Genomic DNA, 112,377 nt, shown 5'->3' on the forward strand with positions numbered 1-112,377 from the left:
TCGTCGCCCGCCCGGTCCCCGCCACCCCGGCTCCGCAAGTGGGCGGGCTGGGCTGGCCGGTCGCCGGGGCGCTGCTGGCGCGCTACGGCGGCAAGCTGCCGGACGGTCGCGGCAGTGAGGGGCTGCTGATCGGGGCCAATGCCGGCGCCCAGGTGAGCGCGGTCGCCGACGGGCAGGTGGTGTATTCGGAGTGGATGACCGGCTACGGACTGCTGCTGATCATCGACCACGGAAATGGCTACATGAGCCTGTACGCCCACAACGACGCCCTGCTCAAGGACGCCGGTGACCGCGTGTCGAAGGGTGACACCGTAGCCGCGGTGGGCAGTTCCGGCGGCCACGGCCGGCCCGCGCTCTACTTCGAACTGCGCCGCAACGGCGAGCCGGTCGACCCGGCCACGTGGCTGCGGCGTTGAGTGGCGGGGTTAACGAAAGCTTGCCCCGGGCGAACCTAACGTGGCCGGCCGTGCCGCATCATCGAACCCGCGCCGCACACGCTGCGCCCAGCGTGCCGGCCCAACGGCCCTACCGGAGTGATCCATGCGCCTGCGCTGCCTGATTCCCCTGTTCCTGATGCCCGCCTGGGCGCTGCCCGCCTACGGCCAGGAAGCGTCTCCGCCCGCTGCCGAAGAAGCCATGCCCGCCGCTGACGCCGCCGATGCCCCCGGGGTACCGATCGACGAGATCCGGCGCTATGTGGCGGTCTACAACGCGGTGAAGCAGGCCTACGTTGAACCGATCGATGACGCCCGGCTGATGCAGTCCGCGATCCGGGGCCTGCTGCTGGACCTGGATCCCCACAGCCTCTACCTCGACAGCGCTGCCGCCGAGAACTTCGACGACAACGCCCGGGGCGCCTACGAAGGCGTTGGCGTTGAGCTGCAACGCCTGCCCGACGGCACCCTGCAGGTCATTGCCCCGATCGACGACACGCCCGCGGCGCGTGCCGGCCTGCGCCCCGGCGACCGCATCACCGCCATCGACGGCAAGCCGCTGCAGTCGGAAGACGGCGACAGCTCGGCGCCCCTGCGCGGACCTGCCGGGAGCGAGGTCAAGCTGACCCTCCAGCGCGAGGGCGTGGATGAACCGTTGCAGGTGACCCTCACGCGACAGACCATCCGGATCGCCAGCGTGCGCGGGCGCATGCTCGAACCGGGCTATGGCTACATCCGGCTTGCCGCTTTCCAGGCCGATACCGCCACCGACTTCGCCACCAAGGTCGACGCGCTCAAGGCCGAATCCGGTGGCGAGCTCAGAGGCCTGGTCATCGACGTGCGCAGCAACCCCGGTGGTTTGCTGACATCCGCGGTCCAGATCGCCGATGAATTGCTCGAAGCGGGCGAGATCGTCGCCACCCGCGGTCGCATCGCCATCAGTGACGCGCGCTTCAGCGCCACGGCCGGTGACCGGCTGGACGGCGCGCCGGTGGTGGTGCTGGTGGACGCGGGGTCGGCCAGTGCCTCGGAGGTGCTTGCTGGTGCGCTGCGCGACAACGACCGCGCCCGCGTGGTTGGCAGCCGGACGTTCGGCAAGGGGTCGGTGCAGACGCTGCTGCCGCTGGACAACGGCGATTCGGTCAAGCTGACCACGGCGCGTTATTACACGCCCAACGGGCGCTCCATCCAGGCCCAGGGCATCGTTCCGGACGTGGTGTTCAAGGCCGAGAACGGCCCGGACGAGCCGGTCCGCCCGAGCGTCAGTGAAGCCAGCCTGCCCGGACACCTGCAGGGTGATGCCGACGCGCTGGCCGGCAAGAATGCCGGCGAGGTCCTGGAGGGCACGCGCTACATCGATGCCGCGCTGGCCGAACTCAAGCGCGCGACCACGAGCCCCGTCCCTCCTGCCCGCTGACCCGGGGACGCCGACGCCGTCGACAGGTCCGCTCGCCAAGTGCCCGGTCGGCGCGGACCCGGTCGGGGAGCCGGCGGAGACACCCTATTTCAGCTGGCGCTGTACGACAGCGGGTTGGCCGCCGTGGATCAGCGCGGCTTGGCCGGCAACGGAAACGGCGTGACCACCCGTTCGCCGGTCGCGGCGTCGCGGATCGCGGACACGCCCTTACGCTCGACTTCCTCGATCCTCACGATGCTCTGCATCGGCAGGTGCAGGACCCGGGTCTGCCCGAATTCGTCGCGCAGGCGTTCCTCGGTGGGGTCGACCAGCACGCCCTCGTGCACGTCGAACACCAGGTCGGCCACCTCGGTAAAGCCCCACAGCGCGCCCGATGCCACGCGCCGGGCGTACAGCTCGTACACCTTTCCGGCATTGAGGAACGTCACCTTGTAAAGCGGCTTGGACATGGGTTGGCGGGCACGGGTGGTGGACTACGAAACGGTGGGGGCGCGATTGCCGCAGCGCAAGCGCCGGCGGGGTCGGGCAACGCCAGATCCGCTGGGCCTAGTACCCGCGGCTGCGCCGCAGCCGCCGCGCGATGCCCGCCCGCGCCAGCAGGGCGAACGCGCCGCCGAACGCGAAGCCGGCCAAGTGCGCCGACCACGCGACCGCGCCGTAGGCCGGGCCTATGAAGGTGAAGACGAACTGCAGCAAGGCCCAGATCCCGATCAGCAGCGCCGCAGGTACCTTGACGAACTGCAGGAACAGGCCCAGTGGCAGCACCAGGCCAAGTCGCGCGCCGGGGAACAGCGCCAGGTAGGCCCCGATCAGCGACGAAACCGCGCCGCTGGCGCCGATGATCAGCTGGTCGGGGGTGTTGATCACCGCCACCGCCGCCAGGTTGGCCACCGCGCCACCGGCCAGGAACAGCAGCAGGAAGCGCCACGGCCCCATCGCGCGTTCGGCGGGCAGCCCGAAGATCAGCAAGAACACCAGGTTGCCCAGCAGGTGGGCCCAGTCCGCGTGCAGGAACAGCGCGCTGGCCAGGCGCAGGCTGTTGCCGTCCTGCAACGAGGCCCGCCACGCTTCCGGCGACGCCAGGCCACCCGACAATGCCGCCCACTCCAGCAGCAGCCGGCGCTGTTCCCCATCGGGCGCCAGCACCACCCAGGTGAAACACAGCCACAGCACCGCGAACAGCAGCGGCGTTGCCCAGCGCAGGGGCGACTTCTGGCGCGACGGGACGGCGATGAACACCAGGCGGGGTTCCGGTCGGAGCGCTCCACGGCAGGCGGAGCGGGGCAGGTTCTGGGGGCCGCACGGTAGCGTGGCGCGGCCGGTCATATTGTTAGCGTCAGGTTAACCCGCACGCTATAGTGCATACGGCGCAGTACGTCGGATCGCTCCGGCCGCCGCAACCCCGCGACGACGGAGCCGCCCACGGCCCGCGACGACCATACAGAACACTCCACTGGAGAGACACGCATGCAACACGCACATCGCCTCACGCGCCTGTCCGCGCTCGCGCTGGGCATCACCGGCGCGCTGGCATTCGGCCACGTCCAGGCCTCGGGTTTCCAGCTCAAGGAAAACAGCGTCAAGTCCATGGGCAGCGCTTTCGCCGGCTCCGGCGTGAAGACCGGCGACACCTCGGTGGTCGTCAACAACCCGGCCACGATGACCCAGTTCGAGGGCACCACGGTGCAGGCCGACGTGACCGTGATCGACCTCAACTATGAATTCCAGGGCGCCGGCACCGACGCGCTCGGCCAGCCCTTGACCGGCAACAACGGCGGCAACGCCGGCGGCATCACGCCGGTGCCGGCGATGTCTATCGTGCACAAGCTCGACAACGGCCTGGCGCTCGGCGCCATGGTGTCCGCCCCGTTCGGCCTGAAGACCGAATACGAAGCCGGCTGGGTCGGTCGCTACTTCGCCCAGACCTCCGACGTGCGGGTGGTTGACCTGACCTTCTCGGCGGCAATGGACATCATCCCCGACCACCTGTCGGTCGGCATCGGCGCGATCTACTCGTCCGCCGACGTGACCCTGTCCAAGGCGGTCGACTTCGGCACCCTGCTGTTCTCCAACCCGGCCACGCGGCCGCTGCCCTTTGCCCGCCCGCAGGCGCGCGACGGCTTCGTCGAGATCCAGGGCGACGACACCGGCTTCGGCTGGCTGGCTGGCGTGAACCTGCGTCCGAACGACCGCCTGGCGCTGGGCCTGAGCTACCGCTCGGAAATCGACTACAGCCTCAGCGGTGAAGCCGACTGGACCGTGCCGCAGGACGTGGCCGCCGTTTTCGGCGCCAGCCCGATGACCTCGCCGCTGTTCCGCGATGGCGGCGTCACCGCCGCGCTGACCACCCCGTCGGTGACCTCGCTGGCCGCGACCTATGACGTGAGCGATCGCTTCATGGTCATGGCGACCTGGGCCGAGACCGGCTGGTCGTCGCTGCGCGAAGTCCGCGTCAACTTCGACAACCCGGACCCGGATGCCGTCGAGCCCTTCGAGTGGCAGGACACCGTCTTCGCCTCCGTCGGCGCCGAGTTCAAGCTGAGCGAGGCGCTGACCCTGCGCGGTGGCATCGCCCACGACGAGACCCCGACCAGCATCGAGCACCGCACCCCGCGCCTGCCCGATGACGATCGCGTGTGGTACTCGCTGGGCGCCACCTGGCAGGTCAGCCCCGCGCTGGACGTGAACCTGGCCTACACCCGGATCGAGCCCAAGGACCCCAAGGTCGACATCGCCGCCAGCGGCAGTCGCCTCACCGGTCCGTTCGAGGGCAACGCCAACCTGTTCGGCGTTTCGGCGCAGTACCGCTTCTGACCGGTTGACCGGTCGGAACAGAAAAAACCCCGCTTCGGCGGGGTTTTTTTTCGCCCCTGGGTCGAGGCGCGTGGTGGATCGGCTCCCCGGGTGCCAAACGCCCCGAAGCGGGAAGGACGGAACAGAAACCAACGGCGGATCTTTGCCGAATCGGTCCTTCCCATTTGCGTAGTTTATTTATTTGCTGTTAAAGACTCGACTGAGCCGACCGGCCCAGCGGTCGAGCGTGATGGACGCGCCACCCGTGAGAACCACCCCCTTTCCGGAGAGACGTCACGATGACGAAGAAGACCGCCCCGCGTGCGTCCGCACGCAACCCCCTGTCCGCCGGCATCCGACTGGCCATCATGGCCGCCGCGTTGTCCGCCAGCGGCCTGGCGATCGCACAGGAGGGCCAGGACGGGCCACCGTCCGGGCCACAATCCAGCGAGTCCACCACCACCCTGGACACCGTCTCGGTGCTCGGCACGCGCAGCAAGCCGCGCACCGAGGCCACCTCGGCGGTGCCCATCGACATCCTGGGCGGCGAGGAGTTCCACAACCAGCCGTCCGTGGACGTGCTCGACAAGCTGCGCGTGCTGGTGCCGTCCTTCAACGTCAGCACCATCCCGATCGATGACGCCGCCTCGCTGGTGCGCCCGGCCAACCTGCGCGGCCTGCCGCCGGACAACACGCTGGTGCTCGTCAACGGCAAACGCCGCCACCGCGCCGCGGTCATCACCTTCCTCGGGCACGGGCTGTCGGACGGCTCGCAGGGCCCGGACATCTCGGTGTTCCCCTCGCTGGCGCTGGAACAGGTCGAGGTGCTGCGTGATGGCGCGGCTGCGCAGTACGGCTCGGACGCCATCGCCGGCGTCATCAACTTCGGCCTGAAGCGGCTCGACCACGGCGGCACGGTGGAAGCGTTCGCTGGCGAGTACTACGAAGGCGACGGCTTCACGCAGCAATACTCGGCGCAGGTCGGCCTGCCGTTGAGCGAGCGCGGGTTCGCCACGCTCACGGCCGAATGGCGTAGCGCGGACCCGACCTCGCGCAGTGTCCAGCGCGACGACGCCGCGGCGGCCATCGCCGCCGGCTATCCGGACGTCCCCGACCCGGCGCAGATCTGGGGCTCGCCCGAGGTCAACGAGGACTTCAAGTTCGTCGCCAACATGGGGTTCTCGGGTGACACCGTCGACACGTACCTGTTCGGCAACTACGCACAGCGCGACGTCACCGGCGGGTTCTACTACCGCGACCCGACCACGCGCGGGGGCGTGTACTCCAACGATGGCGGGCAGACCCTGCTGGTCGGCAGCCTGAGCGGCGGCACCTGCCCGACCATCGCGCTGCGCGACGCGAATGGAAACCTGCTGCCGTACGCCGGCGTGGGCGCCGCCGTCGATGCGCTGCCGGAGGACTGCTTTACCTTCCTCTCGCAACTGCCGGGCGGCTTCACCCCGCGTTTTGGCGGCGAGTTGGAGGACAGCTCGGTCGTGGCCGGCATCAAGGGCGTCTGGGGCGAAGGCTGGCACTGGGATCTGAGCGGCTCATACGGCCGCAATGAAATCGACTTCTACTTGCTCAACACCGTCAACGCCTCGACCGGCCCCGACCAGCCGGCCGGGCTGCGGTTCTCGCCAGGCGGCAATGTCCAGACCGAGACCAACTTCAACTTCGACCTGAGCCGTGACTTCGATACCGGCTTCACCAGCGGTCCGCTGACGCTTGCAACGGGCGTGGAGTGGCGCGAGGAGGAGTTCCAGATCAAGGGCGGCGACGGCCCGTCGACCGCCATCGGGCCGCTGACCGAACAGGGCTTCAGTATCGGCTCCAACGGTTTCCCCGGCTTCAACCAGAGCACGGTCGGCACCTTCGCGCGCGACAACTGGGCGGTCTATTTCGACGCTGAGGCGCGTTTCACCGACCAGTTGCTGCTTGCGGCCGCGGTACGCCACGAGGACTTCAGCGACTTCGGCGGCACCACCAACTGGAAGTTGACCGGCCGCTTCGACTTCACCGACACGTTCGCCGCGCGTGGCGCCGTCAGTACCGGCTTCCGCGCGCCGACCCCGGGCCAGGCCAACGTCAGCCAGGTGACCACCGCGTTCATCGATGGCGAACTGCGCGACACCGCCACGCTGCCGCCGACCAACCCGATCGCCGCGTTCTACGGCGCCGAACCGCTGACGCCGGAAGATTCGCAGAACGCCTCGCTGGGGCTGGTCTGGAACGACGGCCCGTGGCTGGTCACCGCCGACTGGTACCACATCCAGGTCGAGGACCGGATCGCGCGCAGCACCGACTTCACCCTGACCGACGAGGACCGCGCTGCGCTCGTCGCCGGCGGCAACCCGGAGGCCGCGTCGCTCAGCCGCGTGGGTTTCTTCGTCAACGACTTCGACACCACCACCAGCGGCGTGGACCTCGTGGGCAGCTACACCAGCAGCCACTTCGGTGGCGACACGACCTACTCGATGGCGGCCAACTGGAACAGGACGGAGGTCGACGACTTCACGCCCGGGATCATCACCGAGGCGCGCATCAAGAAGATCGAGGAGTCGCTGCCGCGCACCAAGGGCTACCTGGGGATCGACCACCGGCGCGAGGCCTTCCACGCCAACCTGCGCGTGAACTACTACGGCTCGTTCTACGAGGACCACCTCGACAGCGACGTGGTCACGGTCGAGGATGGCGGACTGCCGATCTACGGCGACAGTGCCGTGACGGTCGATGCCGAGATCGGCTGGCGCTTCGCCTCGGGCCTGTACTTCAGCGCCGGCGCACAGAACCTGTTCGACCACGTCCCCGACGACAACCCGTGGGCCGGCATCGCCGGGGCGCAGTACCCGGTCCACGCGCCGTACGGTTTCAACGGTGGCTTCTACTACGCGCGCGTGGGCTACACGTTCTGACCTGGCACCGTCGCCCGCAACGAAAGAAGCCCCGCTCCGGCGGGGCTTCTCTTTCATGCCTCATGCGGACCTGCGAGCGGGGCGGCGATTGGAATTGCCACCTCCGGGGGGGGGGGGGGGGGGGGGGGGGGGCGCGCCCCCGCCGGCGGGTGGGGGCGGCGCATTCATCGGCGGCACGATACGGGTCGCGGCGGCCCGGGGCCAGCGCCGGCCCGTCCGCAGCGGGCCGGGGCAGCGATCAACCCGGCGGGCGCGCCACCACCGCCAGCGTCAGCCGGGACACGCACACCAGCCGGCCGCGCTCGTCCTCGATGCGGATCTCCCAGACCTGGGTGCTGGCGCCCACATGCAGCGGGCGGGCGGTGCCGGTCACCGTGCCGTGGCGGGCGGCCCGGACGTGGTTGGCATTGATCTCGATGCCTACGCACAGCTTGCCTTCGGGCACGCTGAGGTTGCCGGCACTGCTGCCCAGGGTTTCTGCCAGCAGCACCGAGGCACCACCGTGCAACAGGCCGTAGGGCTGGTGGGTGCGGGCATCGACCGGCATGGTGCCGCGCAGGTAGTCCGGGCCCAGCTCGGTGAAGACGATGCCGAGCGTGGCGATCGCGGTGTCGGCCGACAGGGCGTTGAGTTCGGCGAGCGCGGGGCGGTGGCGGAAGGGCGAGGGCGAGGGCGAGGGCGTGGCGGCGGTATCGGTCATCGCACCACGATAGCCGAGCGAAACGGCCGGCGGCAGCACGGACAAGGCCGGTGGGCTACGCGGAGAGGGACGTAGCGCACCGGCCGGGGTCGCAGGGGAGGGTGTCGTGCGTGGCCCGTTCGGGGAGGGGACGGGCGGTCAGGGCGCGCCAGCCCTCACGCACAACGGAACAGGCGCTGGTTGAACAGGGTCGCGTAGCGGCGGGTGCAGCCGTAGCCGCTGCTGCTGCCATAGCCGATGCCGACATCGCGTTCGCGGCGGGCGGCACGGCGGGGCTGGGTCGACGGGGCAGCGGCGGCCGGGGGGACGGATGCTGCCGGGGCGGCTGGCTGGGCGATGGCGGGGCGATCGGTGGCGAGGAGGTTCATTTCAGTGTCCTGGGGGGCGGAGTGAAACGGCGGGAGGAGAGAGGAGGTGCGACTCGGGATGGATCAGGCGAAGCGGAACAGCGGACGGTTGACCGGGTTCGCGTACTGCCGGGTGCTGCCATATCCGCTGCTGTGTCCGTAGCCGATGCCGGTGGCGCGCGGGCGGCGGGCGACGTAGACGGCGGCCTGGAGGTTGCGCGGGGCGACGGCGGCGACGGGGCGGGCGAAGGTCGGGGAAGCGTTCATGTCGTGGGTCCTGTTTGGGTGGGCTGGTGCCTCGGTGTGTTGGTAAAGTACAACACCTAATCGGACGCACCATGTGCCGGAAGTCACCCCACCGACGACCTGGGTCCAGACAGGCGCGAACAGCCGGGGAAGACGCCGGCCGGGACATGCGTTCGGTGGCGAAGACACGAGGTGAGGGCCCAGCGGGGCCACGGGGCCACGGGCAAGGCGGCACGCGCGGCACGCCGGTCGCAACGCGAAGGGCCGGGTCGATCACCCGTATCGATGCTCCAGCGGGCCGCTCGCCCCGCGGGCCCGTTGCACTCAGAGGATCGGGGCCAGGCCTGCGCCGAATGCAGTCACGAACCGCGTACCCAGGCCCTTGAATCCGACCAGGTCGACCTCCGGAAAGTCACCTACCGGGACGTAGCAGGCGCGGAATCCCGGGTGGTCCGGCGGCAACGGTTGCGGGCAGTCCGGACCGGCCTGGAATTCATAGCTGGTCGCGTAGCGCAGCGGCCACAGGTCGAACAGCGGCAGGTACTCGAACAGCTTGCCGACCGAATAGTCCAACCCCCACAGCACCGGCGGCTTGTCGCGCGGCGCGATGGTCCAGGAGTTGGCCGGCGAGATGTCGCGGCGGATGCTGGCGGCCAGCTCGCCCGCGAACGCCGCGTCCTCGATCACCACCGCGCTCTCGGTGTTGTAGTGGTCGCCGCGCGGGTCGAAGTTGTGGGTGCCGACCACGCCGATGCGGTCGTCGATCACCAGCGACTTGGCGTGCAGGCCGATGCGCACGCCGGCGCGCTTGAGCGGCACCGGTTCGTTGGCGCGGCGGCTGGCATAGCGCAGCGCGGCGTACTCGCGCGACAGCGCACGCCGGTAGCCGTCACGCCCGCGCACGGTGCGGGTGTCGTAACGCTCGCGCAGCGCCTGGTGGTCGGGCGGGACGCCGCCATTGCCCGGCTCGAACGCCGGCACCGGCACCCCGGTGGCGCTGAGGTCGACCGGGGCGTCGGCCGGGAACGGCTTGTACTCGTAGATGTCGAAGCCGAACTCGCGCAGGTAGCGACGTTTGTACTTGTGCGAAAGCGCGTAGACGATGAAGGCGTCCGTCGCCGCCAGGCTGTTGGTCGAGACCACCACCCGCGGCGCATCGGGCCGCTCGTGCATCGCCCGGAAGGTGTCCTGCGCCGCGCCCGACAGCACCAGGTACGGGGTCTGCAGCAGCACTTCCTCGCGCGCCGACTCCACCAGCCCGCGCAACGACGTCGATGCCACCGCGCCGCCGCTGCCCGGCTCGTGTTTGTCGGGCGAATCGGAGATGTAGCGGACCTCGCCCACCGGCAGCGCCCGGTCGGCCAGCCGCGCCTGCACCCGGGCGGGGTCGCCGGCGTCGCGCTGCATGGCCTGCGCGCGCTCGGGCAAGGCATAGGCCGGCGGCGCCAGCGCCGGGACCCCGGACCTGAGCAGGTGGCGGCCGACGTCGGCCAGCTCCTCCACCGCGATGCTGCGCGGGTCGTCCCAGAAGCGCAGGAAGTCCGCGTCCATGGCCCGCGCGACCGGACCGGCGACCAGCAGGTCGCGGTCGCGGAAGTTGTACTCCCGGTCCCAGTCGTAATAGGCGTCCTGGTAGTTGCGCCCGCCGGTGATGCCGACTGCACCGTCCACCAGGAACAGCTTGGTGTGCATGCGCTGGTTGAGCTGCCGCCAGCAGCACGCCGCCGCCAGCACGTACTGCGGGTAGCTGATGCGCGCCCGCCCCAGCACCGGGTTGTACAGCTTCACCTTCAGGTTGGCGTGGGCGCCTGCCAGCGCCGCCAGTGTCTCCACCCGCTCCAGACCCGACAGCTGGTCCATCAGCAGGCGCACGCGCACGCCGCGGCGGGCCGCGACCAGCAACTCCTCCAGCACCAGCCGGCCGGCGTCGTCCTCGTCGAAGATGTAGGTCTGAACGTCGATGGTGGTGGTGGCGCTGCGCAGCAGGTCCAGCCGCGCCAGCAGCGCGTCGGGGCCTTCGTCCAGGATCAGCGCGTAGTGTCGCGGTGCCCCGGGCGTGGACTGGGCGAACGCACTGCCGGCCAGCCTGCGCAGCGGTGAGGGCTGCGCGCAGGCGTCGCGGTCATCACAGGTGGCGACCTCCGAGCGCGCCGCCGCGGCGATCGCGCTGGCGCGTTCTCGCTGGTCCGGCGACAGGGTCATGCAGGCCGAGCACGCGAGCGCCAGCCACACCGCGAACACGCGCAGCGTGGCGTGGGGCAGGAACCGTCGGGGTGCAGGCATCAGGCGGGGTCGGTGGCGCTCGGCGCGACGGGGCGCAGCTTAGCGCAGGGCATGCTCAACCCCCGGCCGGGCGCAGCCGCAGCTGCATGCCGAACAGGACCTGGTGGCCCAGGGCGACACGATACCCGTCCAGCCCGTAGCGGCGGCGGTCCACGCTGCCGGCGGCCACCACCGGGCAGTCCAGCCCCGGGCGCGCACAGGACGAGGGCTTCACCTGGAAGGTTTCCTCGTGGGTCACGCCATGCATGGACAGGCGACCACGCAGTGGTCCTCCGTCCTGCACCAGCGCCGCCGGGTGCGGATCGGACACGAATTCGATCCACGGGTGGCGCGCGGCGTCGAAGAAGCCTTCGCTGCGTGCCACCCGGGTATAGCGGTCCGAGCCGGCGACCTCGACCGCGCCGGTGCGCAACCGGATGCGGACCTGGCGCTGCTCGCCGGGCAGGGCCAGCACCTCGCCTTCGAACGACGGGAACTCGCCCATCACCCGTTGCCCCCAGCGGGTACGCAATTCGAAGCGGATACGGGTCTGGTCGGCGTCCAGCGTGCCCAACGCCTGCTGCGCGGCCACGCCGGCCGGCCATGCCGCGAGCAGGGCCAGCAGCGCGGCCAGGGCGACTGCATGCGGTGTCCTTGCGGAGATGCCCGGGCTCACGGCCACCAGAACGCGGTGAGCCGCGCGATGCCCGGCTCCAGCGCGGCTTCGGTCTCCATCGTCAGCACCGCCACCCCGCCGGGCGGCATCCCGCGGTAGTCACCGGACTGGCCGCTGTGCAGCAGCGCGGCCAGGCGCTCCAGCCCCGGGTTGTGGCCCACCAGCATCAGCCGGCCCACTTCGCAGTAGGCGTCGGCCAGGGCGATGAGGTTGCCCGGCGTGGCCTCGTAGATCGACGGCTCGATCCGCTGGTCGATATAGCCGACCTCGCCGAGCACCGCCTCCAGGGTCTCGCGCGTGCGCCGCGATGGCGAGCACAGCACGCAGTCGGGCACCCAGCCGCTGTCCTTGATCCAGCGCCCCGCGGACTCGGCTTCGGCCAGCCCTTCGGCCGACAGCGGACGGTCCAGGTCGGCCTGCCCGGGGGCGGCGGGTTCGGCGTGGGCGTGGCGGAGCAGGATCAGTTCGCGCATGGGGGCTCGCAGGCAGGGGATGGAGGTCGGAGCAGGGAACGCGGGGCGTGGGACACGGCGCGCCTCACTTGCGCAGCCAGCGCAACAGCGGCTGCCAGTCGGCCTGGTGGTCGCGCACCTGCGCGGAGTGGTAGTCGAACAGGCTCTTGCCCAGCGAGGTCAGCACCACGTAGGCCTGGCTGTCGCGCAGCTGTGCCACCACCGGGTACGGCCAGGCCTTGAGCAGGTCGAGGGCCTGCTGGGAGGCGTTGGTCCACGGCTTGAGCCGGTTGCCGACCAGCCCCACGCGCAACTCGCCCTTGCGCACCCGCGGGTGGCGGGCGAGCGAGTCCAGGAACGGCACGGTGGCTTCGATGTCCAGGGTGGAAGGCTGCACCGGCACGACCACGGCATCGGCGATTTCCAGGAACACGTCCAGGTCCTCGGCCATCGCCCCGGCGCGCGCATCCACCACCAGGCGCTGGGTGCCGTCGGGGATCTGCCGGCGCCAGGCCTTGCGGCGGGTGCCGTCGAGCGGCAGGACCGCCGACTCCAGCCCGGCGCGACGCTGCGCCCAGTGCGTGGACGAGCCCTGCGGGTCCGCGTCCACCAGCACGGTGTTGAGTCCGTCCAGCGCCGCCTGAGCGGCGAGGTGGGTGGCGATGGTGGTCTTGCCCACACCGCCCTTGGAACTGGCCACCAGTACGGTCTTCATCAAGTCCCCTTGGTGTTCTGCCGACCCGGCACGGCCGGTCCCGCAGCCTACAACGGTGCGGTCAATGCGGTCATCACGGGCCCGGGGCGTCAGCCGTCGGGTGGCGGCCGGCCGGTCTGGATGAGGCTGCGGTAGTGCGGGTTGTCGGGCAGCCAGCCGGCCGGCATGGTGATGCCGCGGCGCTGCATCAGGCGCTCCCAGGCCTGGAGCTCGCCCAGTCGCGATTGCTCACGCAATGCCTGCATATCGAGGAACCGGCTGGCTTCCTGCGTTATCCAGGAGAAATGGCGCAGGCGCTCCTGCCAATGCCGCCGGCCCGTCGCGTCGCCGGTCATCTGCACCAGGTGGCTGAGCGACATCATCTGGGCGAGCGCCGTATCGCTTGCTGCCATGTGGCGCCAGATGCGATGGCAGTTGGCGCGGTTGCCCAGGGACACGCGACGCGCCGAGCACAGGCCGGACAGTCCTACCGTCGAGGGCAGCGGATGCGCACCGGCCACGATCAATGCATGCAGGTCCCGGGGATCGTCGGCGGCAGCTGCGTCATGTGACTCCAGCCCCGACCACGCCATGCTTCGGCGGAAAACATGCGGGTCCAAGGGCGGCGAAGGCACGCTGGCAAACGCCCGCGCGTAGTCGCCAACCGTGCGCGTGTAGCCCATGTCGTAGTAGTCGGCATCCGCCGCCCGGGCCAACCACCGGTCGATGGCGGCTCGGTCGCCGGCTTCGAGGGCGGCATCAAGCGCGAACAGTGCGCCCAGGGCATTGTCCGGCTGCAGCCGGAGCAGGTCTTCGATGGCGGACGCGCGGTCGCAGCCGCTGTAGGCGACGCCGCATTCGAGGGCGGCGAGCAGCGCGAGGTGGACATCGTCCGGCGCAAGTCCGCGCGCACGTTGCAGGATCGACGACCGGTCACGGCTGTACTGTTCGAATGCCTCCGCTGGCCCCTCCCCGTCGCCAGCTAACTCGCGGAAGGCCCCACTACCGGGCATGAGCAGGTACGCCTCGTACAGGCTCCCGGCGTCGCCCCGTTCAAGCAGCATGGCCACCCGTTCGGCGACCGCCGCTTCGAACTGGCGCGTCCATCGGTCCAGCTCGCGCTTGTCCTCGAGTTCGACATTGGTGGGCACCCGGTCAAGGCCCGCCAGTCCGCCCGGCAGCCCGGCCGCGCGGACGGCGGTCGACTCCACGACGGGACCGCCCGGGGCATCCCCCGCCAGCGCCGGGGACGCCGACCCCCCGGCTTCGGTGGGCCGGCCCATCCCATCGCCGTCGACCAGCAGGGCCGCGACCGCCAGTGCGACCACCCCGACGACCCCCGCTCCTACCCTCACGCTCCTTCGCATCGCCAACTCCCTGTCGTCCCCTTGCCCGGACCCACTGTAACGGCAGGTCGCCGCGCCTACCCCACTGCCACCCGTGCCCACAACGGCAGCGTCAGCAGCGACAGCAACAGGCCGTACCCGACCATTGCCGCGGCCAGCCGCGGCGCCATGCCCTGGGCGATGGCGAGCGCGCCCGCGGTGACCATCGACGGCATCGCCGCCTCCAGCACGGTGGTGCGGGCCATGTCGCCGGACATGCCCAGCAGCGGCACCAGCAGCAGCGCCAGCGCCGGCATCAGCGCCAGCTTCAGCACCAGCCCGGCCGCCAGCGGCTTGAATTCGTCGCGCGGCAAGGCGAACTGAACCGACAGGCCGATGGTCAGCATCGCCAGCGGCAGCAATGCCTCCGACAGCCGCAACAACGCCCCTTCGATCCACGACGGCGGGGCCGCGGGCATCACCGTCAACCCCACCACCAGCGCCCACAGCGGCGGGAACAGCAGCACCCGGCGGGCCATCTCCCGCGGGGAGGGCACTGCATCCCCGCCATAGCGGGCCAGCACCCACAGACCGAACGTGGACATGATCAGGAACGCACCGAACTGGTCGTAGACCACCGCATACGGCAGCGCGTGCTCTCCGATCAGCGCACGGGTCAGCGGATAGCCCAGGAAGCTGGTGTTGCCCAGGGCGACGGTCAGCAGCAGCACCCCGTGCTGGTCGCGGCGCAGCGACATCACCCGCGCCAGCGCGCCCACCAGCAGCACCGTGGCCGCCAGCAGCAGCCAGGGCACCGCCGCCACCCCCAGCAACGCCGGCGACAGCTCCAGCCGTGGCGCATAGCGCAGCACCGCCGCGGGCAGGCACACGTACAGCACGACCAGCGTCAGCGCCTGCGCGGCATCGTCGGGCAGCACCCTCAGCCGCTGGAACAGGTACCCCAGCACCAGCATCGCCAGCACCAGGGCGAACGCGTCGAACGCCATCGCCTACTCCTCGTCGAAGGCCGATGGTGCCCTGCCCGGGCCCGTGGGGCGAGGACCGCAGCCAGGCACCTGGCTGCAAACCCGTGTCTTGCTGCCCGGGCGCCGCACCATCGAGGCACCCACGCTCGCCGCGGCGTCGCTCCGTCTTGCCGGTCGTCAGCCGGATGGCCCACCCGTTGCGGGCACGCTATCTGGCCAGCCACCAGCCGGTGATGGCCAAACGGTCGGTCCCCGCCCACGGCGCGACCATGCTCACCGCATGGCCGGCGGGCACGGCGAACACCGACAGCGAGTTCCATCGCGGCATGAAGGTCCCGGTGACCTGTCCCGCCTCGTCGATGAACTGCAGCAACCCGCCCCAGTCCGCCTGCCAGCCGCGCGACAGGTTGAGCACGTACGCGAAGCGCCGGCCTTCGCGGCTGTCGACATCGGTGTGGTAACGCAGGAAGTGGCCCGGCCGGTAGCAGGTCGCCTGGGCATTGACCCGGCGGATGGACCTGTCGCCCGACAGCGCCTGCACCAGGCCCAGGTAACCGGGCGAATTGAACAGTTCCAGTACGCGGTGCAGCAGCAGGTCGGGGTCGCGCCCCTCCTGGTAGGCACGCACCATCATGTAACTGTCGTAGGCGAAGCTGAAGCCGGCCTCGGCGTCCGCGCCCGCCTTCCCGGTATCGGCGGCGGCCGCCAGCAGCCGGCGCACCTGCTCGCCGGGCATCGCCCGGTACTGCTCGTGCGCGATGGTGCGCGCGCCGTCGCGGTCGCGGATCGCCAGGGTCCAGGGCACGTCCCGCGCCAGGCAGTCATGGAGGTGTCGGGCGGCTTCGGCCTGCAGGAAGTCCTCGACCTGCACCCGGCCATCGCGGCCGAGGCGTTCGCGCCAATGACCTACATCCAGCGTGTTGTTGATCACCCGCGCGCGCTCCCTTCCACCACCGTCAGTGCCGCCGGGCGCCTGCCCGGTCCGGCAATCGCCGGCGGCAGGCCCCGCCGCATGCTAGTTCAGGGCCGGGATGCCGGGCACCTGTCAGGGATAGCGGGGCGGGTTGGCGGCCCACGCGGCCTGGACCTCGGCCAGCCGTTCGCGCTCGGCCGGCGTCCAGTCCGCCAGCAGCGACGGGTAACCGGTGGTCGTGCGCCACTGCTGTGGTTCGGAACGCACCGCCGCGGCGTACCACTGCACGGCCTCCTCCTCGCGCCCGACCGACCACAGGGCCAGCGCCAGCGTGTGCGGCATCCACGTGCTGCTGAGTCCCTTCGACGCGACCAGGGTGGTCCACTGCTCGAGCGCCCCGGCGGGGTCATCGGCGCGGTACAGGTCCCAGCCGTAGCCCCACAGCACCGGCCGGTAGTTGCGGTCGTTGGCGTCGAGTTGCGCCAGCGCGCGGCGGTAGAGCTCCTGCCCGAGGTCTTCGCGACCGCCGGCCATGGCCAGGTGCGCAAGCTGCGCGGTCGCCGCGACGTCGCGCGCGTTGCGGCCGATGCGGTCGAGCAGTTCCTGCACCGCGGCATCACCGGTCTTGTCGGTGGCGGCCAGGCGCTGGGTGGCGCTGGCGTCGGCATCGAAATAGAACTCGGCCGGCCTGGGCAGCGTTTGTGCATGGGCAGCGCCCGCCAAGAGCAGGCAGGCGGTCAGGACAACGGTGCGAACGGACATCGGTATTCCCCCTGTATGACCTGCCCATTCTAGACCGTACGGGTCAACGGCTTTCCGACTGGTACAATTCCGGGGCTTTGCCCGGCCGTTTTCATCGACATGGTTCCTACACGGTAGCGACCCGCGCGCCGGCGACTTGAGCGCCCGTGCGCCCGGCGCCGTCGCCATGCCATGCCCCGGCCCGCCCTGCACCCCCCTGCCCAGCCACCTCGCGGCCCGCGCCGCGCCGGAGCCCCGCATGACCAGCACCGCCGAACTCAGCTCGCCGTCTTCCGCCAGGTCCGGGCTTACCGGGGGCGTGATGGACCGCGACTACACCCTCGACCACAAGTACAGCCGCGAGTCCGGCCGCATCTACCTGTCGGGCGTGCAGGCGCTGGTGCGGCTGCCGCTGATGCAGCGCATGCGCGACGCAGCCGAGGGCCTGGACACCGCCGGCTTCATCTCCGGCTACCGAGGCAGCCCGCTGGGCGGGTTCGACCTGGAGCTGTGGCGCGCTCGCAAGCACCTGGACGGCGCGGGGGTGAAGTTCGTCCCCGGCCTCAACGAGGACCTCGGCGCGACGATGGTCTGGGGCACCCAGCAGACCGGGCTGTTCCCGGGGGCCAGGCACGATGGCGTGTTCGGCATGTGGTACGGCAAGGGCCCGGGCGTGGACCGCTGCGGCGACGTGTTCAAGCACGCCAATGCTGCCGGCACCGCGCCCCGGGGCGGCGTGCTGGCATTGGCCGCCGACGACCACGCCTGCCGCAGCTCGACCCTGCCGCACGGCTCCGAGCACGAGTTCGTCTCGGCGATGATGCCGGTGCTCAACCCCGCGGGCGTGCAGGACATCCTCGACATGGGCCTGGTGGGCTGGGCGATGAGCCGCTTCACCGGTCGCTGGGTCGGCTTCAAGACCATCGCCGAGACGGTGGAGTCCTCGGCCTCGGTCGACGTCAACCCGCTGGCGCGCCGCATCGTGCTGCCGCAGGACTTCCAGATGCCGGCCGGCGGGCTCAACATCCGCTGGCCCGACCCGCCGCTGGACCAGGAGATGCGCCTGCACCAGTACGCGGTCAAGGCCGCGCAGGCATTCGCACGCGCCAACGGCATCGACCGCCTGGTGATCGACCCGGCCAACGCACGCCTGGGGATCATCACCACCGGCAAGAGCTACCTGGACGTGCTGCAGGCGCTGGAGTACCTGGGCCTGGACGAGCGCGCGTGCCTGGACCTGGGCATCCGGGTGTACAAGGTCGGCATGACCTGGCCGCTGGAGCCGGTCGGCCTGCAGCGCTTTGCGCGCGGGCTGGAGGACATCCTGGTGGTGGAGGAGAAGCACGCCTTCATCGAGAGCCAGATGAAGGAATCGATGTACAACTGGGTCGGCAGCGCGCGGCCGAGCATCGTCGGCAAGTACGACGAGCACGGCGAGTGGATCCTGCCGTCCACCGGTGAGCTGACCCCGGCGCGGATCGCCCGCGTCATCGCAGGACGCATCGCCAAGTTCCACCGCTCCGAGCGCATCGACCAGGTGCTGGCGTGGATCGCGCAGAAGGAAGGCGAACTGGCGCTGCCGCGCGCGCAGTTCCCGCGCGTCCCCCACTACTGCTCCGGCTGCCCGCACAACACCTCCACGGTGGTGCCCGACGGCTCGCGCGCGCTGGCCGGCATCGGCTGCCACTACATGGTTACCTGGATGGACCGCTCCACCGACACCTTCACCCACATGGGCGGCGAAGGCGTGACCTGGGCCGGGCAGGCCGCATTCACCGACACCCCGCACGTGTTCCAGAACCTTGGCGACGGCACCTACTTCCACTCCGGAAGCCTGGCCATCCGCCAGTCGGTCGCGGCCGGCGTCAACATCACCTACAAGATCCTCTACAACGACGCCGTCGCCATGACCGGCGGCCAGCCGGTGGACGGCACGCTGAGCGTGCCGCAGATCGCCCACCAGGTGCGCAGCGAAGGCGTGGACACGATCGTGCTGCTGTCCGACGACATCGCCAAGTGGAATAAACGCGAGATCTTCCCGTCGGGCGTGGAGTTCTTCGACCGCAAGGAACTCGACGAGGTGCAGAAGCGCCTGCGCGAGGTGAAGGGCACCAGCGTGCTGATCTTCGACCAGACCTGCGCGACCGAAAAGCGCCGCCGTCGCAAGCGCGGCAAGATGGTCGACCCGCAGAAGCGCGTGGTCGTGAACTCGCTGGTGTGCGAGGGCTGCGGCGACTGCGGCAGGAAATCGTTCTGCGTGTCGGTGCTGCCCAAGGAAACCGAGTTCGGCCGCAAGCGCGACATCGACCAGTCCAACTGCAACAAGGACTATTCGTGCGTGACGGGTTTCTGCCCGAGCTTCGTCACCGTCGAAGGCGGCCGCCTGCGCAAGCAGAAAGGCAGCGGCGCCGCCGACCGGCTGGGCAGCCTGCCGATGCCGGTCCTGCCGTCGCTGGACCGCCCCTGGAACATCCTGATCACCGGCGTGGGCGGCACCGGCGTGGTCACCATCGGCGCGCTGTTGGGCATGGCCGGGCACCTGGAAGGCCGCGGTTCCAGCGTGCTCGACCAGACCGGCCTGGCGCAGAAGGGCGGCGCGGTCACCACCCACATCCGCATCGCGAAAACGCCGGCCGACATCCACGCGGTACGCATCGCCGCCGGCGAGGCCGACCTGGTGCTGGGCTGCGACATGGTGGTGGTCAACGACTACTGGGCGCTGTCGAAGGTGCGTGCGGGGCGTTCCCACGTCGTGCTCAACAGCTACGAGGCGATGCCGGGCACGTTCACCACGCGCCCGGACATGGAGTTCCCCGCGACCGACATCATCGACGCGGTGCGCAAGGCGCTGGGCGAGAGCGCGAAGGACGGCCTGCACGTGGTCGACGCCACCCAGCTGGCCACCGCGCTGATGGGCGATGCGATCGCCACCAACCTGTTCATCCTGGGCTACGCGTGGCAGCAGGGACTGGTGCCGCTGTCGCTGGACGCGATCATGCGCGCGGTCGAGCTCAACGGCGCCGCGGTCGAGATGAACAGGACCGCGTTCGCCTGGGGCCGCCTGGCGGTGGTCGACATGCCGGCGGTCATGCAGTCCGCCGGCCTGGTGCGCAACGCGCAGACCGTCGCCGAGGCCACGCCGCACGCCCTGCCGATGCTGCCGGCCGGCGAATGGGAAGGCCACGAGTGGGGTGCCAACGCGGCACCCGCGCCGCTGCGCAACGAGGACGAACTGCGCCACGTACCTGCGCACGCGGCCGGCGACAACGTCGCGTTCCTGCCGCTGGACGACGCGCGGCTGTCGCGTTCGCTCGATGAACTCATCGCGCGCCGGGTCACCTTCCTGACCGACTACCAGGACGCGAAGTACGCCAAGCGTTACGCCGACTTCGTCGCACGCGTGCGCCAGGCCGAGGCCGAGCGCGCGCCGGGCAGCACCGACCTCACCGAGGCGGTGGCGCGCTACGCGTTCAAGCTGATGGCCTACAAGGACGAGTACGAGGTCGCGCGCCTGTACACCAGCGGCGAGTTCCAGCGCCGCATCGCGCAGCAGTTCGAGGGCGACTACACGCTGAAATTCCACCTCGCCCCGCCGATCATGGCGAAGAAGGACGACCAGGGCCGGCTGGTCAAGCGCGAATTCGGACCGTGGATGCTGAAGGCCTTCGGCGTGCTGGCCAGGTTCAAGGGCCTGCGCGGCACCGCACTCGACATCTTCGGCCGAACCGAAGAGCGCCGCATGGAGCGCCGCCTGATCGAGGAGTACTTCGCCACCGTCGACGGCCTGCTGGGCACGTTGGACCGCGGCAACGTGGGCCTCGCCGCGGAGATCGCCTCGATCCCAGAGCACATCCGCGGCTACGGCCACGTCAAGGAAGAGCACCTGCACAAGGCCAAGGCGCGCGAGGCGGAACTGCTGCCGCAGTGGAACAATCCGCTGCGGGTGGTGCAGGTGGCCTGACGGTCGCCGGCATCGCCGCCCACGAAAAAGCCCCGCACCTGCGGGGCTTTTTTTGGTTTGTCTGACGAAGATTCCCGTTCGTTTCGAACAGGGCTTCGGCAGGAGCGGCTTCAGCCGCGATCTCAACGCCCACGGTCCAGGAGCTGCGCGGTCGCCACCCACGCTCAAGGCGTCCGAGCTGCTGGGATCCGGTAGGAGCGACGTGAGTCGCGATCGCAGTTTCCCGGAGCTGCGTGGTCGCGACTCACGTCGCTCCTACAAAGGGGCCGTGCGAGAAAGGAGCCTCGCGACGACCCGACGGATTGGGAAGCGTCGCACGGCAATCCTGCGCAACGCGGGAAGCCGTTCCTGGCGTGACACGCAAACGCCGGACGGAAAGATCCGCCCGGCGTCCGGGGTACTCACGTGTCCGGATCCAATGATTCCGGATCCACCTGTTCGATCAACGCACCCGGAACAGGCCACTGCCGGCGGGCGCGTTCTCGTTGTAGTCCGGCACCTGGTCGTACGGCGAGTTCGATGCCTCGATGTAGGGCGAGGTGAACGCCTCGCGTACACCGGCCCGTGCCCGCTCCCAATCCAGGCGGGAACCACCGCTGTGGCGCTGCCAGTCCTGCGACAGCTCGTTCTCCAGCGAGTCGTCCCAATCGCGTTCGCCGTAGCGGGTCTTGGCCAGCACGCCGTAGCGGTAGGCCGGACGGTAGTCGTCGAAGGTCTCGTCGTTGGCGGTGTAATCGGCCTGCTGGAAACGCTCCTGGAAGTGCTGGTCAGCGGCGGCGTACGTGTTGTGGGTCAACTCGGCACGCCCCCAGGAATCGCGCACGGCCGGCTTGGCCTGATCCCAGTCGAGGCGGGACTGGCCACGGGCCTGCTCCCACTTGTTGCGCAGCTCGCTCTCGGACTGCTCGAAGCCACGGCTGCCGTACTGCTCGCGGGCCTGCAGGCCGAACCCGTAGGCCGCCGAGTAGTCACGGTCGTAATCGAACTTGCTGGTGTCGGTGTAGGGGCGCTCGGCATGCGCCTGGCGCCAGTACTCGACCTCGCCGGTCGGGTCGACGCGCTCGGCCACGCTCTTGCCCGCGGCGGCACCGGCGATCACGCCGACGCCGGCACCGACCAGGGTGCCGATCGGTCCGAACACGGTACCGGCCAGCGCACCGGCCGCGGCGCCACCGGCTGCACTCCCGACGCCGACGCCGACCGGGTGCGAGCCGGCCTCACCGGTGATGGGGTCGCGATTGAGGTCGCGCTGCGAAGTGTCTTTGTTCTGGTTCATCTCGTGCTCCTGCTGGACGCCGGATCACCGGCCGGGGGAGCGTCCACCATCGCGCATCGGCGGTTAACCGGCCGTCGCCATGGGGTGATCGGACCATGAGGGCGGACGCCCGCGCTTGAACGGTTCAGGCGTGTGACCGTCGCGGCGGGATATCGCGGGCCGTGCCTATCGGCCAGGATTTCCCGCCCCCGATGCAGCCGGATGGCTTACCGGGTCCGGCGCCACACGATGCAGCGGTTGTTGGCCGGCATTGCCGCGTCCTCCAGCAGCGCCAGCCCGATCCCGCGGGCCAGCGCGTCCACGGCCTCGAAATCGCGGATGGCCGAGCGCGGATCGCGCGCCTTTAACCAGTCATCGAACCGGCGGTTGCTTTCGCTGCTGTAGGCGCCGCCACGGTTGAACGGCCCGTACACCGCCAGTACCGCGTCATCCGCCAGCGCGTGGTCCAGCCCGGCGAACATCGCCACCACCTCCGGCCAGCCCATGATGTGCAGCGTGTTGGCGCTGAATGCGGCGTCGAAGCGGGCGCCGGGCGCCGCCGACGGTCGCGGCCAGGGCCCGGTGGCGACATCAAGCTCTGTGGCCGGGGACGTGTTTGGCAGGCCGGCATGGGTTAGCCAGGCGCGGATGCCGGGCAGGTGCTCGACCCGGTCGCTGCAGTGCCAGTGCAACCCGGGCATCGCCGCGGCGAAGTGCACGGCGTGCTGCCCGGTTCCACTGCCGACCTCGAGCACGTGGCGCCGGTCGCCGAAGTGGCGCTGCAGGACGGCGAGGATGGCGTCGCGGTTGCGTTCGCAGGACGGCGCGTTGGGCAGGGCGTCGGGCATGGGCGGTTCACGCTCGCGGCTGGCGGGTGCCCCTTCGCTGCGGGTGCAGGTGCAGGGAAGGTTGGCGGGGCTTCCAGCCTACAGGGCGGCCAAGGCGTGCCACCCACGCCGCGACCCCGGCGGCGATGGCTCCGACGGTGCCGGCGGGTGAAATCGGCGCACGGTCGGCGGGATACTGGCGCCCCTCCCCACGGCGGCTGCACCGGTGCGCACCCTCGAGTTCACCCCCTCGCTCGTCCTGCAGATTGGCGCCGCGCAGTGGCCGCCACCGGACGCGCCGGTCACGGTCGGGGGCATCACCCTGCACCCCAAGGCCGAGCTGCACGTCACCCTGGTCGGCTCCGCGCTGGGTGGGGAACTGCTGCGCACGGTCGCGCGCCCCCTCCTGCTCGACACCGTGTCGCGCGCCCTCGCCGCGCACGACGCCACGCCGCGGCGAACCGGCGTTCTGCTGCTGCTGCGCAAACCGTTCAACGAGGGCGGACGCGGCGGCGTCGCGCACTCGGTGATCGAGAAGGTGTCCCTTGAGGCGATGGCGCCCCTGCACGCCGCGCTGGGCCACCTGCTGGGGCGGCGGCTGCCGGTGCCGCCGCCGCACGTGACCCTCTACACCGCGGGGCTGGACAGCGGCATCGGGGTGTCCAGCCCGCAGCGGCTGCGGGCACTGTCGGTGCGGGCCATCGACCCCGCCGAACTGGCGCGCTGACGCGGCCAGTCTCACCCGGTGCGACGCCGCTGGTGCCCACTGCCCGCCTTTGGCGGGACGGGTGGAGACGGGCATGGGACGGGCACTGGCGAGGCGGGTCGACGACGAACAGCAGGCCCTGGCACTGCCGGGCGATGGCCGTCGCGCGGGTGACGGCGGCGCGTTGACGCAGGCGCTGGAGCGCCGCTACGCCGACCGCATTACCGGCAGCTTCACCCTCCCCGGCCGCGAGGGCCGCTACGCGCCGATCCCGGATGACGTCCCGGACGCACTGGCATCTGCACTGCGCGCACGCGGCATCGACCGGCTCTACGCGCACCAGGCCGAGGCGTGGGACGCGACTCAACGCGGCGAGCACGTCGCCATCGTCACCCCCACCGCCTCGGGCAAGTCGCTGTGCTACACGCTGCCCGTCGCCGCCTCGGTAATGAATGCGCGCAGCACGGGCGGCGCGGCCAAGGCCCTCTACCTGTTCCCGACCAAGGCACTGGCGCAGGACCAGGTCGCCGAGCTGCTCGAGCTCAACCGCGCCGGCGACCTGGGGCTGAAGGCGTTCACCTTCGATGGCGACACGCCGGGTGATGCGCGACAGGCGATCCGGTTGCACGGCGACATCGTGGTGTCCAACCCGGACATGCTCCACCAGGCGATCCTGCCCCACCACACCAAGTGGGCGCAGTTCTTCGAGAACCTGCGCTTCGTGGTGATCGACGAGGTGCACACCTACCGCGGCGTGTTCGGCAGCCACGTCGCCAACGTGCTGCGCCGGCTCAAGCGGATCTGCGCGTTCTACGGCGTGCGCCCGCAGTTCATCCTGTGCTCGGCCACCATCGGCAACCCGGCCGAGCACGCGCGCGCGCTGATCGAGGACCGCGTGCACGCGATCACCGAGTCCGGCGCGCCGACCGGCGACAAGCACGTGCTGCTGTGGAACCCGCCGGTGGTGAATCCCGACCTGGGCCTGCGCGCCTCGGCGCGCTCGCAGAGCAACCGCATCGCCCGCATCGCGATCAAGTCCGGGCTCAAGACACTGGTGTTCGCCCAGACGCGGCTGATGGTCGAGGTGCTGACCAAGTACCTCAAGGACATCTTCGACAACGACCCGCGAAAGCCACCGCGGATCCGCGCCTACCGCGGCGGCTACCTGCCGACCGAACGCCGCGAGGTCGAACGCTCGATGCGCGCCGGCAACGTCGACGGCATCGTCAGCACCTCGGCGCTGGAGCTGGGCGTGGACATCGGCGCGCTGGACGTCGTCGTGCTCAACGGCTACCCGGGCACGGTGGCGGCGACCTGGCAGCGCTTCGGCCGCGCCGGGCGCCGGCAGCAGCCCAGCCTGGGGGTGATGGTGGCCAGCAGCCAGCCGCTGGACCAGTACGTCGTGCGCCACCCGGACTTCTTCGCCGACGCCTCGCCCGAGCACGCGCGCATCGCCCCGGACCAGCCGCTGGTGCTGTTCGACCACATCCGCTGCGCCGCCTTCGAGCTGGCGTTCACCGACCGCGAGATGTTCGGCCCGATCGACCCGTCGGTCTACCTGGAGGCGTTGGCCGAGACCGAGGTGGTGCATCGCGAGGGCGAGCGCTGGGAGTGGATCGCCGACAGCTATCCGGCCAACGCGGTGTCGCTGCGTTCGGTGGCCGACGGCAACTTCGTGGTCGTGGACCGCAGCGACGGCCGGCAGACGATCATCGCCGAGGTCGACTACTCCGCCGCCGCGCTCACCCTGTACGAAGGCGCGATCCACATGGTGCAGTCCACGCCCTACCAGGTGGAGCGGCTGGACTGGGAAGGGCGCAAGGCCTTCGTGACGCGGACTTTCGTTGACTACTACACCGACTCGATCGACTACACGAAGCTCAAGGTGCTGGAGCGCTTCGACGGGTGCGCCGCCGGCCAGGGCGATGCCCAGCACGGCGAGGTGCACGTGGTGCGCCGCGTGGCCGGCTACAAGAAGATCCGCTACTACACCCACGAGAACATCGGCTACGGCCCGGTCAACCTGCCCGACCAGGAGCTGCACACCACCGCCGCCTGGTGGCAGCTGCCGCAGCCGGTGCTGCTGTCGTGGTTCGCCTCGCGCCAGGACGCGCTGGACGGGTTCCTCGGCGCGGCGCACGCGCTGCACGTGGTCGCCACCGTTGCGGTGATGGCCGACGCGCGCGACCTGCAGAAGGCGGTCGGCAACGGCGACGGGGCATGGTTCGCCACTGCCGATGCGAAGGGCCGCGGCCAGCTGCGCGGCGTCGAGGGCGGCAATGCGCTCGTGCCCGGGGCGGCCGGCGAGGACCCGCTGGAGGCATCTCGCCAGTTCATCCCGACGGTCTACCTGTACGACAACTTCCCCGGTGGCGTCGGCCTGAGCGAGCCGCTGTGGACCCGCCAGGAGGAACTGGTGCGGCGTGCTGCCGAGCTGGTGGAGCGCTGCGACTGCCGCGCCGGCTGTCCCGCCTGCGTCGGTCCCGTGCTGGCCGTCGACGAGGGGCGCGAAGAGGCGACGCCCAAGTCGCTGGCGTTGCGCGTGCTGGGGTTGCTGGTGGATGCGGCGGCATGAGTTGGCACCACGCCGCCGTATGTAGGAGCGGCTTCAGCCGCGATCGACTGCATGGCCGCCCGCCCGGATTCCGTTCGCGGCTGAAGCCGCTCCTACAAAGGAGTGCGTTCGGACGATACCGCCGCGTTGGGCCGCGCCCTTGCAGGGGCGACGTGGGTTGCGATCCGCGCGCGGTTTCGGCGGGTTCGCGGATCGCGACTCACGTCGCTCCTACAGGGACGGCTCTGTCCAGGGGCCACACATGAGTGTCACCCTGGAAAGGCTGCGCGCGCTGAAACGGCAGGCCGGGACCGCCGCACCTGCCGAGCCCGGGGCGCCCGTTCTGCCACAAGGATGCGCGACTGCTTCGATACCGCCTGCACACGCGCCGGCCGCCAACGACGGCGCGGCCATGACTTCCATCGACACCCTGCGCCGCCTGCTGGGCGTGCGCGAACGCAAGCCGTTCGTGGCCATGGCGCGCGGCCCCGTTGACCGCACCCTGCCGGGCGATGAGATCGCCCCCGGCCTGCGGTTGCTCGAGTCGCACCTGCCGCTGCCGGCGCCGGTGGCCCCGTTGCCACTGGCGTTCGCCAAACGCGAGGGCGAGCACGTGGACCCGCGCGACCTGCTGTTCTTCGACACCGAAACCACCGGCCTGGCCGGCGGCACCGGCACCCGTGCGTTCCAGGTCGGCGCGGCTGACTGGTTCGTGCACCCGGTGCACGGCGATGGCCTGCGCGTGCGCCAGCTGCTGATCACCACGCTGGCGGCGGAGGTGGCGATGCTGCGCGAGTTCGCGGGCTGGCTGGCGCCGTCGACGGTGCTGTCGAGCTACAACGGGCGTTGCTACGACGCCCCGCTGCTGAAGACCCGCTACCGGTTGGCGCGCCTGCCGTGCCCGATCACGCCGCTGGACCACGTCGACCTGCTGTTCCCCACCCGCCGCCGCTACCGCGGCACCTGGGAGAACTGCCGGCTGGCGACCGTCGAGCGCGAACTGCTGGGGATCGTGCGCGAGGACGACCTGCCCGGATCGCAGGCCCCGGCGGCCTGGCTGTCGTACCTGCGTGGCGGCCCGTCGTCGCTGCTGCGTCGCGTCTGCGCCCACAACCACCAGGACGTGGTCACGCTGGCACGGCTGATGCAGCGGCTGGTGGCGGTACACGATGCCGATACGCCCGCCACGGATTGACGCGGTCGCAACGCAGAACCGCGCACACTGCGCGGCGTCGTATCGCTGGAACACCGATGTCCGCCCCGCTTCCCCCGCGATTGCACCTGCCGCTCTCCCTCCTGCTTGCGGCCTCGGTTGGCGCGTGTGCGCCCGGCTCGATGACCGACACCGAACGCACCACCCGCACTGCCGCGCCGACCCCGCCGAAGGCGGCAACGCCGGCTGCCCCGCGGGCCCTCCCGCCCGCGACGACGACCGACCCGGCCGCCGCGCCCGGGTGCGACGCCCGGCGCGTCGACCCCCTGTCGGGACACGCCGCCACGCCGTCCAACCTCGACCTGGCCCGCGAACTCAGCGGCGCCGACAGCGTGCGCGTGATCGGGCCGGACCAGCCGGTCACCGCCGACTACAGCGCGTCGCGGCTCAACCTCGAGGTCAGCGACGAGCAGGTGATCCTGCGCGCCGCCTGCGGCTGACCCACGCCGCGGCGACCTTCATGTGCCCCACACGCGGGCGGCGGCAGGCTGCGGCGGTCCCGACACCGGAGCCGTGCCATGAGCCGCAGCGAGTTCTCCCTCTCCGCCGTGCCCGCCCTGCCCGCCATCGTGCTGGCGCTGTCCGTGGCGGCCTGCGCCACCATGGCGCCGCCGCCTTCCGCCAATCCCGTCGCCGGCCCATGCAACGCCGAAGGTGCCCGCTGGGCGGTCGGACAGGCGGTGAACGACGAGGTGGTCAACCGGATCCTTCGCGACACCCACAGCCGCGAGGCGCGCGTGCTGCGGCCGGGCGAGATGGCGACCATGGATTACCTCCCCGACCGGATCAACGTCGACGTCAACGAACGCGGCGCGATCACCGGCCTGCGCTGCGGTTGACCGCGTGCGGATCAACCACTGCACTCCCCTGGAGCCCGACCGATGCGCCACGCACCTGCCCTTTTGCTGCTGCTTCCCCTGTTGATGCTCACGGCGTGTGCCGAGCGCGCCGACGGGACGGCCGCCACGGAGGACGTCATGAACACGGCATCGGACTCGCCCGACCGCGAGGGCTCCAACCATTCCGATGACCCGGCCGGATCTGCTTCCGCGGGCGATGCGGCGGGCCAACAGGATGGGCACGACAGCGACACGTCCCCCACCACCGGCACCATGCCCGCCCAGCGTTCGGAGGCCCAACGCGCCGAGGCGCCCCCCATGTCGGACCCGCTGCCGCCGCTGGAACGCACCTGCAACGCCGACGCCGCGGCTGGCCACGTTGGCCACGAGGCCACGCCGGGCATGGTGGAAGCGGCGCGCCGGGATGCGGGCGCGGCCACCGCGCGCGTGCTCAAGCCCGGCCAGATGGTGACCATGGAATTCATCGAGGGTCGGCTGAACATCGACGTCGACGCCAACAACATCATTACCGGCGTGCGTTGCGGCTAGCCCGCGACTCTCCCTGCCTGCCAACCGGCACCGTCAGGCCGCTCCTATGGGAGCGGCCTTTTTCGTTCCCCTGGCGGGCTGCGCCCCTGCAGCAACGGCAGCAGCCGCGATGACGAAGAACACGCACGCCAAGAACACGCGCGCCGTGGGGGTCGCGGCTGAAGCCGCTCCCACAATGAGACCGTTGGCTACGGCGAAGCCCGCTGTTTCCGCCGGCCGCTAGACTCGAATCTTCCTCCCCACACGCAGGCCCGCCGTGCGCCGCACCCCCGTCCTGATCGCGCTGGCGTTGCTGGCCGGCCTCTGGCTCTGGCTCCAGGCCGGTTCCGGCCCGACGCCGCTTGAGCCGACGCCCTCGGCACCCGCAGGCGGGCGCGCCGTCGGGCAGCTGCAGGCGGGTCAGCGCGACCTGCCTGCCTGGCTTCCCGCGGAGGCGCGGCCGGTGCTGGCTGCGATCGAAAGTGGCAGCCCCCATGCCTACCCGCAGGACGGCGGGGTCTTCCAGAACCGCGAACGCCTGTTGCCACCGCGACCGCGCGGGCATTACCGCGAGTACACCGTCGACACACCCGGGTCGCGCGATCGAGGTGCGCGCCGCATCGTCACCGGGGGCGACCCGCCGTCCGAATACTGGTACACCGCGGACCACTACCGCAGCTTCCGCGCCTTCGACGTCGAGGCGCCTCGATGAACGGCATCGACCTGCGTTCCCTGCTGGCCGATCCGTCGCAGGCCGGCACCTATTTCGTCGATGCCCGCGACCGCCTCGCATTGGCCGAAGCGGCGACGGCGCTGGATTTCGCGGTGGCCACCGTCGACCTGGCAGGCTGCGTCGGCAAGGACGATGCGATCGCCCGGCTCGCCGGTGCGCTGGGGTTTCCCGACTGGTTCGGCGGCAACTGGGACGCGCTGGCCGATGCCCTGGGCGACCTGGCGTGGTGGCCGGCCGCGGGCCATGTGGTGTTGCTGGTCAATGCCGGCCCCTGGCGCGAGGCCCATCCCGAGGAGGTCCTCACGCTGGTGTCGATCCTGGACGGTGCCGCGGATGCGTGGCGCTCGCGCCGTCACCCGTTCTGGGCGTTGTGGCCGGTCCCGGCCGACACGCTCGAGCAGCTCGCACCCTGACGCTCAGACCCGGTCGTCGAGTCCCTTGACCCCGGCCTTCTTGGCGCAGTGTGCGCAGCAGTAGAACGTGCCGTCGTGCTCGCTGCCGTGGCCGATGATGCGGCACCCGCAATTGGCGCAGCTCGGGGCCAGCGCGTGGATCGCACACTCGAAGCAGTCGTAGGTGCCGCTGCGTTCCGGCGTGGTGACGGTGAATGCCTTGTCGTAGTCGTTGCCGCAGACGTCGCAACGGGCCATGGCGGTGCTCCTGCGTGGGGGGACGTGCGAGTGTCGGCGTGGCAGCCGTCACGCGCCGTGAAACAGGTGCACGGGTGGGCCACCGGCATCCGGCACGCGGCGGTCAGCGCGGCTTCTTCCCCGCCGGCCTGGCCTTGCGCCTGGCCTCGCGGCGCGAACGCTTGAGGAACTTCAGCGTCGCCGCTTCCCACTGCCGCGCGCCGCGTGCCCCGTTGGCGGCGCGCACCAGCGAGCCATCGCGCCACCCGGCCAGCACCGAAGGGTCGACGTAGGCCTTGCGGCATACCGCGGGGGTGTTGCCCAGCACCTGCGCCACGTCGGCGATGACCGACTTTTCCACCGCGCGCAGCGCGGTTTCGCTGGGCGCGTCGCCCCGCACCGGTTCGGGCAGCGGGGTGGCGGCAAAGCGCTGGAACGCGGCCAGGGTGCCGCCCCAGGTGCGGAAGTCCTTGGCGGTGAAGTCCTCGCCCATCGACTCGCCCAGGTAGTCGTTGACGTCGCCGGAGTCGACCGGCTGCAGGGTCCCGTCGTCATCCCGGTACTGGAACAGTGCCTGCCCGGGCAGCTGCTGGATGCGCCGGATCGCGCGGCCCAGCTTTGCGTCATCCAGCTCGATGTCGTGCGCCAGCCCGCCCTTGCCGCGGAAGCTCAGCCGCGCCCGCCCCCCGCGCAGGAACGCGATGTGGCGGTTGCGCAGCGTGGTCAGTCCAAACGACTTGTTGCTGCGGGCATAACTGTCGTTACCGACCCGGATCAGCGTGGCCGCCATCACCGCCACCGCGATCGCCAGCACCTTGTCGCGTGGGTAGCCCGGCAGGGCGAGGTCGCGCTTGAGCCGGCGACGCAGCCGCGGCAACGCTTCGCCGAAGGTGATGATGCGGTCGAACTTGCCTTCGCCACGCACGCGCTGCCATTCGGCGTGGTAGCGGTACTGCTTGCGCGAGCGCGCATCGCGTCCGGTGGCCTGCAGGTGGCCGCGCGGATGCATGCAGATCCACACGTCGGTATAGGCCGGTGGCACCGCCAGTGCGCTGATGCGCTGCAGCTCGCCGGCGTCGCGCACGACCTTGCCGGCCGGGTTGCGGTAGCTGAAGCCGCCGCTGCCGCTCCGCTGGCGGTCGTAACCCGGATCGAGGTCGCTGACGTAGCGCAGGCGGGCGGCCCGCGCGTGCCCGATGGCCGCCTCGTTCCCGGCCGCGGCGGGCGTGGCGGGCTTGGAGGCGGGGCGTCGGCTGGCCATCGGGCGAGCATCCGGATGCGGCCGTCAACGCAGGGTGCAGCGGGGAGAAGGAGGCTCGGGGAGTGAGGAAATGGAGAAACGAACGCACGATTCGCCGGCGGGCACGTGCCCCGCCGCCGGCGAGCCACCCGACCTCAGCTCGACAAATGCTCGATCGCCGCCACGCTGCCCAGCCGGTCGCTGAGCCGCTTGAGCAGCGCAAGGCGGTTGGCGCGCACGGCCGGGTCCTCGGCGTTGACCATGACCTCGTCGAAGAAGCGGTCCACCTGCGGTCGCAGCCGCGCCAGCCGACCGAGCACCGCCACGTAGTCACGCGAGGCGAGCAGCGGGTCGGTGTCGGCTATGGCGGCGTCAACGGCCCCGGCGAGTTCGCGTTCGGCGTCGTCGGCGAACAGCGCGGGGTCGATCGCGGTGGGCACGCCGCCCTCGACCTTCCGCAGGATGTTGCGGCTGCGCTTGTTGGCCGCGGCGAGCGCTTCGGCCTCCGGCAGGGCGGCGAACTCGACCAGCGCCCTGAGGCGGCGGTCGAAGTCGAGAAGGGAGCCGGCCGACGACGCGCCTGAATTGGCGTTCGCGGCTGAAGCCGCTCCTACAGTGCCCGCGACCACCGGGAACACCTGCGCCACGGCCTCGAACTGCTGCGGCGTCACGCCCTGGTCGGCGTAGTAGCCGCGCAGGCGGTCGAGGATGAAGTCCCGCAGGTCGGCGGCGGTCGACTCGGTGTTGGCATCGGCCGACAGCTTGACGTCCTGGGCGTCCAACGCGGCCGCGAGCATCGGATCCAGAGCGACATCCACTCCGCCCTCGATCAACGTCCGCGCCAGCCCCAGCGCATTGCGCCGCAGCGCGAACGGGTCCTTGTTGCCGGTCGGCTTGAGGCCCGCGGCAAACCCGCCGGCCAGCGTGTCCAGGCGCTCGGCGATCGCCAGCACCTGGCCGAGTTTCGACGGGGCGATCGCATCGCCGGCGAAGCGCGGCATGTACACCTCGTCGATGGCATCGGCCACCGCGGTGCGGTCGGGCATCGACAGGTCCGACAGCGCGGTGTCCTGCATCACGTAGTGGCGACCGGCGATGCCCTGCAGCTCGGGGAACTCGCCGACCAGGCGCGACTGCAGGTCGGCCTTGGACAGCTGGGCGGCGCGGCGGGCCAGTGACGGCTCCACGCCGACCCGCGGTGCGATCGCCTCTGCCAGCGTGGCGACCCGCGCGACCTTGTCGGCCACCGAGCCCAGCGCCTTCTGGTAGGTGACCGTGGCCAGGCCTTCGTTCATCGACGCCAGGCCCTGCTTCATGTCCTCCAGGAAGAAGAACTTGGCGTCGGCGAAGCGCGGGCGGATGACGCGCTCGTAGCCCTTGCGGACCTCGGCCTCGTCCTTCGACTCGATGTTGGCGATGCCGACGAAGTGCTCGCTGAGCCGGCCCTGCGCGTCCAGCACCGGGAAGAACTTCTGGTTGGTTTCCATGGTCGCGACCAGGGCTTCCTGCGGCACGGCCAGGAACTCGCGTTCGAAGCTGCAGGCCACGGCCTTCGGCCATTCAACCAGGTCGTTCACCTCTTCGAGGATGCCCTCGTCGATGCGCGCCACGCCGCCGGCGGTACGCGCGGCGGCTTCGACCTCGGCCTTGATGCGTGCCCGGCGCTCGTCCGGATCGACCAGCACCTTGGCGCCACGCAGGGCGTCAACGTAGTCGTCGGCGCCGCCGATCCACACCGGCTTGTCGTGCATGAAGCGGTGGCCGCGGCTCATCCGGTCGCTGCGCGCGCCCATCACCTCGGCGTCCACGATCTCGCCGCCGAGCATCAGCACCAGCCAGTGCACCGGACGGGCGAAGGCGTGCTCGTGCGCGCCCCAGCGCATCGGCTTGGGGATGGGCATGGCGGCGATCGCCTCGCGCACGACCTCGCCCAGCAGCTCGGCGGTGCGCGCGCCCGGCGTCACTGCGCGGTGCACGAAGCGCTCGCCCTTGGCGTCGGTGGTCTTCTCCAGCGCGGTCCACTCCACCCCTGCCTTGGCGGCGAAACCCTGCAGCGCGCGCGTGGGCTGGCCGTCGGCGTCCAGCGCGATGTTGAGGTACGGGCCCGGCACTTCCGAGCGCTGCTCGGGTTGCTCCACCGCCACCGCCGGCAGCGCGACCGCCAGCCGGCGCGGCGAGTACAGCGGCTTGGCCGCGCCGCGCTCCACGGCGATGCCGCGCCGGGACAGGCCGTCGAGCACGCCGTCCAGGAACGCCCGCGCCAGTCCAGGCAGCGCCTTGACCGGCAGTTCCTCGGTGCCCAGTTCCACGAGCAGGGGCAGCATCGGCAGGGGTGGGGTATCGGTCATGGCGTGGTGCCTTCTGTGGTTGCTGGGGTCGTCCTCCCGATGGGAGACAAACCGGCCGTGACCGGTCTGGGCGGCGATGCCGCCACGGAGGTGGAACACATGGCGCTGGATCTACAGGCCCGGGGCGGTTGGGTGCGGCGCCAATTGGTGCCTGGGCGGGTGGATGGCTGCAAGGCAAGCCGGTCGCGTCCCCTGGGTCGCCGTGACCGGGCGCTCAGGCAGCCTTCGACACCGGCTTGAGCCCCGGGAACCCGAGCTTCTCGCGCTGGGCGAAGTACGCCTCGGCCACGCCCTGCGCGATGCGCCGCACGCGCAGGATGTAGCGCTGGCGCTCGGTGACCGAGATCGCGCGGCGCGCATCGAGCATGTTGAAGCTGTGGCTGGCCTTGCACACCTGCTCGTACGCCGGCAGCGGCAGGCCGAGCCCGGTCAGCTTCACCGCTTCGGCCTCGCAGGCATCAAAGCGGTGGAACAGTTCGGCCACGTCGGCGTGCTCGAAGTTGTACGTGCTCTGCTCGACCTCGTTCTGGTGGTAGACGTCGCGGTAGGTCACCGGCGCGCCATCGGGGCCGTGCGTCCACACCAGGTCGAACACGTTGTCGACGTTCTGCAGGTACATGCACAGCCGCTCCAGGCCGTAGGTGATCTCGCCCAGCACCGGCTTGCACTCGATGCCTCCGGCCTGCTGGAAGTAGGTGAACTGGGTGACCTCCATGCCGTTGAGCCACACCTCCCAGCCCAGGCCCCAGGCGCCCAGCGTCGGCGACTCCCAGTTGTCCTCGACCAGGCGCAGGTCGTGCACCAGCGGGTCCACGCCCAGCGCCTTCAGCGAGTCGAAGTACAGCTCGACGATGTTGTCGGGCGAGGGCTTCATCGCCACCTGGTACTGGTAGTAGCGCTGCAGCCGGTTGGGGTTGTCGCCGTAGCGGCCGTCGGTCGGTCGGCGGCACGGCTGCACGTAGGCGGCGTTCCACGGCTCCGGGCCTAGCGAGCGCAGGAAGGTGGCCGGGTGGAAGGTGCCGGCCCCGACCTCCAGGTCGAGCGGCTGGACCAGCACGCAGCCCTGCTCCGCCCAGTAGGCGTTGAGGCGCTGGATCAGTTGCTGGAAGGTGACCGCGGTGGGCCGGGCGTCGCTCATGGCGGAAAGGGCCGTGGGTCGGGGCGCGCTAGTATAACGAGCGCCTTCACGGCATCCGTCCGTCGCGGCGGGCACCTTCACGACGTCCCCTCTTGGCACACGGCGAAGCCCTCCACGGCAGTGCGCCCGCGCCGACCGCATCCGCAGGAGCGATGGCTTGAACGAGCCGCGACACGTCCCCGGCGAAGCCACCCCGCCGGTGCCATCCCGCCTTCCGTCCGGCCGCCTGTCGCTGGCCCGGGTCGCCGCGGCGCTCGCCGAGGACGGGTTGATCGGCGCGACGGATGCCGAGCGGGTCCGCGCCAGTGCCGGCGCCCGCCAGGCCGGCGACGTGCACCCGCTGGTCCTGCTGGCCAACTTCAAGCTGGACTCGCGCCGCCATCCGGGCACCGAATTGAGCCTGGAACGCCTGACCGAGTGGCTGGCGCACGAGACCGGCCACCGCTACCTGCGCATCGACCCCACCCGCGTGGACGTCGCCGCCGCCACCGCGGTGGTCTCGCATGCCTATGCCCGCCGGCACCGGATCCTGCCGCTGGCGGTCAGCCACGAGCGCGTGCTGGTGGCCACCAGCGAACCCACCGACCTGGCCTGGTGGGACGACCTGCAGCACCTGACGCGCCGCCCGGTCGAGCTGGCCGTGGTCAACCCGTTGGACCTGCATCGCTACACCATGGAGTTCTTCGGGGTGACGCGCTCGGTGCGCGGCGCCCGCGATACCCGCGACGCAGCGGCAGGCGTGCCCAACTTCGAACAGCTGATCGAACTGGGCCGGGTCGGCGAGGTCGGCGCCGACGACCACCACGTGGTCCACATCGTTGACTGGCTGCTGCAGTACGCCTACGAGCAGCGCGCCTCCGACATCCACCTGGAACCACGGCGCGACATGGGCCGCATGCGCTTCCGCATCGACGGCGTCATGCACAAGGTCTTCGAGCTGCCGCCGGCGGTGATGACCGCGGTGGTCAGCCGGATCAAGGTGCTGTCGCGGATGGACCTGGCCGAGCGCCGGCGTCCGCAGGACGGGCGCATCAAGACCCGCTCGCCGGGCGGGCGCGAGGTCGAGATGCGGGTGTCGACCATGCCCACCGCGTTCGGCGAGAAGTGCGTGATGCGCATCTTCGACCCCGACACGGCGATCAAGGACATCGCGCAACTGGGCTTCAGCGCCGACGAGGCCGCCGGCTGGAACGCGCTGGTCGAACGCCCGCACGGCATCGTGCTGGTCACCGGGCCGACCGGCTCGGGCAAGACCACCACGCTCTATTCCACGCTCAAGCGGCTGGCCACGCCGGACGTCAACGTGTGCAGCGTGGAGGACCCGATCGAGATGGTCGCCCCGGAGTTCAACCAGATGCAGGTGCAGCCGGGCATCGACCTGGACTTCGCCAGTGGCGTGCGCACGCTGCTGCGGCAGGACCCGGACATCATCATGATCGGCGAGATCCGCGACCTGGAAACCGCGCAGATGGCGGTGCAGGCCGCGCTGACCGGCCACCTGGTGCTGTCCACGCTCCACACCAACGACGCCGCTTCGGCGATCACCCGCCTGCTCGACCTGGGCGTGCCCCACTACCTGGTGGCGTCCACGCTCAACGGCGTGCTGGCGCAGCGGCTGGTGCGCACCCTGTGCCCGCATTGCAAGCGCGCCACGACCCTGGATGCCGAGGACTGGCGCGGGCTTCTGGGCGAGGCGCCGCCACCGGCCCAGCAGCACCCCAACGCCGCGGTGGGCTGCCTGGAGTGCCGGCGCACCGGGTACCTGGGCCGGGTAGGGCTGTATGAACTGCTCACCGTGACCCCGCGCCTGCGCGGGCTGATCCAGGCCGACACCGACCTGGCCGCGTTCTCGCGCGCGGCCGCCGAGGAGGGTATCTGCACGTTGCGGATGGCCGCGGCCGACAAGGTGGCCCGGGGCCTGACTACAATTGCCGAAGTGGTTTCCGTACTACCGCCGCAAGACTAGTCTCCCGCAGGTCCCATGCCCCCTTTCCTGATCCTGGAGACCGGCCAGCCGGTCGCCTCCATGCGCCGCCACGGCGGCTTCCCCCACTGGATCCGCGTCGCCGCCGGCCTGGCCGAGTCCGACGCGATCGCCGTGGACGTCCAGGCCGGGCAACCGCTGCCCGCGCGCGAGGGTTTCGCCGGCGTGATCGTCAGCGGCTCGGGCGCGATGGTCACCGACCGTGCCGACTGGTCCGAGGCCAGCGCCGACTGGCTGCGCGACGCCGCGCACGCCGGGCTGCCGGTGTTCGGCATCTGCTACGGCCACCAGCTGCTGGCGCACGCTCTGGGGGGTGAGGTGGGCGACCATCCCGGCGGTCGCGAGATGGGCACGGTCGACATCCAACTGCTGCCGCCGGCGCAGGACGACCCGGTGTTCGGCCCCATCCCCGAGAGTTTCGCCGCCCAGGTCACCCACCTGCAGACGGTGCTCGCGCCGCCCGAGGGTGCCACCGTGCTGGCGCGCTCGGACCACGACCCCTGCCACGCCTTCCGCTGGGGCGAGGCGGCCTGGGGGGTGCAGTTCCACCCCGAGTTCAGCGCCACCCACATGCGCGGCTACGTGCAGGCACGGCGCGTCGCGCTCCAGCGCGAGGGCCTCTGCCCGAAGACCATCACCGGCGACGTGCGTGCCGCGCCCGAGGCACGCCGGGTGCTGAAGCGGTTCGTGCACCACGTGCGCGGACTGCCCCCCCGGTAGGGGGACCGGCGGCCATCGCGTTTAAGATGGCCACCCAGGCGACACCACCGATCCACCGGGAACCCGATATGACGCAGATTCGCAAGGTGCCGTTCAATGCCGGCGCGGAATGGTTGCTGGCCGGCTTCGGCCTGCTGCGCAAGGCGCCCCTGGCACTGGGGCTGCTGGGCGTGATCTGGGGCGCGCTGTCGATGCTGGCGGCGATGTCGGGGCAGTTGTGGCTGACCTTCATCGTCGCGGTGCTGGGCCCGATCCTGTTCGGCGGCCTGATCTACGCCGCACGCGAGGTCGACCTGGGGCGCAGTGCCCTGCCGGTCCATCTCGCCCAGGGCGTGCGCGAAGGCAAGCTGCCCCGTCTGCTGGCCATGCTGCTACCGCAGATCGCCGCGCTGGCGGTCCTGGTGGCGCTGCTGATGGCCATGTTCGGGGCCGAGCAGTTGCAGCAGATGGCGCTGGTGATGCAGCAGCTGCAGGACGATCCGGACCCTGCGCTGGTCGAGAGCCTGCCGACCGACCGCATGTTCGGCTGGCTGGTGCTGGCGATGGTGGTCGGCGTGGTGGTCGGCTTTTTCACCTTCATCGCCATTCCCGACGTGATGTTCACCGACCGCGGCGCCTTCGCCGCGATGGGCGCCAGCTTCCGCGCCTGCCTGCGCAACCTGCCGGCGGTGCTGCTGCTGGTGGTGCTGATGTTCATCGCGGTGGTTGCCATCAGCATCGGCGTCAACATCCTGACCGCGCTGCTGGGCTTCGCGATCGGCCAGGCCGCGGCGCTGTTCGTCGGCCAGTTGCTGATGATGGGCGTGCTCATGCCGGTGATGGCCGGCGCGCTGTACAACGCGTGGAAGCAGATGCTGGGCGATGCACCGGTATCGACCGCGGTAACGCCGGCGTCGGGCGGGTTCGAGGCCTAACCCGAAACCCCGGTCCCACCTGTAGGAGCGGCTTCAGCCGCGATGGCCAGCTCACCGCATCCTCTCCCCTGCAGGAGCGACGTAAGTCGCGACCGCGCAATTCCGCGGCCTGACGGGTCGCGACTTACGTCGCTCCTACAAGAGACCGCGGGTGCCGATCGCGGCTGACGCTGTTCCTGCAGCTTTGGTGTCCGCGCGCCTCCGGAACGATCAGGCCCCGCCCCGCGGCGCCACCACGCGTGCGGCGACGATGCCGACCTCGTACAGCAGGCACATCGGTATGGCCAGCATCAGCTGCGAGACGACATCCGGCGGGGTGATGATCGCGGCGACCACGAACATGCCGACGATCGCGTACCCACGCGACTCGGCCAACTGCGCCGGTGTCACCCAGCCCATCAGCGCCAGCACCACCAGCGCGACGGGAAGTTCGAAGCTCAGCCCAAACGCCAGGAAGATCACCAGCACGAAGTCGAGGTAGGCGTTGATGTCGGTCATCATCGCCACGCCCTCGGGCGTGACCCCGGCCAGGAACCCGAACACCGTCGGCAGCACCAGGTAGAACGCGAACGCGCAGCCGGCGTAGAACAGCGCGACGGCCGATACCAGCAACGGCAGCGCCAGGCGCTTCTCGCGCTGGTACAACCCGGGCGCAACGAACGCCCACGCCTGGTACAGCAGCCACGGCATGGACAGCATCACTGCGACGAAGAACGCCAGCTTGAGCGGGGCGAAGAACGGCGAAGCGACCTCCACCGCGATCAGCTGGCCGCCGGCGGGCAGCTTGGCCAGCAGCGGCGCCGACAACCACGCGTAGAGATCGTTGGCGAACGGCAGCAGCACCAGCAAAACAAGCACCAGGCCCACCACCGCGCGCAGAAGCCGGGCGCGCAGTTCCAGCAGGTGGTCGATCAGGCGCGGCTCGGCGGGCGTGCCAGCAGCGGCGCGCTCAGCCTCGTCGGGGGTCATGGTGGTCCGGCACCGGCGTGGGCGTGGGTTCGTCCGGGCCCGGCGGCGGCTCCTGCACCGGCACATCGACGCCGGGGTCGCGGCGCGGCAGCGCGCCCGGGTCGGGATCCCCCGCGGGCGGCCCGCCGGGGTCGGGGTCGCGCTTTTCGGGGCCGCCGGGCAGCGGGTCACGGGCACCGGTGCCGAAGCCGTCGCGGACCGCTTCGCCGCTGGCCACGACCGCGGCGCGCGCGTCGTCGAGGTCGGCGTGGGCCTGGCGCAGGCTGCGGCGCAACTCCTCGTCGGCCAGTTCGTTCTCCAGCTCGGCCTTGACCGAGTACCACTGCGCCCGCGCCCGTCGCACCCACAGGCCTGCAAAGCGCGCGGCCCGGGGCAGGCGCTCGGGTCCCAGCACGATCAGTGCCACGACGGCGACGAGGAACAGCTCGGAGAAACCGATGTCGAACATGGGCCGGGCCCGCGCACGCCGGGGCGCGCGGTCAGGGCCGGGTCTCGTCGCGCGGCGGCGTGGACGACTCCGGGCGCGGCGGCCGGGTGCGGTCCTCGTCGTGGCTGTCGGTGCGCGGGTCCGGCAGGCGGGCGTCCGGACGATCCGCGTCGCCATCCTGCACGCCCTGCTTGAAGCCCTTGACCGCCTCGCCGACGTCGCGGCCGACGTTCTTCAGCTTCTTGGTGCCGAATACCAGGACCACGACCACCAGCACGATCAACCAGTGCCAGATGCTGAAACTGCCCATGGGGATGCCTGTGCGGACGGGCGCTCAGGATACCGCAGCGGGTCCGGCCGCGCCCTGCGCCGACCGGACCGCGCCGCTCACGGCAATGGTTCGATGGTGGCGGGGTTGTCGATCGTTTCGAACGGCTCGGGCTGCAGCGGGTCCTGCGGCGCGGTGACTTCCACCGGCGCGGTCACCGCGCCACCGGCCGGCACCGGTTCGCGCGTGCCCGCATTCCGGTGATCGGTGCCGCGCGCGATGCGGGCACTGGCGGTGGCCTCCTCCAGCTGGTCGCGCACGTCGACGATAGCATCCGACGGTGCTTGCAGGGTGCGGCCCTCGAAGATCATCCGCGGCGTGGTGCCCGCGCCGTAGACCGCCTGGTTGGCGGCGTCGTCGATGGACAGCACCGCGCCGTCCAGGGCGACGCCGGCAAACAGCCCGCGTGCACGCGACCACGACCAGATCTCGGCCTTGAGCTGGCCATCGGTGGCCAGGCCGGTGGTGCGGCCGACGGGTCCGGCGGCCACGCTGGCGTCCGCGCCCAGGGTGATCTTGCCGTTGACGATGGATTCCAGCCCGCGCTGGCCGGTGAACACCAGCACCACGTCGGAGGACTGCACGCCGGCCTGGAAACCGATGCTGCCGCCGGTCAGCTTGACGAACGCCGGGCTCGACCAGGTGCCGTCGGGGTTCTTCATCGACACCACGCCGTGGCCGCGGCGCCCGCCCAGTACCAGGCCGATCTTCAGCGTGTCGGGCACGATCACGATCGCGCGCGCCTCGTCCAGCAGCTTGTCGGGGATCGCGGCTTCGGGGATGTGCTGGATATCGTCGAGCACGCGCAGCGCATTGCGGGCGCGGGCATCCTCGGTGGGGCCGGCGACGGTCGCGGACGCGAAGGTGAGGGTCAGCAGCAGGACGGCAAGGCGACGCATGGCGGTCTCCAGAAGGTGATCACGGGTAAGCCGGGGCTGGCCTGGGGTGAAGCTTGGACCGCGCCGGTGGCGCGGGGTTCGACGCGCCGAGGATCCACGCGCGGGCCAGTGGGCCCCGGTACGGCCGGCTCAGGCTAGTGGTGCGGCAATGAATCGGTGCCCAACTGTGGAACGCGCCATTGCGACCCGACGCGGCTGCCGGGCACCGCGGCAGCTGTCATCCTATGCCGATGAACGCGACTTCCGCATCCAGCGCCGACCCGGTTACGGGTGGCGACGCGCCGCCCGACACCGCCATCGTACTGGTCAACCTGGGCACGCCCGACGCGCCGACCGCGGCGGCCGTGCGCCGCTACCTGGCCGAATTCCTCCACGACCATCGCGTGGTCAGCCTGACGCGCTGGCTGTGGTGCCCGCTGCTGCACTTCGTGATCTTGCCGCTGCGCGGGCCGAAGGTGGCGCACAAGTACGCGTCGGTCTGGATGCCCCACGACGCCGAGGGGCCGGGTGGCTCGCCGCTGGCGGTGTACACGCGACGGCTGGCGATGGGCGTGCAGCGCGAAATGCCCGGCGTGCGCGTGGTCGATGCGATGCGCTACGGCAACCCGAAATTCGCCACGCTGCTGGAGCGGCTGCGCGGCGAGGGCATCCGCCGCGTGCTGGCCGTGCCGCTGTATCCGCAGTACTCGACCTCCACCACGGCCTCCGTGGCCGATGTGCTGGATCGCGCGACGGGCATGGAGACGCGCATGGTCGCCGACTACCACCTCGATGCCGGCTGGGTCGGCGCGGTGGCGACCTCGATCGGCGACTACCGCGCCCTCCACGGGGATGGCGGCCACCTGCTGTTCTCTTTCCATGGCCTGCCGCAGCGGCTGGTCGACAACGGCGATCCGTATGCCGCCCAGTGCCGGGCCAGTGCAGCGGCCATCGCCGGCGCGCTCGGGCTGGCGCCGGACCGGTGGAGCATGAGCTACCAGTCGCGCTTCGGCCGCGAGCGCTGGCTGGAGCCATCCACCAGCGATACCCTCGCCGCGCTGGCCGCACGCGGCATCCGCACGGTCGATGTCGCCGCGCCCGGCTTCGCGGTGGATTGCCTGGAAACGCTGGAGGAGGTGGCGATGATGCTCGCCGAGGAGTTCGCCGCGCATACCGCCGGCGGCAGCCTGCGCTATATCCCGTGCCTCAACGACCGGCCCGACCATGCGCGCGCGCTGGCCGCGGTCGCCCGTGGCCAGCTGGACGGGTGGCAATGAGCGGTGACGGCGCCGGCGCTGGCGCGGCCGGCATGCGCGAGATCACCCTCGACAGCCCGTTCGGGCGGCTCGCCGGCTGGCGGCGCGATGGCGGCGGAGCCCGCGTGCTGGCCTTGCATGGCTGGCTGGACAACGCCGACAGCTTCGCCCCGCTTGCCGCGCACCTGCCCGGGCTGGACCTGGTCGCGATCGACATGCCGGGCCACGGTGCCAGCGCGCACCTGCCGCCGGCGGCCGACTACACCATGGCCGGGTTCGCCCGCGCCGGCTTCGCGATGGCCGATTCGCTGGGCTGGGACCGCTTCGACCTGTTGGCCCACTCGCTGGGCGGCGCGGTCGCCAGCGTGATGGCGGCCGCGCGCCCGGAGCGCGTCAACCGGCTGCTGCTGGTGGAATCGCTGGGGGCACTGGCCGAGCGTGAGGACCGCACCGCCGAGCGCCTGCGGGATGCGTTCAAGGCCTTCGCCGCGCCGCGGCGGCCGCTGCGGGTGTTCCCGGACATCGCCACCGCGGTGCGTGCCCGCATGCAGGCCAACGGCCTGAGCGAGCCGGTCGCGCGGCTGCTGGTGGAGCGCGGGATCGTCCCCACCCAGGACGGCGCGGGCGGCCGCGGCTATGCCTGGCGCAGCGATCCGCGCCTGACCCTGCCCACCGCGATACGGATCAGCGAGTCACAGGTGCGCGACCTGGTGGCGGGCATCCAGTGCCCGGTTCGCGTGGTCTACGCCAACCCGGCGCCGGCGTACTTCCCCGACGTGCTGCGGCATGCCCGCGCCGGCTGCCTGCAGCGGGGCGAAGTGGTGGTGATGGACGGCAGCCACCACCTGCACATGGAAGACCCGGCCGGCGTCGCAGCGGCGATCGGCGACTTCTTCGGCCGCTGATCCGCGGGCGCGCGGGTTACTGGCGGCTGTCGCGCAGCTGCACGCCCACCTGCACCTCGCCACCGTCGGCGCCGTTGAAGGACAGCACCGTTGCGCGTTCGCCCTTCTCGAAGGCGAGCATGGCGTTGTCGGCGTCGTGCTGCATGGCCATGGTCTGCCGCCAGCCCGACTTCTCCATCGCCCCGCGTGCCTCCTCGAACAACGCGTTGGCGCGGCCACGCGTGCTCAGGCTGACCACGTGGGTGCCGCCCATGTCCATGACGCTGGTGACCCGGTAGTCCGGCGGCAGGTAGATGTCGTCGGGGAATGCATCAGGCAGGGCCAGGTCGTCGCCGCCGGCGATGCGCATCTCGCCCTGGTCGGTATTGAAGGTGACCTGGTCGCCGTCGCGCTCGACCTTGACCTCGTGCCCGGTCGCGGCGCGGATCGCGGCTTCCGCAGCGAGTTCGTCCGGGGACTTGCTGCAGCCGGCCGCCAGGAGGAGCGCGGGCAGCGCCAGCCAGAGGACCGGGACGGATGGTAGCCGGACGTGCGTTGAAAGCGACATGGCAATGGACCTCGGCGCGGCAGGAGCGCCGCCACCGGTCCAACGCGACGCGCGGCCGGCGCCGGCCAGTCAGCCGCCCAGCAGGCCGCGCAGCGTCGCCTTCAGGCGACGTCCTTCGGCGCGGAAGTAGTCGCGCTCGACGCGCCAGTCCGGGAAGCGCGACTCGACTTCGGCCCAGAACGCGGGGGAATGGTCGGCGCGGGCCAGGTGGCAGAGTTCGTGCACCAGCACGTATTCGAACGCCCGGGGGCGCGCCAGCACCAGAGACAGGTCCAGCCGCATGGTGCCGTCGGGCGCCAGCGAACCCCACTGCGAAGACATCACCTTGAACACCACCCGCCGCAGCGGTCGCGGCAGCCCGTGCGCGTGGCGCGGCAACCAGCGGCCCGCGTCGCTGCGCGCCTGGGCCTCGTAGAACTCGCGCAGCGCCCGGCGCAGGGCGGCATCGCCGGCGCGCGCGGTGGTGGTGAACTCCGCCCGGGGCGGGTCGCCTCCGGTTTGCGCGGCCGCGTCCGGCTCCATCTGCAGGCGGGTGAACCGGCCCTCGCGCCACTCCAGCGCACAATGGCCGCCACGCAACGGCAGGGTGGCGGTGGTGCCGCGCACCAGTCCAGGCACCGCGTCCAGCGCGTGGCGATCGATCTGCTGCGCCAGCCAGTCGCGGTGCTCGCGCACGAAGCGCTCGCCGGTGGCCACGCTGGCCCGCAGCGGCAGCGACAGCCGCGCACCGCGCTCGTCCACCGACAGCTTTACCCGCCGCGAGCGCGCATCGTGCACGCACAGCACCGGCACGCTGCGGCCATCGGCCAGCTCGATGTCGAACGATGCGCGTTGCTGCACACGCGGGGTCGGCGCAAGCAGGCGGCGGGAGGCGGGTATGGGCGGCAACGGACTCGTACGCAAGCGCCGGTGGGCGGGTCGGGCGCCCGTCCCTGGCGCGCCCCGGATGGTATCGCGGCCGGCCCCCGCACGGGGCGCGTCGCGCGGGGCTTCAGGCGTCTGCGCGACTCAGCTTCAATGCGCGCTCCAGCACGACGAACAGCCGTTTCACCTCGGCACTCATCAAAGCGAAGCGGGCGTCCAGCTCGGCCAGCATGTCGCCGGCATCGCCACTGTCGAGCTGGTCGACCGCGCCGTCGAGCAGCTTGAACTTGCGGATCACCAGGTCCTCGCCCAGCACGAACTGCACGTGGTCGTCCAGGTTCAGCGCCAGCCGGGTGACCTGCTTGCCGGACTCCAGGTGCTTGGCGATCTCGGCGTTGTCGTCCAGCTCCATGCGCTGGCACTTCACCACCGCGCCCTGGTCGACCGGATCGCGCAGTTCGCACTCGTCGCCCAGCGACAATCCGTCCGGCAGCGGCTCGCCGGCCACCCAGCCGGTCAGCACCGAACGCGGCGCGACCTCGGCGTTGAGCGGCAGCGCCGGGAAGCTGCCCAGCGCGCGGCGGATCTCGCTGGCGACATTCTCGGCCGACTTGCGGCTGGAGCTGTCGACCACCAGCAGGCCGTGTTCCTGGTCGATCAGCGCATCGGTGCGGCCCGGCTTGATGAACGCGCGCGGCAACAGGTCGACGATCAGCTCGTCCTTGATCCGCTTGCGCGTACGCCCGCCGGGCTTGCGACCTTCCTTGCGCTCGATCTCGGCCAGCTTCTTGCCCAGCAGGTCGTTGACCACCGAGCCGGGCAACAGCCGCTCCTCGCTGCCGACGCTGACCCACAGCGCGTCGCCGCTGCGGTGCGACAGCGCCTCGGTGTCGCGGCCCAGCGGCGGCACGAAGCCGCGGCTGGACAGTTCCATGGGGCCGACCGGCTTGAGCAGGCACTCGGCCAGGCCGGTGTCCAGGGCGTCGAAGGAATGGGTGGTGGGGAAGCGGAACAGGGTCAGGTTGCGAAAGAACATCGAAAGTCCGGTGGGTGCGAATGGGGGTCTGCGGTGGTGCTGAACGTGCCGCGGGGCAGCCGGTGGGATTGGTCTGCCGAAGCTATTGCGCGGGTGCGCTGCCTGTCGCGCGGGCGGCGCCTGCGTCGAGCGCTGCCGCAGCGGCCACGTCCGCCATCGACCCGCGCAGGCCCAGGAAATCGAACAGCTTCGGATCACCCAACTGCGACGGCCGGACGTCGCCCAGCGCGCGCGCGATCGTTTCCAGGCGGCCCGGCGAGGCGCGCTCCCAGTCCGCCATCATCCGCTGCACCTGCTTGCGCTGCAGGTTTTCCTGGCTGCCGCACAGGTTGCAGGGGATGATCGGGAACTGCATGGCCCGGGCATAGCGCGAGATGTCGTCCTCGCGCACGTAGGCCAGCGGGCGGATCACCACGTGCCGGCCGTCGTCCGACAGCAACTTGGGCGGCATGCCCGAGAGCTTGGCGTGGAAGAACAGGTTGAGGAAGAAGGTGGCGATGAGGTCGTCGCGGTGGTGGCCCAGCGCGATCTTGGTGAACCCGTGCTCGGCCGCATGCGTGTACAGCGCGCCTCGGCGCAGTCGCGAACACAGCGAGCACATCGTCTTGCCTTCCGGCACCACGCGCGACACCACCGAGTAGGTGTCCTGCTCCAGGATGGTGTAGGCGACGCCGATCGATTCCAGGTAGCGCGGCAGGACGTCGGCGGGGAAGTCGGGCTGCTTCTGGTCGAGGTTGACCGCGACCAGCTCGAATTCGATCGGCGCCTTCCTGCGCAGCTGCAGCAGCACGTCCAGCATCGTGTAGCTGTCCTTGCCGCCGGACAGGCAGACCATCACCTTGTCGCCGTCCTCGATCATGCCGAAGTCGGCGATCGCCTGGCCGACCTGGTGGCGCAGGCGCGTGGCCAGCTTCCCCTGCGCGTCGGCACGCGACTGGGGTGCGGCCAGCACGATGGGGATCGACGGGTCGCTCGCGGCCGGACTCGGGGCGGCGTCCGCAGAAGAACTCGCGGGGGGGCCGGGATGCAGGGGAAGGACGGCGCTCATGGACCGGCCATTCTACCGGCCCCCCGCCGGTCGACGCGGCGGCGGCGGCAACGCGGCCCGCCGTGTTCAGCCATGGCCTTGCAGCTACCACGGGGGTCTGTGTCGAGTGTGTCCCGGCGCTGACGCGTGCCGCCGCGCCGCGCTAAGCTCGCGGCATGCACGAGAGCGACGACCCTGCGGCAGTGACCCGACGCCTTGCCGGACTGCGGCAGGAGCATCGGGACCTCGATACCGCGATCGCACGCCTCGCCCTGCTGGACATCGACAAGAACGATGACCTGACGCTCAAGCGCATGAAGAAGCGCAAGCTGTGGCTGAAGGACTGCATCGCCCAGCTGGAATCGGCGCTGATCCCCGACGAGCCGGCATGAGTGGCGCCGTGTGGGAGCGGCTTCAGCCGCAGCGGATCCGGGCACTGCTTCCCAGGTAGGAGCGACGTAAGTCGCGATCGAGGCTGCGGGGTGCCATGCGGTCGCGACGTACGTCGCTCCTACAAGGATTCCCGCCCAGTTGAACCCGTTTGCGGCTGAAGCCGCTCCTACAGGGTCAGGCTTCGACGCAGGATGGTTGTTCGCTTTCCGCTTCAGGCGGCGCCGCCGGCGCGCCCTGCTGCGGCCGCAGCTCCTGGATGATCCGTCCCTGCTCCAGTACAAGCACGCGGTCCGCACTGGCAATGGTCTCGGGGCGGTGCGCCACGATGACCTTGGTCAGCTTGAGCTGCTTGACCGCATCGTTCACCAGCCGCTCTTTCATCACGTCCAGGTGGCTGGTGGCTTCGTCCAGGAACAGCAGCTTCGGGTCGCGGTAGAGCGCGCGCGCCAGGATCACGCGCTGCTTCTGCCCGCCGGAAAGCGAGCTGCCCATGTCGCCGATCAGGCTGTGATAGCCCATCGGCATCGCGGCGATCTCGTCGTGGATCGCCGCCAGGCGGGCGGCGGCTTCGATCCGTTCCTGATCGTGCGCGGTGTCAAAGAAGCTGATGTTGTCGGCGATGGAACCGGCGAACAGCTGGTCGTCCTGCATCACCGCGCCGACGATGCCACGGATGTTTCGAGGTCCGACCTGGTGCAGGTCCAGCCCGCCCACGCGGATGTGGCCCGCAGTCGGCTTGAGCAACCCCAGCATCAGCTTGATCAGCGTGGTCTTGCCGCAGCCCGAGCCACCGATAATCGCCAGCGATTCCCCCGCCTCCACGGTGAAACTGCAGTCCTTGAGCACCCACGGCTCGCCGTCGGCGTAACGGAACGACAGGTTCTCGACCTCGATCCGGGGCGAGTCGGGCGCCGCAACTTCCGGCCGCGGCTCGGCGTCCTCGGGTTCGGTCAGTACGATGTCGGCGAGCCGTTCGCCGTGCAGGCGCAGCATGCGGAACTCGACCCACTTGTCGATCAGCGCCGCCATGCGACCGGCGAACTGGTCCTTGTAGGCCAGGTACGCGATCAGCATGCCGACCGAGAACACGTTCTGCAGCGCCAGCAGCGCGCCGATCCAGATCACCGCAATGCGCTCGACACCGAACACGAACTGGCTGGCGCTGTTGAAACCCAGCCCCATGCGCGCCAGACGCACGTCGTGATTGACCGTGTCGTGCATCAGGTTGTCGTAGGTCGAGCGGCGCATGGACTCATGGCCGGCGACTTTCAGGCTCTGCATGCCGCGTAGGGATTCCAGCAGATGCGTCTGCTGTTTGGCCGCGGCGACCAGCTGCTGCTCGGTGCGGTCGCGAACCGGACGATAGGCAATCGCGCGGATGCCCAGATACAGCACCACCGCCGCCAAGGTTACCAGCGCAAGCTTCCAGCTGTAGAGCAGCATCATGCCGAGTGTCACCACCGCCATCAGCCCATCGATAAGGGCTTCGACGAAGCTGGTGGTCAGCGTGCGCTGGATCGCCTGCACCGACGACATCCGCGAAGTGATGTCGCCCAGATGCCGCTTCTCGAAATAGTCCAGCGGCAAGCGCAGCGCATGGGCGAAGACGTTGCCCATCCATTGCAGTCCAAGGCGAGAGGACAGGTACACCACCGACCAGCCACGCAACAATCCGATGCCCACCTGCAGCAGCATCGCCAACCCGAAACCAAGCCCCAGTACCACCAACAGATCCCGGTCGGCCGACACCAGCACCTGGTCGATTACCCATTGCATAAGAAAGGGGGCGAGGACTACGAAAATCTGCAGCGCAATCGACAGCAGCAGAATCTGCGTCAGTGCGCGCCAGAGACCTTGCACAGGTCCAGTCAGCTCACGCACTCGGACGGTAGGAGCAGCCTTACGCGTCTTGAACTCGGCGGTGGGCGTCAGTTCCAGCGCAACGCCTGTGAAGTGCTCCGACACTTCGGAAATCGGCAGTACCCGCTGGCCGAGAGCAGGATCAAGAATCGTGACCCTGGATTTACCCACTTTGACCAACACTACAAAATGATTCAGACCCCAATGCAGAATACAGGGGAGCTTGAGCCTACCCAGATCGGGCAGGTCCAGCCGCAGCGGACGAGTATTGAAACCCAGCTCGTGGGCAACGTGGATTACTCGACTGAGCCGTGCCCCCTTTAGTGAAAGCGGGAAGCGTTGGCGCATTTCCAGCATGCTTATGTGCAGCCCATGCGCGTGGCCCACCATCGCCAAAGAAGCCAAGCCGCATTCAGCACCTTCGGATTGGATGATTGGGTTTAGCGTTCTCTTCATACTTTGTAAGCTTCCCCGAGCAGTGTTGGGATGCCCAAGGCATCTTCCTGCCGTCGGGAACTAAAGAGAACGCCCAGGTCTAGGAGCGCTATAGGGACCTGTCACGTAGAGCCACGGGCGCCCTCCCTCTGCAATAAGGGCAGAGTTGCGACCTTTGGCAACGGTGTCGCACAGGTCGTAGGCTGAAGCGTGCAGCCAGCAACCCTGATTGCCTGTGCCCCAAGCACCAGTGGCACCCCGGCAACATAAGAGACGGAACACTATTGCCACGGCACCTTGATCTTTATTTTCTTTGTCTCACTGGCTAGATCTGATTTTTCCCCGAAAACAGCAGGAAACAGCAGGATCATCATACTGCTGAAAAATATCAGCGCCATCACCTTTGGCTTGTAACCAGAGGCAGCTCCAGCACTCGCAAAAGCCAAGCTCGAGACGACGAAAAGATAAGATCCCTTGATCGTAGTGAAATACAACCCGATCAAGGCCGCACCTGAGATTATGGCCGAAGCCGAGTAGAATAACCCCGTTTGAAAGTGGTTTCTACTGAAATCGGGGGGGTTGTCGACCGCTATACTAATCACGGTCGCAAGACTGCCTGCCAGAAGGAAGAATATTCCACCTGTAAATGCCCATCTGATCTTGAGATCCAGGCCCTGTACAAATTTCATGGCATTACCCTCAAGGTGCCAGGCGGTAACCGCCTGGCACCAGCTTTCACTCGATGTCCAGCGCGTCAGCTACCAACAGAACGCCGCCACCGATTGCAACGCCAATGCCGAAACCTTTGCCGAATGCAATGGCGATGGGGATCAGCGGAACTAGCGGAAGAAGGCCTCCGTCAACGTGGGCAACCTCAAGATCCGAGAGGTCTCTGAACTGGCTATTCATTTTTTGAGCTCCTTAATCCTGGGCAGCTGCGATCGTTACGGCGGTCCCTACGGCAATGCCGACCCCGGTTGCGATCTGGGTCGCCGAGTAGACTGCTACAACATAGTTGTACGCCATGAATCCCGCTGCGATGGCGGGGATAATTCCGCCTTCAACCGCGTTTACTTCCTGTTGACTCAAGGTTTTCATTACCTGTTCCTTCTGTTTGGGCGCAGTACCACGCGCCATAGATCCGGAAAAACTCCGGCAGCTTCCTGCTTTCGACCCATGCTGCAGTCATCGGCCGAATACAGTTCCTTGAAGTGAGTACAGCGGTTCCAGTACCCACTCGATCAGTGTGCGTCGTTCGCCCAGCACGTCGGCATCCAGCACCATTCCCGGCTTGAGCGCTTCGGGCTGGCCATAGGCGGTGATGGCTTGACGGGACAGCGCGACGTTGACGCGGTAATACGGTTCGCCCATGCCACCACCGGCCGGCGACGCCGGCGAGCCTGCGCTCACCGTGCTGCGACTGATGCGCGCGACACGTCCCTGGTGATGGCCAAACTTCTGGTACGGATATGCCTGGTAGCGCAGCAGGACTTCGTCGCCCGGGTCAATGAACCCGATGGCGCGGCTGGGCACCAGGAGTTCGGCTTCCAGTGCGCCGTCGCCGGGCAGCACGCTCATCAGCGGCTGGCCGGCCTGCACGGCCTGGCCGGGCTTGAACAGTTGGGTCGCGATGACGCCCGTGACCGGCGCGGTGATGGCCAGTTCGCCACGGGCCTGCAATTCGAGCTGTTCCTGCTCCAACAGCGCGAGGTCGCGTTGGAAGCCGGCCTGGCTGGCCTGCCGCTGGCCCGGCAGTTCCTGCGTGGCCTGTTGCAGCTGGGCGATCAGGCGGCCGGTGGCGATGGCCTGGCGCTGGAGGGTCTGGACCTCACTCACCTGCGCCAGTGCCGTGGCTTCCTGTTGCTTGAGCTGGAGTTCGCTGACGTACTTGTCGTCGCGCAGTTGGCGCAGGCGCTCCAGGGTTTCGTTGGCGAGGCGGACCTGCTCCTGGCGGGTGGCGACCTCGGCGTTGATCTGCGCCAGTTCGCGGCGCGCGGTAGCCAGCTGGCTGGTGAGTCCCGACGTCTGGGCGTCCAGCAACTGTTGCTGGGCCGACTGTGCGGACTCCAAGCCGTCGGCACGACGCGCGAGACGTTGCTGGAGCGCGACGACGGTATCTCCACCGGCCACGGTGGCGCGCGGGACGCTGACGATTGCGATGGTCTCGCCGGCTTGCACCCGGCCGCCCTCGGGAATCTCCACCCGGGTGACCACGCCGGTTGCCGGCGCCAGCACGGTGGCCATGCCCTGCACGGGCACGAGTTGGCCGACCACGCGCGAGCGACGCGTGTAGGTGCCGAAGACGAGGAACAGGATGACTGCGATCGCGACGAACGCGGCGAAGGCGGTGAGGACCCAGAGCCGGATCGGCTGCGCCAGCGAGATGCCGCCCAGCCAGCTGGTGCGTTTCGCTGCGAGGACTTCCGGCCGGAAAAGTGGTTGCGTCATCGTCCCTGATCCTGCCGTGGCCCATCCGATGGGCCACCCCCTGAGCCGCGAACCTTATGGCGCTCCTTATCTCGTTGTCAACCGTTCATATTGCCTGAATAGGCGCCGGTCCGAGGTGGGCGCACCAGGAACCGGATGGGGGCGCATGGCGAGGGGAGGCGGGCGATGGGATTCGGGGCAGGAGCGACGTCGGTCGCGATCCGCCGCGCATGCCGGCGATTCGAATCGCGACTTGCGTTGCTCCTGCAGCGGGGTCTGATTCGGGCGGCACCTGTTCGCGTGGATCGGTCCTGCCGGCGTAAGTGCGCAGCGGAAGGACGCCCCTTTTCGGGGCGCGCCGGAGTCATTCGGGCGGTGGCTGGGGGTCGCCGGGCGTCTGTGGCGGCTTGACCGCTTCCGGGCTGACTTTCTCGATGCTGTGGCGGAGTTCGCGGCCGAGGATGAAGCGGGCGTCGCGTGCCCACGCCTCCAGGCGCTGGTCGAAGGCGAGCTTGCCGTTGGCGTCGGGCCAGACCAGTCCGAGCTCGCGCAGCTTCTGGATGAAGCCGCGGAACAGGGTCTTGTCGAAGAACTCGGGTGCGGCCGGCGCATACAGCAGGCTCAGCCGCTGGGCCGCCAGCTGGCAGAGGCTTTCGAGTTCCGATGCGGTCAACGTGCCCGCGCCGTTCTTGGCCAGCACGGAGATGGCGATGTAATAGCGCTCGAACGCCTGTTGCAGCGAATGCCCGATCGCGCGCAGGCGGAACACCTCGTCGGACTGGCCGGCATTGCGCGAGAGGATGCCGCCGTCCTCGCTGCCGACATGCTCGAGCAGGCCCTCGCGGACGAACACCTCGATGGTCCCGGAGAGCCGCTCGACGAAGGTGTCCTCGTCCCACGGCAGGAACAGCTCGGCCTGCAGGAACGGGTACACGCTGCGGCCCAGCCGGAGCACGCCGCCGCGGCTCATGCGGCGGTTGTGCTGGAAGCAGCAGGCGATCCACGAGGCCGCGGTGAACAGGTGCACCACGTTGTTGCGGAAGTAGGCCAGCAGCACCGCCTTGTCGTCGTCGGCGACCTCCAGCACGTCGCCGAGCGGGTGGCGGACGCGCGACAGCACGCCGATCTCCTCGCCGTGGGCGACGATCTCCACGGGGCTGTGCGGGGTCACGGTGACGCGGTCCGAGTAGGGCAACTCGGCCAGCAGGGTCTTGCTCAGCGCGATCTGCGCCAGCAGGTCGCCCTCGCCCATCGCGTGCTTGGGCGTGGACAGCAGCGCCAGCGACAGCAGGTTGATGGGATTGACGTCGGCGGCGCGGTTGACGTTGACCTGGATGCGCTGGGCCAGCGCGTCGACGGTGGCCGAGAGCCACGAGGGCTTCTCGTCGTCCGCCACCGGGCGGCCGTCCCACTCGGGCGCGCGCTCGGCCAGCACCTCGCTCAGGCGGATCGGCTCGCCGAAGTTGACCACCACCTGGCCGTAGTTGGAGCCCAGCACCTTGGGGATGCCCGAGAGCAGCTGCCAGACCGATTCCTTCTGCTTGGGCTTGCCGGACAGCTCGTCCAGGTAGCTGTTGCCCTCCATCAGCTTTTCGTAGCCGATGTAGACCGGCTGGAACAGGACCGGGCGGGTCGGCTGGCGCAGGTAACCGCGCACGGTCATCGACACCATGCCGCCCTTGGGCGGCAGCAGCCGGCCGGTGCGCGAGCGCCCGCCCTCGACGAAGTATTCGATGGAGTAGCCACCGGCCATCAGCTGGGCGACGTACTCGCTGAGCACGGCCGAATACAGCGCGCTGCCGCGGATGCTGCGGCGGATGAAGAACGCGCCGCCCTTGCGCAGCACGGTGCCCACCACCGGCAGGTTGAGGTTGATGCCGGCCACGATGTGCGGCGGTACCAGCCCGCGCGAGTACAGCAGGTAGCTCAGCAGCAGGTAGTCCATGTGGCTGCGGTGGCACGGCACGTAGACCACCTCGTGGCCGGGCGCGTCCTCCTTGAGCCGCTCCAGGTGGTGCACCAGCACGCCGCGGTAGATGCGGTTCCAGATCGGGGTGAGGATCAGGCTGAGCGAACGAACCACCGGGTGCGAGTAGTCGGCGGCGATCTCGTAGGCGAAGCGGTGGGCCTTGCGCCAGGCCTCGGTCAGGTCGCTGCCGTCGCGGCGCGCCGTCTCGGCGATGGCCTCCTTCACCGACGCCGCGGCCAGCACCCGGTCCACCAGCAGGCGGCGGGTCGACAGGTCGGGGCCGATGACGGTGGCGCGTATCAGCCGAAAGTGCGTGCGCAGCACCCGCGAGAGCTTGCGTACGGTGCGCTCGGGCGGCAGGCCTTCGTCCACCACTCCGCGCAACGACACCGGAGGTGCGAAGCGCACCACCGTGTTGCGTCCGTTGAGGAGGATCGCCAGCAACCGGCGGAAGCGGCCCACCAGGGCCCAGTTCTCCGAGAACAGCACCGAGAACCAGCCGCTGGTCTTGTCCGGGGCGCGGCCGACGAAGATCGACACCGGCACCAGCTGCACGTCTTCGGCCGGGTCTTCGCGGTGCGCGTCGAGCAGGCGGGCCAGAGAGCCGGAGTGGGTCTTGGCCGACGGCGGGCCCGGGGTCAGCGGGGACAGGGGCGACAACGCGCCACCGGTGTTGCGCCGCGACAGCGCGACGTAGGCCCGCTTGCGGCCCAGCGGGTCGCCCGGCAGCGGCTGCAGCGGCGACGGCAAGCCGGCTTCATGGCAGGCGCGCTCCAGGATCAGCGCGTTGGACATGCCGTAGTCCTCCAGCACGTAGCAGACCGGGCGGCCGTCGTCGTGCTGGGCGGGTTGTTCGGGCTCGATGGTCAGGCTGACCCACGGCTTCATCAGGCGGCCGAGCAGCCGGGCCCACCAGGGCCGGCGGGTGGCGCCGGCGCGAGGCCGCGCCAGCCGCTCGCGTGGCGGCGGCGGCATCGGCAGCGCCGCCTGGGAGCCGGGAGGTTCGGGCTCGAGGGGCTCGAGGGGCTCGAAGGGTTCGACCGGATCGGGTCGGGTCGAGGTGGGCGCGGACGCAACCGGCGACGGGGCGTCGTCGGCGACCTCGGGCGTCCACGCCTCGTCCGCCCCCGGCCCCCGCATCGCATCGTCCGCGGCGCCTGCATCGTCCGGGACCGGCGTTCTTTCCGAAGCCGCGATGTCATCGGCCCCGGTAGCTTCCATGGCGCCCGGCGGCGGACGCGATGCCTCCGCGGCATCGGAATCGGACGCGGCGTGGACCGGGTGCTTCGGGTCCGCGGGTCGCCCCGCGGCGGGGCCTTCGGGGAACGGCAGGGGCGTCTGGTCGGGCATCCGCACCATTATGCCGGTTCGCCGGGCGGCGCCCGGCCGTTCAATCCGTCGCCGCGGTGGTGGGGGGAGCCACGTCGGGCGCCGCGGGGAGCGGGGTCGAGTCTGCTGCGGTGACCTGTTCCAGCGCATGCCGAAGCAGGTCGGTGAGGTACCAGCGCTCGCCCCGGCGCTCGACCCGGACCTCGGTGTCCACCGCCGTACCGGCCAGGGTGTAGCGCAGCCGTACGCGCGCCTGGTCGCCGGTGCGGTCGAGCTCGTCGACCTGCACGCTGTCGAGCGCGGCGTCCAGGTCCAGCCCGTACTGCGCCGCCAGCACCTGCTTGAAGGCGGCGGCAAACGGGGCCAGCCGCGACAGCCCGTCGGCCATGCCCGCGGCGGCAAGGGCCTCGGGACCGTCGATCCGGGTGGCGCGCGCGGCGGCCGCCAGCGTTGACAGCAGGACCTGCGCGCGCTCGGGGTCGCCCAGTGGCGCCTGCTGGCCCCAGCGGCCAAGCGCGGCGATGGCCTGGACGTAGTGGTCGCGCTCGCTGTCGCTGTAGCGCGGCTCGCCCTGCACGTACTGGGCGGCGAACAGGCCCAGCGCGGCAGCGGTGGAGCGCAGCTCGCCGTGGGCGCCGGCGAACTGGGCCCGGTACTTGTCCATCAGCACCTGCTCGGCATCCGGCGCGGACAGCGCCCCCAGCATTGCGGGCACCTGGGCGTGCAGCGGCAGTTCGCTCAACGGCCAGGTCGTCGCCCCCTCGCGCCAGCGGGTCTCCACGCGTGCATGCAGGTCCGGGGGTAGTGCGTGGCGGGCATAGGCGGCCAGGTCGTTGCGGCGAAGATCCTGCGCCAGCAAGGCGACCGCCTCGGTCGGTCGCGTGGCCTCGGGCTGCGTGGGCGCCGCCGCCGGGTCCACCGGCCGGCAACCCGCCAGCGCGACGGCCAGCAGCACGGCCGCCCCCGCGGCGTGGTGGGTGATCCCCTTCAAGTGCACCTCCCCTTCGGACGAGCCGCTCGGCGATGGACGGCACGGCGGCAGGACCGGGCGATGCCGGTCCGAGGTCGCATCTTGGAGGCCGCCCCACCCCGGGGCAAGCCAACCCGGTCCCGGTTCAGCGGACGCGGACGTAGCGGGGAGCCGGGAGGGGGCATGAAAAAGGCGGCCCCTTGGGCCGCCCCTTCCTGGCACGTAGACCGACGCGACCCGCGCGGTCGTGCGTCGCACACCACTGCGTGGGTCAGCGGGCGAGCTCCAGCGCGGCCCGCTTGGCCTGGCGGCGCTGCGCCCGCGGCTGTCGCCAGTCGTTGTTGAAGGTGGCCGGCTCCCACGAGCCGTAGGTCGGGTTGGGCAGCATCCACCAACGCTCGCCGAACCAGTCGCCGTATTCCTCCATCAGCGCCCCGCGGCCGTCGGGCGTGTTGACCGCGACCTCCATGAAGTCGCCCAGCTGGTCGCCGAACTGCATCAGCACCCGGTAATGGCGGCCGGCCCACTGGCGGCGGCAGTTCTTCTCGCTGCCGTCCTGTTCGCAACCCTCGACCACCCGGCCCAGGCCGAGGAACACGCTGTCGTCCTTCACCGGCAGGCCCAGCGCACGCAGGTTGGCCAGGGTTGCCTCGTTGAGGTGCTGGGCGCGGTTGGAGATGTACAGGATCGTCACCCCACGGGCCTCGGCGGCCCTGGCGAAATCGGTCACCCCCGGTACCGCAGCGGCTTTTTTCTCCGCCACCCATTCGGCCCAGGTGACTTCGTTGTACTCCTCGCCCTCGTGCACCAGTCGTGCCTGGTAGGGCGAGTTGTCCAGCACCGTCTCGTCGATGTCCATGATCACCGCCGGCGGCAGCCCGTCGGCGGCGTTGGCCCGTTCCTCCGGCACCAGCGCGTCCCAGTTGGCCTCCGACAGGGCCTTCTCCAGGTGGTCGGCGGCGGCGCGGAAGGTCTGCGTGGCCAGTGCTTCGTACTCGGTGGAGGTCTGCACCCACAGCACCGCATTGAGGTTGTCGTCGGCGCCGATGGAGGTCTCGGCAGAGGCCGGGGACGCGGTGGACGCCGCGGCGACCGCCGGTTCCGGCACCGGCGCGGTGTCGGTGCGCTTGCACGCGGCCAGCGGCAGGGTCAGGGTCAGGGTCAGGGCAAGCAGGGGCAGCAGCAATCGCATTTTCGGGGCGCCGGCGGGGTCGGCCCGCGAGTGTAGCCGAGGGTCGCGACGGCACGTTTACAGCACCGCTCAGCCGTCCAGCATCGCCCTGATCGCCGCCAGCCCGGCGCTGGCCCGCTCCTGTTTGCGTGCCGCATCGGCGACCGGGTCCGCGCCGTCGCGCTGCAGTTCGTCTGCGGGCAACTCGTCGATGAAGCGGCTGGGCTTGAGCCGGATGCGGTCGCCCCAGCGCTGGGTCTCCCGGGAATGCGACAGCCACAACTGCTGCTTGGCGCGGGTAATGCCCACGTACAGCAGGCGCCGTTCCTCGTCGATGCGACCTTCCTCGATGCTGGCCTCGTGCGGCAGCGTGTGGTCGTCGACGCCAACGATGAACACGCAGCGGAACTCCAGCCCCTTGGCCGCGTGCAGGCTCATCAACCGCACCTGGTTGCCGGCGTCGCCCTTGTCGGCGTGCGAGAGCAGCGCCAGCTGCGCGGCCAGCTCGCCCGGCCCGCCACCGCGGGCACCGTCGAACCAGTCGGCCAGTTCGTCGAGATTGGCCTTGCGCCGCTGGTACGACGCCTCGTCCTTGCACTGGGCGCGGATCGACTGCAGCAGGCCACTGCGCTGGGCGAGCACGCCGACCAGCTCCGACACCGGTATGCGCCGCGCCTCTTCGCGCAGGCCGCGCACGATCGACACGAAGCCATCGAGCGCGTTGGCCGAACGCGGTGCCAACTGCTTGAGCGCACCCACCGACTCGGCCGCGCGCGACATCGGCATGCCCGCCTGCCGGGCCAGTTCGGCGAGCCTGGCCAGCGTGGTCGCGCCGACTTCGCGCTTGGGCGACTGCACCGCGCGCAGGAAGGCCGCGTCGTCGTCCGGGTTGGCGACCAGCCGCAGCCATGCCAGTACGTCCTTGACCTCGCCCCGTTCCAGGAACGCGGTGCCGCCGGTGAGGTGGTAGGGCACGCGCAGCAGCTGCAACGCCTTCTCGAGCGCGCGGCTCTGGTGGTTGCCGCGGAACAGGATGCAGATCTCGCCCCACGGCACCTGCTTGGCCGTGCCGAGGAACTGGATCTCCGCGGCGACCTTCTCGGCCTCGTGCGCGGTGTCGCGGCATTCCCACACCCGGATGCGTTCGCCGTCCGGCTGGTCGGACCACAGCGTCTTGGGGTGTTCGTGCGGGTTGTGCGCGATCAGCGCGTTGGCCGCGCGCAGCACGCGGTTGGAGCAGCGGTAGTTCTGCTCGAGCTTGACGATGCGCAGCGCCGGATAGTCCTGTCCCAGTGCCAGCAGGTTGTCGGGGTTCGCGCCGCGCCAGGCGTAGATCGACTGGTCATCGTCGCCCACGCAGGTGAACAGCCCGCGCGGCCCGGCGATCGCCTTGAGCAGCCGGTACTGGGCGTCATTGGTGTCCTGCGACTCGTCCACGAGCAGGTAGCCGATGCGCTCGCGCCAGCCCAGCGCGCAGTCCTCGTCGCTTTCCAGCAGTTGCACCGGCAGGCGGATCAGGTCGTCGAAATCGACCGCGTTGAAGGTCGACAGCCGCGCCTGGTACAGCGCGTAGATGGTGGCGGCGTCGACCTCGCGCGGGCTGCGTGCCTCGGCCATGGCCTGCTCGGGCGACAGTCCGGCGTTCTTGGCGCGCGAGATGAGGCCCCGCACGCTGTCGAGCGCATCGGGTTTGGCGCCCGCGCCGAGCAGGTCCTTGATCTGCGCGGCGCTGTCATCGGCGTCGAAGATCGAGAAGCCGCGCCGCAGCCCCAGCTTGGCGTGCTCGACCTGCAGGAACTTCAGCCCCAGCGCGTGGAAGGTGCAGATCGTCAGCCCGTCGGCGGCGGCGCCCTTGATGCGCCTGGCGACGCGCTCGCGCATCTCCTTGGCGGCCTTGTTGGTGAAGGTGATGGCCGCGATGCGCTTGGCCGGCATCCGGTTGGATGCGACCAGGTGCGCGATCTTCTCCACGATCACCCGGGTCTTCCCGCTGCCGGCGCCGGCCAGCACCAGCAGCGGACCGTCGGTGTGCAGGACCGCTTCGCGTTGGGGGGGATTGAGGCCGTGCACTTGGGTGGGGGTATGGGAGGGGGGATGTGAAAAGTGGGAACGGCGTGGGCGTTGCGGACCTGCAGACCGGGGTGCACAACGGATGGGGATTCTACAATCGCATCCGCACCCCACCGGTGGCGCCGGCTGCCTGGCCTTGACCGCTACCGGCTCCCGATTCCCTCTTCCCTTCTCCGCGTCCCTTCATGGCCAAACTCTACTTCTACTACTCGGCGATGAACGCCGGTAAGACCACCACCCTGCTGCAGTCGGCGCACAACTACCGCGAGCGGGGGATGCGCGTGGCGATCCTGACGCCGGCGCTGGACCACCGCGGCGGCAGCGGCACGGTGGCTTCGCGCATCGGCCTGAGCGCCGACGCGGCGTGCTTCGGACGCGGGGACGACCTGGAAACGCGGATCCGGGCGGACATCGCGTCGCGCGGCCCGCTGCACTGCGTGCTGGTGGACGAGGCGCAGTTCCTGAGCCGCGCCCAGGTGTGGCAGCTGTCGGACGTGGTCGATGGGCTGGGCATCCCGGTGCTGTGTTACGGGCTGCGCACCGACTTCCGCGGCGAGCTGTTCGAGGGCAGCCTGCACCTGCTGGCGTGGGCCGACGAGCTCACCGAGATCAAGACCATCTGCCACTCCGGCAAGAAGGCGACGATGACCGTGCGCGTGGATGCGGATGGCCACGCGCTGCAGGACGGCCCGCAGGTGGAGATCGGCGGCAACGAGCGCTACGTGTCGGTGTCGCGGGCCCAGTTCAAGGCGGTCATGCGCGGCGAAGGACGGATCGACCCCCTGCAGCAGCCCCTGCCACTGGAGTAGCGGGTCAGGACCTGCCCTCGGCGAGCGTGGCGGTGCGGTCGCGGCAGGCCTGGCTGATCGCGGCCACCTCGCGGCGCAACGTGCCGCCTTCGGGGTGGGCGCGCTCGATTTCCGCCAGGAGCGCTTCCAGTTCGTGCCCCGCGTCCCGCGCCCGCCCTGAGCGGCAGTCGACGTCGGCCGCATAGGCGCGCGCACGCCAGGCGGTATCGCGTTGCGGCGGCGTACCGGTGTCGGTCGCCGCAGCCAGGCCCCGAAGCCGGGCGCTGGCCCCCGCCTCGCCGGCCAGCGCCTCCCGCCACGCAAGCGCCAACGTCGCCTCCCGAACGCGGGGGTCGTTGGCGCCATGGGCAGCATCCAGTCGGGGCACGGCCTTGCGCATAGCGGCCAGGCCACGCTCGCCCAGGCCCAGGTCGAACTCGACCGCGCCCAGTTGCAGGCCTGCCTCGGCCACGCTGGCGTCCTCGTCTCCCAGCGCACTTGCGCGGCGGGCACGTGCACGAATCAGCAATCCACGCGCCTGCGCGGGGTGGTCGTCCCGGCGCAGGGCGGCGAGGTCGGCCTCGGCCTCGGCAATGCGGAGCGGGTCGCCACTGCCGCGGCTGATCGCCAGCGCGCGTTCGGCCGCGGCGACCGCGGCATTGGCGTCGTCCAGCTCGTGGGCGACGCGAGCCAGTTGCGCATGGCTGCCCGCGAGGTCGACGTGGTGGGGGCCGAGCCGCGCCAACAGCCGCCGATGGGTTTCCTCCAGCTCGATGCGGGCCTCGCCCAGCCGACCGTCGTGCATCAGCAGCGATGCCAGCTCGCGCCGAACCGCAAGCGTCGACGGATGCGAGGGGCCGTCCACCGCGAGCGACACCGCCAGCGCACCGCGCAGGTCGCGTTCGGCCGCGTCCGGCTGGCCCAGGGCGCGATGCAGCCGCCCCAGGTTGTGGCCGATCCCGACCGCCAGCGCGTGGCGCTCGCCCACCTCGCGGGCCAGTTGCACGCGCGCGCGCGCGAATCCCTGCAGCGCCACCTGCAGGTGACCCGCGTCGGCCTCCAGACCGGCCAAGTCCATCCGGTTCTCGACCTCGCCCAGCGCGTCGCCACCGACTCCGACCCGCAGCGCCAGCGCACGCTCGAACAGCTGGCGCGCCTGCTTGCGGGCTCCGACGGCGCGATGGCAACGGCCGAGCTGGGATTTGAATTCGGCCGCCTGCAACGGCAACTGCGCCTGCTCGGCGCGCGCGTACCGCAGTGCCGGGGCCATCAGCCCGATGCACGCCTCCGGCTGGCCGCGCAGCCGCAGGACGCGGCCGCGCTGGGTCAGCGACTCCAGGCGCAGGCCGTGCGGAATCCCGTCGACGGCATCCACGATCAGCGCCTGGCGCTGCAGCAGTTGGGCGGCCTGGTCGTAGTCGCCCAGTCCGATGCGCACGCGCGCCACCACCCCCAGCAGTTCGGCGCGTGCACGCGGCTGCCGCGCCAGTTGGCGGTTGCCGCGCTCGACCGCGGCATCCAGCAGTGCGCGCAGGTCCACCGGTGCGTCTACGCCGCCACCGCCGCGGGCACTTTCGAACAGACCCACGACGAACTCCTGCATGGCCTGCGCGCGGCTGGCCTCGGCGACGGCTTCGCGCGCCTGCCAGGCAACGCTGGCCAGCGCTACCGCCACCACGCAGCCGACCAGGGCGGCGCTTGCAACCGCCCAGCGGTGGCGCGTGAGGTACTTGCGCAGCCTGTAGCCCACGCTCTGCGGCCGCGCCAGCACCGGGCGCCCCGCGGCGTGCCGTTGCAGGTCCAGCGCCAGCGCTTCCACCGAGGGGTAGCGCTGCTCGGGCCGCGGCGCCATCGCCTTGAGCACGATGTTGTCCAGGTCCCCCGCCAGCGCGCGCGCCCGACGTCGGCTCGCCGATCCGGACCGGCCGGTTACCCCGCCTTGCACCGCGGCCAGCGACGGCCGCGGCACGTCGCCCGCGAGAATGGCCTCTTCCCACGCGGCATCGCTGGTGCGCGACGGCCGGTACGGCTTGCCGCCGGCCAGAAGCTCATACAGCACCACGCCCAGCGAGTAGACGTCGGTCATGGTGCTGACCGGCTCGCCGCGGATCTGCTCGGGCGCGGCGTAGTGCAGGGTGAAGGCACGCGTGCCGGTGCCGGTGTGCCCCTGCATGGCGGTTTCGCCATCCAGCAGCTTGGCGATCCCGAAGTCCAGCAATTGCACGTCACCCGTGGGCGTGACCAGGATGTTGGAGGGCTTCAGGTCGCGGTGGACGATCAGGTTGGCGTGTGCGTGGCTGACCGCCTCGCACACCTGCCGGAACATCCGCAGCCGTGCCTCGAGCGGGACGTCGTGCTCGCTGCAGTAGTCGGTGATCGGGCGACCGTCGACGTATTCCAGCGCCAGGTAGGGCTGGCCGTCGCCGCTGATGCCGGCATCCAGCAGGCGGGCGATGTTGGGATGCGCCAGGCGCGCCAGGATCTGCCGCTCGCGGGTGAAGTGCAGGCGCAGGTTGGTGTCGGCCAGGCCGGGCCGCAGCAGTTTCAGCGCCACCCGCCGCTCGTACAGCCCGTCAGCACGCGAGGCGCGCCACACCTGGCCCATGCCGCCCTCGCCGATCACCCGGTCCAGCCGGTAGGGACCGACCTGCTGTCCGCTGCGCGGCCCCTCCGGCGGCGCAACCGCCGGCTCGGCGAGGAAATCCTCGCGCCCGTCTTCCAGCGCCACCAGCGCGTCCAGTTCCGCAGCGAGCGGCGGGTCGTCCTTGCGCAGTTCGTCCAGGCGCCGTTCGCGTGCCGGCGGGTCCAGCTCGAACAGTGCATCGAGCAGCGGGGACAGCCGTTGCCAGCGCGCGGCATCCATCGACGGCTCGCCGGTCAGGCGTCCTTGAGCGAGGCGAGCAGGAACAGCCGCGCCTTCTGCCAGTCGCGGCGGATGCTGCGTTCGGACCGCTGCAACAGCGATGCGATCTCCAGCTCCGACAGGCCGCCGAAGTAACGCAGCTCCACCACGTGGGCAAGCCGCTGGTCCACCGCCGCCAGCTTGGTCAGCGCGGTATCCAGGCCGAGGGTGTCCTCGTCCAGGCGGACGCCCCCTTCCAGGTCCTCCGGCAGGTCGGTGACCCGGTGCAGGTCGCCGCCGCGCTTCTGCGCCAGCCGTTGGCGGGCATAGTCCACCACCACGCTGCGCATGGCCGACGCGGCGTAGGCGAAGAAGTGCGCGCGGTCGTCGAATTGCGCCTCGCGCCGTCCGATCAGTTTCAGGTAGGCCTCGTGCACCAGCGCGGTCGCGTCCAGCGTGTGGCCGTGCTGCCCCGCCAGCTGGCGGCGCGCCATCGTGTGGAGCTCGCGATAAAGCGTTGCCAGCACGCGGTCCAGTGCCCCGCGGTCGCCGTCGCGCGCTGCATCCAGCAGAACCGTGATCTCGGCGGTGTCGGCCATCGTGTCCCCCGTGGCGAGTTCGCGGACTATAGCGCGTGGTTGCCGCCACTGAATGCGGCAAGCGTGGTCCGACCCGGCCGACGGCCATGGGGCGTCCCCGCCGTTTGCGCGGGGCCGGCTCAGCGTTGGCAGCGGCCGCACCACACGCTCGCGCGTTGGCCGATGCTGGCCTGCCGCAGCGGGCGCCCGCAGCGCGGGCACGGCTCGCCGCCGCGCCCGTAGGCCGACAACTCCTGCTCGAAGTAGCCCGGGGCGCCGTCCGGGCTGATGAAGTCGCGCAGGGTGGTCCCGCCCCGGGCGATGGCGTGCGCGAGGATCGCCTTCACCGCAGCGGCCAGGCGGGCATAGCGCTCGCGCGAGATCCGGCCGGCCGGCCGCAGCGGCGAGATCCCTGCCGCAAACAACGCCTCCGCTGCATAGATGTTGCCCACGCCGACCACTACCGCCTGGTCCATCAGGAAGGTCTTGACCGGGGCGCGGCGTCCCCGCGAAAGGGAAAACAGGTGCTCGCCGTCGAACGCGGCCGACAGCGGCTCGGGGCCCAGGCCCGCCAGCAGCGGGTGCAGCTGGCCAGTGGGCTGCCATAACAGGCAGCCGAACCGCCGCGGGTCGTTGAAACGCAGCACCCGGCCGTCATCCAGCACCAGGTCGACGTGGTCGTGCACGCGCACGGGCGTACCGCCCGGCAGCACGCGCAGGCTGCCGGACATGCCCAGGTGCAGCAGCGCGCTGCCGGCGGCGGTATCCACAAGCAGATATTTCGCGCGCCGGCGCACCGCGTCGATCCGGTGTCCGGGCAACCGGTCGACCACCTCGCGCGCAATGGGCCAGCGCAGGTCGGGGCGCCGCAGGACCGCGTCCACGACGCTGCGGCCGACCAGGTGCGGCGCCAGTCCGGCGCGGGTGGTCTCGACTTCGGGCAGCTCGGGCATCGCTAAAGCTTAGCCCCGCGCCAATGCGGTCGAGGTGGCCCCGCAACGCCTCGGCACCCAACATGAACACGTGCAGCCCCGGGCGCGGGCGCTGACGCAACTGAACGACGGGCCGCGGCGGCCATGCGATGCGCGGTGGCCGATGGCATCATCACCCATGGACCGGGCCGCCTGGCCGGTCGCAATCCGTTCCGGAGTCACGCAATGCCCGCTTCCCTGATCGACTTCCTTGCCGGTGGCCTCGTGCAGGCCAGCCTCGCCACGCTCGCCATCTACTTCCTGGTCGCCACCCAGCTCACCATCTTCTCGGTGACGCTGTACCTGCATCGCTCGATGGCCCACCGCGCGGTGGACTTCCACCCTGCCATCGCCCACGTGTTCCGGTTCTGGACCTGGCTGACCACGTCGATGATCACCCGTGAGTGGGCGGCGATCCATCGCAAGCACCACGCCCGATGCGAGACCGAGGACGACCCGCACAGCCCGCAGGTCAAGGGCATCCGGACCGTGTTCTGGCGCGGGGTCGAGCTGTACCGGGAAGCACGCAGCGACCGCGAGTCGATCGAGAAGTACGGCAAGGGCTGCCCCGACGACTGGATCGAGCGCACGCTCTATACCCCGCACGCGACGCTGGGTCCGACCCTGCTGCTGTTCGTCAGCTTCGCGCTGTTCGGCTTCGCCGGCGTGGCGATCTGGGCGCTGCAGATGGCGTGGATCCCGTTCTGGGCCGCCGGCGTGGTCAACGGCCTGGGCCACTGGTGGGGCTACCGCAACTTCGAGAGCGCCGACACCTCCACCAACCTCACTCCGTGGGGCGTCTGGATCGGTGGTGAGGAGCTGCACAACAACCACCACGCGTTCCCCAGCTCGGCCAAGTTCGCGCTGCGCCGGTTCGAGTTCGACATCGGCTGGAGCACGATCAAGCTGCTGGAGAAGGTCGGCCTGGCCAAAGTGCTGCGCGTCGCCCCGTCGCTGGACGTACGCCCGAACATCGCCATGCCCGACGCCGAGACCCTGCGTGCGCTGCTGGCGATCCGCTTCCAGGCGATGACCGACTACTACCGCGGCGTGACCCTGCCCGCGCTGCGCGAGGGTCGCGACAAGCTGCCCCGCCAACTGCGCAAGGCGCTGGCCGATGGCGGCCGCTGGCTGGACGATGACAAGCGCGCGCGGCTGCAGGCGTGGATCGAGCAGAACCCGAAGATGGCCACCCTCGCGCAGTTCCGCGAGCGATTGGCGCAGGTGCTGGACGACCGCTCTCACGACGCCCAGGCCACGCTGCAGCGCCTGCACGCCTGGTGCGCCGAGGCCGAAGCCAGCGGGATCCAGGCGCTGGAGGAGTTCTCCCGGCGCCTGAAGGGGTATTCGCTGGCCCCGGCGCGGGCCTGAGCGCGACCGCGATGACCTCATCGCACGCCCGCCGGGCAATGGCCGATCACAGCCGCGCCGCGCGCGCCCGCGTCGGGCGGTACCTCGTGTCCGCCGCGCTGCTGGTGGCCTTCGCGTCGCAGGCCCAGGTCCGCGACACCGCGGCCTACCTGGCGCGCATGGATGCGGACGGTGACGGCTGGGTTTCGCTGGCCGAGTACCAGCACTGGATGGGGTACGCGTTCGAGCGCATGGACCTTGATGGCGACGGCACCCTGTCACCGCACGAGTTGCCGGGCGGGCGTGGCCGCGCGGTCACCCGGCAGGCGCACCTGGCTACCCTGGCCGATGCATTCCGTCGGCAGGACGTCAACGGCGACGGCGCCCTGGACGCGCGGGAACTGGCCGCCCCGCCCCAGTAGTGCCGCTGCGGCGGTCAGCGCTCCGGTGCCGACAGGGCGACCGTGTCGCTTCCATGCAACCACTCAAGCGCATCCCCGCGCCCGAAGAAGCGATGGAACGCGTAACCCCGTGCGCCCGCCAGCGTTTCCAGTGCCATGTTGAAGCGGCTGGTCTCGGGCCCGACGAATGCGATCCGGCATTGCCGCAGCATCTCGTCGGCCGCCAGCCTCGATGCGAATCCACTGACCCGCGCCAGCGGCTCGGCGGTCTGCCGGGCGTTGCTGAAGTCGATCAGGATGCGGCAGGGCGCGCCCTCGCCCAGCAGCGCACTGGTTTCCTTGAACGCGGCCTCGCGTTGCTCCACCGGGACGCAATCCCAGTAGCGCACGTCGATGATGCCGCGCAGTGTGTCCAACGTAACTCGATAGGCCATCGGTTCCCCCGCGGCCATCCTGCACGCCCGTCCATGACACCCGCAACCGGCGTCGCCACTCTGAACCGTTAAGCAAGAGGCACCCGGGTGCGTGCCTGTTGCAAACCGGTGCGGTGGACCGTTCCCGCCGGTGCGGGAGACTGCGGCGCCGTGCCTGCGGCACACTCGTGCACTGCCCACCCGGGAAAGCGCCATGAGCCACTCCGCCCCTGCCGTCCGCCCTGCCGTGCACCCTTTCGACGAGGCCTTTGCATCCACCGCACGCGTCACGCGTGCCGACTACGCGCGCGACTACGAGGCGTCGGTGCGCGACCCCGAGGCGTTCTGGGCGCGCATCGGGCAACGCCTGGACTGGATGACGCCGCCCACCACGATCCAGGACACCAGCTTCGACCCCGATGACTTCCGCATCCGCTGGTACGCGGACGGCGAACTCAACGCCAGCGTCAATTGCCTGGACCGGCACCTGTCTACGCGCGGCGACAAGACCGCGCTGGTGTTCGAGCACGACGACCCGGCCCTGTCGCCCGAGCACATCAGCTACCGCGATCTGCACGCCCGCGTGTGCCGGCTGGGCAACGCGCTGCGTGCGCTTGGCGTGCGCAAGGGCGACCGGGTCACCCTCTACCTGCCGATGATCCCCGAGGCCGTGGTCGCGATGCTGGCCTGCGCACGCATCGGCGCGATCCACTCGGTGGTGTTCGGCGGCTTCGCGCCGCAGTCGATCGCCGACCGCGTGTCCGACTGCGGCAGCAAGCTTGTCATCACCGCCGACGAGGGGCGACGCGGCGGCAAGCGCATCGCGCTCAAGGCCAACGTGGATGCCGCGCTCGCGCTGCCGGGCACCAACTCTGTGGAGACCGTTCTGGTGGTGCGCCATGCCGGTGCCGCGGTGGACATGCAGATGCCGCGCGACCGCTGGTTCGATGCGGTGGTCGACAGCCAGCCCGACACCTGCGAGCCAGAGCGGATGAATGCCGAGGACCCCCTGTTCATCCTCTATACCTCCGGCAGCACCGGCAAGCCAAAGGGCGTCCTGCACACCACCGGCGGGTACCTGGTGTACGCCAGCTACACCCACGAGTGCGTGTTCGACCTGCGCGAGGACGACGTGTACTGGTGCACCGCCGACGTCGGCTGGGTCACCGGACACAGCTACGTCGTCTACGGCCCGCTGGCCAATGGCGCGACCACGCTGGTGTTCGAAGGCGTGCCGGGTTTCCCGGACGCCTCGCGCTTCTGGCAGGTGGTGGACCGCCACAAGGTGACCGTCTTCTACACCGCGCCCACTGCGATCCGGGCGCTGATGCGCGAGGGCGACGGGCCGGTGGAAGCCACCTCGCGCGCCTCGCTCCGGCTGCTGGGGACGGTCGGCGAGCCGATCAACCCCGAGGCGTGGCGGTGGTACTACGAGGTGGTGGGCGACTCGCGCTGCCCGATCGTGGATACGTGGTGGCAGACCGAGACCGGCGGCATCCTGATCACCCCGTTGCCTGGGGCGACCGAGCTGAAGCCGGGCTCGGCGTCGAAGCCGTTCTTCGGGGTGCAGCCGGCACTGGTGGACGCCGAAGGCCAACTTCTGGAAGGCGAGGCCGAGGGCATGCTGGTGCTCACCGACTCCTGGCCGGGACAGATGCGTACCGTCTACGGCGACCATGGGCGTTTCATCGACACCTATTTCCGCACCTATCCCGGCCACTACTTCACCGGCGACGGCGCGCGACGGGATGCAGATGGCGACTGGTGGATCACCGGCCGGGTCGATGACGTGATCAACGTCAGTGGCCATCGGATCGGCACCGCCGAGGTGGAAAGCGCGCTGGTATCGCACCCGAAGGTGGCCGAAGCCGCGGTGGTGGGCTTCCCTCACGAACTCAAGGGGCAGGGCATCCATGCCTACGTCACGCTGTTCGCCGGCGAGGTGGCGGGAGACGATCTGCGCGCGGAACTGGTCGCGCACGTGCGCCGCCAGATCGGCCCGATCGCTACACCCGACCGCCTGCAATTGGCGCCGGGCCTGCCCAAGACCCGCAGCGGCAAGATCATGCGGCGCATCCTGCGCAAGATCGCAGAGTCGGGCTCAGCCGAATTGGACCCCGGGCAACTGGGCGACACCAGCACGCTGGCCGATCCGTCGGTGGTCGACCGGCTGGTCAGGGACCGGCGCGCGGACTGACCCAGCAGGCGGGGGCGTAGGAGCCGGGCGCGGCTGATCAGTGGGCGTGGGTCGAACCCGCGTGCACGGCGTGCTCGACGCCGGACGGGCGATCTTCCCGGGTCGGCGCCGTACTGATGACGCGGACGATGTAGCTCCAGAGGGCCAGGCAGGCCGTCAGCACCACCAGCCGCACCACGTTGACCGGGGCAAGGATCGCCTCGCGCATGGCGCTGATGTCCAGCCGTGCCTCGAAGACGAGCACGAACACCGTCAACAGGCCGATCGCCACCGCCGCGGCCACGCACGTCCAGAAGCACTCGCCTGCGCAGTAGGTGAGCCAGCTTCGTGGCTTGGCATCGGACGGGGCGGTACGCATGGGGATCGGCGGGTGCGGGAACTGAGGCACAGAATGGAAGCGCGGCGGTCACGGCGGTGTCGACGCGAGGCCCGCGCGGAGGTGTTTCCTGAGCCGATGGTCAGGGTGCAGACAGCTTCTGCTGCCCGGGAGGTCGCGCCTCCGGGGGCCCAAGGCTCCACCCCTCAGCCCGAAGCCCGGCAGGAGGCGATACGGGTGGGCATAAAGAAAGCCCACCTTGCGGTGGGCTTCCAGGTTCCGCTTGCGCGGGAAATGACGCGTTGGAGGGCGATCGCGCTATGCGCAACCGCGCCACTGCATCACTTGATCTTGCCTTCCTTGTAGACCACGTGCTTGCGGACGACGGGATCGTACTTCTTGATCTCCATCTTGCCCGGGGTGTTCTTCTTGTTCTTGTCGGTGGTGTAGAAGTGGCCGGTGTTGGCCGTCGAGATCAGGCGGATCTTGTCGCGCTTGGAAGCCATCGGTCAGTCCTCAGATCTTTTCGCCGCGGGCACGGAGATCGGCGATCACGGCATCGATGCCGTTCTTGTCGATGGTGCGCAGGGCCTTGGTGGAAACACGCAGCTTGATCCAGCGGTTTTCGCTGGCAACCCAGAACCGGCGCTCGTGCAGGTTCGGGAGGAAGCGGCGGCGGGTCTTGTTCATGGCGTGCGAGACGTTGTTGCCGGTCGTCGTTCGCTTGCCAGTGACTTGGCATACTCGGGACATGTGCACCTCGAAAAGGATGTTGGGCTTCCCTTGGCCAGGGAGGCGGCGGCCCCGCCGCCCAGGGCGGCACGCGATGCGGGAGACAGCCCTGACGCCGTCCGGCAGGCCGGTTGGAGCATCAGGCGGGTGCGTCGGGCGGGCCCGGAATCGCGTTCCCGGGCGCGCCGGCGGCGACCCGGAAGGGCGGCCAGACGCAGCGAGCCGCGCATTATGCGGGCCTTTCCCTTTGCCCGCAAGCACTTAGCAAGGGGCTATCCGGCGCGGGAGTCACGCCGGCAGGCGGCCTTCAGGCGGACGGGCCGCGCAGCTTCTCCAGCACGCCTTCCAGCGAGTCCAGGTCGCTGTAGTGGATCACCAGGCGGCCCTTGCCGCCGCGGCCGTGCAGCACGTTGACCTTGGTATTGAGCGACTCGGCCAGTTCACGCTCGAGGCTGACGATGTCGGCCTGCGGCTTGGCCCGGACCGGCTTGCTGCGCTTGCCGGCAGGCAGCTTGCCCAGCGCGAACTGCTGGGCCCGGTGCTCGACCTCGCGCACCGACCAGCCGTGCTCGGCGGCATCGGCTGCCAGCTTGGCGGCCAGGTCGGGCGCCAGGGTCAGCAGTGCACGGGCATGGCCCATCTCCAGCCGGCGCGACTCGACCAGCGCCCGGATCGCCGGGGGCAGCTCCAGCAGCCGCAGCAGGTTGGACACCGCTGCGCGCGAACGCCCCACCGCACCGGCGGCCTGGGCGTGGGTCAGGTCGAACTCGTCGATCAGCCGCTGCAGCGCATTGGCTTCCTCCAGTGGATTGAGGTCCTCGCGCTGGATGTTCTCGATCAGCGCCATCGCCACCACGGTGCGGTCGTCGACCTCGCGCACCACCACCGGCACCTCGTCCAGGCCCGCCAGCTTGCTCGCCCGCCAGCGGCGCTCGCCGGCGATGATCTCGTAGGTGCGCCCGCCGTGGTCGGCGATCTCGCGGACCACGATGGGCTGGATCACGCCCTGGGCCTTGATCGACTCGGCCAGCTCGGCCAGCTTGTCCTCGTCCCAGTGCTTGCGCGGCTGGTACTTGCCCGCGGTCAGGGCGTCCACCGGAAGCGAGTGCAGGGTGTCGCCGGGCGCGGCTTCCAGTGCCGGGGCTTCGCTCTTCGGGCCCAGCAGCGCCTCCAGGCCACGGCCGAGCCCACGCTTCTTGGCGGCCGATGCGGTCTTGGCGGCGCTCATGCCGGGGTCTCCTGTGCGGTGGATGTCGGGGTGGCGGCCCGGGTGGCCTGGTCGCGCTCGCGCTGCCGGCGCAGTACTTCGCCGGCCAGCCCCAGGTAGGCGATGCCGCCACGGCTGGCCTTGTCGTAGCCGACGATGCTCTGGCCGTGGCTGGGCGCTTCGGCCAGGCGCACGTTGCGCGGCACGATGGTGCGGAACACGCGGTCGCCGAAATGGTTGGTGAGCTCGGCCGAGACCGCGTTGGCCAGGTTGTTGCGCACGTCGAACATGGTGCGCAGCACGCCTTCGATTTCCAGCGCGGGGTTGAGCCGCCCGCGCATGCCCTCGATGGTGTCCAGCAGCGCGCTCACGCCTTCCAGCGCGTAGTACTCGCACTGCATCGGCACGATGATCGAGTCGGCGGCGGTCAGCGCGTTGATCGTCAGCAGCGACAGCGCCGGCGGGCAGTCGATGAGGATGAAGTCGTACTCGTCGGCGATCGGCGCCAGCGCGCGCTTGAGGCGCTGCTCGCGGTCGTCCTCGCCCATCAGCCGGATCTCGGCGGCGGTCAGGTCGATGTTGCCCGGCAGCAGGTCGAAGTCCTCCGAGGTGCGCACGCGCGCGGTGGCCGCGTCGCTTTCGCCCAGCAGCACCTCGTAGACCGAGTCCCCGAGTTCGCGCTTGTTGACGCCCGCACCCATGGTCGCGTTGCCCTGCGGATCCAGGTCGACCAGCAGCACCTTCTTGGGCGTGCGCGCCAGCGCGGCGGCCAGGTTGACCGCGGTGGTGGTCTTGCCGACCCCGCCCTTCTGGTTGGCGACGGCGATGATGCGGGCCATGCGGCTCGTCCCCTGTAGTGGCCGGCGCTGCGGCGGCGGCGTGCGAAGCGGACGGCCCGCGCGGGGCGCGGGCCGGACCGGGGATTATGCCCGCGGCGGGCCGGCCTTGCCGAACGCGTGCGCAAGCGGCGCTGGCCGCGCCCGCCGCGGCGCGTCCCGGGGGCGTCAGGACCGGCGCACCACCACCAGGTGGCGCTGCGCCGGCAGGCCGGGTACGTGCAGGGCATGCACGGCGTCGACCCCCCAGCCGTCGGGCAGGGCGGCGATCTCCTCGTCCGGCACCACGCCCTTCATTGCCAGAAGCACGCCGCCGGGCCTGAGCAGCGGCCCGCCCCATTCCACCAGCAGGGGCAGCGTCGCCAGCGCGCGGGCGGTGATCGCATCGAACGCGCCCGGCCGGTCCAGGGCCTCGATGCGCGACTCGGCCACCTCGACGTCGGCCAACCGCAGCTGGCGCACGGCCTCGCGCATGAAGCGTGCCTTCTTGCCGGCGCTCTCCACCAGGGTGACCCGCAGGCCCGGCTTGGCGATCGCCAGTGGGATGCCGGGCAGGCCGGCGCCGGTGCCCAGGTCGGCCAGTGCACCGCCGGCGCCGGCCAGCGCGTCCACGAAGGGGTGCATCGCCAGCGAATCAAGCAGGTGCTTGGTGACCATCTCGTGCGGATCGCGCACGGCCGTCAGGTTGTAGGTGCGGTTCCAGCGCAGCAGCAGCGCGAGGTAGTCGAGCAGCGGCGCATCGAGCGCCGGATCCAGTTCGAGTTCGGCCAGCCCCGCGCGCAGAAGGGGGGCGAGGTCGGGGGGAAGGGGCGTGTCCATGACCGGACAGTATCGCCGCAGCCGCGGTCAGCCGGCCACGCGCGGGCGCCACGCCAGCGCGCCGATGTAGCCGGGGGATGGCACCAGCTCCCGCAGGTGCCAATCGCGGGCTAGGCCGAGCGCGGGATCGCAGTCGCGCAACACCAGGCCGCCGCCGGCGTCCTCGAAGCGCAGCCGGTGCAGGCCGAACGACAGGCCGTGGCCGTGCGCTTTCAACACCGCCTCCTTGGCGCACCACAGGCGCAGGAATGCAAGGTCCCGATCATCCCCTGCCGCTTGTGTGGCCAGCCAATCGGCCTCGCCGGGGGTGAAGTAGCGTGCCGCCACCGCCAGCGCGCGCGGACGGGGTCGCAGCCGCTCCATGTCGATGCCGACTGCCACGTGCTCACCCAGGGCCACCAGCAGGCCCTCGCCGCTGTGGCTCCAGTTGCAGTCGTGGCATCCGCGGGGCGTGCACAGCAGGGGCCGTCCGCGCGCGTCGCGCTGCATCGTCACTGGCCCTTCCTCGCCTGCCAGCCGGGTCTCCAGCCAGGCTTGCGCCTGTGCCTGGGGAGGCACGCCGGGCTGGCGGGCCTGCCATGCCCAAGCCGGGACCGGGCCCGCGACGGGTTGGGGAGTCGATGGCATGGGGGCGGGCGGGCGGTGGCGGAACAGGCAGCGTAAGCTACCCCGGAGCGCGGCCGCGACCGCGCCCACAGGGGGCGGCGAAGGACCGGCAACACCGGGCATCGCCGCGAACACGGACCGCAACCGGCCACGCAACCATGTCAGCGGTGATCGACACCGGCCACGCCGGCCCGCCACGACGCCGGGCCTCGCCCATGACCGTGGGCCACGCCTCGCGCGCGATCGCGTTCGATGGCAGCGGGGAGCGCCCGCTCGCGCAGTTCCATGCCGAGGTCCGCGGTCTTGCCGCGCTGCTGCCCGATGCCGCCTATGCGGTCAACCTGTGCGACGACCGCTATCGCTTCCTGGTCGCCTTCTGCGCGGCGGCACTGCGCGGCCAGGCCACGTTGCTGCCGCCCTCGCGCGCGCCCCGGGTGGTCGAAGAGGTGCTGGCCCAGCACCCGGGGGCGTACTGCCTGGGCGACGTGCCGCTCGCGCCCCAGCCCCCCCGCTACCTGCGCCTGCCCGATCCGTTGCCCCAGTGCGACGGCGCGCTGCCGATGCTCGAGGACGACGCGCTGGTCGCGATCGGCTTCACTTCCGGCAGCACCGGCCAACCGCGACCCAACCCCAAGACCTGGGCCGCATTCCGCGCCAGCACGGCGCAGAACCTGGCGGCCCTGTCCGACCTGCTGGCGCCGCACGGCAGCACCCATGTGGTCGCCACGGTGCCGCCACAGCACATGTACGGCATGGAGATGTCGGTGCTGTTGCCGCTGCTGGGGCCGGTCGCGCTCCACGGTGCGCGGCCCTTCTTCCCGGGTGACGTGGCGCGCGTGCTGGCCGACTCGGCCACGCCGGCGCTGCTGGTGACCACGCCCGTGCACCTGCGTGCGCTGCTGGAATCCGGCGTCACCCTGCCACCGATGGCCGGCATCGTCTCGGCCACCGCGCCCCTGCCGGCCGCGCTGGCCCGGTCGGCCGAGGCGCGCTTCGGCTGCGAGGTGCGCGAGCTGTTCGGCTCGACCGAAACGTGCATCTTTGCCCGCCGGCGCACCGCCATCGACGATGCCTGGACCCTGCTGCCCGGCGTACAGCTGTCGCCGCAACCCGACGGCACCGCCGTGCATGCACCGCACCTGCCCCAGCCGGTTTCGCTGGCCGACCTGGTGGAGCTGCTGGACGACGGACGCTTCTTGCTGCGTGGACGTAGCGCCGACCTGCTGGAGATCGCCGGCAAGCGCGCGTCACTGGGCGACCTCACCCGCAAACTGCTTGCCGTGCCGGGGGTGGTGGATGGCGTCGTATTCCAGGCCGAGGCGGCTGACGAGGCCGGCATCCGGCGCGTGGTGGCGCTGGTGGTGGCGCCCGGGTTGGACGAGGCGCAGGTGCTGCGCGGGCTGCGCGGGGGGATCGACCCGGTGTTCCTGCCGCGACCGTTGCGCTGCGTTGCAGCATTGCCCCGCAACGAAACCGGCAAGCTGCCGCGCGATGCACTGGCCGCGCTGCTGGCGTCCCCGTCCACCTGAGCGCGTCGCCTGTACGGGGCCGGACGGAGCCCCGCCGGGTGAGTGCCGCGCGAACGCACGAACCCCCACATCCCCGTCACACGGGCCTCGCAAGACTGTCTACGCCCCTACGCAGGGGAGCACGAATCCCTACTGACCGGACTTAAGGAGACACACGCGATGGGTATCATCATTTGGTTGATCGTTGGCGGCATCATCGGCTGGATTGCCAGCATGATCATGAAGACCGATGGCCAGCAGGGCATCATCTTGAACGTCATCGTCGGCATCGTCGGCGCATTCTTGGGTGGCTGGGTCGGCGGCATGCTGGGTATCGGCGGCGCGGACATCAACGACGGCGACTTCAGCCTGTCGGGCCTGCTGCTGTCCCTGGTGGGCGCGGTCGTGCTGCTGGCGATCGTCAACCTGTTCCGTCGTGGCCGCGTGCGCTAAGCACCGCCGCTACATCGGACACGCGAAGGCCCGGCATCGCCGGGCCTTCCTTGTTTTCGGGGCAGGGAGTGGGAATACGCCGATCCCGCACCGCTCACGTGGCCGGACTGGCCGCCCCGTCCCCGTTCCCCGTTATTCCCGTCAACCCAGTTCCACCCACGCGGGGGCGTGGTCACTGGGCCGGTCCCAGGTGCGCGGCTCGCGGTCGATGCCGGCGCCGCTGCAGCGTTCGCGCAGCGCGTCCGATACCAGGGTGAGGTCGATCCGCAGGCCCATGTCGCGACGGAAGGCGGCCTGCCGGTAGTCCCACCAGCTGAAGACACCGCCCTCGTCGTGGTGCAGGCGGTAGGCGTCGTGCAGGCCGAGGCTGCACAGCTTGGCCAGCGCCTCGCGTTCGGCGGTCGAAGTCAGGATGTGGTGCTCGTTCCAGACCGAGGGGTCATGCACGTCGCGCTCATCGGGGGCGATATTGAAGTCACCCAGCACCACCAGCCTGGGGTGGGCACGCAGCTCGTTCTCCAGCCAGCCATGCACCGCCTCCAGCCAGCGCAGCTTGTAGGCGTACTTCTCGGCGCCCACGTCCTGGCCGTTGACCACGTACAGATTGACCACCCGCAGGTCACCCACGGTCGCGGCGATGACCCGTTTCTGCTCGTCGTGGAAACCGGGGATGCCCACCTGGACGTCGGCGGCGGGCATGCGCGAAAGGATCGCCACCCCGTTGTAGGTCTTCTGCCCGGCAAACACACTGCGATAGCCCAGTTCGGCCAGTGCCGCGTCCGGGAAGCGGGCGTCCTCCAGCTTGGTTTCCTGCAGCCCCACGATGTCGGGGCCGGCATCGCCGAGCCATTGCTGCAGGTGCGGCAGGCGCACGTTGAGCGAGTTGACGTTCCAGCTGGCGATCTTGGTCGGCGTCGAGGTCATCGGCGAAGTCTAGTCCAGCACCCCGAGCCAGGCTGGCCCGGGCTGGCATGATCGGATGCTGGCCCCCGACGAGTACACCGCGCGATGCCCAACGACTGGATCGACCTGCGCAGCGACACCGTCACCCGACCGACCGTTGCGATGCGCGCGGCGATGGCGTCGGCCGAGGTCGGCGACGATGTCTACGGCGAGGACCCGACGGTCAATGCCCTGCAGGAGCGGCTGGCGGGCGAACTGGGGTTCGACGCCGCGCTGTTCGTGCCCAGCGGCACCCAGTCCAACCTGGTGGGACTGTTGGCCCACTGCGCGCGCGGCGACGAATACATCGTCGGCATGGACGCGCACACCTACAAGTACGAGGGCGGTGGCGCGGCGGTGCTGGGCGGGATCCAGCCGCAGCCATTGGCGCACGCGACCGACGGCACGCTGCCGCTGGACGCGGTGGAGGCGGCGATCAAGCCCGACGATGCGCACTTCGCCCGCACCCGCCTGCTGTGCCTGGAAAACACCTGGCACGGCCGTGCCATGCCCTTGCAGTACCTGGCCGAGGCACGTGCGCTGTGCGAGCGGCGCGGGTTGGCACTGCACCTGGATGGCGCGCGGGTGTTCAACGCCGCGGTAGAGCAGGAGGTGCCGGTGCGGGAGATCGCGCGCCACTTCGACAGCGTGTCGGTATGCCTGTCCAAGGGACTGGGGGCGCCGGTGGGCTCGGTGCTGCTGGGGTCCTCGCACCTGGTCGCGCAGGCGCGGCGCTGGCGCAAGGTCACCGGTGGCGGGATGCGCCAGTCGGGGCTGCTGGCGGCTGCCGCGCTGCACGCCCTGGACCACCACGTTTCACGGTTGGCGGACGACCACGACCGGGCGGCGCGACTGGCCTCGGCGCTGCAGGCGCTGGGCGTGGCCGTGAGCGGTCGGCACACCAACATGGTGTTCGTGCAGGTAGCGCCGGACTCGGCCGGGCAGCTGGTCGCGCACATGGCCGACGCGGGCATCCGGCTGTCGCCCGGCAGCGGTGGCACGCTGCGCCTGGTGCTGCACCTGGATGTCGACGACGCCGGGTTGAAGCGGGTGGTCGAGGCCTGGTCCGGCTTCAACGGATAGCTAGCGCGCCAGCCAGCGGATCACCCGGTCGGCCATGCCGCGGTACGGCGGCTTGAGCAGGTCGCTGCCCGCCCAGCGCCGCTGGTGGAACACCGGCAGCTGCTTGCTGAAGGTGTCGAACCCGTGGCGGCCGTGGATGGCGCCGATGCCGCTGGCGCCGATGCCGCCAAAGGGCAGTCCGTGCACGCCGAAGTGGATCAGGGTGTCGTTGACGGTGACGCCCCCGGCCAGGGTCGCACCCAGGATGCGCTCGATCGCATCGCGGTCGAACCCGAACGGATACAGCGCCAGCGGCCGGTCCAGCGCGTTGATGCGGTCGATGGCCTCGTCCAGCGTGTCGTAGGCCAGCACCGGCAGGATCGGCCCGAAGATCTCCTCGCGCATCAAGGGCGCGTCGGCAGGCGGGTCGATCACCAGCGCGGGCGGCATCAGCCGCTCGTACGCGGCGAACCCGGCGTCGGCACCCAGCGGTTCGAGTACCCGCAGGCCGCGCTGGCGTGCATCGTCGAGATACCCGCGCAGCCGCTGGACCTGTCCGTCATTGATGATCCGGGTGTAGTCCGGTGATTGCGCGAGCTCGCCATAGCGGGCGCGCAGCTCGCCCTCCAGCGCCTCGGCCAGCGCATCGCGCTGGCTGCGATGGACCAGGACGTAATCCACGCCGATGCAGGTCTGGCCTGCGTTGAACCACTTGCCGGTGGCGATGCGCGCCGCCGCCAGTCCGACCGGAAAGCCTTCGCACACCAGCGCCGGCGACTTGCCGCCCAACTCCAGCGTGACCGGGGTCAGGTGGGGCGCGGCGGCGGCCATGACCTTGCGGCCCACCGCGGTCGAGCCGGTGAACAGCAGGTGGTCGAAGGGCAGGGCGGAAAACCGTGCCGCGACCTCGCTGCCGCCCAGCGCGACCGCCACCCGGTCGGCGGGGAACACGTCGGCCAACAGCTGGCGCATCCACGCGCTGGTCCGGGGACTGTGCTCGGACGGCTTGAGGTAGACGTGGTTGCCGGCGGCTATGGCCGAGACCAGTGGCATCAGCGCCAGGTTCACCGGGTAGTTCCAGGGCGAGAGGATGCCGACCACGCCAACCGGCTCGCGTCGAAGCTCGGCGCGGCCGGGCCAGAAACGCCAGCCCGCGGCCACGCGCCGGGTCCGCATCCAGCGCCGCAGGTGGCGCAGCGCGTGGGCGATCTCGGCCTGCACCACCATCGCCTCTGAGATCAGGTTCTCGTGCTCGCTGCGGTGGCCGAAGTCGGCCTCGATCGCGGCGTTCATGGCCGGCAACTGCTCGCGCAGTGCATCGCGAAGGCGTTCGAGATCACCGCGGCGCTGGGCCTCGTCGGGTTTGCGTGCCCCCCATGCGGTCCGCAGCCGGCGGTGGGTGGCCTCGAGCTGGTCGGGGGTGGTATCGGCGACGGTGTCCATGGCGCCAGTGTAGGCCGCGGCTACGTGCGACGCGGACAAAGGCCGGATGTGGCCACCGGGCGGGCGCACTAGAATCACGCCATGAATCTGCGACCCTACCTTGACCAGCGTCCCCGCCTGGGCGCTCGCGTGTACGTCGACCCCGCCGCCAGCGTCATCGGCGACGTGGAACTGGCCGACGATGTCTCGATCTGGCCCGGCTGCGTGGTCCGCGGCGACGTCAACTTCATCCGCATCGGCGCGCGCACCAATATCCAGGACGGCACCGTGGTCCATGTCAGCCACGACGGCCCGCACGCCCGGCTCGGCGGCTTCGCCACGGTGATCGGCGAGGACGTGACCATCGGCCACAAGGCGATCGTGCACGCCTGCCGCATCGGCGATGCGGCATTGATCGGCATGGGCGCGATCGTGCTCGACGGTGCGGTGGTGGAACCCCACGGCTTCGTCGGCGCCGGCGCGGTGGTGCCGCCCGGCAAGACCGTCGGCCGCGGCGAGCTGTGGCTGGGCAACCCGGCGCGCAAGGTGCGCATGCTGTCGGAGGCGGATATCGAAGGGTTGTACTACTCGGCGCAGCACTACGTGCGCTTGAAGAACCGGTACCTGGGGATCGACGCGGCCTGAGGCGCAATGCCGGTCCTGCCGGAGCGGCTGCAGCCGCGATGCTCTTTCCCCTCGGTACGAAAGTCCGGGGGCCTTTTGTAGGAGCGACGTGAGTCGCGACCCACCGGCCGCCCGGGTTGCGATCGCGACTCACGTCGCTCCTACAACGGCCTCGGCTTCATGCTCATGCCGTGGCACGGGTGCCGAAGGGCTTCGCGGCTGAAGCCGCTCCTGCAGTGGCGTTGGGTCCACCAGCAGCGACACCTCGGGCCGGGTGAGCGTTTCCAGTTCCGCCAGCCGCGCCAGGGCATCGCCGCGGTCGCGGCCGCACATGTCGTCGGAGGGGCGCAGCGACGCACAAAAGGCGGGCCGTTCGGCTCGACCGAACAGCTGGCAGCGCAGGTGGTCGTCCAGTTGCACGCAGGGAATGCCGGCGGGCTTTCCGTGCGGCATGCCCGGGATCGGCGAGGTGATCGACGGTGCGATGCAGCAGGCGGCGCAGCCGGTGCGACAGTCAGGAGCGGGCCGGGTGTTCACATCGACGCCTGCAACGCGTGACCGTAACGCCGATTCAATCGGCGGTGACCAGCACGTCCTGCTGCTCGCGCAGCATTGCGTATACCGGGTCCGTGTCCGGATGCACGCCGTGCCAGCGAAGGAAGCTCTCGGCCGCCTGCTCGACCAGCATGCCGAGGCCGTCGATGGTCCGGTCGGCGCCCGATGCACGCGCCCACGACAGGAACCCGATCGCCGCCTCGCCGTAGCTCAGGTCGACCGCGTCGCCGCGCGGTGCGAACAGGCCGCCGGGCAGGTCCAGCGGGGTGCCGACGCGCGCGGCCGAGGTCGCATTGATCACCAGGTCGAACACGCCCAGGGTGCCGACGTCGCTGAGGTAGCGCGGGTGCACGCGGCCGGGCTCGCCGAGCGCGTCGGCGAGCGCATCGACGTGGCTGCCGGTGCGGTTGACGATGAACAGGTCTTCCACGCCTGCGTCCAACAACGCCGGGGCGACCCCGTGGGCGGCCCCGCCCGCCCCGATCAGCAGGGCACGGCGCCCGCGCAGGTCCTGGCCGTGGCGCTCGGTGAGATCGCGCACCAGGCCGGCGCCATCGGTGTTGTCGCCTTCCCAGCCGGTGTTCGTGCGGACCAGCGTGTTGACCGCGCCGGCGCGACGGGCTCGCTCGCTCAGGTGCTGGCAGATGGCGGCGGCGCGTGCCTTGTGCGGCAGGGTGACATTCGCGCCGCGGCCGCCCTCGGCGGCGAACTCCGCCAGCACTGCGTCGAAGCGCCCGCAACCGGCGTCGATCGCGGTGTACTCCAGCGCGATGCCGGTCTGCTGGCCGAATGCGGCATGGATGCGGGGCGACAGCGAGTGGGCCACGGGGTGGCCGATCACGGCGTAGCGGACTCGGGACATCGGACACCTCGCTGGACGGATGGGAGGCACGGGGCCCGGGCCGGCACGCTTGGACCGGGGCCGCGGCGACGACCTGCACGACACGCCGCGCCGCGGCGCTTTGAGTCTACCCGGCCGCGCACCGGCGCCGGCGCGGCCCGCGCAGTGATCGAAGCCGCCACGCGCGCACGGCCCGGGGCGCAGGCAGCGGCGTGCGTCTCGCACCACGGCGGACGATGGTTGCGTCCGCCCACGTGGTGACCCGCCGCACCTCAGCCCTCGCGAAGCCAGCGGGCGGCATCCATCGCGTAGTAGGTCAGCACCGCATCGGCACCGGCGCGCCGGATCGACACCAGCGCCTCCAGCGCGCAGGCGCGTTCGTCGAGCCAGCCGTTCTGCGCAGCGGCCTTGAGCATCGCGTACTCGCCACTGACCTGGTAGACGAAGGTCGGCACGCCAAAGGCATCCTTCACCCGCCGCACGATGTCCAGGTACGGCAGGCCCGGCTTGACCATCACCATGTCGGCCCCTTCGTCCAGGTCGAGTTCGACCTCGCGCAGCGCCTCGTCGGTGTTGGCCGGGTCCATCTGGTAGGTGGTCTTGTCGGCCTTGCCCAGCGCCGAAGCGCTGCCGACCGCGTCGCGGAACGGGCCGTAGAACGCGCTGGCGTACTTGGCGCTGTAGGCCAGGATGCGGGTGTGGACGTGGCCGTCCATCTCCAGCGCACCGCGCACCTGGCCGATGCGCCCGTCCATCATGTCGCTGGGGGCGACGATGTCGGCACCGGCGGCCGCGTGCGACAGCGCCTGCCGGACCAGCGCCTCGACGGTGGCGTCGTTGAGCACGTAGCCGGCGTCATCCAGCAGGCCGTCCTGGCCGTGCGAGGTGTACGGGTCCAGCGCGACGTCGGTGATCACGCCCAGCTGCGGGAAGCGCTGCTTGAGCGCGACCACCGCACGCTGCACCAGCCCGTCGTCGGCCCAGGCCGCCTCGGCGGTGGTCGACTTGGCGTCGGGCGCGGTGACCGGGAACAGCGCCAGTGCCGGGATGCCGAGCCCGCTGGCCTGCTCGGCCACGCGCAACAGGTCGTCGATGCCGATGCGCTCCACGCCCGGCATCGAGGCGACCTGCTCGCGCTGCGCGTGTTCGTGCACGAACACCGGGTAGATGAGGTCGTCGGCGGTCAGGACCGTCTCGCGCATCAACCGGCGCGAGAACCCGTCGCGGCGCATCCGCCGCGGGCGCGTGTAGGGGTAGCTCATGGAGCGCGATTCTACGCCCGGGCCGGCGGTGGGGCCGCGTCGCGCCTGGATCGGCGCCAACAACAAAGCCGGGCATTGCCCGGCTTCCCGTTTCGTTCCTGCACGTGATCGTGCAGGGGGGGCGAGCTCAGATCACCCCGCCGCCCAGGCTCAGCCGGGCGATGCCGACCACGATCACGATCGCATTGAGCACCAGGCCGGCCTTGGCGCGGCCCCGGTTCTCGGACCGGGTGATGGCGATGCCGATGGCGCCGATGATCGCCCCGATGGCGGCGAACGGGATCAGGAACCAGTTGCCCCACCCCAGCAACGGGATCAGCGCGATCACCATCCAGACCATCGCGACGATGCCCCACAGCAGGCTGATCAGCCCCATCGTGTCTCCTCCACTCCCGGCCGGTGCGGCCTTCGATGCGCCAAGACTAGTGGCTGCGGGGCCGCCTGCAAAACGCGGCGCGCGGCGCCGGCCTGCGTCGCGGGACTTCTGCCAGACCTCTAACCGGCGACGTCCCCGTCCATCGCGGCGCCGTGCACGCCATCGATCTCGATGCGCAACTCGCGCCGGCAGATCGCCGCATGCAGCACCACGCGCTTCACCGCCGGGTCCAGGCGTGCGTCCAGCAGCGTCCGCACGCGTGCCATTTCCGAGGCGTCGCGCACGTAGACCTTCAGCCACGTGTCCGCACCGAAGTGCGCGGGCAGGTGAGGTGCACGCGCGCGCGCGGCCACCAGCAGGCTGTCGAAGTTGGCCAGGGTCTCGTCCAGCTGGGCGGCGACGCAGTCCGCGTGCCGCGACTCATGGCCCACCACCGCGGCGGTGCCCGACAGCAGCAACGGCATGGCGCTGCCCGCCGGCGGCAGCATCGCGCGGGCGAAGCTCGGCGGCTGCGGCCCGTACTGGCGGGGATAGCGGTAGGCACTGACCTGGCGGGGGTTCTCCAGCGGCACGCCGGCCACGCGCGCAGCCAGCAGGAACACCTGCAGCCGGCGCACGCCGTCTACCCGGCCGATGGCCGTGGCCGCCGGCAACGCGCCCGGGTCGAACGCACCCAGCCCGCGCGCCCGGCCGACACAGAAGCGGCGGTAGCGCTCCGCATCGCCCTCGCCGGCGGTGATGCCGTCCAGGTAGTTCCACATACGCAGCAGGTGCGGGTATCCGCGCGCATCGGCGAACGCCGAGAGCCCTGCGTAGGCCGTCTTCGCGGCCCGCTCGATGTCGTCATCGCGCGTGTCCTCCGCCAACGCCTGCTCGTCGACCTCCATTGCCGCGAACAGCAGCGCGCCATCGTCCGACCACGCGACCGCGCCGTCGCGACCGCATCGCACGGGGGCGTGGCCGCGCCAGACCTCCAGCGGCGCAGGGCCACCGGGTTCCAGCGCGACCCGCAGGTAGCGAGGATCCCCGTTTTCCGGTGCAGCGGATCCGAAACCGAACACTGCCAGCACGCGGTCGTCGTCCAGCAGCGCCGGCAACGGGACCTGGCTGTAGTCGACGCGAAGCCGCGGCAGGTCGGGCGCCCGGACCGGCAGTGCGCTCATGGCGCTCCCCGGGTGGCAGCGCGAGCAGGCTTCGACGGGTCGACGCGGGATTCCGGCGCAGGGCGACTGCGGCGACCGGCAGCGACCCCGGGACCGGCGGCAGCGGCCGGCACGCATCGGTGGTTCATCCGCCCATGATAGCCGGGCCCCGCGCGCCCGGTGCTTGCACGCGGGCGCCCGATGCCGGATCGTGGCGCCCCGAAATGTCTCCGGACCGCCCGATGTCTGAACAGAGCACCGCCGAACGCGAGCTGGCCGAACTGCTGGTCGAGAGCCTGAACCTCGAGGGCGTCGATCCGGCCGGCATCGACCCGGAGGCGCCGCTGTTCGGTGAGGGCCTGGGGCTGGATTCGATCGATGCGCTGGAGCTGGCGCTGGCCGTGTCCAAGCGTTACGGCTTCCAGCTGCGTTCCGACAGCGACGAGAACCGCCGCATCTTCGGTTCGCTGCGGGCGCTGTCGGCGCACGTCGAGCAGCACAAGACCGCCTGAGCACCTCGCCCCGGTGCCGCGGTTCTCCTGCCACCGCACCGCCGCGGACGATCGCGACGCGACCCTTCGATGACCGGAACCGTGCTCCGCATCGCCCTGCTGGTGGCCTACCCGCTGCTGGCGCACTGGGCCAGTGCGGGCGGTGGCGCGCTGGCCGCGGTGCTGGCCCTGCTCGACCTGGTGGCGCTGGTGCTGGCCGACGCCCTGCTGCGTCCACGCGCCTGGGCCTGGGCGGTACTGGTCGCCAGTGCCGCCGCGCTGTGGCTGCTGCTGGACACCCCGTGGCCGGCACTGCTGCTGTTGGCACCGCCGATCCTGTTCACCGGGTTGCTGGCATGGCTGTTCGGACGCAGCCTGGCCTCGCCACGGGGTGCACTGATCACCCGGATCGTGTCGGCGCTCGAGCGCCTGGCACCCGCGGAACTCCCCCCCGACCTGCTGCGCTATTCGCGCGGCCTCACCGCGGCATGGGCGCTGGTACTGGCACTGCTGACGGTGGCCAACGGCGTGCTGGCGCTGGTGGTGGTGCCCGACGGCGTGTTCGCCACGCTGGGCATGGCCTCGCCGTGGCCAGTATCGCAGGAGGCCGGCTCGCTGTTCGCCAACATCCTCAACTACGGTGTCCTGGGGGTGTTCTTCATCGGCGAGTACGTGCTGCGGCACCGCCTGTTCCGCGACCGCCCGTACCGCAACTTCGTCGACTTCCTGCGCCAGATGGGAGCGTTGGGGCCGGGGTTCTGGAAGGACCTGTTGCGGTAGCCGGCGCGGCAACCGTCGCTACGCACCGCTTCGGGGCTGAAGCCGCTCCTACAGGGCTCGGCCGTTGATCTTGCCCCTATTGGGCATCCCGGGCGCCAGCGCACCAGCCAGGCCCGGAGGGCGGCGCACACGGATGTGCGCCGTTTCCCGACCGAGCCATGGATGGCGAGTCGGGAAAACCGAGGCGACACCGGCGTGCCAACGGGAGGCTCGTCGGGGAAGACCCTTTCTTTTGGTGACTTTTCTTTGGGTCGGCAAAGAAAAGTTACCCGCCTTCAGGCGGAAGTATTTGATCTTGCTCCGGAAGCTCGGGAACAACCGCAACAGCTTTCGCCTGAAGGCGAGTTACTTTCTTTGAAGCGCCAAAGAAAGGTAACCAAAGAAAGGCGCTATCCACGACAGTTCGAATACCTCGCGTGGGGCGACGCGGGGACTTTCCGACTCGGCATCCATGCCGAGGGCGGAAAGCGGCTTCAGCCGCGAAGCCGCCTCTTGCCCCTCGCCCACGCGTCCACGCAAACCCGCACCCGCAACCCCGCCATCCGCCCGGTCGCTTATCCTGTGCGGCCGCGCTTTCCGACTCCTTCCATGCGCTTCACCATCGAGCCCGACCACCCCTGCCTGCCGGGCCACTTCCCGGGGCGCCCGGTGGTGCCCGGGGTGGTGGTGCTGGACCGGGTGGTGGAGGCGATCGAGGCCGCGCATGGAGCGCTGGGACCGCTGCGCCTGCCGCAGGTCAAGTTCGTGCAGCCGCTGCTGCCGGGTGAAACCGCCGACATAGAACTGGAACCCGCCGCGCCCGGCCGCTGGCGGTTCAGGGTCCGTCGCGGCGACACGCTTCTGGCCAGCGGCGAAGTGGTCGCATGAACGGTGGGGGCGCGCGCGACTGGACCCGGCGACCCGAGGGCGGGGGCTGGTTCGCGCTCTGGCTGATCCGCGCCGTGGCCCGCCACGGCGGCCGTGTCCTCGGCCGTGCCTGCCTGTACCCCATCACCGGCTACTTCCTGCTGCGTCGCGCACCGGAGCGCGCCGCCTCGCGCGCCTACCTGTCGCGTGCCCTGGGCCGGCCCGCCCGCCTGGGCGACGTCGCCCGCCACATCCACACCTTTGCCTCCACCATCCTGGACCGGGTGTTCATGCTGAGCGGGCAGATGGAGCGGTTCGACATCCGCACCTCGGGGCTGGAAGGCCTGCACACGCAGCTCGACCGGGGCCAGGGCGTGCTGGTGTTCGGCTCGCACCTGGGCAGTTTCGACGCGCTGCGTGTGCTGGCGGCGACGCGACCGGACGTGCAGGTCCGCGTGGTGCTGGACAAGGGCCACAACCCGGCCATGACCCAGCTGCTTGACGCGCTGAACCCCGAGCTGGCGCGCACGGTCATCGACGCCGGCCAGGACGGGCCGTCGATCGTGCTGGCAATCAAGCAGGCCACTGACCAGGGCGCCCTGGTGGCGCTGCTGGTGGACCGGGCGCGTCCCGGCGAGCCCTCGCTGCCGGCGCCGCTGCTCGGCGTGCCCGCGCCCCTTCCGGTGGCGCCCTGGCTGATCGCCGGCGCGCTCAAGGTGCCGGTCGTGCTGGCCTTCGGCCTGTACCGCGGCGGCAACCGCTACGACCTGGATTTCGAGGTGTTCAGCGAAGGCTTGAGCATCACCCGTCATAACCGTACGGCCCAGTTGGGCGATCTTGTCGCGCGCTACGCGCTGCGGCTGGAGGAGCACGCCCGCCGGGCGCCGTTCAACTGGTTCAACTTCTACGACTTCTGGCAGACCGATGACCCACCTGCACGCACCGATGCAAAGCCCGACCCCGCGCCGTCCGCGCCCGCCGATCCGCCTGTCGCGGGCGCTGCCCCCATTGCGGATGCAGGTGCTGGCACTGCTGCTGGTACCGGTGCTGCTGGCGCCGGCCTCCGCCGCTGAGCCGGCCACGCCGGCCTCGCGGGCCGACGCCGAGTGGATCCTGTCACGGCTGGCGCGCCCGGCGCCGATGCGCACGGGCTTCGTCGAAGTCCGCGGCTCGGCCCTGTTGAAGGCGCCGCTGCGCCTGACCGGCGAGTACCGCCGGCCGGGCGGCGACACACTGGTGCGCGAAGTGCGCGCGCCGTATGCCGAAACCACCACCATCCAGGCCGGTGAAGTCCGGATCGAACGCACCGGCCGCGGAGACCGGACGTTCTCGCTGTCGCGCGCGCCCGAGCTGGCCGCCCTGCAGGCCAGCTTTGGCGCGCTGCTGTCGGGTGACCGGGCGTTGCTGGAGAAGCACTACGTGATCGACACCCGGGGCAGCCGGCGCGCGTGGACGATGGCGCTCAAGCCCCGCGATGCCGGCGTCGCCGCCAGGCTCCAGGGCATCACCCTGCACGGCCGCGGTGCGGAGTTGCGCTGCATCGAGACGCGCCCGGTCAAGGGCGACGTTCAGCGCACGTTGCTGGCCGGTGCCGCGCGGTCCGCCGCGACGGTCTCCGACGCCGCCGCGCTGGCGGCGCTGTGCAGCGGCACCGCCGCCTGATGGGATCGGGCGCCCGGCTCGGGCTGGCGCTGCTGTGGCTGGCGGCGCTGCTGCTGGCCGGGTGGGCGGTGTCGCGGACGCTGGAGCTCAGTGGCGACCTGCGCAAGTTCATGCCGGCGCCGCAGACCCCGGCGCAGACGCTGTTGATCGACGAACTGGGCGAGGGCCCGGGCTCGCGGCTGCTGCTGGTGGTGCTGGAAGGCGACGCGCCCGAGACGCTGGCGGCGATTTCCCTTGCGATGCACGACGCGCTGGCACGCGACGGCGCGTTCGCGCTGGTCGCCAACGGGGGCGACGCCGGGCTCGATGCCATCCCCGAATCGCTGCGCGCCTACCGCTACCTGCTGACGCCCAACCTGGATCGCCAGCGCCTGGATACCGGCCTGCTGCGCGATGCGCTGGCGCAGCGGGTGCAGGACCTGGGCTCGCCCGCGGCCGCCCTGATCGAGCCGCTGGTGCCCAGCGACCCCACGCTGGAAATGCTGGCGGTGGCCGAGGCCTTGCAGCCGGCCGGTTCACCGCAGCGCCTCCACGGCGTGTGGTTCGACCGCGCGGGCCAGCGGGCGTTGCTGGCCCTGGAAACCCGCGCCGCCGGCTTCGACCCGACCGGGCAGGCCGCCGCCGTGGCCGCGGTCCACGACGCCTTCGACCGGGCGCGCGGGCAGGGCCGCGCCACGCTGGCGATGACCGGCCCGGGTGCGTTCTCGGTGGAGATCGGTACCCGCACGCAGCGCGAGGCCAGCCTGATCGGCACGGTCGATTCGATCGTGTTCGCGCTGTTGCTGATGCTCGCCTACCGCAGCTGGCGCGCACCCCTGCTGGGGGCGCTGCCGCTGGCCACCGGCGGGCTGGCCGGGCTGGCGGCGGTGGCGCTCGCATTCGAGGGCGTGCACGGCATCACCCTGGCGTTCGGCTTCACCCTGATCGGGGTGGCGCAGGACTACCCGATCCACCTGTTCAGCCACATCCGGCCTGATCGCTCGCCGCGCGACAGCGTGCGCGGGCTGTGGCGGACGCTGGCCACCGGCGTGGTCGCCACCTGCATCGCCTACCTCACGTTCCTGGCCTCCGGCGTGGAAGGCCTGGAGCAGCTGGCGGTATTCACCATCGTCGGGCTGGGCACCGCGGGGCTGGCCACGCGCTTCGCGTTGCCCGCGTTGATCGTGCCGGGACAATGGGACCCGCTCGCCACCCCCGGGCTGGCGACGGCGTGGCGGGCGATCGACCGCCTGCCACGGCTGTCGGCGACCGCCGCGCTGGCGCTGGCCGCCGCGGCCATCGCGGTGGCAGCGCTGGCGCCGGGCCGGTTCTGGGAGAACGACCTCTCGCGCCTGACCCCGGTGCCGGAGCCGGCCATGAAGCTGGACTCGGAACTGCGACGGGAGCTGGGCGCACCGGACGTGCGCTACGTGATCGCCCTGGAGACCGCCGATGCCGAAGCCGCGCTGCAGGCCGGCGAGGCGCTGCAGCCGCGGCTGGAGCAGCTTCGCGTGGCCGGCGCGATCGACGGATTCGACCTGGCCTCGCGCTACCTGCCCAGCGCCGCCACCCAGCGTGCGCGCCAGCAACGCCTGCCCGGCGACAACGAGTTGAAGCTGGCGCTGGCCGCCGCACTGGCCGACAGCCCCTTCGTGGCCGACGCGTTCGACCCCTTCGTGGCCGACGTCGCGCGCGCGCGCCAGGCCCCGCCACTGCGCGTCGCCGACCTGGCCGGCACGCCGCTGGCCACGGGCGTCGACGGCCTGCTGGTGCAACGCGACGGCCGGACCACCGCGCTGGTGTCGCTGAGCGGCCTGCACGACCCCGGCGCGGTCGCACGCGTGGCGCAGCAGCACGGCGGCCGGTTGCTGGACCTCAAGCAGGCCAGTGAATCGCTGGTGGCCGAGTACCGGGGCCGGGTGCTGGCCGCGCTGGCGCTGGCGGCGGTGCTGCTGGCGCTGACGGTGCTGGCCTCGCTGCGTTCACTGCGCCGCACCCTGCGCGTGCTGGCGCCGATGGCCCTGACCACCGTGCTGGTCCTGGCCGCGCTGCGCGCGCTGGGCGTGGAGCTCAACCTGTTCCACCTGGTCGCGCTGATCCTCGGCGCCGGGCTGGGGCTGGACTACGCGCTGTTCTTCGACCACGCCGGCGAGGAACGCGACGAGCAGCTGCGCACACTGCATGCGGTGATCGTGTGCAGCGTGATCACCTTCGCGGTGTTCGCGCTGCTGGCGGTCTCCTCGATCCCGGTACTGCGGGCGATCGGCGGCACGGTTGCGTTGGCGGTGGTGTGCAACTTCGTGCTGTCGTTGCTGGTCACCCGTCGCCCGGTCGCGACCTATGCCGACCAGGGCGCCCACGCACCATGACCGCATCCCCCGGATTCTCGAACCCGATCGACCGCGCGCGCATCCTGCAGCTGGTCCCCCACCAGGGCGACATGTGCCTGTGGGATGCCGTCGACGCATGGGACGCGGCCCGCATCCGGTTGCGCAGCGACAGCCATCGCAGCCCGACGCACCCGTTGCGAAGCGGCGACCGGCTGCGCGCGCTGCACCTGTGCGAGTACGGCGCGCAGGCGATGGCGGTGCATGGCGGCCTGCGCGCCGCACGGGCAGGCGGCACCGCGCCGGCCGGGATGCTGGTCGCGCTGCGCGGCGTGGAGCTGCACGTGGTGCGCATCGACATGTTGCCCGGCGAACTGGAATGCGACGCGCAGGTGCTGGCCGAGGGCGAGGGCAGCCAGCAGTACGCGTTCCAGATCCATCATGCCGGCATGCTGCTGGCCGAGGGCCGCGCCGCGGTCATGCTTCGCCAGGCGCCCTAGTCCACGCGGCCGAACGTAGGAGCGGCCTCAGCCGCGATCCGTGCCAGATCGCGGTGCACGCCCACTGCAGGAGCGGCGAAAGTCGCGATCCACCGCACCCAGGACGTGCGCGGTCGACATCACCTCGCTCCTGCAAAAGGCGTGCGGCTGCCCACGGACGAGGCCGCGCCTGCAGGGACTTCGCACCCGCAGGTCCCGACCGCCGTGGCGCCCGCATGCGCGGCACCGTCGCCTCGGGGGACAATGCCGGCTTTCCGCCACCCGGAACGCGCCCATGACCCCCACAGCCGCCACCAGTGCCCGCCGTGCCCTTGTCACCGGCGGCAGCGGCGACCTCGGCAGTGCGATCTGCCAGCAGCTGGCCGAAGAGGGCTGCCACGTCATCGTCCACGCGCACGCCAACCTGCAGCGCGCGCAGGAGGTGGTCGACGCCATCCACCATGCCGGCGGCAGCGCGCAGGCGGTCGCCTTCGACGTGACCGATGGCGAGGCCACGCGCGCGGCGATCGAGGCGTTGCTGGCCGATGGCCCGATCCAGATCGTGGTCAACAACGCCGGCATCCACGACGACGCCCCGATGGCCGGGATGGGCGATGCCCAGTGGAAGCGGGTCATCGACATCTCGCTGCACGGGTTCTTCCACGTCACCCAGCCGCTGCTGCTGCCCATGGCTCGCACGCGCTGGGGCCGCGTGGTCAGCATTTCCTCGGTGGCGGCGGTGCTGGGCAACCGGGGCCAGGCCAACTACGCGGCCGCCAAGGCCGCGCTGCACGGGGCCAGCAAGTCGCTGGCCCGGGAAATGGCCTCGCGCGGGATCAGCGTCAACGTGGTTGCACCGGGCGTGATCGAAGGCCGGATGGCGAGCGACGCGTTCCCGCCCGAACTGATCAAGCAGACCGTGCCCGCGGGCCGGGCAGGCACCCCGGGCGAGGTTGCCGCGCTGGTCGCGTTCCTGTGTTCGGACGCGGCCGGCTACATCAACGGCCAGGTGATCGGCATCAATGGCGGGATGGGCTGACCCGCCGGCTGAACGCTTCAGCGCCGGGCCGCGCAGTGGGGGTGCAGTCACCCCCCGCCGACGCCCCGGGCGTAGCATCCCCGGCACGATCCACGCCCCGGAGACGCCCATGGTCCGCACCCTCATCACCGCCCTGCTGGCCCTGTCGCTGTCCGCGTGCGCGACTTCGCACATCCTCACCGGCCAGCCGCGCGCGCCGATCGACCCGGCGCAGGTCCGCCTCTACTTCGATCCACCGACCGTCCGCTACGAGGAAATCGCGCTGCTGGAAACCCGCAGCGGCGCGTTCACCTGGGGCGAGCAGAACAAGTCCAACCAGGTCATCGACAAGCTGCGCGTGGAGGCGGCCCGGCTCGGTGCCAACGGCGTGCTGTTCCAGGGCACGTCCGACAGCTGGGGCGGCACCGGCGTCAGCGTGGGCGCCGGCGGTGGCCGCTTCGGGGGCCGCGGCTTCAGCAGCGGTGGCGTCGGTGTCAGCGTCACCCCGACCCAGAAGTACGCGCGCGGCGTGGCCATCTTCATCGCCAACCCGCCGCCAACAGGCGCCACCCCCCCTCCCGGCGGCTGAGGCACATCCCAGGCCTGGACGCCGATACCCCGCTATGCGCGCCTGGCAGGCTGGACGTGCGGGCCGGGAGCGACGGGATTGCCGTCCGGACCTCCACGGAGGGCGGTTGCGACCCCCGTCATTCCTGCAGGCTCCGGTGATGCATCGCGACGAACACCATCGCGGCTGAAGCCACTCCTGCAGGGAGATCTGCGCTGGTCGCCGATGCCGACCTATGCCGCCTGGTACCAGCGCGCTTCCAGCGACTCGCCGCTTGCCCTGGCGGCCTCTCCCAATGCCGCCTCCAGCGCGTCCCCGCCGATACCGGGATGGGCCACGCGCGCGCGCGCCAGCACTTCCGCCGCCAGTGCTTCCATGCGCCGGACGCTGGCATGGATGCGCTCGACGAATGCATCTGCATCCAGCGTGTCGTTGAGTGCGCGGTTCATCTCGCGGAACCACGGGATGCGGCTCTGGTCGAGCATGTTGTTGGTGGCGATGTCGACCGTCTCGCCGGCTTCGGCGTTGCGCCGGCCCCACTCGCGCAGCAGCGCCTGCACGTGGACGTTGAGCACGCCACCGCGCTGGAACGCGGCGCGGGTCCGGCCCAGGGTCGCGATGTCGCACTGGCGCCCGGCGAAGTAGAGCTGCGCCAGCAGCGCCCAGTAGAAGGTGTAGTCCCAGATCACCTTCACCGGCATGACCTGCGCATCGCCGAAAAGCGGGTACTGGTCCTGGTAGAGGCTCAGGGTGTTTTCGTAGAAGGCGAAGTACAGCTGCTGGTAGAGCTGGGCGAAGGGCGCGAACGACAGGCCGGCGCGGTCCTTGGCGATGAGGTCGCAGATGTAGGTGTTGCCGATGGCGATGAAGTCGCTGCCTGGCGAATAGAACGGGTCGAGGAACAGCCCGGCCTCGCCCGTCAGCGCCCAGCGGTCGCCCGAGAACACCTGCTTGCACGAGTAGGAGAAGTCCTTGAGGAACAGGAAGTCCTGCACCGCCGGCTGCGTCCGGTCCAGCTCGCGCGCCAGCCGCGGCTGGTGCTTGCGCAGCCAGTCCATGGCCTTGGCGTGGGTGTTCATGGTCTCCAGCGGGTGCGCCCTGGCGTCGCAGACCACGCCCAGCGAATGCGCACCCGAGGCCAGCGGGATCATCCAGAACCAGTAGCCCGGCCCGCACAGGTGGTTGGTCGAGCGCCAGCGCTCCGGCGGCGTGCAACGCGCGCGCCAGGCCGGGTCGTCGGACCAGTCGTCGGGCTTGATGAAGCCGTCCACGCGCCACCAGACGGCATTGACGTCGTGGTCGTTGGACTCCGCCAGCCCGCGCTTGCGCTTGACCATGCCGGCGCGGCCGGAGGCGTCCACCAGCCAGCGCGCGGTGAGCTGGCGGGCGCTGGCATCGTGGTCGTAGCGGACGGTGTGCGGTGCGTCGTTCTCTTCGATATCGAAGCCGCGAACGACGGCGCCATCGAGGAACTCCACGCCCAGCTCGCGCGCGTGCTGGCCGAGGAAGTTCTCGAAGCGGCCGCGGTCGATCTGCCAGGACGGGGTCGGAAGCAGTTCGCTGACACCCAGCTCCAGGGTGCGGTCGAAGTCCTCGCGGCCCTCGCTGAAGAAGAACCGGAAGCCGAACTTGCGGATCTGCGCGGCATCCAGGTGCGCGCGCAGGCCGAGCACGTCGGCGAAGTAGTGCGCGCCGATCTCCACCGTCGATTCGCCGACCTTGAACGCCGCCTCGCGCACCGGGTGGGCGCGCCGCTCCAGCACGGTCACGGTGATGCCAGGCTCCTGGCGCTTGAGCTGGATGGCGAGCGTCAGGCCGGCGAGGCCGCCGCCGAGGATGGCCACGTCGACGTGGCGGGCGGCGGCGGCGGCGGCGGCGGCGGCGGGGATCATCGGGACTTGGCCGGTTGCGCGGAGGGGAGCGGTGCGAACTCGCCGTCGGGGTCGTGGATCAGCGGCGGGTTGGCGCGGATGCGGCGATGCAGCTCCAGCATGCCGCCGCGCGCCAGCACCTGCCCGACGATGTGCGCGGTGATGCGCGAGAAGTCGCGCAGCGGCTTGAAGTGGCTGGCGCGGAACTGGTGCTCCGGGTCGTCCCCGGCGTGCACGCAGGCGTAGCGCGATTCGATCGGCACCGACACGCATCGCGTTCCCAGCGTGCGCGCCGCCGAGATCAGGATCTGCGCCTCGTACACGAAGTCCTCGCCCGGTACGTCGCCCAGCGCCAGCACCTCGGCCGGGTAGAAGCGCTGCCCGCTCTGGGTGTCGGCGATGCGGTAGCCGGTGCCCCAGGCGATGCCCCAGTCTCCGAACTCGTTGGCCAGTCGCCGGTAGGTGGGTTGCTGCTCGCGCTTGCGCAGGCGTGCGCCGATGACGATGTGGCGCGGGTGGTAGCGCGCGGCGTCGAGCAGGCGCGGGATGTCGCTGGCCGCGTGCTGGCCGTCGCCGTCCATCGTGACCACGCCGGTGACGCCGCGGCGCAGCGCCTCGCTGAACCCGTCGCGCAGGCTCGCGCCCTTGCCCATCCGCCGATCGTGGCGGATCAGCACCACCGGCAGGTCGGCGATGGTGTCGGAGGTGCCGTCGTCGGAGCCGTCGTCGATGACGATGACGGTGGGGCACTCGGCCAGCGCGCCTTCCACTACCCCACGCAGGCGCAGCGCCTCGTTGAGCGCCGGGATGACGACGGCGATTGAGCTTCGATCAGGCATGCAGGGACTCGTCGGTGACGGTTCGGGTGGCGGGTGCCGGTACCAGCGACAGCTGGAGCACCCGCCCGGGTCCGGCGTCCAGCACGGCGCTGGCGTGGCCGGCAGCCAGCGCATCGAACAGCGGCAGCATCGTGGCCATCGCGTTGCCAGCGGCAAGGCGCGCGAGCGGGCCGTCGTTGGCCGGCGCATCGCCGTCGCCCAGCGTCGCTGCCAGGGTCATCGGGTCGCGGCCGCCGGAGGGGTCACGTGCCAGCACCAGTGCGCCGCCCAGCAGGCCTTCGCTCGGGGTTACGCCGGCGAGCGGTCCGGCGGAGGCGCCGTCGTAGCCGACCAGCAGCACCGCCGGTGCACCGTCCGCCAGTTGCGCGAGGGCTTCGAGCAGGCCCTGCGCGAAGCTGGCATGCAGCGCGCTGATCGCGGTGGCGGCGGCCATCGCGCCGGCGCCAATGGTCCAGTAGCCGGCGGCGGCGTTGTGGACGGAGTTGTGGAAGCGGGTCGGCGAGATCGTGCGCGGTTCGGTGGCCAGCGTGCGGCACATGTAGTCGGTGATGCCCAGCTCGCCGTGGGTGGAGGCGAACACCGATGGCAGCGAGGCGGGGTCGCGTCCCGCGGCCTGGCAGGCGGCGAGCGCGACCTCCAGCGCAACGGCCACCGTTTCCGGCGCGCGGCGGCGCTCGTTGGGTGCCAGCAGTTGCGGCGAGGGCCGGGTCGGCGCGTCGCCGGGCATCGCGCCGCCGCGCGCATGGGCCACCGCGTCGCCCCAGGTGGGCAGGCCCCGGGTCCACAGGGCAATGCCTTCGATACGGGCGGTCAGGGTGGTCATGCGCGCCCGAACACCAGCGAACAGTTGTTGCCGCCGAAACCGAAGGAGTTGTTCATCGCGTAGCGGATGTCGCGTTGCGCGTTGTCGAAGCGGATCTGCGGGCCGCAGGCGGGGTCCGGCGTGTCGCTGTGCAGGATCCCGGGCAGCAGGCCGGTTTCCAGCGCGAGCAGCGCGATGACCGATTCGACGATGCCGGCCGCGCCCAGCGTGTGTCCGGTCCAGCCCTTGGTCGAGCTGGCGTGCAGCGTGTCGGGGAACAGCGCGGCGACCGCGGCGGCCTCGATGGAGTCATTGGCCGGCGTGGCGGTGCCGTGCAGGTTGAGGTAGCCCACCTCGGCCGCGTCGATGCCGGCGCGGGCGATCGCCTCGCGCATCGCCATGCGTGCGCCGAGGCCGTCGGGGTGCGGCGCGGACATGTGGTGGGCGTCGCTGGATTCACCGTAGCCGCGCAGCTGCAGCCCGCTGTCGCCCGGTTGCGCGCGCTCGATGACGGCGAAGCCGCCGGCCTCGCCCAGCGACAGGCCGGTGCGCCCGGTGTCGAAGGGACGGCACGGCGCGGTGGCCACCAGCTGCAGCGAGTTGAAGCCGTACAGCACGCTGCCGCACAGGGTGTCGACGCCGCCCACCAGCGCCGCATCGGCCAGGCCTGCGTTGATGAGGCGTGCGGCCTGCGCGAAGACCTTGGCGCTGGACGAACAGGCGGTGGCCACGGTGACGCAGGGACCGCGAAGGCCGGTGGCGTGCTGGATGAAGTCGCCGAGCGAATGCGGGGTGTGGACGATCGGCCGCGCGAGGTCGTCGGGGAAGCGCGCCTCGCCACCGTCGCCCTGGAGCCTGCGGTAGGCCTCCTCGCTGGCGCCGATGCTGGAGGTGGACGTGCCAATGACGACGGCGACGCGGTCGGCCCCATGAACCGCCACCTGCGCGGCAACCGCCTCCAGCACCCCGTCGGCCTGCAGCGCCATCCAAGCCAGCCGGTTGTTGCGGCACTCCCATTGCGCCAGCGGTTCGGGCAGCGGGGCGTCCTCCACTCCGTCGACACGGCCGATCCAGCAGTCCAGCGGTGCCTCGCCGTCGGGCAACGGGCCGAAGTCGTTGCGCCGCAGCCCGCTCCGGCGCGTGCGCAGGGCATCTGCCTGGGCCTGGCGGCCGCGGCCGAGCGCGGTGGTGGCGGTATAGGCGCGCACCGCCATGGGCGGCATCGGCGCAGGGGCGATCGGCGGCGATGCGGGAGGCGCGATGTCGGCGGGCACGACGTTCCTGAACGAGAAAACCGGACGAAGCGCCGAGTATAGCGAGGCCCCTGTCCACGCCCCGCGCTTAGAATCCCCGGGCCGTCCATGCCGTCCGGCGTGCCCTCGAGCTACCGATCCCACCCCACCCACGTGTCCAACCGACTCGCCCACCGCCTGGCGCTCAGTGCCGACCGCGACGTGCTGCATGCGGCCGCGGTGGCCGGCGCCGCCTGCGTGCTCAGCCTTGGACTGGTCTACGTCGGGTATTTCGTCCATGTGTTGAGGGTCGCGCGCAAGGCGCCCTGCCTGCCGGCGCGTGGCGAATGCCTGCTGGTATTCGGCAAACACGCGCCGGGCGGCCGGCTGGACGTGGACTTCGAGGCGCGGCTGGATCGCACCGTGTCGCTATGGCGCGATCGGTCACCGCGCAGCCTGGTGCTGCTGGGCGGCGGCGCCCCCGGCGATCCGACCGAGGCCGAACTGGCCAAGGCGGGCCTGCTGGCCAGGGGGATCACCCTGGACGTGCCGGTGACCCTGGAGTCGCACTCGCGCGACACCCTGCAGAACCTGCGCAACGCGCGCATCGTGCTGGGCGAGGGTTTCGCGCGCCGGGTGACCCTGCTGAGCAGCCGCTACCACCTGGCACGCTGCGCGCTGTTCGCGCGCAACCTGGGATTCGACGCGGAAGTCTGCGCGGCCGAGCCGCGGCTGCGGCTGGGCCCGCAGATGCTGCTGCGAATTGCCGGGGAAGCCGCCTACCTCTGCCTGACCGACATCGGCACCCGCTGGGCGCGGCTGATCGGGCACCGCCGGATGATCGACCGGAGCAGTTGAGGCGCGGCCGCGTCGCAGGTTCCGGTGCGTTGTAGGAGCGACGTGAGTCGCGAACGGGAGCTGGTTCACTGGATGCGTCCACTGGATGCGTCCACTGGATGCATTCACTGGATTCCGGTTCCGCGAGGCTGGAGTACGCGAACGGCAGCCCTCTCCAACCCTCCCCTGCACGCGCAGGGGAGGGAGCAGGAACACCGTAGGAGCGCCTTCAGGCGCGATCGCGATCCGGTGGGCAGGCGCGTCGGCCGGCGCGGCGGCCGGCACTGGCGAAATCGCGGTTGAAGCCGCTTCTGCAGAAGCGTCACCGCTGCAGGCAGCGTCCGAAGAAGTCCTCGGTCAGGCGCAGCCGGTGCAGCAGGTCGGCGCCCCGCAGCCCGTGCTTGGCGCCCGGGTAGGTCATCAGCTCGAAGGTCTGTCCGCGCTTTTGAAGCGCACTCATCAACGCGGTGGTGTTGCTGAAGAGCACGTTGTCGTCGGCCATGCCGTGGATCAACAGCAGCCGGGGTGCGTCCTCGCCGACCAGGCCGTCGAGGTGCTCGAGCACGCGCGCGTGACGGTAGCCGTCGGCGTTGGCCGCCGGCAGGTTCATGTAGCGCTCGGTGTAGTGGGTGTCGTACAGCGCCCAGTCGGTCACCGGCGCGCCGGCCACGCCGCAGGCATAGGCATCGGGCGCCTGGCCGAGCAGCATCAGGGTCATGTAGCCGCCGTTGGACCAGCCGTGGACACCGATGCGGTCGGCATCGACCCACGGCTGCGCGCGCAGCCAGCCGACGCCGGCACGCTGGTCTTCGACCTCCACCGTGCCTTGCCGGCCATACAGCGCCCCGCCAAAGGCCGCGCCCCGCCGCGGGGTGCCGCGGTTGTCCAGCGAAAACACCACGTAGCCCTGCTGGGCCAGGTACTGGTTGAAGTCCGGCGCCCAGGTGCGGCGCACCGTCTGCGCGGCCGGCCCGCCGTAGACGAACACCACGACCGGGTAGCGCCGTCCGGGGTCGAAGCCGCTCGGCTTGAGCAGGCTGTAGTTGAGCTGGGTGGTGCCGTCGGCGGCGGTAAGGGTGCCGAACTCAACCGGCCGGTGCGCCGCGCGGAACGGGGCGTACGGATGCCCGGGATCGCCCAGGTCGTTCTCGACCAGGGTGGCGATGCGGGTGCCGTCGTTGCGGTGCAGGGTCAGCTGCGGCGGCGTGGACGGGTTCGACCAGTTGTCGACGTAGACGCTGGCGTTGTCGGCGAAGCTGGGTGCGTGCACGCCGGCCTCGCGCGACAGCCGTTTCACCGCGCCGCCCGCCAGAGGCACCCGGTAGAGCTGGACGTCGAGCGGGGAATCCTTGCCGGCGGCGAAGTAGACCTGCCCGGTGGCCTCGTCCAGCGCGAGCACGCGATCCACCGGCCACGCCCCGGAAGTGAGTGCGGCCGCGCGGCCCTCGCTGTCGATGACGTACAGGTGCTGGTAGCCGCTGCGTTCGCTGCTCCACAGCAGCCGGCCGTCGGCCAGGAAGCGCAGGTCGTGGTGCAGCGGCACCCAGGTGTCGCTGGTTTCGGTGATGAGCGTGCGTTGCACGCCGCTGGACAGGTCGGCCTCGACCAGCTCCAGGCGCTGCTGGTCACGCGACTGCCGCTGGAAGGTGAGGCGCTGCGGGTCGCGCCAGTCCACGCGTGCCAGGTAGATATCCGGGTTGTCGCCCAGGTCCACCCACTGCGTCGTTGCGCCCGTGCGCGGGGCGACCACCCCCAACCGCACGCGCACGTTGGGGTCGCCCGCCGACGGGTAGCGCTGCTCGATGACCTCGGTCCGGTCCGGGTAGACCTCGTAGCGCTTCTGCACCGGCACCGGTGACTCGTCGATGCGGGCGAAGGCGATGGCCGAGTCGTCGGGCGCCCACCAGTAGCCGGTGTGGCGGTCCATCTCCTCGTCGGCGACGAACTCGGCCACGCCGTTGCCGATGGTGTCGCTGCCGTCCGTGGTCAGCTGCATCGCGCGGCCGCTGGCCAGCTCGATCACCCACAGGTTGCGCTCGCGGATGAAGCTGACGAAGCCGCCCTTCGGTGACAGCTTGGGGTCGGTGGCGAAGCCGCCGCCGTCGGTCAGCTTGCGCACCGCCTCGCGTCCGGTCCGGCGCAGGTCGACCAGGTACAGCTCGCCACCCAGCGGGAACAGCACCGACTGCCCGTCCGGCGCCCACTGGTAGTCGACGATGCCACTCAGCGCTGCGGTGCGCTGGCGCTCGCGGCGGGCCTTCTCCTCGTCGGACAGCACCTCCTCGCCCGGCAGCACGTCGTCGGCATCCACCAGCCGCGCGCTGGTGCCGGCGTCGATGTCGTAGGCCCACAGGTCCAGCCGGTTGCGGTCGTCTTCGCGCCCGCGCAGGAACCCGACCCGCCGGCCATCCGGAGAGACCTTGGGCTTGACCAGGCTGGGCCCGGACAGCGCCGCGTCACCGGCCAGCGCCTCCAGGGTGAGTTTCCGGGCGTCGGCGGATCCGGCGTCGGGAGCGGACTGTGCGCTGGCGGGGCTCATCGACAGGCTCGAACAGGCAATAAGGAGGGCAATCCAGGCACGGGTCATAGGTCGTTCATTCAGCCGGACAGGCCCGTGAGTGTACGTCGGTGGCCGCAGGCGCCTTTCGGGGGTCACCAAGGGGCGTTTTCGTTCATGGACATGAAGTCTGCGGCGAAAACTGAACAGGGATTTCCCGATAAGGTCGGCGCCCCGTGAAGACGCCGCCTGGCGCCCTGACTCCCGACTGGAGCCGCCATCCCCGGACTGCCCGCCACCTTCGTCCACGAAGCCGTGACCGCACCCGACGCCGGCTCCGGGCGCTCCCACGTCCCCGGCCCGCCCGCCGCCGCCAAGCCCGCCGCCCAGGAGTCCATCGCATGACCCGTGACCCCGCTTGCGACGCACCCTTCCGTACCGGCGCGGTCACCCCGCCCCGGGCCCCGGTCGGCACCGGTCAGGGCATGCCCGCCGCCCACGGGCCGGACACCGGCGTGCCGGACACGCAGTCCCCGGCGCGGGCGATCCAGCCCCATGGCTACCTGGTCAGCGTGGTGCTGCCCGATTGGTCCGTGCGCCAGGCCTCGGCCAACATCGACCGGCTGCTTGAGGTGCCGGCTGCGGACCTGCTGGGAACATCGCTGGCCGACTACATCAACCAGGACGTGCTGGACGTACTTGCCGATACCGTCGGCCTGGCCGAGGCCGATGCCCCTCCCCAGCGCGCGGGCGTGGGCAACATCGGCGCGTTCGGCGTGCTGTGCGACCTGGCGGTGCACGTGGCCGATGGGCTGGTGCACATCGAGATCGAGCCGCAGCACTACCACCGCCGGGGCAACGCGCCAACCGGCGTGGCCCAGGCGATGATCGCGCGTGTCGCGGCGGCGGGGCACGCTGACGATTTCCACCAGCGCGCCGTGCAACAGGTCCGGCAGCTGACCGGTTACGACCGGGTCATGGTGTACCGCTTCCGCGAGGACGGCACCGGCGACGTGGTGGCCGAGGCCATCGCCCCGGGCATGGCGCCGTTCGTCGGCCTGCGCTACCCCGCGTCGCTGGTCCCGCCACAAGCCTGCGCGCTGTTGCTGCGCAACCGCCTGCGTGTGATCCCCGATGCCGGCTACGTGCCGGTACCGGTGGTGCCCGGCCGCACCCCGGCGGGCGAAGCGCTGGACATGAGCCAGCACGCGCTGGGCAGCGTGTCATCCAAACACCTCGCCTACCTGCGTGACATCGGGGTGGGCGCGTCGCTGACCATCTCGATCGTCAGCGGTGGACGCCTGTGGGGACTGATCGCCTGCCACCACCGGGAACCGCGTCCGGTGCCCTCGGACGTACGGGCGGCAGCGGACCTGTTCGGCATGTTCGTGTCGATGCGGGTGGCGGCCCGCGAGCAGGCCGACACCCTGCTCCGCTACGAGCAGGCGCAGCAGGTGCGCGACGCGGTGGGCTCGCGACTGTCGCAGGCGCGCGATTTCCAGGCCGCGCTGACCGACGAGCTGGCGCTGCTGCGCCGCACCCTGGACAGCGACGGCGCCGCGCTGTGGCTGGCCGGGGAGTGGAGCCACGAGGGCCACGTGCCCGGCGCCCTCGACATCGCGCCGCTGATGGACTGGGTGCAGCGCGCGGGCCGCCCGGCACTTGCGATGACCGGCCGGCGCTCGGACTGGAACACCGACGCGCTACAGGCCGGGGCCCTGGCCGGCCTGCTCGCGATCAACCTGGGCACGCCGGAGGACTGGCTGTTCGTGTTCCGCTGCGAACGGGTGGAACAGATCCGCTGGGCGGGCGCGCCGGCAGACGCCACCGGTTCGACCGCAGTCCGGCCCGGCACCACGCACGGTACGCGCTGCGCGGAGTGGCCGCAGACCGTGCACGGGTGCAGCGCCGACTGGACCGCGGGCGACCTGCGCGCCGCCGAGCGCCTGCAGCGGGTACTGCGCGAACAGCGCCGCCGGCTGCTGGCCCCGGCCGGCGACCGTGGCACCCTGGAGCGGTTGCGCCTCCACCAGTCGGCGCCGGACCGAACGGCCCGCCTGCAGCACCTGTCGGGGCTGGCGGACGGCTTGCCGGACCTGGACGCCTCGCAAGCCGCGCGCCTTGACCAGCGCATCGCCGCGCTGGAGGCCGACCTGCGCCAGCTTGCACAGTCCCGCGCCGACGACCTCCGCTCCAGCACCCCGTAGCCGGGTCGCCGGGCATGGCCGCGGGCGCGGCGGGCCGCTACCCTAGCGCGCCCGTCACCATCCCCGAGCCCCATGGCCGACACCCGACCCGCCCGCCTGAACCCGCTGCCTGCGCTGATCTTCAGTTCCCGCTGGCTGCAGCTGCCGCTGTACCTGGGCCTGATCGTCGCCCAGTGCGTGTACGTGTTCCTGTTCCTCAAGGAGCTGGTGCACCTGGTCAGCGACGCGGCGGGCATGACCGAGCAGATGATCATGCTGCTGGTGCTGGGCCTGATCGACGTGGTGATGATCTCCAACCTGCTGGTGATGGTGATCGTCGGCGGCTACGAGACGTTCGTGTCGCGGCTGGGGCTGCAGGGCCACCCGGACCAGCCCGAGTGGCTGAGCCACGTCAACGCCAGCGTGCTGAAGGTGAAACTGGCGATGGCGATCATCGGCATCAGCTCGATCCACCTGCTCAAGACTTTCATCGAGGCCGGCAGCATGGGCAGCGACCTGCCGCTGTGCGGCACGGTCGAGGCGGCCGTCGCCGCGCGCGAGGCGGCAGCGCTGGGCGTCGGCGCGGTCAAGCTGTGCGTGACCACCACCGAGACCGGCGTCATCTGGCAGACGATCATCCATGGCGCCTTCATCCTGTCGGCCATTGGCATCGCCTGGACCGACAAGCTCATGGCGCATGCCGGCAAGGCCAAGGCCGTCGCCGCGACCCCTTGACCCCCACCGCGGACGCCCCGCCGTGCAGGAGCGAGGTGAGTCGCGACCGCCGGCCCCGGCCACCGTCGCGGGATAGGGCCGACTGCGCGGATCGCGACTCACGTCGCTCCTTCGAAAGGACGTCAGCGATCGACGATCGCGGCTGAAGCCGCTCCTACGGTTGGACCACTCCCCCGGTCCCGGCCGCTGCGACGCCGGCCGGTAGAATGGCGCGATGGATGTTTCCCACCTGCTCGACGGCCTGAACCCGGCCCAGCGCGAGGCCGTCAGCGCGCCCCCGGGCCACTACCTGGTGCTCGCCGGCGCCGGTTCGGGCAAGACCCGCGTGCTCACCCACCGCATCGCCTGGCTGCATGAGGTGGTCGGGGTGCCGGCGCACGGCATCCTCGCCGTGACGTTCACCAACAAGGCCGCCGCCGAGATGCGCCAGCGCGTGGACGCGCAGTTGCGCGGCGGCACCCGCGGGATGTGGATCGGCACCTTCCATGGCCTGGCCCATCGGCTGCTGCGCCTGCACTGGCAGGAGGCCAAGCTGCCGGAAGGCTTCCAGGTACTGGATTCGGACGACCAGCTGCGCCTGGTCAAGCGCGTGGTGCAGGCGCTGGAGCTGGACGACAGCCGCTTCCCGCCGCGCCAGATCGCCTGGTGGATCAACGGGCAGAAGGACGAGGGCCGCAGGCCGGAACACCTGCAGCCCGAGCCCGCCGACCAGTGGGCCGACGTCATGCGGCGCTGCTACGCCGCCTACCAGGAGCGCTGCGAGCGCGCCGGCCTGGTCGATTTCGCCGAGCTGCTGCTGCGCGCGCACGAGCTGCTGCGCGACAACCCGGCGCTGCTGGCGCACTACCGCCACCGCTTCGGCCAGGTGCTGGTGGACGAGTTCCAGGACACCAACGCGATCCAGTACGCATTCGTGCGCGTGCTGGCCGGCGACACCGGGCAGGTGTTCGTGGTCGGCGACGACGACCAGTCGATCTACGGCTGGCGCGGCGCGAAAGTCGAGAACGTGCAGCGCTTCCTGAAGGACTTCCGGTCCGAGGACGGCTCGGCCGCGCAGACCATCAAGCTGGAACAGAACTACCGCTCCAGCGCCAACATCCTCGACGCCGCCAACGCGGTGATCGCGCACAACCCCGAGCGCCTGGGCAAGAAGCTGTGGACCGACAGCGGCAGCGGCGATCCGATCGACCTGTACGCGGCCTACAACGAGATCGACGAGGCGCGCTTCGTGGTCGAGCGGCTGCGGCAGTGGGTTCGCGACGGCGGCAGCCATGGCGAGGTGGCGATCCTCTACCGCAGCAACGCGCAGTCACGTGCATTCGAAGAGGCGCTGCTGGGCGAACAGGTGCCGTACCGCGTGTACGGCGGCCAGCGATTCTTCGAACGCGCCGAGATCAAGGACACGCTTGCCTACCTGCGCCTGGTCTCAAACCGCAACGACGACGCCGCGTTCGAACGCGCGGTCAACACGCCCACGCGCGGCATCGGCGAACGCACGCTGGATGAGGTGCGCCGCCGTGCCCGCGCCGACGGCGTTGCGCTGGCCGAGGCCGCTCGCCGGGTGTCGGGCGAGGCCGTGCTCGCCGCGCGGGCGCGCAACGCATTGGCCGGGTTCGCCGCGCTCATCGACGCTTTGGAAGCGGAGATCGCGTCGATGCAGCTGCAGGAGAAGATCGACCACGTACTGGCGCGTTCGGGGCTGCGCGAGCACTATGCGCGCGAATCCAAGGGCCAGCTCGACTCGCGCACCGACAACCTGGACGAGCTGGTGTCGGTCGCATCCCGGTTCTCGCGCAGCGAGGAAGACGAGGTCGCCGACTCGATGCCCGAGCTGGTGGCGTTCCTCAGCTACGCCGCACTCGAAGCAGGCGAAGGCCAGGCCCAGGCGGGCGAAGACGGCGTGCAGCTGATGACCCTGCACAGCGCCAAGGGGCTGGAGTTCCCGCTGGTGTTCCTGGCCGGGCTGGAGGAAGGCCTGTTCCCCAACCAGAAGTCGGTGGACGAGTCGGGCCGGCTGGAGGAGGAGCGGCGGCTGGCCTACGTGGGCATCACCCGTGCGCGCGAGAAGCTGGTGCTCAGCTACGCCGAGGCACGCCGCATCCACGGCCAGGACATGTACGGCATCCCGTCGCGGTTCCTGCGCGAGATCCCGCCGGTGCTGCTGCACGAGGTCCGGCCCAAGGTCCAGGTGTCGCGCCCGGTGTTCGCCGCCCGACCCCGCCGCGACTACGGCCACGCCGCGATCGAGACGCCGGCGGTGCAGCTGGGCGCATTGGTGCGCCATGCCAGCTTCGGCGCGGGTACGGTCACCGACGTGGAGGGCAGCGGCGCGCACGCCCGCGTGCAGGTCAACTTCGAAGAAGCCGGCAGCAAGTGGCTGGTGCTGGCCTACGCGAACCTGCAGCCCGCCTAAGGCCTCCAGGCACCGTGCAAGACCCCGCGAAACATGCGTTCCTTCACTCCGGGGTTCACCGTCGGCGGCCGCCTCTCCGCACCGCGCCGCTACTTCCGGTGCCAGTCCCCGTCCTTGCCCTTCTCGTACCCGTCCTTCACCGCCGCCCATGCGACGCGGTGCGCGGTTTCCTCGCGCGTGGCGTCCCCGCGCCGGTCGTCCGGGTCCGCGTACTGTTCCCAGGCGCTGTTGAAAGCGTCCTTGTAGATGTCCTGGGCGTGCGCGGGCAGGTGGACGCGCACCGGTTCGGGCAGGTCGCTTCGGCGTTCGTACGGCATGGCGTGCTCCTGTCGAGCTGGAAGCGCGCACGCTGGCAGTTGCCCGGTTAACCCGGGGCGAGGCCCGCGTTAACTGCGCGCATCACTCCAGCGCGATCCCGAAGTGCAGCGCCTCGATCCGCAACCGCTCGCGCAGGTAGAACGCGTGCGCATCCTGGCGCTGGGTGCCCGAATCCAGTTGCAGGCGGAGGCAGCCCTGGCGGCGCGCCTCCGCCTTGAGCCAGTCCAGCAGCGCCTTGCCGTGGCCGGCGCTGCGCGCCGCGGCATCGGTCACCAGGTCGTCGACGTACAGCTGGCGACCGGTCGCGAGCATCTCCAGCACGCGCCAGCCGGCGAATGCGCGGACCACGCCGCCGCCGTCGACCCGCACCGTGGCGCGGAACCCGTCACGCATCTGCCGCAACGCCTGCGCGACGAAGCCGTCCTCGTCCAGCTGCGGGCGCAATTGCCGCACCACCGGCCAGGCGGCATGCAGGGTGGCCGCATCGTCGGCCTGGCGGATGGATGCGTCGCCCACCGCCATCACCACTCGAACAGCTTGTACTGCACCGGCGAAATCGGACCCTCGCCCTTGCTGCTGTCCAGGGTGCCATCGCCGTCGCTGTCGACCAGGTAGTAGGTCGGCCCGCGCGACGGGGTGATCTTGACCACCCGCAACTGCCCGGCGATGCGGTACTCCTCGACCACGTCACCGCCATCGAGCGCGCGCCGGGTGACGTCGGCGCCCTCCAGGCCGGCGGTGGGATCGCTGTTGCCCATCGTGGCGCAGGCCGACAACAGCACGAGCAGCGGAGCGAAGGCGAGGCGCATGGCGGTTCTCCCGGGGTCGGAATGGCGTGGACGCCACAGGATACGCCGGCCGGCGTGGGGCGCGCGTGCGTGCCCGGCGCGCCGGGAGGACGGGGGTCGCGGCGTAGAATCGTCGGATGAAACGACTCGTGCTGATCGACGGTTCCAGCTACCTCTACCGCGCCTTCCACGCCCTGCCGCCGCTGGTCAACGATGCCGGCGAACCCACCGGCGCGCTGTTCGGCGTGGTCAACATGCTGCGCGCCACGCTCAATGAAAAGCCCGACTTCGTGGCATTCGTGGTGGATGCGCCCGGCAGGACCTTCCGCGACGACCTGGACCCGCAGTACAAGGCCAACCGACCGCCGATGCCCGACGAGTTGCGGGCACAGGTGCAGCCGATGTGCGAGATCGTGCAGGCGCTCGGCATCGACATCCTGCGCATCGACGGCGTGGAAGCCGACGACGTGATCGGCACGCTGGCGGTGCGCGCGGCGGATGCGGGCATCGACGTGACCGTGTCCACCGGCGACAAGGACATGGCGCAGCTGGTGCGCGAGGCCACCGGCGCCTCGGGCCGCGGCCGTGCCGGGGTCGCGCTGGTCAACACCATGAGCGGCAGCCGCCTCGACGGCGACGCCGCGGTGATGGCCAAGTTCGGCGTGCGCGCCGACCAGATCGTCGACTTCCTGGCGCTGATGGGCGACAAGGTCGACAACATTCCCGGCGTCGACAAGTGCGGCCCCAAGACCGCGGCCAAGTGGCTGGCCGAGCACGGCACGCTGGACGGGGTCATGGCCGCCGCCGACGGCATCAAGGGCAAGATCGGCGAGAACCTGCGCGCGGTGCTGCACCGCCTGCCGCTGAACCGCGAGCTCACCACCATCCGCACCGACCTGCCGCTTCCGTGCACGCCCGACCAGCTGGTGTTGCGCGAACGCGACACCGATGCGCTACGTGGGTTGTACGCGCGCTACGGGTTCAAACAGGCGCTGCGTGACCTCGACGGCGCCGCCGCGGCCGTGGTCGCGGACGTTGCCCAGGACCGTGCCGGCGTGCGCAACACCGCGGCGGGCTATGCACGCGTGGCCGCGCCGGTCGCGGACGATGTCGATCCATCCCTCTCGGCGCCCGGCGAGTACGAGACGGTGCTCGCCCAGGACCGGCTTGATGCGTGGCTGCAGCGGCTGCGTGATGCGCCGCTGTTCGCGTTCGACTGCGAGACCGATTCGCTCGACCCGATGCGCGCCCACCTGGTCGGGCTGAGCTTCGCCGTGGAGCCGGGCCGCGCCTGCTACATCCCGCTGGCGCACACCTACCCCGGTGCCCCCGCGCAGCTGGACCTCGAGTCGGTGCTCGAGCAGTTGCGTCCGCTGATGGCCGATCCAGCGATCGCCAAGGTCGGCCAGCACGGCAAGTACGACCTGCACGTGCTGCGCCGCCACGGCGTGGACGTCGCCGGCTACCAGCACGACACCATGCTCGAGAGCTTCGTGCTCAACGCCACCGCCACCCGCCACGACATGGACTCGCTGGCGCTGCGCTACCTGGGCTACACAGCGGTCAAGTTCAGCGATGTCGCCGGCAAGGGCGCCAAGTCGATCACCTTCGACCAGGTGGCCCTCGACGACGCCACCCGCTACGCGGCCGAGGACTCGGACGTGACGCTGCGCCTGCACCGCGCTCTGGGCCCGAAACTGGCCAAAGAACCCGGGCTGGAGCATGTGTACCGCCAGATCGAGATGCCGCTGGTGCCGGTACTGGCGCGGGTGGAAGCCAACGGCGTGCTGCTGGACTCGACCGAGTTGCGCCGCCAGTCCGCCGACCTGGGCCGGCGCATGCTCGATGCCAAGCAGCGCGCGACCGAGCTGGCCGGGCGCGACTTCAACCTGGATTCGCCCAAGCAGCTGTGCGCGCTGCTGTTCGAGGAGCTGGGACTGCCGGCGCTGGTCAAGACCCCAAAGGGCCAGCCTTCGACCAACGAGGAGGCACTGGAAGCGATTGCCGACCAGCACGAGCTGCCGCGCGTCATCCTGGAGTACCGCGGGCTGACCAAGCTGCGCAGCACCTACACCGACAAGCTGCCGGAAATGGTCAACCCGCACACCGGTCGCGTGCACACCAGCTACCACCAGGCCGGCGCGGCGACGGGACGACTGGCATCCAGCGACCCGAACCTGCAGAACATCCCGATCCGCACCGAAGACGGGCGCCGCATCCGCACCGCGTTCATCGCCCCGGAGGGTCGCCGGATCGTGGCGTGCGACTACTCGCAGATCGAGCTGCGGATCATGGCCCACCTCTCGGGCGACCCGGGGCTGGTGGAAGCGTTCGCGTCGGGCGCCGACATCCACAAGGCCACCGCGGCCGAGGTGTTCGGCAAGACGCTTGAAACGGTGGAACCCGGCGAGCGACGCGCGGCCAAGGCCATCAACTTCGGGCTGATGTACGGCATGAGTGCGTTCGGACTGGCCAAGCAGCTGGGCGTGGGTCGCGGCGAGGCGCAGGACTACATCGCGCTGTACTTCAACCGCTACCCGGGCGTGCGGGGTTTCATGGACCGCACCCGTGAGCAGGCGCGCGAGCGCGGTTATGTCGAAACCGTGTTCGGGCGGCGGCTGTACCTGGACAACATCCACGCCCGCAACCAGGGCCTGCGCGCGGGCGCCGAGCGCGCCGCCATCAACGCGCCGATGCAGGGCACCGCCGCCGACATCATCAAGCGCGCCATGATCGACATCGACGGCTGGCTGGCGGGGCAGCGGAACCCGGGGGGCGGATGCCCGGCGCTGATGATCATGCAGGTGCACGACGAGCTGGTGTTCGAGGTGGACGCCGGGTTCGTCGACACCCTGCTGGCCGAGGTCACCGCCCGCATGTCGAACGCCGCCAACCTTCACGTTCCGCTGGTGGTCGACAGCGGGGTGGGAGCCAACTGGGAAGAAGCGCACTGAAAACGCTTCCAGTCATTTGTTAACGTCATGTTAGGCGAAGTTACAGGTCTGAATCGGTCCTGAATCCTGCCGTTTCCCGCGCCTCGATCTTCACGAACCGTCCATGTCCCGGATGGTCCTATAGCCCCGCGACAGGTGCAACGCCTGCCGCAGATCTCTCCCTCCCCTGGAGTGATCCCCGGAGCGACGACCCCTCCCCAGGTCCCGCTCCACCAGCCCCGCCGGCCCCCCCTGCCGGCGGGGCTTTTTGTTGGCTGCAATGCGGGTCGCGCGGAACGCGCGGGGCGCCCGTTCCGGCCCGGCACCAAGCGCGCCGTCCGACTTTGTCGCCAGGGCAACGCAGGGTGCGAGGCGCCCCCCCGATCACCCGGTAACGGGCTCCAAGCCGCTCCCGAGCCCGTTCCCCTAGGCCAGCTCGTCCAACCAGTCGCGGGGTCGCAGGTAGTCCGCCAGCCGCGCCTCATCGCTGTCGGGTTCGGGCTGGAACCCGTATTCCCACCGGACCAGCGGCGGCAGGCTCATCAGGATCGATTCGGTGCGCCCGCCCGACTGCAGGCCGAACAGGGTGCCCCGGTCCAGCACCAGGTTGAACTCGACGTAGCGGCCGCGGCGGTACAGCTGGAACTGCCGTTCGCGCTCGCCATAGGGCTCGTTGCGACGACGCTCGACGATCGGCAGGTAGGCGTCGAGGAAGCCATCGCCCACCGCGCGCTGGTAGGCGAAGTCGCGCTCGAAGTCATCGTGCAGGTCGTCGAAGAACAGCCCGCCCACGCCCCGGGTCTCGTCGCGGTGCTTGAGGAAGAAGTACTCGTCGCACCAGCGCTTGTGTGCCTGGTAACGGGTGTCGCCGCCGAACGGCTCGCACAGCGCGCGGGCGGTGGCGTGCCAGTGCCGCACGTCCTCGTCGCGGGGATAGAACGGGGTCAGGTCGAACCCGCCACCGAACCACCACGCCACGGTTTGCCCGTCACGCACCGCACGGAAGTGGCGGACGTTGGCGTGGGCGGTGGGCAGGTGCGGATTGCGCGGATGGAACACCAGCGACACCCCGACCGCGCGCCACGACGCCCCCACCAGCTCCGGGCGTGCCGCGGTGGCAGAGGGCGGGAGCGCATGGCCGGACACGTCGGAAAAGCCGATGCCGGCCTGTTCGAACACCGCGCCGTCCCGGAGGATGCGGGTGCGGCCGCCGCCGCCCGCCAGGCCGCCCCCGACGGCGCCGGCCGCAGGGGGTTCCCGGCGCCAGGCGTCCTCGATGAAGCGGGCCCGGCCGTCGGCACCCTCCACCGCGGCACAGATGCGGTCCTGCAGGCCGGTGAGGTAATCACGGACGCGGTCGAAGTCGGTATCGGGAAGGGTGCTCATCGGGCGCATTGTAGGGGCGGCCTGCGGCCCCCCCGGGCAGCGGCTAGAGTGTCGGGCCGTCCCCCGTCCCGGCCCGCGCGTGCTCATCGCCTTCAACAAGCCGTTCGGGGTGCTCTGCCAGTTCACCGACCGCAGCCAGCCCCCGCGACCGACCCTGGCCGGGTTCGCGCTGCCGGCCGGTGTCTACGCGGCGGGGCGGCTGGACCACGACAGCGAAGGCCTGCTGCTGCTGACCGATGACGGTGCACTGGCCCATCGCCTGACCGATCCCGCGCACAAGCAGCCCAAGACCTACTGGGTGCAGGTCGAAGGCGCGCCAACCCTCGACCAGCTGGCACGGCTGCGCGACGGGGTGGAGTTGAAGGACGGCCCCACGCGGCCTGCCAGGGTCGGGTTGATCCCACCGCCGCCGTTGTGGCCGCGCGACCCGCCGGTGCGGTTCCGCAAGACGGTACCCGACGCATGGCTGGCGCTGACCATCACCGAAGGGCGCAACCGACAGGTGCGGCGCATGACCGCGGCGGTCGGCCTGCCCACGCTGCGCCTGGTCCGTATCGCGATCGGGACCCACCGGCTGGACCGGCTGGCACCCGGCCAATGGCGCGATGAGGGCCCGTCTGCACGGCAGTGAACCGAAGGCGGATCGAGCTGGAACGGGCCCCTGGCGTGCAGTCCCCACCCGGAGCAGGCTGGCGGATCGCTGAATCATTCATGGGTCGCCGCATGGCTGCGACGGCTTTCTGCTAACTTTTGCCTGTTCAGCATTGCCAAGGCCACCCTGCGCGGGTGTAGCCGGCTTACGGGGATCCAACACGAGAATGAGCGCGAACGCCGCGAACGCCGCGAACACGGGCCGCATCCTGGTCGTCGACGACCAGGCCGCCAACCTGCGGGTGGTGAGCAACCTGCTCACCCGCCAGGGCTACGAGGTGGTGACCGCGGGCAACGGCGAGGAGGCGCTGCGCGAGTTCCAGGCCGCTACGCCCGACCTGGTGCTACTCGACATGATGATGCCGGGCATGGACGGGTTCGACGTGCTGACCGCCCTGCGTGCCCTGGCCCCGCCGTTGCGGGTACCGGTGGTGTTTGTCACCGCGGCCCAGGACCGCGACCTGCTGCTGCGCGCCTTCGACGCCGGCGTGGTGGATTACGTCACCAAGCCCTTCCTGCCCGAGGAACTGCTGGCACGCGTCAACGCGCACATCGGCCTGAAGATGACCCGCGACCGGCTCGAGCGCGTGGCACGCGAACGCGAGGAGCTGGTCAACCTGGTGGCGCACGACCTCAAGAACCCGCTCACCAGCGTGCTGTTCGCCGCCGACCTGCTGCGCAGCGACGGCTGCAAGCCCGAGCGCGTGCCGCGCTACCTTGAAATGATCCACGAAAGCGCCGACGACGCGCTGGGTTACATCCGCCACTACCTGGAGACGCAGTCCGGTGCGCGGCGGCCCTCAAGCGAAATGCGCGCGCCGTTGGGCGAGACGCTGCAGTGGCTGTGCAACCGCTATGAGATCCAGCTCGACGCGCGCGGCATCGAGGTGGAAGTGACGATGCCGCCCGACACCGCCGCAGTGGCCATTGACGAGCGGGTCCTGCGCCAGGTCAGCGAGAACCTGGTGACCAACGCGATCAAGTACGCACCCGGCAGCCGGCTGCTGTTGATGGGGCGCGCCGGCGCGCCCGGGTTCTGGCAACTGGTCGTGGCCGACCGGGGGCCGGGCATTCCCGCCTCCCGCCAGCGCGAACTGTTCAAGCCCTTCACCCGGCTGCACGAGGGCGACGACGGCATCTCCACC

105 protein-coding genes and 1 pseudogene (1 of these 106 only partly in view) are annotated in these 112,377 nt (G+C 70.7%); 43 read left to right on the forward strand and 63 right to left on the reverse strand.

The window, feature by feature from the left end:
• The coding region (locus tag ACJQWL_RS11030; RefSeq protein ID WP_411300899.1) for a murein hydrolase activator EnvC family protein at nt 1-416 on the forward strand (416 nt) is incomplete at its 5' end.
• A 124-nt stretch (nt 417-540) separates the two neighbouring features.
• Nucleotides 541-1,851, forward strand: coding sequence for a S41 family peptidase (locus tag ACJQWL_RS11035; protein ID WP_330969221.1), 1,311 nt, complete (start codon nt 541-543; stop codon nt 1,849-1,851).
• 128 nt (nt 1,852-1,979) lie between these two features.
• On the opposite strand, the gene ACJQWL_RS11040 is transcribed toward ACJQWL_RS11035, so the two are convergent.
• Nucleotides 1,980-2,300, reverse strand: coding sequence for a DUF1820 family protein (locus tag ACJQWL_RS11040; RefSeq protein WP_330969222.1), 321 nt, complete (start codon nt 2,298-2,300; stop codon nt 1,980-1,982).
• 97 nt (nt 2,301-2,397) lie between these two features.
• Nucleotides 2,398-3,090 carry a rhomboid family intramembrane serine protease gene (locus tag ACJQWL_RS11045; RefSeq protein ID WP_330969223.1) on the reverse strand — a complete coding sequence of 231 codons (693 nt, stop codon included), beginning with the start codon at nt 3,088-3,090 and terminating at the stop codon, nt 2,398-2,400.
• Nucleotides 3,091-3,318: 228 nt separating this feature from the next.
• On the opposite strand from ACJQWL_RS11045, the gene ACJQWL_RS11050 reads away from it, so the two are divergent.
• A complete protein-coding gene (locus ACJQWL_RS11050; RefSeq protein ID WP_330969224.1) occupies nt 3,319-4,665 on the forward strand; it encodes an OmpP1/FadL family transporter in 1,347 nt (448 codons plus the stop codon).
• Nucleotides 4,666-4,943: 278 nt separating this feature from the next.
• A complete protein-coding gene (locus tag ACJQWL_RS11055) occupies nt 4,944-7,559 on the forward strand; it encodes a TonB-dependent receptor plug domain-containing protein (RefSeq protein ID WP_330969225.1) in 2,616 nt (871 codons plus the stop codon).
• A 238-nt stretch (nt 7,560-7,797) separates the two neighbouring features.
• On the opposite strand, the gene ACJQWL_RS11060 is transcribed toward ACJQWL_RS11055, so the two are convergent.
• The 11 genes from ACJQWL_RS11060 to ACJQWL_RS11110 all read right to left on the reverse strand — a co-directional run bounded on the left by ACJQWL_RS11060 (nt 7,798) and on the right by ACJQWL_RS11110 (nt 16,922).
• On the reverse strand, nt 7,798-8,259 hold the full coding sequence (locus tag ACJQWL_RS11060; protein WP_330969337.1) for a hotdog fold thioesterase: 462 nt from the start codon (nt 8,257-8,259) through the stop codon (nt 7,798-7,800).
• A 155-nt stretch (nt 8,260-8,414) separates the two neighbouring features.
• The gene (locus tag ACJQWL_RS11065) at nt 8,415-8,627 is read right to left on the reverse strand and encodes a hypothetical protein (RefSeq protein WP_330969338.1); all 213 of its coding nucleotides are present in this window, start codon (nt 8,625-8,627) and stop codon (nt 8,415-8,417) included.
• Nucleotides 8,628-8,690: 63 nt separating this feature from the next.
• On the reverse strand, nt 8,691-8,873 hold the full coding sequence (locus tag ACJQWL_RS11070) for a hypothetical protein (protein ID WP_330969339.1): 183 nt from the start codon (nt 8,871-8,873) through the stop codon (nt 8,691-8,693).
• Nucleotides 8,874-9,176: 303 nt separating this feature from the next.
• On the reverse strand, nt 9,177-11,135 hold the full coding sequence (locus ACJQWL_RS11075) for a phospholipase D family protein (protein ID WP_330969340.1): 1,959 nt from the start codon (nt 11,133-11,135) through the stop codon (nt 9,177-9,179).
• A gap of 55 nt (nt 11,136-11,190) precedes the next feature.
• A complete protein-coding gene (locus ACJQWL_RS11080; protein ID WP_330969341.1) occupies nt 11,191-11,790 on the reverse strand; it encodes a YceI family protein in 600 nt (199 codons plus the stop codon).
• Nucleotides 11,787-12,263, reverse strand: a complete 477-nt coding sequence (locus tag ACJQWL_RS11085) for a SixA phosphatase family protein (protein WP_330969342.1) — start codon at nt 12,261-12,263, stop codon at nt 11,787-11,789. Before ACJQWL_RS11085 ends, ACJQWL_RS11080 begins: the two co-directional genes overlap by 4 nt.
• Before the next feature lie 64 nt (nt 12,264-12,327).
• Entirely contained in the window at nt 12,328-12,957 is a 630-nt protein-coding gene (locus ACJQWL_RS11090) for a nucleotide-binding protein (RefSeq protein ID WP_330969343.1), read from the reverse strand.
• An 89-nt stretch (nt 12,958-13,046) separates the two neighbouring features.
• Nucleotides 13,047-14,303, reverse strand: a complete 1,257-nt coding sequence (locus ACJQWL_RS11095; RefSeq protein WP_330969344.1) for a hypothetical protein — start codon at nt 14,301-14,303, stop codon at nt 13,047-13,049.
• Nucleotides 14,304-14,359: 56 nt separating this feature from the next.
• On the reverse strand, nt 14,360-15,268 hold the full coding sequence (locus ACJQWL_RS11100; protein WP_330969345.1) for an AEC family transporter: 909 nt from the start codon (nt 15,266-15,268) through the stop codon (nt 14,360-14,362).
• 187 nt (nt 15,269-15,455) lie between these two features.
• On the reverse strand, nt 15,456-16,178 hold the full coding sequence (locus ACJQWL_RS11105; RefSeq protein WP_330969346.1) for a 2OG-Fe(II) oxygenase: 723 nt from the start codon (nt 16,176-16,178) through the stop codon (nt 15,456-15,458).
• 114 nt (nt 16,179-16,292) lie between these two features.
• The gene (locus ACJQWL_RS11110) at nt 16,293-16,922 is read right to left on the reverse strand and encodes a tetratricopeptide repeat protein (RefSeq protein ID WP_330969347.1); all 630 of its coding nucleotides are present in this window, start codon (nt 16,920-16,922) and stop codon (nt 16,293-16,295) included.
• Nucleotides 16,923-17,160: 238 nt separating this feature from the next.
• Here ACJQWL_RS11110 and ACJQWL_RS11115 point away from each other — a divergent pair, with 238 nt between their 5' ends.
• Nucleotides 17,161-20,862, forward strand: a complete 3,702-nt coding sequence (locus ACJQWL_RS11115) for an indolepyruvate ferredoxin oxidoreductase family protein (RefSeq protein WP_330969348.1) — start codon at nt 17,161-17,163, stop codon at nt 20,860-20,862.
• A 442-nt stretch (nt 20,863-21,304) separates the two neighbouring features.
• Here ACJQWL_RS11115 and ACJQWL_RS11120 read toward each other — a convergent pair whose 3' ends face one another.
• Both ACJQWL_RS11120 and ACJQWL_RS11125 read right to left on the reverse strand, forming a co-directional pair.
• Entirely contained in the window at nt 21,305-22,138 is an 834-nt protein-coding gene (locus ACJQWL_RS11120; protein WP_330969349.1) for a hypothetical protein, read from the reverse strand.
• Nucleotides 22,139-22,344: 206 nt separating this feature from the next.
• The gene (locus tag ACJQWL_RS11125) at nt 22,345-22,965 is read right to left on the reverse strand and encodes a DUF938 domain-containing protein (RefSeq protein ID WP_330969350.1); all 621 of its coding nucleotides are present in this window, start codon (nt 22,963-22,965) and stop codon (nt 22,345-22,347) included.
• Between the two features lie 205 nt (nt 22,966-23,170).
• Between ACJQWL_RS11125 and ACJQWL_RS11130 the strand changes: the two genes are divergently transcribed.
• From ACJQWL_RS11130 to ACJQWL_RS11165, 8 genes are all read left to right on the forward strand, one after another.
• Nucleotides 23,171-23,671 carry a hypothetical protein gene (locus ACJQWL_RS11130; protein WP_330969351.1) on the forward strand — a complete coding sequence of 167 codons (501 nt, stop codon included), beginning with the start codon at nt 23,171-23,173 and terminating at the stop codon, nt 23,669-23,671.
• A gap of 73 nt (nt 23,672-23,744) precedes the next feature.
• Entirely contained in the window at nt 23,745-26,225 is a 2,481-nt protein-coding gene (locus ACJQWL_RS11135; protein WP_330969352.1) for a DEAD/DEAH box helicase, read from the forward strand.
• Between the two features lie 241 nt (nt 26,226-26,466).
• Nucleotides 26,467-27,399, forward strand: coding sequence for a ribonuclease H-like domain-containing protein (locus tag ACJQWL_RS11140; protein ID WP_330969353.1), 933 nt, complete (start codon nt 26,467-26,469; stop codon nt 27,397-27,399).
• A gap of 56 nt (nt 27,400-27,455) precedes the next feature.
• A complete protein-coding gene (locus tag ACJQWL_RS11145; protein WP_330969354.1) occupies nt 27,456-27,857 on the forward strand; it encodes an I78 family peptidase inhibitor in 402 nt (133 codons plus the stop codon).
• Between the two features lie 78 nt (nt 27,858-27,935).
• The gene (locus ACJQWL_RS11150) at nt 27,936-28,256 is read left to right on the forward strand and encodes an I78 family peptidase inhibitor (RefSeq protein ID WP_330969355.1); all 321 of its coding nucleotides are present in this window, start codon (nt 27,936-27,938) and stop codon (nt 28,254-28,256) included.
• A 42-nt stretch (nt 28,257-28,298) separates the two neighbouring features.
• Nucleotides 28,299-28,805, forward strand: coding sequence for an I78 family peptidase inhibitor (locus ACJQWL_RS11155; protein ID WP_330969356.1), 507 nt, complete (start codon nt 28,299-28,301; stop codon nt 28,803-28,805).
• A gap of 256 nt (nt 28,806-29,061) precedes the next feature.
• Entirely contained in the window at nt 29,062-29,496 is a 435-nt protein-coding gene (locus tag ACJQWL_RS11160; RefSeq protein ID WP_330969357.1) for a guanyl-specific ribonuclease, read from the forward strand.
• Nucleotides 29,493-29,930, forward strand: coding sequence for a barstar family protein (locus ACJQWL_RS11165; RefSeq protein WP_330969358.1), 438 nt, complete (start codon nt 29,493-29,495; stop codon nt 29,928-29,930). Before ACJQWL_RS11160 ends, ACJQWL_RS11165 begins: the two co-directional genes overlap by 4 nt.
• A gap of 3 nt (nt 29,931-29,933) precedes the next feature.
• Here ACJQWL_RS11165 and ACJQWL_RS11170 read toward each other — a convergent pair whose 3' ends face one another.
• The 4 genes from ACJQWL_RS11170 to glyQ form a co-directional block, all read right to left on the reverse strand.
• Nucleotides 29,934-30,167 (reverse strand): metallothionein, encoded by a 234-nt coding sequence (locus ACJQWL_RS11170; RefSeq protein WP_330969359.1) that lies wholly within the window; start codon nt 30,165-30,167, stop codon nt 29,934-29,936.
• A 103-nt stretch (nt 30,168-30,270) separates the two neighbouring features.
• The gene (locus ACJQWL_RS11175; protein ID WP_330969360.1) at nt 30,271-31,407 is read right to left on the reverse strand and encodes a DNA topoisomerase IB; all 1,137 of its coding nucleotides are present in this window, start codon (nt 31,405-31,407) and stop codon (nt 30,271-30,273) included.
• Nucleotides 31,408-31,541: 134 nt separating this feature from the next.
• Nucleotides 31,542-33,710 (reverse strand): glycine--tRNA ligase subunit beta, encoded by a 2,169-nt coding sequence (gene glyS, locus ACJQWL_RS11180; protein ID WP_330969365.1) that lies wholly within the window; start codon nt 33,708-33,710, stop codon nt 31,542-31,544.
• 238 nt (nt 33,711-33,948) lie between these two features.
• On the reverse strand, nt 33,949-34,872 hold the full coding sequence (gene glyQ / locus ACJQWL_RS11185) for a glycine--tRNA ligase subunit alpha (protein WP_330969361.1): 924 nt from the start codon (nt 34,870-34,872) through the stop codon (nt 33,949-33,951).
• A gap of 157 nt (nt 34,873-35,029) precedes the next feature.
• On the opposite strand from glyQ, the gene ACJQWL_RS11190 reads away from it, so the two are divergent.
• The 3 genes from ACJQWL_RS11190 (at nt 35,030) to ACJQWL_RS11200 (ending at nt 38,490) form a co-directional block, all read left to right on the forward strand.
• A complete protein-coding gene (locus ACJQWL_RS11190) occupies nt 35,030-36,838 on the forward strand; it encodes a GspE/PulE family protein (protein ID WP_411300900.1) in 1,809 nt (602 codons plus the stop codon).
• 15 nt (nt 36,839-36,853) lie between these two features.
• Entirely contained in the window at nt 36,854-37,576 is a 723-nt protein-coding gene (locus ACJQWL_RS11195; RefSeq protein ID WP_330969362.1) for a glutamine amidotransferase, read from the forward strand.
• Between the two features lie 68 nt (nt 37,577-37,644).
• Nucleotides 37,645-38,490 (forward strand): BPSS1780 family membrane protein, encoded by an 846-nt coding sequence (locus ACJQWL_RS11200; RefSeq protein ID WP_330969363.1) that lies wholly within the window; start codon nt 37,645-37,647, stop codon nt 38,488-38,490.
• 210 nt (nt 38,491-38,700) lie between these two features.
• Here ACJQWL_RS11200 and tatC read toward each other — a convergent pair whose 3' ends face one another.
• The 4 genes from tatC to ACJQWL_RS11220 form a co-directional block, all read right to left on the reverse strand.
• A complete protein-coding gene (tatC, locus tag ACJQWL_RS11205; protein WP_330969364.1) occupies nt 38,701-39,459 on the reverse strand; it encodes a twin-arginine translocase subunit TatC in 759 nt (252 codons plus the stop codon).
• Entirely contained in the window at nt 39,440-39,907 is a 468-nt protein-coding gene (gene tatB / locus ACJQWL_RS11210) for a Sec-independent protein translocase protein TatB (protein ID WP_411300901.1), read from the reverse strand. Before tatB ends, tatC begins: the two co-directional genes overlap by 20 nt.
• Nucleotides 39,908-39,938: 31 nt before the next feature.
• Nucleotides 39,939-40,196 (reverse strand): Sec-independent protein translocase subunit TatA, encoded by a 258-nt coding sequence (gene tatA / locus ACJQWL_RS11215; RefSeq protein WP_330969725.1) that lies wholly within the window; start codon nt 40,194-40,196, stop codon nt 39,939-39,941.
• Between the two features lie 77 nt (nt 40,197-40,273).
• Nucleotides 40,274-41,113, reverse strand: a complete 840-nt coding sequence (locus ACJQWL_RS11220) for a lipid-binding SYLF domain-containing protein (RefSeq protein ID WP_330969724.1) — start codon at nt 41,111-41,113, stop codon at nt 40,274-40,276.
• A gap of 230 nt (nt 41,114-41,343) precedes the next feature.
• On the opposite strand from ACJQWL_RS11220, the gene hemH reads away from it, so the two are divergent.
• Together hemH and ACJQWL_RS11230 are read left to right on the forward strand one after the other, a co-directional pair.
• On the forward strand, nt 41,344-42,369 hold the full coding sequence (hemH, locus tag ACJQWL_RS11225) for a ferrochelatase (RefSeq protein ID WP_330969723.1): 1,026 nt from the start codon (nt 41,344-41,346) through the stop codon (nt 42,367-42,369).
• Nucleotides 42,370-42,401: 32 nt separating this feature from the next.
• Complete coding sequence (locus tag ACJQWL_RS11230) at nt 42,402-43,253, forward strand: alpha/beta fold hydrolase (protein WP_330969727.1); 852 nt, start codon at nt 42,402-42,404, stop codon at nt 43,251-43,253.
• A 16-nt stretch (nt 43,254-43,269) separates the two neighbouring features.
• On the opposite strand, the gene ACJQWL_RS11235 is transcribed toward ACJQWL_RS11230, so the two are convergent.
• From ACJQWL_RS11235 to ttcA, 4 genes are all read right to left on the reverse strand, one after another.
• A complete protein-coding gene (locus ACJQWL_RS11235; protein ID WP_330969722.1) occupies nt 43,270-43,800 on the reverse strand; it encodes a hypothetical protein in 531 nt (176 codons plus the stop codon).
• A gap of 69 nt (nt 43,801-43,869) precedes the next feature.
• Nucleotides 43,870-44,679 (reverse strand): YgjP family zinc-dependent metalloprotease, encoded by an 810-nt coding sequence (locus ACJQWL_RS11240; RefSeq protein ID WP_330969726.1) that lies wholly within the window; start codon nt 44,677-44,679, stop codon nt 43,870-43,872.
• A gap of 112 nt (nt 44,680-44,791) precedes the next feature.
• Nucleotides 44,792-45,700, reverse strand: a complete 909-nt coding sequence (locus ACJQWL_RS11245; RefSeq protein ID WP_330969721.1) for a recombination-associated protein RdgC — start codon at nt 45,698-45,700, stop codon at nt 44,792-44,794.
• Between the two features lie 82 nt (nt 45,701-45,782).
• Nucleotides 45,783-46,748, reverse strand: a complete 966-nt coding sequence (gene ttcA / locus ACJQWL_RS11250; protein ID WP_411300902.1) for a tRNA 2-thiocytidine(32) synthetase TtcA — start codon at nt 46,746-46,748, stop codon at nt 45,783-45,785.
• A gap of 155 nt (nt 46,749-46,903) precedes the next feature.
• Between ttcA and ACJQWL_RS11255 the strand changes: the two genes are divergently transcribed.
• Nucleotides 46,904-47,119, forward strand: a complete 216-nt coding sequence (locus ACJQWL_RS11255; protein ID WP_330969720.1) for a YdcH family protein — start codon at nt 46,904-46,906, stop codon at nt 47,117-47,119.
• Between the two features lie 175 nt (nt 47,120-47,294).
• Here the strand turns inward: ACJQWL_RS11255 and ACJQWL_RS11260 are convergent, their stop codons facing one another.
• The 9 genes from ACJQWL_RS11260 to ACJQWL_RS11300 form a co-directional block, all read right to left on the reverse strand.
• Entirely contained in the window at nt 47,295-49,436 is a 2,142-nt protein-coding gene (locus ACJQWL_RS11260; protein WP_330969719.1) for a peptidase domain-containing ABC transporter, read from the reverse strand.
• Between the two features lie 260 nt (nt 49,437-49,696).
• The gene (locus tag ACJQWL_RS11265; RefSeq protein ID WP_330969718.1) at nt 49,697-50,104 is read right to left on the reverse strand and encodes a hypothetical protein; all 408 of its coding nucleotides are present in this window, start codon (nt 50,102-50,104) and stop codon (nt 49,697-49,699) included.
• A gap of 46 nt (nt 50,105-50,150) precedes the next feature.
• Nucleotides 50,151-50,324 carry a hypothetical protein gene (locus ACJQWL_RS11270; RefSeq protein ID WP_330969717.1) on the reverse strand — a complete coding sequence of 58 codons (174 nt, stop codon included), beginning with the start codon at nt 50,322-50,324 and terminating at the stop codon, nt 50,151-50,153.
• Nucleotides 50,325-50,336: 12 nt separating this feature from the next.
• Nucleotides 50,337-50,513 carry a hypothetical protein gene (locus ACJQWL_RS11275; RefSeq protein ID WP_330969716.1) on the reverse strand — a complete coding sequence of 59 codons (177 nt, stop codon included), beginning with the start codon at nt 50,511-50,513 and terminating at the stop codon, nt 50,337-50,339.
• An 87-nt stretch (nt 50,514-50,600) separates the two neighbouring features.
• Nucleotides 50,601-51,863 (reverse strand): HlyD family secretion protein, encoded by a 1,263-nt coding sequence (locus ACJQWL_RS11280; RefSeq protein WP_330969715.1) that lies wholly within the window; start codon nt 51,861-51,863, stop codon nt 50,601-50,603.
• 343 nt (nt 51,864-52,206) lie between these two features.
• On the reverse strand, nt 52,207-54,951 hold the full coding sequence (gene plsB, locus ACJQWL_RS11285; protein WP_411300913.1) for a glycerol-3-phosphate 1-O-acyltransferase PlsB: 2,745 nt from the start codon (nt 54,949-54,951) through the stop codon (nt 52,207-52,209).
• A gap of 250 nt (nt 54,952-55,201) precedes the next feature.
• Nucleotides 55,202-56,131 carry a hypothetical protein gene (locus ACJQWL_RS11290; protein ID WP_330969280.1) on the reverse strand — a complete coding sequence of 310 codons (930 nt, stop codon included), beginning with the start codon at nt 56,129-56,131 and terminating at the stop codon, nt 55,202-55,204.
• A 250-nt stretch (nt 56,132-56,381) separates the two neighbouring features.
• Entirely contained in the window at nt 56,382-57,302 is a 921-nt protein-coding gene (locus ACJQWL_RS11295) for an HAD family acid phosphatase (RefSeq protein ID WP_330969281.1), read from the reverse strand.
• Nucleotides 57,303-57,371: 69 nt separating this feature from the next.
• Nucleotides 57,372-59,351 carry a UvrD-helicase domain-containing protein gene (locus ACJQWL_RS11300; RefSeq protein ID WP_330969282.1) on the reverse strand — a complete coding sequence of 660 codons (1,980 nt, stop codon included), beginning with the start codon at nt 59,349-59,351 and terminating at the stop codon, nt 57,372-57,374.
• A 185-nt stretch (nt 59,352-59,536) separates the two neighbouring features.
• On the opposite strand from ACJQWL_RS11300, the gene ACJQWL_RS11305 reads away from it, so the two are divergent.
• Nucleotides 59,537-60,160 (forward strand): thymidine kinase, encoded by a 624-nt coding sequence (locus ACJQWL_RS11305; RefSeq protein ID WP_330969283.1) that lies wholly within the window; start codon nt 59,537-59,539, stop codon nt 60,158-60,160.
• 4 nt (nt 60,161-60,164) lie between these two features.
• Here ACJQWL_RS11305 and ACJQWL_RS11310 read toward each other — a convergent pair whose 3' ends face one another.
• From ACJQWL_RS11310 to mutM, 3 genes are all read right to left on the reverse strand, one after another.
• Entirely contained in the window at nt 60,165-63,002 is a 2,838-nt protein-coding gene (locus ACJQWL_RS11310; RefSeq protein ID WP_330969284.1) for a serine/threonine-protein kinase, read from the reverse strand.
• A 14-nt stretch (nt 63,003-63,016) separates the two neighbouring features.
• A complete protein-coding gene (locus tag ACJQWL_RS11315; RefSeq protein ID WP_330969285.1) occupies nt 63,017-63,580 on the reverse strand; it encodes an ECF-type sigma factor in 564 nt (187 codons plus the stop codon).
• 119 nt (nt 63,581-63,699) lie between these two features.
• A complete protein-coding gene (mutM, locus tag ACJQWL_RS11320; protein ID WP_330969286.1) occupies nt 63,700-64,512 on the reverse strand; it encodes a bifunctional DNA-formamidopyrimidine glycosylase/DNA-(apurinic or apyrimidinic site) lyase in 813 nt (270 codons plus the stop codon).
• A gap of 204 nt (nt 64,513-64,716) precedes the next feature.
• Between mutM and ACJQWL_RS11325 the strand changes: the two genes are divergently transcribed.
• Nucleotides 64,717-65,901 carry a DesA family fatty acid desaturase gene (locus tag ACJQWL_RS11325; protein WP_330969287.1) on the forward strand — a complete coding sequence of 395 codons (1,185 nt, stop codon included), beginning with the start codon at nt 64,717-64,719 and terminating at the stop codon, nt 65,899-65,901.
• A gap of 38 nt (nt 65,902-65,939) precedes the next feature.
• Nucleotides 65,940-66,302, forward strand: a complete 363-nt coding sequence (locus tag ACJQWL_RS11330) for an EF-hand domain-containing protein (RefSeq protein WP_330969311.1) — start codon at nt 65,940-65,942, stop codon at nt 66,300-66,302.
• 14 nt (nt 66,303-66,316) lie between these two features.
• On the opposite strand, the gene ACJQWL_RS11335 is transcribed toward ACJQWL_RS11330, so the two are convergent.
• A complete protein-coding gene (locus tag ACJQWL_RS11335; RefSeq protein WP_330969288.1) occupies nt 66,317-66,697 on the reverse strand; it encodes a hypothetical protein in 381 nt (126 codons plus the stop codon).
• 211 nt (nt 66,698-66,908) lie between these two features.
• Here ACJQWL_RS11335 and acs point away from each other — a divergent pair, with 211 nt between their 5' ends.
• Nucleotides 66,909-68,891 (forward strand): acetate--CoA ligase, encoded by a 1,983-nt coding sequence (acs, locus tag ACJQWL_RS11340; RefSeq protein WP_330969289.1) that lies wholly within the window; start codon nt 66,909-66,911, stop codon nt 68,889-68,891.
• Nucleotides 68,892-68,928: 37 nt separating this feature from the next.
• On the opposite strand, the gene ACJQWL_RS11345 is transcribed toward acs, so the two are convergent.
• From ACJQWL_RS11345 to ACJQWL_RS11375, 7 genes are all read right to left on the reverse strand, one after another.
• On the reverse strand, nt 68,929-69,249 hold the full coding sequence (locus ACJQWL_RS11345; RefSeq protein WP_330969290.1) for a hypothetical protein: 321 nt from the start codon (nt 69,247-69,249) through the stop codon (nt 68,929-68,931).
• 299 nt (nt 69,250-69,548) lie between these two features.
• Nucleotides 69,549-69,713: a 50S ribosomal protein L33 gene (gene rpmG / locus ACJQWL_RS11350; protein ID WP_330969291.1), complete on the reverse strand. Its 165-nt coding sequence runs from the start codon at nt 69,711-69,713 to the stop codon at nt 69,549-69,551.
• Between the two features lie 10 nt (nt 69,714-69,723).
• Nucleotides 69,724-69,960, reverse strand: coding sequence for a 50S ribosomal protein L28 (gene rpmB / locus ACJQWL_RS11355; protein WP_330969292.1), 237 nt, complete (start codon nt 69,958-69,960; stop codon nt 69,724-69,726).
• A 286-nt stretch (nt 69,961-70,246) separates the two neighbouring features.
• Nucleotides 70,247-71,167, reverse strand: coding sequence for a ParB/RepB/Spo0J family partition protein (locus tag ACJQWL_RS11360; protein WP_330969293.1), 921 nt, complete (start codon nt 71,165-71,167; stop codon nt 70,247-70,249).
• Nucleotides 71,164-71,985, reverse strand: a complete 822-nt coding sequence (locus ACJQWL_RS11365) for a ParA family protein (protein ID WP_330969294.1) — start codon at nt 71,983-71,985, stop codon at nt 71,164-71,166. The genes ACJQWL_RS11360 and ACJQWL_RS11365 overlap by 4 nt, the downstream gene beginning before the upstream one ends.
• A gap of 165 nt (nt 71,986-72,150) precedes the next feature.
• A complete protein-coding gene (rsmG, locus tag ACJQWL_RS11370; RefSeq protein WP_330969295.1) occupies nt 72,151-72,801 on the reverse strand; it encodes a 16S rRNA (guanine(527)-N(7))-methyltransferase RsmG in 651 nt (216 codons plus the stop codon).
• A gap of 27 nt (nt 72,802-72,828) precedes the next feature.
• Nucleotides 72,829-73,359 carry a 4'-phosphopantetheinyl transferase family protein gene (locus tag ACJQWL_RS11375; RefSeq protein WP_411300903.1) on the reverse strand — a complete coding sequence of 177 codons (531 nt, stop codon included), beginning with the start codon at nt 73,357-73,359 and terminating at the stop codon, nt 72,829-72,831.
• Nucleotides 73,360-73,622: 263 nt separating this feature from the next.
• On the opposite strand from ACJQWL_RS11375, the gene ACJQWL_RS11380 reads away from it, so the two are divergent.
• A complete protein-coding gene (locus tag ACJQWL_RS11380) occupies nt 73,623-74,936 on the forward strand; it encodes an AMP-binding protein (protein WP_411300914.1) in 1,314 nt (437 codons plus the stop codon).
• Between the two features lie 159 nt (nt 74,937-75,095).
• Nucleotides 75,096-75,368 carry a GlsB/YeaQ/YmgE family stress response membrane protein gene (locus tag ACJQWL_RS11385; RefSeq protein ID WP_330969298.1) on the forward strand — a complete coding sequence of 91 codons (273 nt, stop codon included), beginning with the start codon at nt 75,096-75,098 and terminating at the stop codon, nt 75,366-75,368.
• Between the two features lie 141 nt (nt 75,369-75,509).
• On the opposite strand, the gene xth is transcribed toward ACJQWL_RS11385, so the two are convergent.
• A complete protein-coding gene (gene xth / locus ACJQWL_RS11390) occupies nt 75,510-76,292 on the reverse strand; it encodes an exodeoxyribonuclease III (RefSeq protein ID WP_330969299.1) in 783 nt (260 codons plus the stop codon).
• Nucleotides 76,293-76,376: 84 nt separating this feature from the next.
• Between xth and ltaE the strand changes: the two genes are divergently transcribed.
• On the forward strand, nt 76,377-77,393 hold the full coding sequence (gene ltaE, locus ACJQWL_RS11395; protein ID WP_411300904.1) for a low-specificity L-threonine aldolase: 1,017 nt from the start codon (nt 76,377-76,379) through the stop codon (nt 77,391-77,393).
• Here ltaE and ACJQWL_RS11400 read toward each other — a convergent pair whose 3' ends face one another.
• Entirely contained in the window at nt 77,394-78,815 is a 1,422-nt protein-coding gene (locus ACJQWL_RS11400) for a coniferyl aldehyde dehydrogenase (protein WP_330969301.1), read from the reverse strand.
• An 81-nt stretch (nt 78,816-78,896) separates the two neighbouring features.
• On the opposite strand from ACJQWL_RS11400, the gene ACJQWL_RS11405 reads away from it, so the two are divergent.
• Nucleotides 78,897-79,439 (forward strand): gamma carbonic anhydrase family protein, encoded by a 543-nt coding sequence (locus ACJQWL_RS11405; RefSeq protein ID WP_330969302.1) that lies wholly within the window; start codon nt 78,897-78,899, stop codon nt 79,437-79,439.
• Nucleotides 79,440-79,685: 246 nt separating this feature from the next.
• Here the strand turns inward: ACJQWL_RS11405 and ACJQWL_RS11410 are convergent.
• From ACJQWL_RS11410 to ACJQWL_RS11430, 5 genes and pseudogenes are all read right to left on the reverse strand, one after another.
• Nucleotides 79,686-79,955, reverse strand: a pseudogene (locus ACJQWL_RS11410) (YkgJ family cysteine cluster protein); the annotation flags it as partial.
• Nucleotides 79,956-79,989: 34 nt separating this feature from the next.
• Nucleotides 79,990-80,835: a shikimate dehydrogenase gene (aroE, locus tag ACJQWL_RS11415; protein WP_330969303.1), complete on the reverse strand. Its 846-nt coding sequence runs from the start codon at nt 80,833-80,835 to the stop codon at nt 79,990-79,992.
• A gap of 251 nt (nt 80,836-81,086) precedes the next feature.
• Nucleotides 81,087-82,076: a porphobilinogen synthase gene (gene hemB, locus ACJQWL_RS11420; RefSeq protein ID WP_330969304.1), complete on the reverse strand. Its 990-nt coding sequence runs from the start codon at nt 82,074-82,076 to the stop codon at nt 81,087-81,089.
• Between the two features lie 127 nt (nt 82,077-82,203).
• Nucleotides 82,204-82,452 carry a hypothetical protein gene (locus tag ACJQWL_RS11425; protein ID WP_330969305.1) on the reverse strand — a complete coding sequence of 83 codons (249 nt, stop codon included), beginning with the start codon at nt 82,450-82,452 and terminating at the stop codon, nt 82,204-82,206.
• Between the two features lie 119 nt (nt 82,453-82,571).
• Nucleotides 82,572-83,615, reverse strand: coding sequence for a chorismate transformation FkbO/Hyg5 family protein (locus ACJQWL_RS11430; protein WP_330969306.1), 1,044 nt, complete (start codon nt 83,613-83,615; stop codon nt 82,572-82,574).
• Between the two features lie 221 nt (nt 83,616-83,836).
• Here ACJQWL_RS11430 and ACJQWL_RS11435 point away from each other — a divergent pair, with 221 nt between their 5' ends.
• The 9 genes from ACJQWL_RS11435 (at nt 83,837) to ACJQWL_RS11475 (ending at nt 91,765) form a co-directional block, all read left to right on the forward strand.
• Complete coding sequence (locus ACJQWL_RS11435; protein WP_330969307.1) at nt 83,837-84,106, forward strand: phosphopantetheine-binding protein; 270 nt, start codon at nt 83,837-83,839, stop codon at nt 84,104-84,106.
• Between the two features lie 69 nt (nt 84,107-84,175).
• Complete coding sequence (locus ACJQWL_RS11440; protein ID WP_330969308.1) at nt 84,176-84,865, forward strand: COG4648 family protein; 690 nt, start codon at nt 84,176-84,178, stop codon at nt 84,863-84,865.
• 588 nt (nt 84,866-85,453) lie between these two features.
• Entirely contained in the window at nt 85,454-85,732 is a 279-nt protein-coding gene (locus ACJQWL_RS11445) for an ApeI family dehydratase (RefSeq protein WP_330969309.1), read from the forward strand.
• On the forward strand, nt 85,729-86,784 hold the full coding sequence (locus tag ACJQWL_RS11450; RefSeq protein WP_411300905.1) for a lysophospholipid acyltransferase family protein: 1,056 nt from the start codon (nt 85,729-85,731) through the stop codon (nt 86,782-86,784). Before ACJQWL_RS11445 ends, ACJQWL_RS11450 begins: the two co-directional genes overlap by 4 nt.
• On the forward strand, nt 86,726-87,373 hold the full coding sequence (locus ACJQWL_RS11455; RefSeq protein ID WP_330969310.1) for a LolA-related protein: 648 nt from the start codon (nt 86,726-86,728) through the stop codon (nt 87,371-87,373). The genes ACJQWL_RS11450 and ACJQWL_RS11455 overlap by 59 nt, the downstream gene beginning before the upstream one ends.
• Nucleotides 87,373-89,721: an MMPL family transporter gene (locus tag ACJQWL_RS11460; RefSeq protein WP_411300906.1), complete on the forward strand. Its 2,349-nt coding sequence runs from the start codon at nt 87,373-87,375 to the stop codon at nt 89,719-89,721. The genes ACJQWL_RS11455 and ACJQWL_RS11460 overlap by 1 nt, the downstream gene beginning before the upstream one ends.
• The gene (locus ACJQWL_RS11465) at nt 89,718-90,179 is read left to right on the forward strand and encodes a hotdog family protein (protein WP_330969914.1); all 462 of its coding nucleotides are present in this window, start codon (nt 89,718-89,720) and stop codon (nt 90,177-90,179) included. Before ACJQWL_RS11460 ends, ACJQWL_RS11465 begins: the two co-directional genes overlap by 4 nt.
• Nucleotides 90,180-90,453: 274 nt before the next feature.
• Nucleotides 90,454-91,197, forward strand: coding sequence for a 3-oxoacyl-ACP reductase FabG (fabG, locus tag ACJQWL_RS11470; protein ID WP_330969913.1), 744 nt, complete (start codon nt 90,454-90,456; stop codon nt 91,195-91,197).
• Nucleotides 91,198-91,306: 109 nt separating this feature from the next.
• Nucleotides 91,307-91,765 (forward strand): hypothetical protein, encoded by a 459-nt coding sequence (locus ACJQWL_RS11475; RefSeq protein ID WP_330969912.1) that lies wholly within the window; start codon nt 91,307-91,309, stop codon nt 91,763-91,765.
• Nucleotides 91,766-91,977: 212 nt separating this feature from the next.
• Here the strand turns inward: ACJQWL_RS11475 and ACJQWL_RS11480 are convergent, their stop codons facing one another.
• Genes ACJQWL_RS11480 through ACJQWL_RS11495 form a run of 4 tightly spaced genes read right to left on the reverse strand, consistent with a single transcriptional unit; the run spans nt 91,978 to nt 96,479 of the window.
• The gene (locus ACJQWL_RS11480) at nt 91,978-93,636 is read right to left on the reverse strand and encodes an NAD(P)/FAD-dependent oxidoreductase (protein ID WP_330969911.1); all 1,659 of its coding nucleotides are present in this window, start codon (nt 93,634-93,636) and stop codon (nt 91,978-91,980) included.
• Complete coding sequence (locus ACJQWL_RS11485) at nt 93,633-94,454, reverse strand: glycosyltransferase family 2 protein (RefSeq protein WP_330969910.1); 822 nt, start codon at nt 94,452-94,454, stop codon at nt 93,633-93,635. Before ACJQWL_RS11485 ends, ACJQWL_RS11480 begins: the two co-directional genes overlap by 4 nt.
• Entirely contained in the window at nt 94,447-95,277 is an 831-nt protein-coding gene (locus ACJQWL_RS11490; RefSeq protein WP_411300907.1) for a beta-ketoacyl synthase chain length factor, read from the reverse strand. Before ACJQWL_RS11490 ends, ACJQWL_RS11485 begins: the two co-directional genes overlap by 8 nt.
• Nucleotides 95,274-96,479, reverse strand: a complete 1,206-nt coding sequence (locus ACJQWL_RS11495) for a beta-ketoacyl-[acyl-carrier-protein] synthase family protein (RefSeq protein WP_330969390.1) — start codon at nt 96,477-96,479, stop codon at nt 95,274-95,276. The genes ACJQWL_RS11490 and ACJQWL_RS11495 overlap by 4 nt, the downstream gene beginning before the upstream one ends.
• A 183-nt stretch (nt 96,480-96,662) precedes the next feature.
• On the opposite strand from ACJQWL_RS11495, the gene ACJQWL_RS11500 reads away from it, so the two are divergent.
• Entirely contained in the window at nt 96,663-97,346 is a 684-nt protein-coding gene (locus ACJQWL_RS11500; protein ID WP_330969388.1) for a YdcF family protein, read from the forward strand.
• A 301-nt stretch (nt 97,347-97,647) separates the two neighbouring features.
• Here ACJQWL_RS11500 and ACJQWL_RS11505 read toward each other — a convergent pair whose 3' ends face one another.
• The gene (locus ACJQWL_RS11505) at nt 97,648-99,864 is read right to left on the reverse strand and encodes a S9 family peptidase (RefSeq protein WP_330969387.1); all 2,217 of its coding nucleotides are present in this window, start codon (nt 99,862-99,864) and stop codon (nt 97,648-97,650) included.
• A 359-nt stretch (nt 99,865-100,223) separates the two neighbouring features.
• Here ACJQWL_RS11505 and ACJQWL_RS11510 point away from each other — a divergent pair, with 359 nt between their 5' ends.
• The 3 genes from ACJQWL_RS11510 (at nt 100,224) to uvrD (ending at nt 105,156) form a co-directional block, all read left to right on the forward strand.
• Nucleotides 100,224-102,029 (forward strand): GAF domain-containing protein, encoded by a 1,806-nt coding sequence (locus tag ACJQWL_RS11510; protein WP_411300909.1) that lies wholly within the window; start codon nt 100,224-100,226, stop codon nt 102,027-102,029.
• 72 nt (nt 102,030-102,101) lie between these two features.
• Entirely contained in the window at nt 102,102-102,743 is a 642-nt protein-coding gene (locus ACJQWL_RS11515; protein ID WP_330969385.1) for a TIGR00645 family protein, read from the forward strand.
• Nucleotides 102,744-102,957: 214 nt separating this feature from the next.
• Nucleotides 102,958-105,156, forward strand: coding sequence for a DNA helicase II (uvrD, locus tag ACJQWL_RS11520; protein ID WP_330969384.1), 2,199 nt, complete (start codon nt 102,958-102,960; stop codon nt 105,154-105,156).
• Between the two features lie 89 nt (nt 105,157-105,245).
• Here the strand turns inward: uvrD and chaB are convergent, their stop codons facing one another.
• The 3 genes from chaB to ACJQWL_RS11535 form a co-directional block, all read right to left on the reverse strand.
• Nucleotides 105,246-105,473 (reverse strand): putative cation transport regulator ChaB, encoded by a 228-nt coding sequence (chaB, locus tag ACJQWL_RS11525; RefSeq protein ID WP_330969383.1) that lies wholly within the window; start codon nt 105,471-105,473, stop codon nt 105,246-105,248.
• Between the two features lie 82 nt (nt 105,474-105,555).
• Nucleotides 105,556-105,996 (reverse strand): GNAT family N-acetyltransferase, encoded by a 441-nt coding sequence (locus tag ACJQWL_RS11530; protein WP_330969382.1) that lies wholly within the window; start codon nt 105,994-105,996, stop codon nt 105,556-105,558.
• Entirely contained in the window at nt 105,996-106,283 is a 288-nt protein-coding gene (locus ACJQWL_RS11535; RefSeq protein ID WP_330969381.1) for a DUF2782 domain-containing protein, read from the reverse strand. The genes ACJQWL_RS11530 and ACJQWL_RS11535 overlap by 1 nt, the downstream gene beginning before the upstream one ends.
• A gap of 116 nt (nt 106,284-106,399) precedes the next feature.
• On the opposite strand from ACJQWL_RS11535, the gene polA reads away from it, so the two are divergent.
• Nucleotides 106,400-109,216, forward strand: a complete 2,817-nt coding sequence (gene polA / locus ACJQWL_RS11540) for a DNA polymerase I (protein ID WP_330969380.1) — start codon at nt 106,400-106,402, stop codon at nt 109,214-109,216.
• A 405-nt stretch (nt 109,217-109,621) separates the two neighbouring features.
• Here the strand turns inward: polA and hemF are convergent, their stop codons facing one another.
• A complete protein-coding gene (gene hemF / locus ACJQWL_RS11545; RefSeq protein ID WP_330969379.1) occupies nt 109,622-110,581 on the reverse strand; it encodes an oxygen-dependent coproporphyrinogen oxidase in 960 nt (319 codons plus the stop codon).
• A gap of 79 nt (nt 110,582-110,660) precedes the next feature.
• Here hemF and ACJQWL_RS11550 point away from each other — a divergent pair, with 79 nt between their 5' ends.
• Both ACJQWL_RS11550 and ACJQWL_RS11555 read left to right on the forward strand, forming a co-directional pair.
• Nucleotides 110,661-111,212: a pseudouridine synthase gene (locus tag ACJQWL_RS11550; RefSeq protein ID WP_330969378.1), complete on the forward strand. Its 552-nt coding sequence runs from the start codon at nt 110,661-110,663 to the stop codon at nt 111,210-111,212.
• A 187-nt stretch (nt 111,213-111,399) separates the two neighbouring features.
• Nucleotides 111,400-112,377: the 5' portion of a hybrid sensor histidine kinase/response regulator gene (locus ACJQWL_RS11555; RefSeq protein WP_330969377.1), read on the forward strand. 126 nt of this gene lie beyond the right edge of the window; 978 of the gene's 1,104 nt are visible here — the first part of the coding sequence; it begins with the start codon at nt 111,400-111,402; its stop codon lies off the right edge, out of view.

The organism is Novilysobacter viscosus (assembly GCF_046600715.1).
In the GTDB taxonomy this organism is placed as follows: Bacteria; Pseudomonadota; Gammaproteobacteria; order Xanthomonadales; family Xanthomonadaceae; genus Lysobacter_C; species Lysobacter_C viscosus.

Bases quoted from the DNA above. Each gene is read 5' to 3' on its own strand.
- ACJQWL_RS11165 (WP_330969358.1), top strand. From the start codon at position 29,493: ATGAACGGCATCGACCTGCGTTCCCTGCTGGCCGATCCGTCGCAGGCC.
- ACJQWL_RS11265 (WP_330969718.1), bottom strand. From the start codon at position 50,104: ATGAAATTTGTACAGGGCCTGGATCTCAAGATCAGATGGGCATTTACA.
- ACJQWL_RS11295 (WP_330969281.1), bottom strand. From the start codon at position 57,302: ATGCGATTGCTGCTGCCCCTGCTTGCCCTGACCCTGACCCTGACCCTG.
- hemF (WP_330969379.1), bottom strand. From the start codon at position 110,581: ATGAGCACCCTTCCCGATACCGACTTCGACCGCGTCCGTGATTACCTC.
- ACJQWL_RS11200 (WP_330969363.1), top strand. From the start codon at position 37,645: ATGACGCAGATTCGCAAGGTGCCGTTCAATGCCGGCGCGGAATGGTTG.
- ACJQWL_RS11495 (WP_330969390.1), bottom strand. From the start codon at position 96,479: ATGCCGCCCATGGCGGTGCGCGCCTATACCGCCACCACCGCGCTCGGC.
- ACJQWL_RS11510 (WP_411300909.1), top strand. From the start codon at position 100,224: ATGACCCGTGACCCCGCTTGCGACGCACCCTTCCGTACCGGCGCGGTC.
- ttcA (WP_411300902.1), bottom strand. From the start codon at position 46,748: ATGAGCGCCGTCCTTCCCCTGCATCCCGGCCCCCCCGCGAGTTCTTCT.
- aroE (WP_330969303.1), bottom strand. From the start codon at position 80,835: ATGTCCCGAGTCCGCTACGCCGTGATCGGCCACCCCGTGGCCCACTCG.
- ACJQWL_RS11450 (WP_411300905.1), top strand. From the start codon at position 85,729: ATGAACGGTGGGGGCGCGCGCGACTGGACCCGGCGACCCGAGGGCGGG.
- ACJQWL_RS11260 (WP_330969719.1), bottom strand. From the start codon at position 49,436: ATGAAGAGAACGCTAAACCCAATCATCCAATCCGAAGGTGCTGAATGC.
- ACJQWL_RS11325 (WP_330969287.1), top strand. From the start codon at position 64,717: ATGCCCGCTTCCCTGATCGACTTCCTTGCCGGTGGCCTCGTGCAGGCC.
- ACJQWL_RS11515 (WP_330969385.1), top strand. From the start codon at position 102,102: ATGGCCGACACCCGACCCGCCCGCCTGAACCCGCTGCCTGCGCTGATC.
- hemB (WP_330969304.1), bottom strand. From the start codon at position 82,076: ATGAGCTACCCCTACACGCGCCCGCGGCGGATGCGCCGCGACGGGTTC.
- ACJQWL_RS11065 (WP_330969338.1), bottom strand. From the start codon at position 8,627: ATGAACCTCCTCGCCACCGATCGCCCCGCCATCGCCCAGCCAGCCGCC.
- polA (WP_330969380.1), top strand. From the start codon at position 106,400: ATGAAACGACTCGTGCTGATCGACGGTTCCAGCTACCTCTACCGCGCC.
- ACJQWL_RS11440 (WP_330969308.1), top strand. From the start codon at position 84,176: ATGACCGGAACCGTGCTCCGCATCGCCCTGCTGGTGGCCTACCCGCTG.
- rsmG (WP_330969295.1), bottom strand. From the start codon at position 72,801: ATGGACACGCCCCTTCCCCCCGACCTCGCCCCCCTTCTGCGCGCGGGG.
- ACJQWL_RS11155 (WP_330969356.1), top strand. From the start codon at position 28,299: ATGCGCCACGCACCTGCCCTTTTGCTGCTGCTTCCCCTGTTGATGCTC.
- ACJQWL_RS11505 (WP_330969387.1), bottom strand. From the start codon at position 99,864: ATGAGCCCCGCCAGCGCACAGTCCGCTCCCGACGCCGGATCCGCCGAC.
- ACJQWL_RS11475 (WP_330969912.1), top strand. From the start codon at position 91,307: ATGGTCCGCACCCTCATCACCGCCCTGCTGGCCCTGTCGCTGTCCGCG.
- ACJQWL_RS11380 (WP_411300914.1), top strand. From the start codon at position 73,623: ATGACCGTGGGCCACGCCTCGCGCGCGATCGCGTTCGATGGCAGCGGG.
- ACJQWL_RS11040 (WP_330969222.1), bottom strand. From the start codon at position 2,300: ATGTCCAAGCCGCTTTACAAGGTGACGTTCCTCAATGCCGGAAAGGTG.
- ACJQWL_RS11145 (WP_330969354.1), top strand. From the start codon at position 27,456: ATGTCCGCCCCGCTTCCCCCGCGATTGCACCTGCCGCTCTCCCTCCTG.
- tatA (WP_330969725.1), bottom strand. From the start codon at position 40,196: ATGGGCAGTTTCAGCATCTGGCACTGGTTGATCGTGCTGGTGGTCGTG.
- ACJQWL_RS11230 (WP_330969727.1), top strand. From the start codon at position 42,402: ATGCGCGAGATCACCCTCGACAGCCCGTTCGGGCGGCTCGCCGGCTGG.
- ACJQWL_RS11100 (WP_330969345.1), bottom strand. From the start codon at position 15,268: ATGGCGTTCGACGCGTTCGCCCTGGTGCTGGCGATGCTGGTGCTGGGG.
- ACJQWL_RS11445 (WP_330969309.1), top strand. From the start codon at position 85,454: ATGCGCTTCACCATCGAGCCCGACCACCCCTGCCTGCCGGGCCACTTC.
- ACJQWL_RS11035 (WP_330969221.1), top strand. From the start codon at position 541: ATGCGCCTGCGCTGCCTGATTCCCCTGTTCCTGATGCCCGCCTGGGCG.
- ACJQWL_RS11310 (WP_330969284.1), bottom strand. From the start codon at position 63,002: ATGGATGCCGCGCGCTGGCAACGGCTGTCCCCGCTGCTCGATGCACTG.
- ACJQWL_RS11140 (WP_330969353.1), top strand. From the start codon at position 26,467: ATGAGTGTCACCCTGGAAAGGCTGCGCGCGCTGAAACGGCAGGCCGGG.
- ACJQWL_RS11270 (WP_330969717.1), bottom strand. From the start codon at position 50,324: ATGAATAGCCAGTTCAGAGACCTCTCGGATCTTGAGGTTGCCCACGTT.
- ACJQWL_RS11150 (WP_330969355.1), top strand. From the start codon at position 27,936: ATGAGCCGCAGCGAGTTCTCCCTCTCCGCCGTGCCCGCCCTGCCCGCC.
- ACJQWL_RS11425 (WP_330969305.1), bottom strand. From the start codon at position 82,452: ATGGGGCTGATCAGCCTGCTGTGGGGCATCGTCGCGATGGTCTGGATG.
- ACJQWL_RS11085 (WP_330969342.1), bottom strand. From the start codon at position 12,263: ATGCGCGAACTGATCCTGCTCCGCCACGCCCACGCCGAACCCGCCGCC.
- plsB (WP_411300913.1), bottom strand. From the start codon at position 54,951: ATGCGGGGGCCGGGGGCGGACGAGGCGTGGACGCCCGAGGTCGCCGAC.
- ACJQWL_RS11060 (WP_330969337.1), bottom strand. From the start codon at position 8,259: ATGACCGATACCGCCGCCACGCCCTCGCCCTCGCCCTCGCCCTTCCGC.
- ACJQWL_RS11530 (WP_330969382.1), bottom strand. From the start codon at position 105,996: ATGGCGGTGGGCGACGCATCCATCCGCCAGGCCGACGATGCGGCCACC.
- ACJQWL_RS11220 (WP_330969724.1), bottom strand. From the start codon at position 41,113: ATGCGTCGCCTTGCCGTCCTGCTGCTGACCCTCACCTTCGCGTCCGCG.
- ACJQWL_RS11235 (WP_330969722.1), bottom strand. From the start codon at position 43,800: ATGTCGCTTTCAACGCACGTCCGGCTACCATCCGTCCCGGTCCTCTGG.
- glyQ (WP_330969361.1), bottom strand. From the start codon at position 34,872: ATGAGCGACGCCCGGCCCACCGCGGTCACCTTCCAGCAACTGATCCAG.
- ACJQWL_RS11360 (WP_330969293.1), bottom strand. From the start codon at position 71,167: ATGAGCGCCGCCAAGACCGCATCGGCCGCCAAGAAGCGTGGGCTCGGC.
- ACJQWL_RS11280 (WP_330969715.1), bottom strand. From the start codon at position 51,863: ATGACGCAACCACTTTTCCGGCCGGAAGTCCTCGCAGCGAAACGCACC.
- ACJQWL_RS11275 (WP_330969716.1), bottom strand. From the start codon at position 50,513: ATGAAAACCTTGAGTCAACAGGAAGTAAACGCGGTTGAAGGCGGAATT.
- ACJQWL_RS11170 (WP_330969359.1), bottom strand. From the start codon at position 30,167: ATGGCCCGTTGCGACGTCTGCGGCAACGACTACGACAAGGCATTCACC.
- tatB (WP_411300901.1), bottom strand. From the start codon at position 39,907: ATGTTCGACATCGGTTTCTCCGAGCTGTTCCTCGTCGCCGTCGTGGCA.
- ACJQWL_RS11535 (WP_330969381.1), bottom strand. From the start codon at position 106,283: ATGCGCCTCGCCTTCGCTCCGCTGCTCGTGCTGTTGTCGGCCTGCGCC.
- ACJQWL_RS11090 (WP_330969343.1), bottom strand. From the start codon at position 12,957: ATGAAGACCGTACTGGTGGCCAGTTCCAAGGGCGGTGTGGGCAAGACC.
- uvrD (WP_330969384.1), top strand. From the start codon at position 102,958: ATGGATGTTTCCCACCTGCTCGACGGCCTGAACCCGGCCCAGCGCGAG.
- hemH (WP_330969723.1), top strand. From the start codon at position 41,344: ATGAACGCGACTTCCGCATCCAGCGCCGACCCGGTTACGGGTGGCGAC.
- ACJQWL_RS11460 (WP_411300906.1), top strand. From the start codon at position 87,373: ATGGGATCGGGCGCCCGGCTCGGGCTGGCGCTGCTGTGGCTGGCGGCG.
- mutM (WP_330969286.1), bottom strand. From the start codon at position 64,512: ATGCCCGAGCTGCCCGAAGTCGAGACCACCCGCGCCGGACTGGCGCCG.
- ltaE (WP_411300904.1), top strand. From the start codon at position 76,377: ATGCCCAACGACTGGATCGACCTGCGCAGCGACACCGTCACCCGACCG.
- ACJQWL_RS11255 (WP_330969720.1), top strand. From the start codon at position 46,904: ATGCACGAGAGCGACGACCCTGCGGCAGTGACCCGACGCCTTGCCGGA.
- ACJQWL_RS11075 (WP_330969340.1), bottom strand. From the start codon at position 11,135: ATGCCTGCACCCCGACGGTTCCTGCCCCACGCCACGCTGCGCGTGTTC.
- ACJQWL_RS11195 (WP_330969362.1), top strand. From the start codon at position 36,854: ATGCCCCCTTTCCTGATCCTGGAGACCGGCCAGCCGGTCGCCTCCATG.
- rpmB (WP_330969292.1), bottom strand. From the start codon at position 69,960: ATGTCCCGAGTATGCCAAGTCACTGGCAAGCGAACGACGACCGGCAAC.
- ACJQWL_RS11125 (WP_330969350.1), bottom strand. From the start codon at position 22,965: ATGCCCGACGCCCTGCCCAACGCGCCGTCCTGCGAACGCAACCGCGAC.
- glyS (WP_330969365.1), bottom strand. From the start codon at position 33,710: ATGCTGCCCCTGCTCGTGGAACTGGGCACCGAGGAACTGCCGGTCAAG.
- ACJQWL_RS11330 (WP_330969311.1), top strand. From the start codon at position 65,940: ATGGCCGATCACAGCCGCGCCGCGCGCGCCCGCGTCGGGCGGTACCTC.
- ACJQWL_RS11070 (WP_330969339.1), bottom strand. From the start codon at position 8,873: ATGAACGCTTCCCCGACCTTCGCCCGCCCCGTCGCCGCCGTCGCCCCG.
- ACJQWL_RS11345 (WP_330969290.1), bottom strand. From the start codon at position 69,249: ATGCGTACCGCCCCGTCCGATGCCAAGCCACGAAGCTGGCTCACCTAC.
- acs (WP_330969289.1), top strand. From the start codon at position 66,909: ATGAGCCACTCCGCCCCTGCCGTCCGCCCTGCCGTGCACCCTTTCGAC.
- fabG (WP_330969913.1), top strand. From the start codon at position 90,454: ATGACCCCCACAGCCGCCACCAGTGCCCGCCGTGCCCTTGTCACCGGC.
- ACJQWL_RS11115 (WP_330969348.1), top strand. From the start codon at position 17,161: ATGACCAGCACCGCCGAACTCAGCTCGCCGTCTTCCGCCAGGTCCGGG.
- ACJQWL_RS11050 (WP_330969224.1), top strand. From the start codon at position 3,319: ATGCAACACGCACATCGCCTCACGCGCCTGTCCGCGCTCGCGCTGGGC.
- rpmG (WP_330969291.1), bottom strand. From the start codon at position 69,713: ATGGCTTCCAAGCGCGACAAGATCCGCCTGATCTCGACGGCCAACACC.
- ACJQWL_RS11385 (WP_330969298.1), top strand. From the start codon at position 75,096: ATGGGTATCATCATTTGGTTGATCGTTGGCGGCATCATCGGCTGGATT.
- ACJQWL_RS11435 (WP_330969307.1), top strand. From the start codon at position 83,837: ATGTCTGAACAGAGCACCGCCGAACGCGAGCTGGCCGAACTGCTGGTC.
- ACJQWL_RS11480 (WP_330969911.1), bottom strand. From the start codon at position 93,636: ATGATCCCCGCCGCCGCCGCCGCCGCCGCCGCCGCCCGCCACGTCGAC.
- ACJQWL_RS11305 (WP_330969283.1), top strand. From the start codon at position 59,537: ATGGCCAAACTCTACTTCTACTACTCGGCGATGAACGCCGGTAAGACC.
- ACJQWL_RS11135 (WP_330969352.1), top strand. From the start codon at position 23,745: ATGGGACGGGCACTGGCGAGGCGGGTCGACGACGAACAGCAGGCCCTG.
- ACJQWL_RS11490 (WP_411300907.1), bottom strand. From the start codon at position 95,277: ATGACCACCCTGACCGCCCGTATCGAAGGCATTGCCCTGTGGACCCGG.
- ACJQWL_RS11110 (WP_330969347.1), bottom strand. From the start codon at position 16,922: ATGTCCGTTCGCACCGTTGTCCTGACCGCCTGCCTGCTCTTGGCGGGC.
- ACJQWL_RS11175 (WP_330969360.1), bottom strand. From the start codon at position 31,407: ATGGCCAGCCGACGCCCCGCCTCCAAGCCCGCCACGCCCGCCGCGGCC.
- ACJQWL_RS11405 (WP_330969302.1), top strand. From the start codon at position 78,897: ATGAATCTGCGACCCTACCTTGACCAGCGTCCCCGCCTGGGCGCTCGC.
- ACJQWL_RS11400 (WP_330969301.1), bottom strand. From the start codon at position 78,815: ATGGACACCGTCGCCGATACCACCCCCGACCAGCTCGAGGCCACCCAC.
- ACJQWL_RS11485 (WP_330969910.1), bottom strand. From the start codon at position 94,454: ATGCCTGATCGAAGCTCAATCGCCGTCGTCATCCCGGCGCTCAACGAG.
- ACJQWL_RS11055 (WP_330969225.1), top strand. From the start codon at position 4,944: ATGACGAAGAAGACCGCCCCGCGTGCGTCCGCACGCAACCCCCTGTCC.
- ACJQWL_RS11430 (WP_330969306.1), bottom strand. From the start codon at position 83,615: ATGAGCGCACTGCCGGTCCGGGCGCCCGACCTGCCGCGGCTTCGCGTC.
- xth (WP_330969299.1), bottom strand. From the start codon at position 76,292: ATGACCTCGACGCCGACCAAGATCGCCAGCTGGAACGTCAACTCGCTC.
- ACJQWL_RS11120 (WP_330969349.1), bottom strand. From the start codon at position 22,138: ATGAACCAGAACAAAGACACTTCGCAGCGCGACCTCAATCGCGACCCC.
- ACJQWL_RS11245 (WP_330969721.1), bottom strand. From the start codon at position 45,700: ATGTTCTTTCGCAACCTGACCCTGTTCCGCTTCCCCACCACCCATTCC.
- tatC (WP_330969364.1), bottom strand. From the start codon at position 39,459: ATGACCCCCGACGAGGCTGAGCGCGCCGCTGCTGGCACGCCCGCCGAG.
- ACJQWL_RS11465 (WP_330969914.1), top strand. From the start codon at position 89,718: ATGACCGCATCCCCCGGATTCTCGAACCCGATCGACCGCGCGCGCATC.
- ACJQWL_RS11315 (WP_330969285.1), bottom strand. From the start codon at position 63,580: ATGGCCGACACCGCCGAGATCACGGTTCTGCTGGATGCAGCGCGCGAC.
- ACJQWL_RS11095 (WP_330969344.1), bottom strand. From the start codon at position 14,303: ATGCGAAGGAGCGTGAGGGTAGGAGCGGGGGTCGTCGGGGTGGTCGCA.
- ACJQWL_RS11455 (WP_330969310.1), top strand. From the start codon at position 86,726: ATGCAGGTGCTGGCACTGCTGCTGGTACCGGTGCTGCTGGCGCCGGCC.
- ACJQWL_RS11365 (WP_330969294.1), bottom strand. From the start codon at position 71,985: ATGGCCCGCATCATCGCCGTCGCCAACCAGAAGGGCGGGGTCGGCAAG.
- chaB (WP_330969383.1), bottom strand. From the start codon at position 105,473: ATGCCGTACGAACGCCGAAGCGACCTGCCCGAACCGGTGCGCGTCCAC.